The organism is Paenibacillus sp. FSL R5-0636, assembly GCF_037974255.1.
Taxonomy (GTDB): Bacteria; Bacillota; Bacilli; order Paenibacillales; family Paenibacillaceae; genus Paenibacillus_AQ; species Paenibacillus_AQ odorifer.
Genome location: NZ_CP150232.1, coordinates 4,902,071 through 5,017,413, shown reverse-complemented (window position 1 = coordinate 5,017,413; position 115,343 = coordinate 4,902,071). Strand labels below are relative to the sequence as shown.

Sequence of the window (115,343 nt, the reverse complement as noted above, 5' to 3'; positions counted from 1 at the left end):
ACTAGAAGTCTGTTGAAATTCTGTTCGGAGAAACAGTTTGTATTTCCGTGGGCTTCGATAACATTGTAATGTTCTTTTAGCATAATCGACATCCCCTTTATTCCCTCAGTTTTTCAGTAAATTTTAAATTAATTATACCTTGAAAATCCCTCGAATTGGTTATAAAAAATCGTTTAAAAGTGTCGAATTTTCAACATTGTGATAAATTTCACTTCTAAAGTGTTCGATGTAATATTCTTTTTAACTAAAAAAGAGTAAGTGATCTCACGTTTATGATATATGAACAGCGGCTATCCATTATTCTCAAATACTGGGTTAATCGCTGTTTTTTTGCGTCCCCGTTAGATTGTAACATATAACACAGTTGAAATTCATGTTAAAGAAATTAGTTTTATCTCAACTCCGTATAAATGCACACATCTTCATTACGGTCGGACATTGGCTCTATTGCTATGCAGCGATATCCTGAAATTGGAGCAAAAATCAGGAGAAGGAGAAATCATATATGGCTAAAGTAGCAGACAAATATCTTAAGGTTGATCCGTGGGCAATTATTGAAGAGGGCTTTGATCCAGAAAGAAATCGGACTTCGGAATCTATTTTTTCATTGGGTAATGAATACATGGGTGTACGCGGATATGCAGAGGAAGGGTATTCAGGTGACACCCTGCAAGGAAGTTATTTTAATGGATTAAATGAACAATTGGATATTGGCAATCACTATAAAGGGATTATTCGCTCGCTGAGATATATGGTGAATGCGGTGGACTGGCTGTATACACGTCTATCTATAGATGGTGAACAGCTTGATTTAGCAAAAAGCAACGTAACAGATTATGTGCGCAAGCTGGATCTTCGTAAGGGTACGTATCGGAGAGAGCTAATCTGGCATCTAAACGATGGCAAGTCGCTAAAAGTAGTCTTTACACGTCTGGTCAGCATGACTATGTCTCATTTGGGGTTGCAGCGGGTGGAGTTTGAACCCCTTAATTTCTCAGGGAGCGTGGACATTTGTGCAGGTCTTGATTTCGGCATTATTCATGAAGAACGCGGCGAATGTATGTGGAACAGTCTCCGCAGCGGAGTAAGTGGAGCGTCCTCTGCTATTATGGCGAGTACAGTGAATACTGGGAATAAGCTGTTCTCAAGCTTTACCTTACAATCCTCGCAGCCGTTACAGCTCACTGCTGTCGAGAGTGATAAATTTATTGGACAAAATTTCACCCTGGACCTTACGGAAGGAGAAGTCTCCTATTTTACCAAACTGGTTATGAACTATTCGGATAGTGATTCTGCCCATACAGCTGAAGAGCTGTGGAGCAAAGGTCTGTCTCTTGCTGAAACAGCAAGCCAGTTGACAGATACCCAAATAATCGCTGATCAGACAGCTTATTGGAAGGGCATCTGGGAGACAAGTGATATCCGAATTGAGGGCGATCCTGAGAATCAGCAGGGTATTCGTTTCTGTATCTTCCAGCTTTATCAGACCTATCATGGCGATCATCCCGGATTTAATATTGGTGCCAAAGGGCTGACGGGTGAAGTATATCGTGGGTTGGCTTTTTGGGATACAGAATCCTATTGCTTACCGTTCTATATGTTCAATAATCCAAGGGCTGCCCGGAGCTTATTGGAATTCAGATATAAAACATTGCCGCAGGCTATGCAGCGCGCTAAAGAGGTGAATTGTGAGGGAGCCTGCTATCCAATTGCTACTATAGATGGAACAGAAAGCTGTGATCTCTGGCAGCACTCTAATCTTCAGCTTCATGTAGGGACTGCTGTTTCTTATGGCATTTGGCATTATGTCAAAAATACCGGTGATAAAAGCTTCCTGCACAGTAAAGGGGCTGAGATGCTGATTCAGATCAGCAGATTCTATGCTACACGTGGCCAATGGGGGCAACGCAGCGGGGAATATGGTTATTTTGGCGTTATGGGCCCTGATGAGTTCCAATTGATGGTCAATAACAACTGCTACATTAATCTGATGGCTCAACAATCTTTTGAATACACCCTAGAGACTCTTCGGGAGATGAAAGAACAGGCTCCTGCTGCTTTTGCAGCTGTGGTAGAGAAAACAGAACTTCATGACGAGGAACTCACCGATTGGGAAAACAAGGCGCAGCATATGCGGATTCCGGTTGACGAAGTGACAGGAGTTTATGAAGAGCATGATGGGTTCTTCGATATGCCACATATTGATATTCATTCGATTCCTGTTACAGAATTCCCGTTATATTCGAACTGGTCATATGATCGTTTGTATCGCTATGACATGATTAAGCAGCCGGATGTACTTATGTTTATGTTCTTGTACAGCGGACAATTCTCTAAAGAAGCGAAGCTGGCGAACTATGAATATTACGAGCCTAGATGTATTCATGAGTCTTCGCTGTCACCTTCGATCCACTCCATTTTGGCGAGTGAAATCGGCAAACCCGAGGAAGCATATTCGTTTTTTGAATTTGCTACTCGACTGGATTTAGACAACTATAACCGCAATACCCGTGAAGGGCTGCATACTACCTCAATTGCAGCTGCTTGGATGAATATTGTTTACGGCTTTGGTGGAATGCGTTCGGATGGAGCACGTCTGTCCTTTCAGCCAACCCTGCCAGAACGCTGGGATGAATATAGCTTCCAAGTATTGTATGAAGGAGTGCTTCTGAGAATTGTGGTCGACAAAAATTCAGTAACAATCACTGCGGTTAATGGTGGAAGTACCGAAATTATAGTGTACGGACAGTCGATTACAGTGGATGCTTCCGGGAAGACGCTTCCGCTAGGCGAAGGGATGCTGGCAGGATGAACTGGATCGTAAAGGAGAGTTGTTTTGATAAACAGCTTGTGACGACGAACGGTAACAAATATATGTTAGGCAACGGCTACATGGGGTATCGCGGCACACTGGAGGAATTCAGTAAAACTGAGCTAGTAGCTGTCACCCTCGCAGGACTATATGACAAAGAGGGGGACAAATGGAGAGAACCAGTTAATGCCCCTAATGGATTGTTGACCAAAGTTTTCTGTAATGATCAGCTCTTAAGTGTGCTTGACTGTGAACCGGTCGCTCATACTCAGGAGCTGAATATCCGAAATGCCATTCATCATCGGAGCACTGAATATGCTGTATCTGACGGTGGGGCGTTGACGTTTACCGCAGATCGTTTCGTAAGCCAGGATAATCTTCACTTGCTCGTTAGTAAATACTCTATTCGCAGTACTCAAGACTGCCGAGTAGCGATTGAGACGGGAATTGACGTAGATGTGTGGGATATCAATGGGCCTCATCTTTACGGACAAAAGGTACAGCTCAAGGACGAGGTGCTGATCTCTTCTTCTGTTAGCGGAGAATTGAAGATTCCGGTTGTTGTGGCGGAGAGGGCGGTATTCAGTTTTGGTGAGGAGCTACTGGAAGATGGGGCTGCTGTTCGCCGGATTTCTTTTGATGCCCGTGCGGGTGAGACGTATGAATGGTTTAAGTATGTAGCAGTCTATACTGGACTTGATGCTGATCAGCCGGAGTCGGAAGCTGTTAAATCTGTCCATGCTGCTGAGGCGCTGGGTTTTGAGGGGTTATTTAAGGCTCATCGTCTGTTATGGGACGAGAGATGGTCACACAGCGATGTAATCATCGAAGGTGATGAAGCTGCCCAATTTGCCTTGAGATATAGTATCTATCAGCTGTTAATCATTGCCCCTACAGTTTCGGAGAAGGTGTCTATTCCAGCCCGGGGATTATCGGGTCAGGTATATAAGGGAGCTGTATTCTGGGATACGGAAATGTTTATGTTGCCGTTTTTCCTGCACAGTGATCCTAAGGTAGCGCGGAACTTGATGATGTACCGGATTCATACATTGGATGGTGCTCGCCGTAAGGCAGCGGAATATGGATTTTTGGGCGCATTTTATGCTTGGGAAAGTCAGGATACGGGAGACGATGCCTGTACGCTGTTTAATGTGAACGATGTATTTACAGGCCGGCCGATGCGGACCTATTTCCGCGATAAGCAGGTTCATATCAGTGGTGACGTTGTGCATGGGATCTGGAAGTATGTTCAATTCACAGGCGATGAAAGTCTGCTTACTAGTGGAGGAGCTGAGGTGATCTGGGAATGCGCTCGCTTTTTCTACTCTTACGCTTACTATAATTCGGTTAAACAGCGGTTTGAGATTCTGGATGTAACAGGTCCGGATGAATATCATGAGCGTGTGAACAATAATGCTTTTACCAATGCACTGGTTAAAGAGACGCTGGAGATTGCCTTGCATACGGCAGCTTTGCTGCAAGAGAAGTATCCTGAGGCCTACGGTCAATTGTCCGCTCCGTTTAGCTCAGGGCCATTCCTGAAGGAGTTCAAAACGATGCTGGATAGCTTTTATGTTCCACAGCCTGATCCTGCCAGTCTTGTTATTGAACAATTCGACCGGTACCTCACCTTGGAGGATGTAGAACTAACAGAACTGAAATCACGTGTGCTTAATAAAAATGAGTATTTTGGCGGCGGCAATGGCTTAGCTACCACCACAACCATACTTAAACAAGCAGACGTTGTGTTGATGCTGAATCTGTTTAAACACTCCTTTAGCAAGGAAGTGAAACAAGCGAACTGGGGATTTTACGAACCGCGTACGGAACATGGATCAAGCTTAAGCCCTTGTATCTACGCTTTGGTAGCTGCTGATATTGGTTCACCGGATTGGGGCTATCCGTATTTTATGCGTACGGCTACCGTCGATCTCACCGGCGAATCTAAGCAATATGTAGGGGATCTCTACATCGGAGGGACTCATCCAGCTGCGAATGGTGGTGCTTGGATGGCTGCGGTTCTTGGCTTTGCTGGGCTGGACTACGACGGAGGGGTTGTGCACATCAATCCATCTCTGCCGCAACATTGGCAGTCCGTTCAGCTTCCGGTTACACTGCGCGGCGATACCATCCAACTGCGGATCAGTAAGGATGAAGTCACTGTGATCACAGCTGCTGATTACAGTGGAGACTTAGTATTCTCGGTGCAAGGCGGAGAAGGCAAGTCGTGCTCTGCTGGTGAGAACCTTCGACTGGCTTTGTCGAAACGGGAGTATAAATATTAATACACAACGGAGAGGAAGCAAATCAATGTTGGAAAATATGAAAGGCGCCATCTTTGATCTGGACGGCGTGATCGTAGATACAGCCAAATATCATTATTTGGCGTGGGCGAGTCTTGCAGATGAGCTTGGCTTTAAATTCACGGAGGAGGATAATGAACGGCTTAAAGGTGTGAGCCGGATGAGATCGCTTGATATCCTGCTGGAAGTGGGTGGCCTGGAATTTAAGGAAGCAGAGAAGCAGGCAATGGCGGAGAAGAAAAACCGCCTGTACGTAGAATACATTTCTCGACTCGAGGAATCGGAGCTGCTGCCTGGAGTGAAAGAATACCTAACAGGATTGAGATCACGTGGGATTGGGATTGCGTTAGGTTCAGCCAGTAAGAACGCTGAGTTTATTTTGAATAAGCTGAACATTACAGACTTATTCGATGCAGTTGTTGACGGCAACAAAGTGTCACTAGCCAAACCTGACCCAGAGGTATTCCTGATCGCGGCTCAAGAGATAGGCTTGCAGCCGGATGGATGTGTTGTGTTTGAAGATGCTGAGGCAGGCGTTCAAGCAGGTAAAGCTGCTGGAATGAAGGTTGTAGGTATCGGCAAACCTGAGGTGCTGAAAGAAGCTGATCTGGTCGTAAAAGGATTGTATGAGCTGCTGACAGACTAAATTTCTAAATGAACAAGGGACCGACTCCAAAGTAGCGGATGACTTTGGGGGCGGTCTTTTTTTGTGCAAAGTCTCTGTATTTAGCTAGCTCAGACTGTCTATCGGACCTCATAGTCGCTATTAGCCAAAATTCGGCTCATTTGCGAACCTATCGGACTCCATAGTCTCTATTGGCTCGAAAAGCCCACATATCGCGTATGTTTGGAACGAATAACGCCTCTGGAGTCCGAAACTCCTCGTAAAAGCCAAAAATCAGCCAAATAGCAGCATCTGAGTCCTATAGCTCATCGTGAAGAGGGCGTATGGGAATGCAAAACGCACAACAAGCAGCTGAGCCGCACATTAAGTAATCCAAACGCACAACAAGCAGCAAGTTGCACATTAAGTAATTCAGATAGTTAGTCAGAAGGTTAGTCAAAAAGCTCAACAGTTTATCGGACCCCATAGTCGCTATTAGCCAAAATACGGCTCATTTGCGAACCTATCGGACTCCATAGTCGCTATTGGCTCGAAAAGCCCTCATATCGCGCATGTTTGGAACGAATAACGCCTCTGGAGTCCGAAACTCCCCGTAAAAGCTGAAATTTGACCAAATAGCTGCATCTGAGTCCGATCGCTCATCGTGAAGGGGTGTGTGGGAATGTAAAACGCCGAATAAGTAGTAAGTCGCACATTAAGTAATCCAACGCTCAACAAGCAGCAAAGCCGCACATCCGGTAATCCTAACGCACAACAAGCAGCAAGTTGCACAGTAAATAATTCAGAAGGTTAGTCAAAAAGCTCAACAGTTTATCGGACCTCATAGTCTCTATAAGTAATAATCCGGCTCATTTGCGAACCTATCGGACTCCATAGTCGCTATTGGCTCGAAAAGCCCTCATATCGCGCATGTTTGGAACGAATAACGCCTCTGGAGTCCGAAACTCCCCGTAAAAGCTGAAATTTGACCAAATAGCTGCATCTGAGTCCGATCGCTCATCGTGAAGGGGTGTGTGGGAATGTAAAACGCACAACAAGCAGCAAAGCCGCACATCCGGTAATCCTAACGCATAACAAGCAGCTAAATAGCACATCAAGTAATCCAGACGCCCAACAGCAAAGCACATTCAAGTATTGAAGTACTTGAGTGTTCAAGTGTTCAAGAACATACATCGCACTTCTTCCATATAGAGTTCATTCCTCCTAGCCCCACGCAGTGGTCTGTACGCCGTCCGCCCCTTTTTCTGTTTGCGGTTTTTAAGAGTTCGTTGATGGAGTTGCGAAGTGGAGGTTTGGAGCTGGAGAAACGCCAGTGGTCGCCTTTATCCTCGGATTTCTACCGCTCAGCGGTAGAAAATCAGGAAATCTGAGGATAACAGCGATCGTAAGCCCAAACGCTCCACGTAGTGGCGAACATATCATCGTGCTCTTTTTATCCGTCCAACAGAAAAAACTACATACAAATGAACATAAAAAACTTTAAAATAAACATATGTAAGCGTTTATCACTTTGATATAGTTATTGAACCCGGAGGTGCATCTCGATGTTGTCTAGGCTGATTCGGCCGATTCTGAAGCTGAACGTCAAACAGCAGCTTATCCTGCTGTTTCTGATTATGATCTCGCCCATTCTGTTTTTGAACATTTACGGGAATATGAAGGCTGAGCAAATTCTGAAGCGCCATGTGACGAATGCTTATGTAGAGCTGAACAAGCAAAACTTCACCATCATTAACCGAGATATCGATACCGTAAATAAAATTACTACCACTGTAATTCAAAACCCTCTGATTCAGCAGATTAATATGACGGGTTCGGATACCATCCTGGAGCGGGTTAAACGCTATGAGACGATAGAGAAGCTGTTGGTCAGTTACTCGCAGGGAGCTGAGCGTGGGGACGGCATCTATTATTCCCTTTATATATACGATCCCGAGGATTATTATTTTTTTGCACCCAATTTCCCACAGGTTAAGAAGGCGGGGGTATATTTCTTTTCCAAAGCGGAAGAGCCATATTGGTTCGAGGAGGTTGTCCAGAAAAAGGGCCGCGGATCTCTAAAATTCACAGGGAAGCTAAGTGCGCAAGCGGAAAACTTGAAGACTCTTACCTATATGAGAGCTGTCAATAACATCTCCAGGAAAGCTGAGACTATTGGGGTCTTAGTCATTACCAAGATGGACGCGAAAATCGGAGAATCCCTCAAATCCATATCGTTGCCTGATGGTGATATTTACTTAACGGATCTGGATAATCGTGTACTCGCTTCTACTACGAATAATACTGGTGAGATCATTACGTTGCCGGAAACGGTCATTGCTGAGGATTTGGAAGGTACCGTGGATGTTATTACCTCGGATTTTATTTATGTGGTCAATAATAACCACGCCTTAGGACAGAAGCTAGTCTACAAAATCGCCGTAAAAGCACTGCTGCAGCAACAAAACGAAATGAAAAGTGTGATTCAATACATAACTGTGGCCTATGCTGTTTTTGGATTAATCATGATTACTTATTTCTGGCGTTCATTAATGACGCCTTTGCAAAAGTTAGCCTTTTTCGTCCGAAAGTTTGAGCCAGGCAATCGTGTCCCTGAGACGCCAAAAAGAGGGAGTAACGATGAGGTCAGTGTGCTGATTGGATCTACCTATGACATGGCCCGCAGGCTAAATGGACTAATTACTTATAAATATCAGATGGAGCTAAAACAGAAGGAATCACAGCTTCAACTGCTCTATCAGCAGATCAATCCGCATTTGCTCTACAACACTTTAGAGAGTATTTACTGGAAAAGCTCGCTGGAAGGCAACGTTGAATCCGCCGAGATGATCAAGGAATTATCCAAGCTTATGAAGATTAGCCTCAGTCGGGGAAGGGAGCTGATTAGCCTTGAAGAAGAGCTGGAGCATGCAACGGCCTATATCAAGCTGCAGCAGCACCGGTATGATTATATATTTCGTGTTGTAATGGAGATTCACCCAGATACGAAAAGAAATCTAATTCCTAAAATTACCCTGCAGCCGTTAATTGAGAATGCTATTATTCATGGTGTCAAAAATATGGGCGAGGATGGGGAAATCATCATTAGCGCAGTTTGTGTGGACGATACCGTCGAGATCACTATTGAAGATAACGGATATAAGTCTGTTGATTATCAGGCCATTGAAGCTGTGCTGAATGACGACAGTCCAAATCCGGCCAGCGGTTACGGGATTCGCAACATTAACCAGCGCATACATTTACACTTTGGCTCTGATTATGGCATCAGCTATACGCCTCGTAAAGAGGGCGGTACATTGGTGACGGTTAAGCTTCCGAAATCAGAGAATCAGGACTAAGGAAGGGGAGCATACAGATATGTTCAATATATTAGTTGTGGATGACGAACCTTTGATTTGTAAAGGGCTGAGCAATTTATTAGCTTCTTCGGGGTTAAACATAGACCATATTTATACAGCAAACAGTGGTTTTGAAGCGCTGGACTGCATTCGGATGGAGGAAATAGACCTGCTCGTTACTGATATTCAGATGGGCGCAATGAGCGGGATTGATCTAATGCAGCATGCAAAATTGGCCAAACCCTGGGTACAGACCATCGTGATTTCTGCACACGAGACATTTCAATATGCGCAAATGGCGGTTAGGCTTGGCGCGAAGGATTATTTGATCAAACCTTTGAACAGTGAGCAATTTCTGGATTCGGTGCGAAATGTGCTGCTTAAGATGGGCAAACCATCACCAGAATTGGACATTTTCATGTCAGGGATTAACGAAAGCTTTCGGCTGGAAGAGCCGCTTCCGGAATACAGCAAGTTATTAAATGAGCTGCTCAATGAGCCTGAAGGTGTACTGTGTGATGCAGAACGCTTACAAAAGCTGGATAACCTGAAGCTGCAAGGGCCGTATTTTTCCGTCTTAAAAATTAAGGTGCCTCTGGCTGGAATGAATCAGGAGAAGCACTACACCCTGCGGGACAGACGGCTTCTTTGTTATGCCGCGCTGAATATCGCCAAAGAGCTGATGGATCAGGAGTGGAACTCGACAGGCTTTTACGCAGAGGATGAAGAAATAACGATCATTATTCAATGGGATGAAAAAAGCTATGAAGATTCGTCTGCCAGTCAAATCAATAGGCTAGATATTCTTGGCCGCAGTCTTCATTTTAATATTCAAAAATATCTGCACTTAAATGCAGTCATCGGCATCAGCCAGATTCTCAAGGGTCTATCATTTATGGCTGTATTGAACCGTCAAGCCTCCAAAGCCATTCTTTGGAATAATGAACATAATGACCATTATGTGTTTTACTACGGGGATTTTAATTGGAACAGCTACACAACCGATCCTTCAGTAGAAGAGCTTCATACACGCAGCAATCTGATTGTAGAGAAAGCAAGAGAGTATATTGACGAGAACTATGCGCAAAAAGGATTAACCATCCATGAAGTGGCTAAGAAAAACCATGTCAGTCCTAATTATTTGAGCTATCTGTTTAAGAAAAATACAGGTTACAACCTGTGGGAATATGTAATTAAGCTGCGGATGGAAGAAAGCCGGGACATGATTTTGAACACTGATCTTCGCAGATACGAAATTGCCGAGCGTGTAGGTTATGAATCACCGGAGCATTTTAGTAAAATTTTCAAAAAATATTATGGGATTAGCCCCAGTGAATTGAAGAAGTAAAAACACATACTACTTCGGTAGATTTAGACATGTTCAGTACAACCCTCATTTTCTACAATTTAAGGTAGGAAGCATTTTGCGAAAAATGCTGAAAGAAAAATGGAATGAGGGAGCCTGATGAATCAAACCGCAGTTGTATCCGAAAATCCGCCGGCGCTGAAGGGTACACCTTACAAGCAAAACCGCTGGAAGAAAAACTTTTGGGGATATATGTTCCTCGTACCTGCTGTGATTATTTTTGTAATGTTCCTGTGGGTGCCAATTTTTAAAGGCTTGTTGTACAGCTTTTACCATGTTGATTTTGTAAAAGGAAATAGCTTTGTTGGTTTTGAGAACTACGCTAGAGCCCTTAGTGATCCAGATGTTTTGACCGCGTTAAAAAATACAGGGTATTACATGCTTCTATGTCTTATTATCGGGTTCTGGGTTCCGATCGCTTTTGCCATTATGATCTCGGAGCTGAGAAGGTTTGGGGGCTTTGTACGGGTAGCGGCTTACCTTCCTTTCGTTATGCCTGGTGTGGTTCTATATGGACTCTGGAGATGGCTTTATGATCCGGTGGGCCCAATCAATGCGGTATTAAGCACGCTTGGTGTGGACCAGGTTGCCTTCCTGACAGATACAAGGTGGTCGATGATTTCTCTTGTTTTTATGGAGACGTGGCAGCAGTTTGGATCAGGGATGTTAATATACTTGGCTGCTGTACTCAGCATTCCGCGGGATTGGTATGAAGCAGCTGAGATTGATGGGGCTGGTGTGTGGGCACGTATAAAGTACATCACATTGCCTTCGCTACGTAATTTGATCATTTTGATGTTGATATTACAGATTATCGGGACTTCACAAGGGTATCAGTCACAAATGGCGCTGCTTGATGGTGGACCGAATAATACTACGCTTACCTATGCGCTGCTGATCGTAAAATATGCTTTTACGCGACTCGATTATGGAACGGCGACTGCGCTTGGCATGCTAATGTTCATTGTCCTAGGTGGTTTGGGCATTTTACAGTTCAAGCTTAACAAGGAGGACAACTAAGATGAAGAGCGCAGACAGAGGGATTCTCTCAGAACATGATTTGAAAAAAACAAGCAATAAGATCGTTTATGGCTTGATGTGCGTGGTCATTTTGATTATGGTGTTTAGCATGCTGTATCCGATCTGTATGACGTTATTTAACGGACTGAAATCGAATCAAGAGGTGAACTCATTCCCACCGCATTTTTTCCCGCAGGAATGGCACTTCAGCAACCTTAAGGAAGCGATGAATTACATTGATCTGCTGATGTTCCTTAAAAACACCATTTATATTTTTGTGGGGAATATGGTCGTGACACTAGTAGTATTGGGAATGTCTGCTTTCAGCATTTCTCGTATGAATGTCCCTTACAGAAAGGCAATTTATTTCTTTTTCCTGATGACATTGTTTATTCCGGCGACCAGCTATATGATTCCCAACTTTGTCAATCTAAAAGAGCTTGGATTACTGAATCAGTACGCTGCTTTTTGGCTGCCTGCTGGTGCGAATACATTCTATTTTCTACTCTTAAAGAACTTTTTTGATGGGATACACCCTGAAATTTTTGAAGCAGCGCGGATTGACGGTTCCTCTGAGCCGAGAAGCTTTTTCTCCATTGCAGTGCCATTGTCGGTTCCGATTTTTGCTACGCTGGCGATCTTTATCTTTTCTACCGCATGGAATGACTGGTTCTGGCCATCTCTGGTTATGCACAGTGAAGAGAAATATACGCTCGCGACAGCAATCTATAAATACGTTATTAATGTAAAGGCACTTAATACGAATATTAAATTCGCCATCCTATTTATCGTATCGTTGCCGCCGATCCTTGTCTTCCTGATCTTCCAAAAGTTCATTATGCGTGGCGTCGCATTATCAGCAGTTAAGGGATAAGCGCGGATCGACGGATTTAGTCACGGATCGTAAACATGCACATGAAAGGAATATAAATGCACCTCGTTTGTAAACGATTTCTCTTTTATGATCGATATGTAAGATAACTATGAATTGAAAAGGGGAGTTTCAATGCGTAAGTACTCTAGCGTGCTACTAAGCCTCCTTGTGGCCGGATCGTTGTTAACCGCTTGCGGCGGTAATAACAATAACGGAAACACGACAGGAAACAAGGAAGGGGAAGCGACTACTGCGCCAACGAATGCTGCAACAGATAATGCTGGCAGTGCTACAGCAGCGCCAACTGATGATATCACACAAAGAAAAGTGACCATCAAAATTCACTATCCAACCCCTGACCTAACCGAAGTTAGAGCACAGGAAGATGACAAGATCAAACGTTTCCAAGAGGAATATCCGAATGTTGAAATCGTCAAAGACGATTGGCAGTACAATGTAAGTGAAATCGGCATCAAAATGGCAGCGAATGAAGCTCCAACCTTCTTTAACACCTACGCTACAGAAGCAAAATTCCTAGTTGAAAAAGGCTGGGTAGCTGACATTACGGATCTGTGGAATAAATACGAATTTAAGGATCAAATTAACCCGGTTCTCCAAAATCAATTTATCATTGACGGTAAAGTCTTCGGCGTAACTCAAAAGGGTTATGTAACAACCACAATGATCAACAAAAAAATGCTGGACGAAAAAGGCGTTGCTGTTCCACCTATGGATTGGACTTGGGATGATATGCTGAATACCGCCAAAGGCGTAGCTGATACCAAAAAAGGTATTTCCGGTATTGCTCCAATGGGTAAAGGGAATGAAGCAGGCTGGAACTGGACCAACTTCCTGTTCGAAGCTGGCGGTGAAATTCAGAAGATTGAAGGCGGTAAGGTTGTAGCTACTTTTAATTCTGAGGCTGGGATTAAAGCGCTGGATTTCTACAAGAAACTTAGATGGGAAGCAAACGCGATTCCTCAGGACTGGGCACTGGGCTGGGGTGATGCTGTAGGCGCATTCCAACAAAGTCGTACAGCAATGGTAATGGCTGGATCTGACGGTGTTATTGAGCAAGCGTTGAATCAGGGCGGTCTGAAACCAGAAGATGTACTTACGTATCCAATGCCTGCAATGGAAAAAGGCGGAAAACACACCGGGGTACTTGGTGGTGACTACCTTGTAATCAATCCAAATGCAACACCAGACGAGCAAGAAATGGCATTCCGTTATATTACATTTGATTACTTCTCCGATAAAGGTCTAGAAGCACTGGATGCGGTTCTGCAACAACGTACAACGGATGGTAAATACTTTATTCCGCCGCTCTTAGATTACTATTCTGCAGATTCTGACTTCGGCAAGAAAACGAAAGCTGTGTATGATAAATATACAAATGTATATCAATACAGCCCTGATATTTTAGGTTTGCTGGACGGTAAACCGGAAGCGCAATACAATACACAGGACTACTACGCAACCATGTCCAATGTAATTCAAGAGCTGTTCTCCAAAAAAGGAACAGATTCCAAGACACAGCTTGAAGCTGCTGCCAAAACAGTGCAAGAGAAATTCTTCGACACAATTAAAGTAGAATAGCTAGGAAGAACAGAACCGGCTCCATAGGAGTCGGTTTTTTTATGTTTATATTATTGATATTTTTATAAATCAACACGACGGGGGGCATCCGACTATTTTTTAGAGGCCAATGGAAAAATAGAGTGTCAACAAAATTAGATTTGCTTTTTTAAAATATTTTTGCGAGCAGAAAGGCAGAAAATGGGTATCAGTTCTTGTCTTTTTAAACGCAAACTTTAAATTTAAGGAATAATAAAGCATAAATAATGGAAAAAAAGCTATAATATGATCGAATGAAAGCGCTTTGAAAACAAATCAAAAAAACTTTATACTTTGTGAAAGATTTCACTATACAAGGTGGAAATGATGTGATAAGATAAATGTGTAGAGAAAAACAACCTAAAAATTGACAGGAGGACGAGGGAGATGGCAGTTAAGAACGAAGTCGCCGCCCAAGTTAAACAAACTACCGCTGAAGAGTATATTCAGACTTTAGTGGATAAAGCGAAAAAAGCACATGAGGCATTCATGGCGCTGGATCAAGAGCAAGTTGACACAATCGTTCATGCAATGGCGTTGGCTGGACTCGACAAACATATGTACCTCGCTAAATTGGCTGTAGAAGAAACTGGCCGCGGGGTTTACGAAGACAAAATTACTAAAAACATCTTCTCGACAGAATATATCTGGCACGGAATTAAATACGATAAAACAGTAGGCGTTATTGAAGACAATGCTTATGAAAGCTTCCAAAAAATTGCTGAGCCCGTCGGAATTGTAATGGGTATCACACCGGTAACCAACCCTACATCCACCACGATGTTTAAAGCGTTGATTTCGATTAAGACACGGAACCCTATTATATTCGGTTTCCACCCATCTGCGCAAGAGTGTAGTGCAGCAGCTGCTAGAATTCTTCATGATGCGGCTGTAAAAGCTGGCGCACCTGAGAATTGTATCCAATGGATTGAAATGCCAACGATGGACAAAACAAACGCTTTGATGAACAACCCTGACGTTGCACTTATTCTCGCAACAGGCGGTTCTGCAATGGTAAAAGCAGCTTATAGCTGTGGTAAACCAGCTCTTGGCGTAGGTCCTGGTAACGTACCTGCATTCATCGAAAAGAGCGCGGATATCGATCAAGCCGTAACGGACATCATTCTTTCCAAAACATTTGATAATGGTATGATCTGTGCTTCCGAGCAAGCTGTTATTATCGAAGAACCAATCTTTGATCAAGTGAAAAAGAAAATGATCGCTAATGGCTGCTACTTTGTTAACAAAGAAGAAGCTGCCAAACTTACTAGCGGCGCTATGAACGTTGATAAATGTGCGGTTAACCCAGCAATCGTTGGACAATCCGCAGTGAAAATTGCTGAAATGTGCGGCATTCAAGTTCCTGCCGGCACTAAGATTCTGGTAGCAGAACTTGAAGGTGTAGGCACTAAATATCCATTGTCCGCTGAAAAATTGAGCCCTGTGCTTGCTTGCTACAAAGTTAAAAACGCAGATCAAGGTATCGAACGCGCAGCACAAGTTGTTGAATTTGGTGGTATGGGCCATAGTTCGGCTATCCACTCCAACAACGAAGAAGTAATCATGAAGTTCTCCAACCGTCTGCAAACAGGACGTATTCTCGTTAACTCGCCTTCCACTCATGGTGCGATCGGCGATATCTATAACACTAACATCCCTTCGTTGACGCTGGGCTGCGGATCTTATGGTCGTAACTCCGTGTCGCAAAACGTTACAGCAATTAATTTGATCAACGTGAAAAGGGTGAATCGTCGTACCGTGAATATGCAATGGTTTAAAGTACCTGACAAGATCTATTTCGAAAAAGGCGCTACTCAGTACCTGACCAAAATGCCTGATATCACACGTGTCGCAATTATCACTGACCCAATGATGGTTAAGCTCGGATATGTTGAGAGAGTTGAACATTACCTGCGTCAACGCCAAACTCCTGTAGCGATCGAAGTGTTCTCGGAAGTTGAACCAGATCCATCGACAACTACAGTTGAAAAAGGTACAGCAATGATGAACAGATTCCAACCGGACTGCATCATCGCACTTGGTGGTGGTTCCCCAATGGATGCTGCAAAAGGAATGTGGTTATTCTATGAACATCCAGACGCAGACTTTAACGGTCTGAAACAAAAATTCATGGATATCCGTAAACGGGTTTACAAATTCCCTAAACTTGGAAACAAAGCTAAGTTTGTAGCGATTCCAACTACTTCGGGTACGGGTTCGGAAGTAACATCTTTCGCAGTTATTACCGATAAAACAACTGAACAACACACTAAATATCCTTTGGCTGACTACGAGCTAACTCCAGACGTAGCTATCATTGATCCAGAGTTCGTATATAGCTTGCCAAAAACTGCTGTAGCTGATACAGGTATGGACGTATTGACACATGCCATCGAAGCTTATGTATCTGTTATGGCGAGTGACTACACTGATGGTCTGGCAATTAAAGCAATCCAATTGGTATTCCAATACCTTGAAAAATCGGCGCTTGAAGGCGACAGAGTTGCCCGTGAAAAAATGCATAACGCATCAACACTTGCTGGTATGGCCTTTGCTAATGCTTTCCTGGGTATTAACCACAGTTTGGCGCATAAATGGGGCGGTCAATATCACACTGCTCACGGTCGTACTAATGCGATCCTTATGCCACACGTTATTCGTTACAATGCTAAGAAACCTACGAAGTTCGCTTCGTTCCCTAAATATTCACACTTCGTAGCTGACGAGCGTTATGCAGAAATCGCCCGTATTCTGGGATTGCCAGCTCGCACAACTGAAGAAGGTGTAACTAGCCTGATCAATGCTATTCGCGATATGAACAAAAAACTGGGTATCGAAGAATCCTTCCAACAACTGGGCTTTGATCCTAAGGATTTTGAATCCCGTGTAGATTACTTGGCTGACCGTGCATTTGAAGATCAATGTACAACTGCCAATCCTAAGCTGCCACTGGTATCTGAACTTGCAGATGTGTACCGTAATGCTTTCTACGGAAGATTTGATAATTAATATTTGGTTAAGTAGATAATAGGATGGTTGTGGACTAGATATAAGTGACAAATATCACCGGAAAGGTGATATTTGTCACAGTCTATTTATAGAAAATAAACTAAAATGTTTATATAAACAACGGTCCCATACATGGAACAATGATTGTGAATTTTCGAACAACCATATCTTTCTTGGGATCACGAGACACGGGATCAACCTTCAAGCCCGCGATCTCTACAAATATTATAAATATAGATGGAGGGATTTAGCATGTCGGTGATTGAAAAAGATGTACAAGAAGTGAAATCCGGTTGGAGAAGTTTTACAAAAGGTAAATGGTCCAGAAAAGTTGACGTTAACAACTTTATCGCAAGTAACATTAAGCCTTATGAAGGAAACGAAGAATTCCTCGTAGGACCTACTAGTAACACAACTGAACTATGGAAGATTATTTCCCAATTGAGCAAGGAAGAAAGAGAAAGAGGCGGCGTATGGGATGTTTCCCTAGATACTGTCTCCACAATCACTTCACATGCTCCAGGCTACATTGACAAAGACAAGGAACAAATTGTAGGCGTACAGACTGACGCTCCTTTCAAACGTTCCATCCAGCCATTTGGCGGGATCAAGATGATGGTTGATGCTACGAAGGCTTACGGCTTCGAGCTTCCACAAAACATCGTTGACATGTTTACGAACATTCGCAAAACGCATAACCAAGGCGTATTTGATGCATATACACCAGACATGAGAGCTGTGCGTAAATCCGGCGTAATTACAGGTCTTCCTGATGCTTACGGCCGCGGACGCATCATCGGCGACTACCGCCGCATTGCTCTGTACGGTATTGATTTCCTCATTAAAGACAAAAAACAACAACAAACTGAGCTTGAAGTTGATTCCATGACTGAAGATATTATTCGTTTGCGTGAAGAGCTGTCCGAGCAAATTCGTGCACTTGGCGAATTGAAAGAAATGGCAGCCGCTCATGGTATGGATATTTCCAGACCAGCGACCAACTTCAAAGAAGCTACTCAATGGGTATACTTCGGGTATCTGGCAGCAGTTAAAGAGCAAAATGGTGCAGCGATGTCCCTAGGCCGTGTGTCCTCTTTCTTGGACATCTATGCAGAACGCGATATTGCTGAAGGTACTTTGACTGAAGAACAAGTACAAGAAATCGTCGATCATTTCGTAATGAAACTGCGTATCGTGAAATTCTTGCGTACACCTGACTATAATGATCTGTTCTCCGGTGACCCAACATGGGTAACTGAATCCATCGGTGGTATGGCTGAAGACGGAACAACTCGTGTTACCAAGAACAGCTTCCGTTTCTTGAACACCCTGTACAACTTGGGTCCAGCTCCGGAACCAAACTTAACTGTACTGTGGTCCGAAAAATTGCCTGAAGCCTTCAAAAAATATTGTGCTAAGGTTTCCATTGAAACTAGTGCAATTCAGTATGAAAATGACGATGTAATGCGTCCATACTGGGGTGAAGATTATGCGATTGCTTGCTGCGTATCTCCAATGCGTATCGGTAAACAAATGCAGTTCTTCGGCGCTCGTGCCAACCTGGCAAAAGCATTGCTGTATGCTATCAATGGTGGTATAGACGAAAAATCCGGAGCACAAGTTGGACCGGAATTCCCAGCGATCACTTCTGAATATCTGGATTATGACGAAGTAATGAAACGTTTCAAACCGATGATGGAGTGGTTGGCTAAAACTTATGTTAACACTTTGAACATCATTCACTATATGCATGACAAATATTCTTACGAACGTATCGAAATGGCGCTGCATGACCGTGACATTCTGCGTACGATGGCTTGTGGTATTGCTGGGCTGTCCGTTGCAGCTGACTCACTAAGCGCAATTAAATACGCCAAAGTAAAACCTATTCGTAACGAACAAGGTATTGCGATCGACTTCGAAACCGAAGGCGAATTCCCTTGCTACGGTAACAATGACGATGCTGTAGACAGCATCGCAGTAGAATTGGTTGAAACCTTCATGACTATGATCCGTAAAAACAAAACATATCGTGATTCTGTGCCAACTCAATCGGTACTGACCATTACTTCGAATGTAGTGTACGGTAAGAAGACAGGTACTACACCTGACGGACGTAAGAAAGGTGAACCTTTCGCACCGGGTGCTAACCCAATGCACGGACGTGACAAGAAAGGCGCCTTGGCTTCCCTGAACTCTGTAGCTAAACTGCCTTACTCTGATGCACAAGATGGTATCTCTAACACGTTCTCCATCGTACCTAAGGCACTTGGTAAAGACGAGGATTCCCGTAAGTCTAACCTGGTACACATGATGGATGGATACTTCCATAACAACGCTCAGCATTTGAATGTTAACGTATTTAACCGTGAACAGCTGATGGACGCTATGGAGCACCCAGAGAACTATCCACAATTGACTATTCGTGTATCCGGCTATGCAGTTAACTTCATCAAGCTGACTCGCGAACAACAAATGGATGTAATCAACCGTACATTCCACGGTTCGATGTAATTTGTTTCTGTCATGAAGATCTTTGAATTAGTACTACATTGAAATAATTGCAAGGAAGATACCGCCCTTGTCTCAAGGGCGGTAATATCTTGTTTGAGAATTGTTAAAATTTTAAATTTTATAGCCGCGATTTAGGGATATGACAGTCTCAAAGACAGGAAGCTTCATCGTTGAAAGAGGGACTGTTAGTCTGTCGTGGCGAAAGGATGACATCCTATGATTAAAGGTCGCATACACTCTTTGGAAACCTTTGGAACCGTTGATGGACCTGGTATTCGATTTGTCTTGTTTATGCAAGGCTGCTTGCTGAAATGTCAGTATTGCCATAACCCTGATACTTGGGCTTTAGATGAAGGTAAAGAAATGACTCTAGAAGAAGTGCTTTCGGAGATCGAGCCATATATAAACTACTATCGTTCATCCGGTGGCGGGTTAACTGTATCCGGTGGAGAACCAACCTTGCAGGCGCAATTTGTAAAGCAGTTATTCACGGAAGTGAAAAAACGTTGGAATCTGCATACCACATTAGATAGTAATGGCTACAACGAAGGTGACAAGATTAATGACTTATTGGACGTTACAGATTTGGTTATGCTTGATCTGAAGCATATTGATGAAGAAGCGCATATCAAGTTAACTGGTAAATCCAATGATAGAACTTTGAAGCTTGCACGCTGGCTCTCAGACCATAATCGTAAGATGTGGATCCGACATGTGTATGTACCTGGTATTCATGATCGTGAAGAGGATCTCATTAACTTAGGTCGTTATATTGGAACCTTAAATGGCGTCGAGAAATTCGAAATCTTACCTTATCATCAGATGGGTATCTATAAATGGGAAATGCTCGGCAAAGCTTATGAACTGGATGGAGTACCTTCTCCAACAGAAGAAGAAGTGCAACGGGCATATCGCTTGGTAGAAGAAGGTCGTAAGCAAACGGCATTGGTATAATAGATATATATTTTTAAGAGAGACCGTACCCTCAGTGGTTGATCACTGAAGGTGCGGTTTTTTGTTATGAGGAAGTAAAAAGGGAGGGGATAAAGCTCCTCTGAGGGGGTAGTTTTATACTATTCCTAATAAAGACATGCTATAGTTACACGTGGTTAATGGGATGGATAATAAATGAATATGTCAGGTAATGTGACTATTTGGATGTTTTATTAATTGTTTCTAGAGTGAAAACAAAGTTTTGTGATGAGAAAAACAAATAAATTAAGCGATTTAACATTTTTGTGTTATGTAATATAACTTATAATGTAGTTGATTCCGCTTACATTAGAGATTTTTATCCCTATAGTGGATGAATCTTAACCTTACGATAATGAAGTCTGTTTTCTATAATAAGAAGTGTAAAGCACATCAATATATAGGGAGGGTCACAAGAAATGAAAAAAAGTATGACTTTGCTATTGTCCCTGATTTTCGTATCATCAGCTTTACTGACTGGTTGCGGAGGCAACAACAATGAGTCTTCTAACAAAGGAGATGGAAACGCTACCGCGACTAATTCAGCCGCTACAAATGCTCCTGCAACAGAAGAACCGGTAAATAACGAGCCATTTGAAATGACGATTCGTCACACTCAAATCGGTGCAGACAAGCAGAAACGTCTGGCTATTCTCGAAGAAGTAGTTAACAAGGTACAAGAGGATGTACCGGGTCTGACCTTTAAACTCGATGGGGTAGATTCAGATGTAAACCGTAAAGAAAAATTGCGTGGTGAAATGGCTGCGGGTAATCCGCCGGAAATCTTCGATCTGTTCGGTAGTCCTGACTCCAAGATCTATGCTAAAGAAGGTAAATTACTTGACCTGACTCCAATTCTTGAGGAACTTGGAATTAAGGATAAATTCTCAAATCTTGATCCTTTCACTTATGAAGGAAAAATCTATGGATTGCCTATCGGTGGTTCTGGAGAAGGCTTCTTCTATAACAAAGAATACTATACAAGCAAGGGCTGGAAGGCTCCAACAACGTTTGCCGAATTGGAACAACAATTGGCTGATATCAAGGCTGATGGAAAAGTACCTTTGGCTGGTGCATCCAAAGCTGGTTGGGTACCACTTATGTTAGCTAACCACTTGTGGTCACGTTATGCAGGTCCAGATGTAACTGCTAAATTTGCAACAGGCGAAGCTAAATGGTCTGATCCAAATGTAGTAAAAGGATTTGCGAAATATAAAGAATGGGTTGATAAAGGCTACTTCAAAAAAGGCGAACTTGGCTTTGAATATGCTGAATACACAACACAATTTACTAGTGGTGAAGCGATCCTGCTGTATGATGGTACTTGGAAATCCTCCGTATTTAAAACTGGCCAATCTGGCGAAGGTTTGATCGGTAAAGTTGGCTTCTTCAATATCCCAGCAGTTGAAGGCGGAGCGGGCGACCAAACTGCATTGATGCGCGATGTGAACAATGGTTATGGTTTCTCTGCATCTGCTGAGAAAGATCCACGTCAATTGGCTGCTGTGAAATCTTTTATTAAAAACTTATTTAATGAAGAAATGCAATTGCGTGGACTTGTTGAAGATGGTGTATTGCCAGCAATGAAGATTGACCAAAACGTATTGAATGAGAATATTACTGATGATCTGATGAGCGAAATCGTAGGTGTACTTAACAACTCACAATCTTCGTTCCCAGCATTTGACTCTCTTGTTCAAGCTGATGTAACTACAGAAATCAGTAACATTCAAATTCAAAAACTGATTGGCGATCAGACGACTCCTGAGAAAATGGGCGAAGCTTTGCAAAAGGTACAAGAAGAAGCAAACGCAGCAGTTGAATAAATAGCTGCAAACTGAATGTACCCTGGTGCTAAATCCAGGGTACATTTTTAAAATCAAAGAAAATATGTGTTTGCACTTGATCTGAAGCATTCACTATTCGCCAGATGTCAAAGCAACCGGAGGTAGTCATGAATAAAGCATTAAGAAATCCAGTGGTATTTTTCCTTTTCGTTCTTCCAGCATTGATATTGTTCACGATGTTTTTCATTTACCCCATTTTCAGTTCTATTTATTACAGTTTTACCAGTTGGAACGGTGTATCGGAGACGGTTAAATCAGCCGGATTAAGTAATTATGAGAAAGCATTAGGAGATGAACGATTCTGGATATCCGTTAAAAACAACGGTTGGTTTATTCTTTTCTCCGTATGTATCCAGGTACCGTTGATCGTATTCTTCTCGTTATTGATTTCTAATGTGAAGAAGTTAAAAGGCTTATATAAGACAGCAGTCTTTATGCCTTCCATTATGTCTACAGCAGTTATCGGTATTCTCTGGGGGTTTATCTATGAGCCCAACATTGGACTTTTTAATAAGCTCCTTAGTCTAGTAGGAATTAATCCTATTTACTGGCTGTCAGATGAGAGATTTGCAATGCTTTCTATTTTGTTGACGAATGCTTGGCAGTGGACTGGATTTTATATCGTTATGGTCCTAGCGGCGATTCTAGCTATTCCTGGTGAATTGGATGAAGCTGCAGCCATTGACGGCGCAACCGGATTTCAACGCGCTACCCGTATCACGCTCCCACTAATCGTACCGATCATCTCGGTTGTAATTATGCTATCCATTGCTGGAGCAATGAAAGCGGCGGATATTGTCATCGTTATGACTAAGGGGGGACCTGCAGGTTCAACCGATGTAATGGCAACATACATGATTAAATATGCGATCACGAACTTTAAGTATGGATACGGAAATGCCATCGCTGTCCTGATCTTTGCGTTTACACTGGTGGTTACAGTCCTTTATCAGCTGCTGATTGCACGTCGTACAGAAAGGATTGAATACTGATGCCACGCGCCCTGAAAAAGAGTCTGCCACATATTGCCCTTTTATTCTATTTGTTAGTGATCCTGTTTCCTTTCCTGTTCGTATTATTCTCTTCTGTGAAAAAGGATAATAATGAGATTGCGCTTAATCCTTTTGGCATTCCAAAGGAATTCGTCTTCAATAACTACGTCGAAGCTTGGGTAAATGCCAAGATCAGTACTTACTTTTTCAACAGTTTGTACATTTCGATACTTGCTTCTGTAGTGTCCATTCTGCTTGCGTCTATGTTTGCTTTTGCGGTTACGCGGATGCGTCAGGGGAAATGGAATACTATTTTGTTCTCACTGGTTTTAGTAGGAATGCTCATTCCGAATAATGCTTTAATGCTGCCGATTTATACGATTGTACGTAAGTTAGGAATACTGAACACCCACTGGGCGTTGATCATTCCTTATATCGCCAATGCGATTCCATTTACCATAATTATTTTAGCAGCATTTATGCGAAATTTACCTAGAGAAATAGAAGAAGCTGCGGTCATGGATGGCTTGAAGGCACCGGGTATCTTTGCTAGAATTATTGTACCTCTAACGGTTCCGGCTATGGTTACTGTATTCATTGTTAATTTCCTGGGAAATTGGAACGAGTTCTTGCTAGCTAACTACTTCCTGTCGAATGACGAGCTGCGAACGCTTCCAGTAGGTATGGTCCAATTCCGTGATCAATACCAAATGAACTATGCACAAATGTCAGCCGGTATCGTCTTCAGCGTCCTGCCGGTAATTATCATTTATGCTATTCTGCAGGAGAAGATTATTGAAGGTGTAACAGCGGGCGGCGTAAAAGGATAACTTTATTCTCAGTCAGGGGCACTAGCCGATGAATTTGCGCTATAAATTATTTACGGCATTTTTGGGCCTGATTATCATTCCTTTATTTATTCTAGGCATGCTTATGTTTTTTGTGACTTATAATTCTATTGAGAAAAAGTACAGCCAGCAGTCGGAATACTCACTTAAAGCGATTAGCTACAGTATTTCTAATGTACTAAAAGATATGGATAACGTTACAGACAACGGAATTGCTACCTCGGTATTTCATATGGCCCTTAGTGCAGATGATCCTACCAATCAGGATTTGACTGATGCTGAGCAACTGAATCTGAATGCGAGCCAGCGCAATTTCCGTAGTCTGTTGTTTAATCATCCATCGATCAGTTATGCGTTTTTGTACAATTTTAACGGTAGAGGTAACTCTGAAATCGTGTCGCTTTTTAACAAGGAAAATTTCCGAACGCTACCCTATGATACATTCAAAAAAAGTGATCTGTACCAGGAAGTTATGGACTTGAATGGTGTGCCGAAATGGCTGGCTCCTCACGAGTATCCCGAGCTTACGGGTACTGAACCTGTGTTTACACAAATTCGCTTAGTGAAGGAATTGAGCTTCTTTCAGAACATAGGTATCCTAGTTGTGCAGATCAAGAATTGGGAGTTCGAATCCATATTTCGCAATCTAAAAATTGGGGATAGCAATCAGGATGTATCCTTTATGCTTGTAAATGATGATGGAATGATTCTTTTTGACCCAGATCAAAAGCTGGATGGACAGGACTTCCAGTCTTTCGCGGATAAAGAGATTACCTTTAAAAAAGGGTTTCAGAGTTTCAAAACAGAGTACAACGGGGAGAAAAGCATTCTTTCCATGTATCACTTGAAGGACTATCCATGGAGTCTGGTATCTGTGACTTCTTGGGATACGCTGTCTCACGAAGTTACAGTATTTGCTCGCTGGTTCGTCGCTGTGATTTTCCTTTGCTTATTGGCAGCTGTGATCTTCAATTTATTTTTTATGAACCGGATTACCGGCGGCATCGCTGTCATTGTTCGTTTTATGCGCCGGGTTGAAGACGGAGATCTGACCACTAGGGTAGAAGTTAAAGGAAATGATGAGCTAACGCTGCTTGCTAAGGGTTTTAATGATCTTATGGATAAAATCAATGGGTTGTTTAACAGAATTCATGTGGAGCAGCGTCGCAAGAATCAAGCTGAGATGCGTGTTCTGCAGGCACAGATTAAACCACATTTTTTATTCAATACATTAGAATCAATCAATGTTCTCGCTATACAGAATGAAGGCAAAAAAGTTAGTGAGATGGTCTATAGGCTGGCCAGTATTTTGCGAATCAGCATTCAGGATCGGGAAGAGATTACACTGGATGAAGAAGTTAAACATTTGCGCAATTATTTGGATATACAAAAATTCCGCTTTGAAGATTTGTTCGAATACGAGATCGATATTCCGAATGAATTGATGAGTTGCGGTATCCTTAAACTCACTTTACAACCGCTTGTAGAGAATAGCATTCAACATGGATTTGAGGGCATTGATTACAAAGGTCATGTTTCTGTGAAAGTTTGGGAGAAGCAGGGGGATTTGATTTTACGTATTGAAGATAATGGTATTGGTATTACACCGTCTCAGTTAGCTATTTTTCAATATATTGTGAATGATCCTGTGGAGCAAGAAGTTAAGGTTGAACGGGATAACCGGATGAATCTTGAACGCAGAGGTCTTGGTATTCGCAGTGTAGCAGATCGCATCCGCATTGAATACGGTGACAGGTACGGAATATTTATCTGTTCTAGTCCAGGTCATGGTACTATTATCCAATGTGTCATACCTAAATACGAGCAGGGGGAAGATCATTATGCTAAAAGTATTATTGGTTGATGACGAAGCCCCAATTCTGAATAATCTGAACAGGGTGTTGCCTTGGCAGGAGATGGGGATGGAGGTTGTCGGTATGGCGCGAAGCGGGATGGATGCTTTGCGTATTGCCGAGGAGAAACAGCCTGATCTTGTGTTATGTGACATCCGTATGCCAGTGATGGACGGGTTAACTTTTATCGGTAAGTTGCGGGAGATGGGATTGGATAGCGAGGTGCTGCTTCTTACCGGATATCAGGAGTTTGATTATGCACGGGAAGCGATTCGGCTAGGTGTTAAAGAGTATATTTGTAAGCCGATACATTATGAAGAGCTTGGCAATAAGGTACGGGAAATTGGGGCTAAGATCCGTAGTAAGCAGTTTAAGAATAAACTGTATAATAGCATTCCAATTTTTCAGGAAATCCCTGAAGGTGAAGATGATTCTGGCAAAAAAACACCGGATCAGCTGATGAACCAAGCAGCTAAGTACATCACAGAACATCTCCATTCTGATATTGGGATTGAGGAAGTGGCGAATAAGATCGGGATTAGTGGCAGTTATTTCTGTCTCTTATTTAAGAATCGTTTTGCTATGACTTTCGTGGAATACGTGACCCTACAACGAATTGAAGCTGCTAAGTTTATGCTAACTAACAGTGATAAGAGTATTACGATGATTGGCTCCGGAGTTGGCTATCAGGAGCGGCGTTATTTTACCAAGGTATTTCAGAAGCAGACGGGGATGTCGCCTAAGGAGTATCGCGACCGATGCCGGACCGAAGTGCAGTGAGGTCGGCGTCGCTCTGAGGAATGTTTGTTGCTGAGTGGTGAGGTTAGCGTCGCTCTGAGGAATGTTTGTTGCTGAGTGGCGAGGTTAGTGTCGCTACAAGGAATGTTTGGACTTCCGGTCGCTGTTATCCTCAGATTTCTTGATTAGAAACCGCTATTAGCGGTTGAAATCCGAGGATAAAGGCGAACGCTACGCTCCTACAGTTCCAAACTTCCTCTCCGTTCCTTCTCCCTCACCCCTCTTCGTAGTAGTATAGGGGCCGTCCCACACCTACGGATGTGGGCCTTTCTGGGAACACAAGGGCTGATTGCCTAGTTAATCTAAGGCAGGCAGGTATTATCAACCAGCCCTTGGCTGTGATGAAGAGAAAAGATTATCAACCAGCCTTGGCTGTGATAAAGAGCAAAGATTATCGACCAGCCTTAGCTGTGATGAAGAGAAAAGATTATCGACCAGCCCTTGGCTGTGATGAAGTACAAAGATTATCGACCAGCCCTTGGCTGTGATAAAGTACGAAGATTATCAACCAGCCTTTGGCTGTGATAAAGAGAAAAGATTATCGATCAGTCCTTGGCTGTGATAAATGCGATTAAGGTACATAAGCTATGATTAATTAAATTTTTTGCCTCTATTTAGAGGCTGAAGAGATGGTTTTCCTTGATTTTCGAGGATAATCGTCTCTTTTTTTATAGAAATATAATATGTTCCCTATACTCCCATAAATTATCATATGTTTTAATTAGAGTGTAAGGAGGATACGCAAAACGTTAGGCAAGCAAGAGTATTTGGGACTTAAGAATGGGATGATGGAGAATGGGGGAACCAAAAATGAGTGTGACGAATCCTTCCGTCAGCTTGTCAGAAGTAAAGAAACCAGGCAGGGGAAGAACGCCGAATTTTCTTAGAGTAATGAAGAAATATTGGGTGTTCTATTTGATGATGTTACCTGCGATAGTGATTCTAATCATCAATAACTACATACCGATGTTAGGAACGGTAATTGCATTTAAGGATATCAATTACCAAAAAGGGATTCTGGGTAGTGATTGGGTCGGGTTAGCAAACTTCAAATATTTAATCTCGACGGAGACGGCCTGGATCATTACGAGGAATACGTTATTGTATAATACGGCGTTTATTATACTGACGCTATTTTTTTCGCTAGCTTTCGCAATTATGTTTAATGAAATGCGTAGCAGATGGCTATCGAAATTCCATCAAAGCGCTATGTTTCTCCCTTATTTTCTCTCTTGGGTCGTCGTAAGTTACTTAGTATACGGCTTTCTGAGTGCAGAGCACGGGTTCATGAACAAGACATTACTCCCGTTCTTTGGGGTAGATCCTATCGAATGGTATTCACAGTCTAAATATTGGCCTGGGATTCTTGTAATTGTGAAGATATGGAAAGAGATTGGGTATACAACGGTTATTTATATGGCCGCTATCATTGGAATAGATAATGAATATTATGAGGCGGCACTTATTGATGGAGCTTCTAAATGGAAGCAGATTCGAAAAATCACGCTGCCCCTGATCAGTCCAGTTATTATAGTAATGACGCTGCTGCAGATAGGTAGGATTTTTAACGCAGACTTCGGATTATTCTTTCAGGTTACGAGAAATGCAGGAGCGTTATACTCGACGACGCAGGTTATCGACACTTATGTATATCAGACCTTCCTTGCAATCGGTGATATAGGAATGTCTTCAGCCGCGGGTCTCGTTCAATCTGTTGTAGGATTTCTATTGATTTTCTTGGCGAATCTAGCAGTGCGACGAATCAGTAAAGATGATGCTTTATTTTAAAGGGAGGTGGGAGTGTTGAGCCAGACAGAAACAGCAATAGGGTCGTCACGGCGTACAGGAAAGCGCACAAAACGGCAAAGACAACCCAATGAAATATCTAATATATCTAATTTGCTAATTAATATATTCTTTTGGATATACACAGCGATTTGTGTGGTGCCGCTGATCCTCGTAGTTATTGTATCGTTTTCGGACGAGAATTCCGTTATTCAGAACGGGTACAGCTTTTTTCCTAACAAGTGGGATATTTCTTCTTATGAATTTCTGTTAAAAGATTATTGGCAAATTATCGATGCAGCTTCCGTTTCGTTATTTGTGACTGTGGTGGGCACGATTCTGAGTCTTATCATTATGGCTATGTACGCTTACCCTATCTCACGTGGAGATTTTCCACATCGTAATTTCTTCTCATTTTTTATGTTTTTTACAATGTTGTTTAATGGTGGCCTTGTGCCTTGGTATCTGGTCTACACGCGAATGATGCATATGAAGGATACGTTATGGATTCTAATTATGCCGCTGCTGGTTTCTGCTTTCTTTGTTATCATCTTACGAACCTTTTTTGCCAATACCATACCGCCAGCTTTAATCGAATCTGCTAAGATCGATGGGGCGCCAGAATTCCGGATCTTCGTTCAAATTATTTTGCCTTTATCTATGCCAGTATTAGCTACAGTAGGTTTGTTTCAGACCCTGGCCTATTGGAATGATTGGTACCTTAGTTTGATCTTTATCTCACCCGAAGGTCATGTCAATTTACAATACCTAATGTATAAGACGATGCTGAATGTTCAGTTCCTGACTGCAAGTCCTCAGGCGATGGCTGCCTTAGCTGCACAAGGTGTAGAGATCAATATTCCGACAGAAACGGTAAGAATGGCGATGGCTGTTATTGGTATTGGACCTATCGTGTTTGTATATTCCTTCTTCCAGAAGTATTTTATTAAAGGGCTTACCGTGGGTGCTGTCAAAGGTTAAGGACGATTGTCATGGCTTAATTCGGCCGCTTTATGCTAAGGTGTGAACGGCCGATTCAGCATATATAAATATTTTGAGGGAGGTTATGGTGTATATGAAAGCTGTTAGAAAAAGCGCACTAATGACACTATTGCTAACGATGGTACTGAGTCTTAGTTTAGCAGGCTGCGGTGGGAATAACGGGAATAATGAAGCAGCTTCACCTGCTCCAAGCGAAAATGCAACCGCTACCAATGCTGCTGCTACGGATGAGCCAGCCGCAGATCCTACTGCCGAACCGGCAAAAGAATTGGAGCCTTATACCGTCAAGTTAATCTATGTCGGTGCAGTGCAAAAGGATGAAAAAGCAGTAGAAGATGAAATCAATAAGTTATTGGAACCTAAAATCAACGCCAAATTGGATATCGCACCGATCGATTGGGGTCCATGGGACAATGATGTCAATCTGAAAATTGCGAGTCAGGAAAAATTCGATATCATCTTTACAGCTCAATGGAAGAACTACGTAACGAATGCAGCTAAAGGCGCTTATCTCCCGATTAATGAAGATAGCGGCAAATATGGTAATCTCCTAAATGAATACGGCCAAGGGATTCTAAAAAATCTGGATCCACAATTCTTAAAAGGTTCAGCGATCAATGGTGTGAATTATGCTGTTCCTACAAACAAGGAGCTGGCTGCACAAGGTGGGGTTGTCTATCGCTCCGATATTGCGGATGAACTGGGCATCGATATGTCAAATGTGAAATCTATCCAAGATCTGGATGCAGTTCTCAAAGTAGTGAAGGAGAAAAGACCTGACCTGACTCCATTGTATTTCAAACAAGGTGAGACCTTTAACTCACAATACATGGCACAATACGATACCCTTGGTGATGCTGCCATTCCTGGTGTTCTGCTTAAAGATTCCTCAGATACTAAGATTCAATCGATGATTGAGATGGATCGTTATAAAGAAATCATTAAACTTACTCGTGAGTATATGAAAAAGGGTTACATTAACAAAGACGCCGCAGTTGCTACGAATTCGACTCAGGATGCAATGAAGGCTGGCAATGTCTTTATGACAGTGCAATCGCTTAAACCAGGTAAAGATAGTGAGCTGGCGAATGCTACCGGCTTGGTTGGCAAGCTGAAACAAATTGCATTCAATGATCCAACGATTTCTACTAGTGATGCTGCTGGATCTATGCTTGCGATCTCCGCTTCCTCTGGTGATCCGGCCCGGGCTATGATGGTGCTAGATATTCTGCACACAGATAAAGATATCAACAATCTGCTTGTTTTCGGTATAAAAGGTGTGCACTATGAAGTCGTAAGTGGTGATACGATCAAAGCTACAGATAAAACAGCTGATTATAATACGGCTGCAGCTTGGATGCTTGGAAGTCAATTCCTGAACCCCGTGTGGGAAAGTGAAGCTCCAGACAAATGGGAACAATTCAAAGCCTTTAACTCTAAAGGTAAAGCCTCTGTAGCGCTTGGTTTCAACTTCGACGCCTCCGCGATGAAGACTGAAATGGCTGCTTGTAAAGCTGTAATGGATGAATACGACATCAGTTTGGATACGGGTTCTGTTGATCCTGATACCGTACTGACTAAGTATGCTGATAAGCTGAAAAAGGCAGGGCTCGATAAGATTATTGCAGAGAAGCAAAAACAGCTGGATGCTTTCTTGGCTGCGCAAAAATAAAGCGAAAATGAATTAAAAAAAGGCTCTCCCCAGCAGGCTAATTTAGCCGGGGAGAGCCTTTTTTATGATATTACTTAGCGGAAGGAGCTGTCTATTTGCTTTGCGGCTTGAACAGCTAGGGTCCAAGCCAGTTCAGGAGTTAGCTCGCCTTTTTCAGCTTTGGTCAAGTATTCGAGCATGCTTGTCTCCACGTCAGCGTGATGAGGGCCGTAATAGGTCGGAATTACTGTTTTTGCTGCTGAAGAAAGGGTCAGACCAAGCTCTGAATTAGGAAAATAAGGATCATGCAGATCGTGGATCTCTGGGTCATCATAGATTTCGGGGGTGGAAGGGAAAGCCCCTTGTACCTTGAAAGAAACCAATTGCTGCGTTGGTTCGGTTAGCCATTTAATAAGAGCAAAGGATTCATCAGGATGATTACCTGTCTTTGGTAAGGTCAGAACGGAGCCTCCGCGATTAGCGCTGTTTTCTGGGATTTGTGTTACATTCCATAAACCGCTGGCAGTTGGAGCACTGCTCTTGATATGACCAATCATCCAAGCCGGACAGAGCATGACTGCAAAATCTCCGTTGAGCAGGCCTGCACCCCAGCGTTGCGTATCCACTGCAATACTGGCGGACAGATTTAGCTTAAGGGCTTGAATTGAGAAGTCCCAGGCTCGTTTGACCGCTGGATTATTGTCGAGGATCAATTCTTGCGTTGTGGGACTGTAATATTGAAGCTTGGACTGACGTAGAAGGGTGAGATAGAGGTTCTCCAAGTCATTTACAAAAGCTTTTCCTGTTCTCTCCTGTACTTTGGTGCCCGCTTCAAGGAATTGCTCCCAAGTTTGGATTTCTTTAGCCACTTCCTCTGGTTTAGTAGGGAGACCTGATAATGCGAATATATCCGTTCGATATAACATGGCATAGGGTCCAATTTCCGTTGGTAATCCGAAAATAAAATCATTACCCAGCACCTCCTGCCACTTCCAATTCAGAAATTGGTCCTTCAGATTGTCAGCTTCAAAAGTTTTTAGGTTATAAAAATAATCAGGGAACTGTTTGAAGCGATCCAAATAGCTAATATCAATGGCAGCCACGTCCGGGGAACTATAACCTGCTGCGAATGAAGTCTGTAGCTTGGCTGGAAGCTGCGTGGAGGTGGAGGTCTGAATATGAATCTCTAGCTCGGGATGTTGAGATTGATATTGGTCAATGAGCGACTCAAGACCTGATCCGGCAGTGAGCCAGATGTTCAGCTGTATCGGGTCTTGTAAAGCGGTATCTTCCTTGGAAGGGGAGAGCTGACAACCACTTGTATTAAGCAACAAGCCAAATGTTAATAGGACAGTAATCAACTTACCATTTACATTCAAGAGAAACACACCTCTACTTTATTTGTTGTGCTTCTGAAATTCCTGAGGAGTCATCCCCATGTATTTCTTAAAAATAAGGCTGAAATATGCAGGATCCTTAAAGCCTACTAATTCGCTAACCTCATATACCTTGAGAGTAACATTCTCTAATAATTCAGTAGCTTTTTGAATACGAAGTTTGGTAAGGAAGCTAGAGAAAGGTTCCCCTACATCATCTTTAAACAATCGGCCGAGATAGGTAGGATTCATATACAGTTCATCTGCGATCATTTTGAGGGAGAGATTCTCTTGGAGCCGGGAATTCATAACCTCAATCATCATAGAGATTACCCTACGCGTTGCCTTTACTTGTAATTGTTCAGCGAGCTGTGGAGAAGCCGAATGTATGGTGAGGTCTCTGAAAAAGATAACGGATGGCGTACTCTCTTTTTTGACCTGCTGACAAGCTTCCAGACTCTCATGATAGGCGGTTGCGAGCGCCCCCAATTGATAGTGAGGGTTGGAGACCCCTGCACAGAATGGCGATTTCAGAATACCCGACAGCTTATGCAGCAGTTCTTGTGTCAATACCTCATCCACGCCGTTAGGCTGCTCAAGAGGATAGAATAATAGCATGATGGCTTCCTGCTCCTCTTGAATACCAACAACATTGGCGTACAGCGCAAAACATTCTTCTAATATATTAACGACCGCTGCATACATGGCTTGTTCCGACCAGTTCTGCGGCATGCCTACTCCAAGATGGTTTACGGTTATGACTACAAAGGAATGAAAAGGAGGAATAAGTTGTTCTTCAAAATAGGGTAACGGGATGCCGTAAAGAAGATCAGATAAGCGTTTCTCCCGAAGGTTTTTTTCTCTCAGCTGCGTTAATTGCCTCTGCTGTTTCTTCAATTGAAGACGTTCATATACGCCTGTTGCGACTTCAAGAATATGTTCTACTGAATTTGGTTTAACCAAATATTCCTTTACACCATAACGGATGGCTTGACTAGCATAGGTGAAATCCTGATAACCTGTGAGCAGCACGGTTTCAGTGTCTGGATAACATTCATGGATATGCTTTGCAAGTTCCAGTCCATCCATGCCGGGCATTCGTATATCGGATATCACCAGATCAACCATATGCTCTTTTAACAGTTGCACAGCTTCTAAACCGTTCTCTGCCGAGCCAATAATGCTAAAGTTATGATTCGCACTTCCCAGCATTTCTGACAGAGAACGGCGAACAAAACTTTCGTCGTCCACGATTAACACATTCATCGTTGTGCCTCCTTAACTTTGATCATACTGTAATGGAACAGTGACTTTCACAAATAAGCCACCAAGCTCGCTTGTTGATAGCTGTAGACCAAATTCCTGTCCGTAGATCAGCTCTATGCGATGATTTAGATTGGATAGTCCAATTCCGGTATGAAGCAGCTTCTCCGGATTAACCTCACCGCCGACTAATGCGTCTGCCATACTTTCCTCGCTCATGCCGTCCCCGTTGTCTTCTACAGTTAACACCAGAGATGTTCCTTCACTATAGGCACGTATGCGAATTAGCCATACTTCCCGAAGTGTGGGTTCAAGTCCATGAGTAATGGCATTTTCGACAAGTGGCTGAAGGGTTAATTTCATAAGCTGGCCATTCATAACCTCAGGATTTACAAAAAGATCAATCTGCAATTTGTCCTCGTAGCGCAGCTTCTGGAGAAAAATGAACCGTTCTAATTGCTTTAAATCCTCCTCAACTGTAACGAATTCGGATCCGCGGTCAATGCTATAGCGGAGCAGGTCACTTAGAGCGAGTACCATTTGGGACTCTTCCTGCATGCGTTTGTTGGCGAGCGACCAATAGATTGTATTCAAAGTGTTATAAAGGAAATGCGGGCGGAATTGCGCTTTGAGTGCTACGATCTGAGCTTGCTTTTCACTGATCTGCTTGCTGGATAGGTCAGCGATAGTATGATCCAGGTTTTGGAGCATCGAATTATAGCTTGAATAAAGGATAGCCATTTCTTTGTTCATGGTTGTTTTTACAAAAGGTAAAGTAGTTCCCCGTTCGACATTGCTCAGCTTGGTTGCCAGATTACGAAGGGGCTTGGATAGGGTCCAAGAGAAAAAGAAAGTGAATAGTAGGGCAGCGCCCATCCCCAGCAGGCCAATTAAAATAATATTCCGGCGAATCGTATTTAAATCTTTGACAGCGTCTTTAGAATCAATGTAAGCAAAAACGCTCCACTCGCTATAGTCGGAATAGGCATAGGATACGAATAGATTGCGTGAGTTTATTTTTTGTGGAATGATTCTGGCTTTATGATTGCTGAATTGTTTTAGAAGCCCGTCGTTCATATAGAGTCCAATTTCTTTTGGATCTGTGGAATAGACAATGGTATTAAATGAATCAACAACTTGGATTTTCTCATTTTTGCCGAGGTGAAATTGGCTGACAGCGTTATGGATAACCTCGACAGGGAGGACAAGAAACAGGGTTCCTAACCGGTTTAGATCATTCCAATCATTAATTTGTCTGGCACCCATCACCACAGGGATATTACCGTTCTGCCATACATCTACACCGAACCAGACCATTCGGCCTTTATTCTGTGCTATAGCCGGAAACCAATAAGCATCACGGATTTCCTTTTCGCTGTCCCAGATGACCTTTAAGGAACTGCTGTTGGTATACACCTGATCATCGGACAGCCCGAGCAGCTTGAACTGGATGTCAGAGTTTATGGAACGTGTCTGTTGATCTATGTAACGAGTAATTTCCATGGCGTCTGTACGAGGTGAACGTGACAACGCTAAGTCTCCCAAGGTTTCTTGAATCAAGGGACTGAACATGATCGTAGAAGAAAGCTTATCGTTATCCTGAAGAATTGCGTCCATTTTACCTTGAAGTTGCTTGACGGATTCCAGGATATATTGGTTGGAGCGGTTTAAAACAGCTTGAGAGGAAGAGCGGTAGGACAAAAAAATGGTGAATCCTACGATGGTGAAGATGATTAGAGAGAAGCCCATGATTAATTGAACGAGGATGGAGATTTTTTTGGACATGTTATCCCTCGCATGTAAAAGATATTCTTCCATACATTGTAACAAAAGCAAATGAAAGCGAATATAGTCAGACGAAAAATAAACATATTTATAGAAAAAATCTCATTTTTTTCAGGGGAAACAGCGTGGTTGTAGAATGTTATTTAATACAGCGTTAATCTTTCTTTACTTAATAATGAAACTTTTTATGGTGGCATGCGTCTAATACTATGTTTGTTATGACGATCGTGGCAAAAGCTTTTTGCCGCCCTATCGTGGGTGGTAGCATTTTGCGGGGAATATAAGAGGAGTATGAAAAAGATAGAGTCCTACTTATATTTACAAATAGGAGCAGAGGAGTTATATCATGGATTTGAAAAAGTTAACGTTAGTTGCTGTTTTGGCTGTATCTCAGGCCGCCTCGGCAGTGCCGGCTTTTGCTGAAGCTGTCAATAATACCCCAAGTAATACTACTGTAATAGGGACAGTTGTTTCAGCTGCGCCGGAGGTAATGCCAGAATCTACCGATCCATTGCCGCCATTGCCGACGGAGACGCCAGGAGGAGTAGTGTCACCAACACCAACTCCTATTCCTGCAGAGACAGTTGATCCTACCACTACTGTTGAACCTACAGCAACAATTGAACCTACTGCAACACCGCTTCCAACTGCAACACCTGGAGTTACTACAGAACCTACTACAACTACAGATGGTGCTCGTGCTGCGGCTAGCAATCAGCTTATCCTTATGATGAACAGCAACAAAATGTATCAGAACGGCCAGGAATATTTAGCTAATCAGCCTATGGCAGTGAAAAACGGCGTGTCCTACGTTTCGATCCGGGCTATGGTAGAACGTGTAGGTGTGAAATACGTTTATGATTATAAAACGAAAGAAACCATTGTTACCAAGGGAAGCGACGTTATGCGCTTTAAGACCGACAGCAAGGTCTATACAGTTAATGGTGAAAAGAAGACAATGAAAGGTCCAGCTTACCAATACAAGGGTACTTTCATGGTTCCATTGACATCCATAACTGGGGCACTGGGCATTCCTTACACCGTTGATAATGTACAAAAGCGGGTAATCCTTACATTAAACAACAAACCTAAAGCTTCTTTCACAGTGCCAACTGAAATTTACGCCGGCGAACCAGTGACCTTCGTTACCTCCAGCTCGTCACCAAATGGTGTAGCTATTGTGGATGAAAGCTGGGGAGGTAACAAGCAGGATATCTATGATCAACCAGGATATTATGTAGTAACCTATTCCGTAATGGATGCGAATCAACAGTGGAGTGATCCTTACTCCATGACCATCACAGTGCTTAAACCTAATACACCTCCAGTTGCTAATTTCACTACAGACAAGGATTCATATAAGATGGGTGAAATGATTACTTATACCGATCTAAGTAACGATCCTGATGGTGATGAAATTACCGTAACTTGGACGAACAAAGCAGAAGCTTTCTTTACTCCGGGTCCAGCGACAATTGCTGTCCAAGTAAAAGATTCACATGGCGCGATCAGTACCTTTGAGAAAACCGTTAATATTTCGGATGAAATCTTGTACAGTAAAGAAGATTTCAACAGATTATTTGCATCTCCGGGCAGTGTGTTTAGCATCGATGGATCGATGGTTCCTACTTGGCAGCAAGTAGCTTATAATCTTTCTTCCGAGCCTTATAAACTAATTCGCAGCAACAGCCCAGAAACGGTGTATACAGAAGGTGTTACTTACCGTGAGACTTCATTAGGTAAAACCCGCTTCTTGATTCACCACAAGAATAACCTGAATATTAAAGCTAAAGTGTATGTGATTGCTACGAATAACAATCTTTACCCAACTACGCTTACAACAGAATATGTTGGCTTTGCAGGCCCAAGCACATATCCTGAAGGTACAGGTAAAATGTCTGTAGAACGTTATTGGAAATCTATGCTTACAAATGAGCATTATAAAACGATTGTTCTGCAACCCGGGGAAAGCGTCTCAATTCTGACGGATCTAAACCAAATTGCGATGAAACCAAGTGAAATTGTTTCACTGCAAGCGGACTTATTTAGTGATTATCCAATCGATTATAATGTCATGTTAATTGATGCGAATAAAGATCCACTGACTACACTTCCAACACTTCCAGTTCTGGATCAAGACGGAGTGCATAATCGGGGAACTTACGAAGATTCTACTCGTATTATCACGGTTACCGATGAGGTAGGAAAAACCCCTGCAAAACTTCTGCTAGGCGATAATTCCAGTGATAAGAACCTGGCTGGCGTAGACCCAATGGCAGGTACGGAAGCATCCAATGCCGGTAATTTCGGGGTATTATACAAGATCAGATTCGAAAATGTTGCACCAAACTCCTTGATTACGTTTAATCCACGTGGCGGTAACTATATGGGGCCGGTTATGGTTAATAATCAAATCGTGCATATGCCAAGCGTGGGAAGTCTTGCTAATGCTGATATGAACAGTGTGGTTTATCGTAGTGGTGAGTATGGCGGCAGTGTGGAGATTTTGTTCACAGCAGCTTCAGGCAGTAACTTGCCGGTCAATTTCCTCATCACTCCACTTCCAGCAAAGAAATAACAGAATAGGAATATCCCTATAAGCTCTATTGGGGAATTATCTACAATATAGGCCCGGCTGAATATTCCGTAAAGGAATACGCAGCCGGGCTTTTGTTTAAATATAATAATTCATTGGTTATGTAGGGGTGCTTCATTGTGCTTCATTGACGGGGCATTTATTTTGGGGCATTATTAAGAGAGTGAAATATAAATGAACTGATCTTATGGGAGATGAGCGTATGCTGTCGACAGAACAAATATTAGAAGTCATGTCGGGGCAAGGACTGCGAATCACCGACCAACGCAAAACGCTTGCCCAGTTATTCGGCGAGAATAAGGGATATTTGTCAGCGAAGGATGTATATGAGCATATGGGCCGCAAGTATAGCGGGCTTAGCTTTGATACGGTGTACCGCAATCTTCGTGTAATGGAAGAGCTTGGTGTGCTTGAACAGATTGTCTTTGAAGACGGAGTGAAGTTCAAGGGAAGCTGCAATCATCAGGATCATCACCATCATATGATCTGCCTTCAATGCCAAAAGACCTACCCGATTAATTTCTGCCCGATGAATTTAACGGATACACCCGATCAATTCCGGGTAGTCAAGCATAAATTTGAGGTGTTCGGTTATTGCAAAGAATGTGAAGAGAACCGGGAAGAAGAACTAGTTGCAGCATCAGATAAACAAAAGGGACTTTAGAAATGGTGACCCTACGCAGAACGATTCAGGCGCCTATTCGGGTGTACCGCAGGTACATTTCCCCTATTAAACCAGCAACCTGTCGCTTCTATCCAACCTGCTCTGCCTATGCCTTGGAAGCCATTGAAGTCCATGGTCCACTGAAAGGCTCATGGCTTGCAGCTAAGCGGATTGCCAGATGTCATCCCTTTCATCCTGGAGGACTTGATCCTGTGCCGCCGCTTCAAGATGAATCTGCTGAGAAGGATTCTGCCCCTGCGACTTGACATGGTGCCTTACCTTTGGGTATATTCACAAGTAATAGTATGAATTCCGAAGAACGGATAAGTAAATCGTTACGTCCATTACAGAGAGCCGGAATGTGCTGAAAGCCGGTATGGAGCGTTAGATTGAATATGGTCCGGGAGGAACTGTGTTCGAGCGGGGACTGCAATTGAGGTTCACGTAAGATAACAGCGTGATCCAGCGTTAATGGACAGTTCCCGCGAGGGAACTGGCGAAGCCTGTGCTCTGTGAAGAGACAGGAAATTTGGGTGGTATCGCGTGAGTTATACTCTCGCCCCATTATGGGGACGGGAGTTTTTTGTTTTTTAATAAGAAAGGATGATTACCGAATGAGTGAGAAAAAAACGTTTTACCTAACGACACCAATTTATTATCCGAGTGACAAGCTACATATCGGACATGCTTATTCAACCGTGGCAGGAGACGCAATGGCCCGTTACAAACGTCTGCGCGGCTACGAAGTGCGTTATCTAACCGGTACAGACGAACATGGACAAAAGATTGAGCGGAAGGCAGAGGAAGCAGGAAAGACCCCTCAGCAGTTCGTAGACGACATTGTTGTTGGTATTAAGGAGCTATGGCGCAAGCTGGACATTTCGAACGATGACTTCATCCGTACTACGGAAGAGCGTCATAAAAAAGTGGTACAGGATATTTTTGATCGGTTGCTGCAGCAAGGAGATATCTATAAAGGTGAATATGAGGGCTGGTATAGTATCCCAGATGAAACCTTTTACACAGAAACGCAATTAGTTGATATTGTGCGTGATGATAACGGTGTGATTACTGGTGCAAAAAGCCCAGATAGCGGCCACCCGGTTGAGTTGGTGAAGGAAGCAAGTTATTTCTTCCGGATGAGTAAATATGCGGATCGGTTACTGCAATTTTACGAGGAGAATCCAGAGTTTATTTTGCCGGAATCCCGTAAGAACGAAATGATTAACAATTTCATCAAGCCCGGACTGGAAGACCTGGCAGTTTCCCGCACAACCTTTGATTGGGGTGTAAAAGTTAAGGGCGACGAGAAGCATGTCGTGTACGTGTGGATTGATGCTTTGACTAACTATATTACTGCTCTGGGTTATGGTTCCGAGGATCGCACCTTGTATGACAAGTTCTGGCCTGCGGATGTACACATCGTTGGTAAAGAAATCGTTCGTTTCCATACGATTTACTGGCCGATCATTCTGATGGCGCTTGGTGAACCCCTTCCGAAAAAAGTATTTGCCCATGGCTGGTTGCTCATGAAAGATGGAAAAATGTCGAAATCCAAAGGTAACGTAGTTGATCCTGTGACACTGATTGATCGTTATGGCTTGGATGCATTACGTTATTACCTGCTGCGCGAGGTACCATTTGGTTCTGATGGCACGTTCACACCGGAAAGTTTTGTAGACCGGGTTAACTATGATCTTGCCAACGACCTGGGTAACTTGTTGAACCGTACAGGGGCTATGGTTGAAAAGTATTTTGCAGGCGAGATTCCGGCATATGAAGGAAATGTAACAGCATTTGATGGTGAGCTTCAAGCTGCAGCTGAGAATACTTATGCCAAAGTAGAAGAAGCTATGGAAAAAATGGAGTTCTCCGTGGCGCTGACAGCTATCGGAACATTCATTAGCCGCACCAACAAATATATCGATGAGACCCAACCTTGGGTACTTGCCAAAGATGAAAATAGAACTGCCGAGTTGGCTTCTGTGATGAGACATCTTGTGGAAGGTCTGCGTACTGCTTCAATCCTGCTGCAGCCGTTCTTGACACAAACACCAGCGAAGATCTGGGAACAGCTGGGTATTGAGCCTGGTGAGTTAACGACTTGGGATAGCGGTAAGACTTTTGGCCTGATTCCGGCGGGAACAAAGCTGGTGAAAGGCAATCCAATCTTCCCGCGTCTGGATGTGGAGCAAGAGGTAGCTTATATTGCCGAGGCTATGGGCGCTGGCAAAGCTGCGGCTGAAGTGGCGGAAGCGGCTGCTCCTGCTGCTGCGGACTCCGAGCCAGTGGAAGAGCATAAAGAGGAAATCGGCATTGACGATTTCGCTAAAGCAGAGCTGCGTGTTGCTCAAGTTATTGCTGCAGAGCCAGTGAAAAAAGCTGACAAGCTGCTGAAGCTGCAACTGGATCTGGGTTATGAACAACGTCAAGTGGTTTCTGGTATCGCGAAATTCTATACACCGGAAGAGCTGGTGGGACGTAAAGTGATTTGTATCGTAAACCTTAAACCGGTGAAGCTGCGTGGGGAGTTGTCCCAAGGGATGATTTTGGCGGCTTCTAAAGGTGACCAGCTAACGATCGCTACCGTGCCGGACAGCATGCCAAACGGAGCAGTAGTGAAATAAGACAATACTGTTGTAGAAATTTTTTAATGAGGTTGCTTGAACAAGAGAATGCTCCTTCAGCCGGGTTGGTTGTGGGAGCATTCCTTTTTTATTAAAGGCGATATTGCCGTTTCTTTTTGGATACTTTGTTGACTTATCGTAACGATTACTATTATACTACTAATAGTAAAATTTACGATTTGAGGGGTAGATCAATATAATGGCAGCAATGAAATCGCGTATAATTTTGCTCGTCCTTGCACTGGTACTGGTATTTACACTAAGTGCATGCGGACCTAAGAGCAGTGGAAGTATAGTTGAAGGGAAAGTAAATGTAGTTACAACCTTTTATCCTATTTACGAGTTTGCTAAGGAGATTGGCGGGGAAGATATCAATGCTATTAACCTGCTTCCAGTGGGTGTGGAGCCACATGATTGGACACCGCGCAGTCAAGACATTATCAACACTTCTAAGGCACAGCTATTTCTATATAACGGTGCAGGCTTAGAAGGCTGGGTCCCTAACTTTTTAAAAGGCCTTGATAGCAGCAGTAAAGTTAAGGCGGTTGAAGTAAGCCAAGGTATTGATTATATCATGACCGATGAAGATGACGGGCATGATCATGGGGCAAGTGAGGAAGATTCTCATCAAAATGAGGATACGGATCATAACAGTAATGCCTCAGGAGACAGCCTGCATACGGACCCGCATACTTGGGTAAGTCCAAAATCAGCCATTACTATGGCTCAGAATATTAAAGAAAGCCTTCAGTCCGTGGATCCTGAGCATAAAGAAGGTTATGAAGAGCGTTACAATAAGCTTGCTGAACGTCTGCAGGCATTAGATAGTAAATTCAAAGAGGAGCTTGCTAAGCTGCCCAACCATAAGATCGTAGTATCGCATCAGGCTTTCTCTTACCTTGCCCGTGATTATGGATTGGATCAGCATGCGATTATGGGACTTTCGCCGGACGCCGAGCCGCGCGGACAGGATTTAGTGAAGCTTGCGAAAATGGTAAAAGATGAAGGTATTAAGTATATCTTTTTTGAAGAGCTTGTCTCCGATAAACTGGCTAAGACTCTGGCAGCCGAAGCGGGCGTTTCCACTATGGTGCTTAATCCGGTAGAGGGACTTACTGCGGAGCAAGAGAAGAACGGCGATAATTACTTCACTCTGATGGAGAAAAATTTGCAAAATCTGATTATGGCCTTACAATAATAAGGAAAGTATAAGGGAAAGGCGGTACTTAAGCATGCAATCGGTATCCTTGGACTGCCATCAGCATATCATCGATATACAGGATCTTTCTTTTTCATATGGGGAACAGAAGGTGATATCGAATCTTAACTATAGTGTAAGAGAACGAGATTTCCTTGGTATCATTGGTTCTAATGGTGCTGGTAAAACAACATTGATGAAAATGATCGTCGGCTTGCTTCCGGCGAGCAGTGGTGAAATTAAATTATTCGGAACGCCTGTCCGCAAGTTTAAAGACTGGGAACGGATCGGATATGTTCCGCAAAAAAATGCTTTCAACCCATTGTTTCCAGCAACGGTGCGTGAAGTAGTTCTGTCAGGTCTATATAATAACAAGAATCTGATCCGCAGAGTATCTAAGGCTCAGCATCGTCAATGTGAGGATGCACTTGAAGTCATGCGGATACAAGATATTGCGGAGAAAAGAGTAGGCCAGCTGTCAGGCGGTCAGCAGCAGCGTGTTTTTCTGGCTCGGGCGCTGATTAACCATCCTGACCTGCTGATTTTGGACGAACCTACCGTGGGTATTGATGCCGAATCACAAGCGGGATTCTTTGAATTAATTACGCATATGCATGCTCATCATCATATGACCTTCCTGATGGTGTCGCATGATATCGACATGATTAAAAATTATTTAGGTCATGAGCCCGTGCAGACAAATGGTAAAATCAACTTTTACTCCCGCCACTCACATGATCTCCAGAATTGCACAGAAGAGAACCTGCAGCACACGCTCTCTTAAGTCATAATTGAACTCTGAACAGGGGTGCCTCTGTTCTCAGGGCATACATAACTTGCGTGTGGAAGTTAGTCAGTAGACATGGTTTTATTAAGAGGTATTTTAACCTTGTTCCTATTTCTTATTTTCTCTTACCTAAGCACCACCAAAGTACAAGCGTGTCCCTTTAGGGACGAAAGCGATCTTTCCCCGACCTATCTATGTTCAGTAACACTAACTCCTACGCTAGTTGCACTTAACGGGTGTCCAGAGGGCAGAGCCCTTGGGGCCCTCCCTTGGAAGGGAGGGTTTGGGAGGGATCGAAAAAGGTTTGAAAAAGGTTTGAAAAAGGTTTTAAAATGGTTTTAAAATGGTTTGAGTTTGTATGAAGGAGAGTTTAAGTTGGAAATACTATTTAGCGATTTTTTTCAGCGGGCGCTTGCGGGCGGACTGCTGATTGGTATAACAGCGCCGCTTATAGGCGTTTTTCTTGTGCTTAGACGATTATCCATGATTGGTGATACGCTGGCTCATGTTACTATAGCGGGGGTGGCACTCGGTTTTCTAACAGGATTTTATCCGCTGGGCGCAGGCCTTATCTTTGCAGTGGTAGCGTCCTTCGCGATTGAAAAGCTTCGCAAGGCTTATAAGAGTTATGCGGAGCTGTCGATTGCCATTATAATGTCGGGCGGAGTGGCGTTGGCTTCACTCTTTTTCACCTTAGGAAAAGGTTATAATGCGGACGTAATGAGTTATTTGTTCGGCAGCATTTATACGCTCGATAATACTGATTTGATCGTGGTAGGCATAGTGACTATAGCTGTTGTAGTAGTAGTATCGATGTTCTTTAAAGAGTTCTTTTTGCTTAGCTTTGAAGAGGATGCAGCAAGTGTAAGTGGGCTGCCGGTGAAGCTGCTTAACATGCTGATCACCATCCTGACAGCACTTGTGATTAGCACAGCGATCAAGATTGTGGGCTCGCTATTAGTATCTGCTTTGTTGACTATTCCGGTCGCAATCAGCTTATTGCTATCTCGTAGCTTTAAATCCTCGGTCATCCTGGCGGTTATCATTTCGGAGATTGCCGTTGTAGGAGGACTAGTAGTAGCTGGAGTGTGGAATTTGGCTCCCGGTGCAACTATTGTGCTTTTGCTCATATCATTATTGGTATTAACCTTGATCGGTAAAAAGGGATTGCCAGCATAAACAGCGAATTAAGTAATCGGTATCGCATTAGGCAAGCGTAAACGCCTTCGGTGTCCTTGTAAGGACGATAAGCGTTTAGGTGTGAAATATAAGAAAAGTAATAATGAGAAATTAATCCTTTCTTATATTAAAAAAAGGAGCCATAAGCAGCTCCATGAAGTGACTCGAATGCCGGAAGGAGAGCCGCTATTTTGTCTAATATCAATGCAGGAATTGCTTTAGCTGCAGGGGTGGCATCGTTTATATCGCCATGCTGCTTACCGCTGTACCCCTCTTATTTATCGTATATTACCGGGTTATCCGTTCAACAATTAAAATCAGGCAGCAACTCTAAAGAGGTTCGTATACGCACCCTGACTCATACATTGGCATTTATATTAGGTTTTTCTGCTGTTTTTTACACACTTGGTTTTGGGGCTGGGTTATTCGGGCAATTCTTTAATGGCCAGCGTGATCTGATCCGGCAATTGTCGGCGATTCTAATTATTGTAATGGGTTTATTTTTGCTTGGGATTTTTCAGCCCCAGTTTCTACTTCGCGAACGGAAGCTTGATTTAAAATGGAAACCGGCGGGTTATGTGGGCTCCTTTATTTTCGGGATTGGTTTTTCTGCTGGTTGGTCACCTTGTATCGGACCGATTTTGACGGCAATTATTGCACTGTCGGCAAGCGATCCAGGCACTTGGTTTACATTGATTACCGCGTATAGCATCGGATTTGCTTTGCCATTTTTTCTTTTAGCCTTTTTCCTTGGCGGAGTGAAGCGTATCCTTAAGTATTCGAATCTGCTGATGAAGATTGGCGGCGTCCTAATGGTATTTATGGGTGTTTTGCTGTTCACGGATCAAATGTTCCGGATAACAGTGTGGCTACAAGGAATAACGCCGGATTGGCTAATTTTTTAAAATACAAGAATTTTTAGAGCTTAGGTGAAGTAATCAATACCTGCTTCAGGAAAATGCTCGAAAATCCGCTCTGTGATAAATTCTCGCAGGGCGGTTTGCTGTTCATCCGGATAGACATATTTGTTCTGTCCCCAGCGGCCCCATTTCTTTTTACGTTTCTCCATGTCCATTTCTAGTTTAGATTTCGGGTAACGTTTCTCAATTACAGTCTTGGCTGTTTTGGTGAATCGGTGCTGAATCATTTCAAAGGTTAGACCTTTTCCTATTTCCGGCGGGAGGGTCTTGGCTAATTTGGCCAGCAGCTCCGCGTAGCCTTCCTGCCAGCCGTCATACCAAATAATTGGGGCAATGATGAAGCCCAGTGGATAGCCGGCACGTGCGACCTTTCCAGCCGCTTCAATTCGCTCTTCAAACCGCGAGGTAGCAGGCTCGAAATTTTTGATCACATAGTCAGCATTTACGCTAAAACGAATTCTGGTATGTCCGTTATGCTGCAAATCGAGTAGAGGTTCAACATGTTGGTATTTGGTCACAAAGCGCAGGCGGCCAAGGGGCTCCGCTGCCATGAATGTGATGAGTTCTGACAGAGATCCGGTAATATGCTCCAGTCCTAATGGATCTGAGGTACAGGCTGCTTCAAAAGTCGTGATTTCAGGGCTACGCTCCTCGATATATTTTTTGGCGGCGTCAATGATGTCTTCGGTGTTTACATATACACGAATGTAAGGCTTTGCACCTAAAGTAGTCTGCAAATAACAATAATGGCAGTGGCCCATGCAGCCAGTTGCGATCGGAATTGCATAATCTGCGGAGGGTTTGGATTGGTCAAACTTTAAGGTTTTGCGCAGGCCGACTACAAGTGTTCTTTTGGCAATTTTATATTGCTCGACCTCTGTGTCACCCGGGAAATTCATTATGCGGTTATGCGATGTAGTCATGCGATAGGGAATATTGTTAGCCTTCACCCATTCCATGATCCGTTCACCTTTCGGGTAATTTAAAGCATCCGGCTCGAAGAAAACAAGCTCGGGGACAAAAAGGGCTGTAGCTTTTCTGGTTCTCTTTACGGGAGGGGTCTCAGGCGTCACTATAGTCATGAATTCACGCTCCTTCTGAAAGATGAGTAAGTTTATTATGCCTAACTGAGTCTCATTAGAAGCATGGCAATCATGGGTAACTCGGTAACTCCTCAGCATGTTCTCTTGAAGGACTTGCCAAGGGGCGTTAGAAACATGTATCATTGTTAGAGCAAGGTTTGGCTCGGCGCCAGGTTCATTATAGAAAAGAGGTAAATTTTAATGCCAACACCCAGCATGGAGGATTATTTGGAGCGCATATATAAGCTCATTGATGAGAAAGGTTATGCGCGGGTCTCAGATATTGCCGAGGGACTGGAAGTACACCCCTCCTCTGTGACCAAGATGATCCAAAAACTGGATAAGGACGAATATCTCATCTATGAGAAATATCGTGGGCTTGTCCTAACCAACAAAGGGAAAAAAGTAGGGAAACGTCTTGTTGATCGTCATCAACTATTGGAAGAATTCCTCGGTTTGATCGGAGTACAGCAGGAATTTATCTATAATGATGTTGAAGGGATCGAGCACCACTTGAGTTGGGATTCGATTACACGTATCGAAACGTTGGTGGAATATTTCCGCCGCGATGAAGAACGTCTGCAGACTTTATATGCTATTCACAATGAACTGGCAAGCGATTCTTGAAATGTTTTTTCCCGAAACGGATACCGTCCTTAAAGTTATGCCCAGCAAGGCTTTGGTGAGCATAAACTACTTGATGGTATAGCCGTTTCTATTTTGTTTAGTGCAACCTTTCCCAGTTTTTAGCGTCAAAACGGATAAGTCCTTTTTCTGGCTGAGATTGATACCGCTCTTTTGAAGGGTGGAATCGGTACATCAACTTGGAGGATTGATCCGTTTTTTCTTTTTTTATTGGATACATATTATTTTAGATTTGGGGAGGAATTATGAATTATCGTAAATGGATGTTGGGATTGCTAGTATTAGTATTGTTTCTGCCTTTATGGTCTCCTGGGGCACGTGCGGCAGCTGTGCAGATTACCATTGAACTGGATGGCGAGGCGCTGGCAAGCGATGTGCCGCCGTATATCACAGCTTCGAATGTAACGATGGTGCCAATTAGCGTCATTAGTAAAGGGTTGAGTGCTGGAGTAGTTTGGAATCAAAGCAGTAAGACAGTTACAATCACGCAAGGAGATACAGAGATCAAGCTGACCAGTGGCCAGAAAAGTGCATTAGTTAATAATGCTTCTGTAGCCCTCGACACCTCAGTACAGATTAAGCAGGGACGGGTTATGGTGCCGCTTCGTTTTGTAAGTGAGCAATTGGGGTTACAGGTTATCTGGGATCAGGCTACCAAACATATTTCTTTGTACTCTAATACAGAGCCGCCGCAGGCTGCTGATCCGGAAACGCCAGCAGTACCTACAGCGACTCCAGTCGTTACGCCAACGCCGACCCCAGCCCCTACAGCGACTCCAAAACCGACCTCGCCAACAGTTCCAAGTATCCCTGGTGCGTCGGCTAACAAGGAGATGAAGGGAGCCTGGATCTCTACAGTATTTAATCTGGACTGGCCTTCAGTAGCTTCTGCAGGTAACGAAGCGAAACAAAAACAAGAATTTGATAATCTGCTGGACAAGCTAAAAGCTGTTGGTTTTAATGCTGTTTATGTACAGGTTAGAACCTCAGCAGACAGCCTATACCCTTCTGTTCTAGTTCCTTGGTCTAAGGTGCTGACCGGCACACAAGGAAAAAATCCGGGTTATGACCCGTTGAGCTATATGGTCAGCGCTGCACATTCACGCGGTATGCAGTTCCATGCATGGTTCAACCCATTCCGCGCGACAACGGATGCTTCTACATCTGCATTAGCAAGTAATCATGTGGCTAAATCAAATCCGGAATGGATTGTAGACGCCGGAGGTAAAAAATACATCAATCCAGGGATCCCAGCAGCCCGCCAGCATATTATCGATACAGTGTTAGAGGTCGTCAAAGGCTATGATGTAGATGGTGTCCATTTGGATGATTATTTCTATCCTTCAGGTGTATCTTTTGCTGATGATACTGTCTATAAGACTTATAACACGAAGAACCTGTCCTCTAAGGCGGATTGGCGCCGCGATAATATTAATGAATTCGTCCGTCAATTGGGAGAACAGATTCATAAGGTGAAACCGAAGGTTTCTTATGGAATTAGTCCGTTTGGTGTATGGCGTAATATCAAAAAAGACAGCACAGGTTCGGATACCACAGCTGGAGTTACCGCTTATGACGATATGTACGCCGATGTTCGGACATGGATCAAGCAAGGCTGGATTGACTATGTAGCACCGCAAATTTATTGGAGTTTGTCCTTTAGCACTGCCCGCTACGATAAGCTAGTAGATTGGTGGGTTAAAGAAGTAGAGAATACGAATGTTAAGCTCTATATTGGGCAAGCTGCTTATAAGGTTGGAGCAAGTGACCAGAAAGCAGAATGGCAAAGTGGCGACCAAATCATCAACCAGCTTAAATATAATGAGAAATATAAAGAGGTTGCAGGCAGTATTATGTTCAGAGCAAATGACATTGTAGTCCGCAATCCGTTTGGATTATCAAATTCGCTGACCTTTTATTTTCAGTCCAAATAAGATAACTGTTCTAGATAAGGAGTCATGAATACTCCCCCGTGCTCATAGATAAGCAATAGAATCTATGGGAAACGGGGGATTTTTGTGTATGGAGATTAACGCTGTGTTTGAAGGAGGGGGAGTAAAAGGGATTTCTCTCGCTGGAGCAGTTGAAGCCACGGAAAGGGCGGGGCGAACCTTTAAAAAGGTCGCTGGAACCTCCTCAGGCGCGATTGTAGCGACTTTACTGGCCGCGGGTTATGAAGGTGAGGAAATGAGTCGGATTATCCAAGGAACTTCTTTTTCATCGTTTATGAAGCGAGCTCCCATTTATAATACGGCTTGGGTAGGTCCTGCACTGCGAGTGTTATTGAAGAAGGGATTGTATTCGGGTGAAGCCTTGGAATCGTGGATGAGATCGCTTTTGCTTAAAAAGGGAATTATCACTTTTCGTGATCTGCCTCCAGGCAAACTATCTATAATTGCTTCTGACATTACCAATGGCCGGATATTGGTCTTACCAGATGGGTTGGAACAGTATGGAATCTCTCCTGAACATTTTGAGGTGGCTAAGGCTGTCCGTATGAGCTGCAGTATTCCTTATTTTTTTGATCCAGTGATGCTCAGGTTAAATGGACAGTCCGCTAGAGGGAAGTCTTTTATTGAGCAATTTGTATACGTTGTGGACGGAGGATTATTAAGCAATTTTCCTTTATGGCTATTTGACGGGATGAATGAGAATAGTAAAGTGCCGGGGAAAAGAATCCCTACGGTAGGGTATCAAACAGTAGGTAAAACCGACCCGCAGCCCCACAGGATTAGGGGACCATTCAGTATGCTGCAAGCTATGGTCAGTACCATGCTGTCTGCTCATGATGAGAAATATATTGAAAATGATAAATATGTCCGCACAGTAACCATCCCAACGCTTGGTATCGGCACGACCCAATTTAATATTACGAAGATGCAAAGCGACGAATTGTATGCCGCCGGACTGAAAGCAGGGGAAGACTTCTTTAAGGAATGGCGCCCCCGATAACAAGCAAGCTTCATAATATCAGAAAAAAAGCATCCCGCACGTTATTTTGAAACGTGGGGATGCTTTTTGGTGTTTGTCATAATTTAGTTAATGGTACTTCGGAAGCTGATCATCGTTTTTCCCTTTATTTCCTTCGATGACTTGGAAGGGATAACTTTTGCGTTTGCCTGGTGCTGCTTGTGTCTTGCGAATCCCAGCTACCTTGGTCATGGTTTTCTGCGAAGGTTTGACTTTGATTCTAGATCCATTACTGCTGCGTGCGTATTTCCCTGGTCCCATTTTGTAAGCATAATAGATAATCGCTAACAGTACTAAGGGGAGAATCAGCTTCGACAGCGTGTAGAAAGGCTCAGTCAAGACTCCAATCACAAAACCGAATATTGCAAGAATTACTGAAATCCAAAAAATTAAAGCATGCCTGATCATAGGACACTCATCCTTTCGCAGGATCCAATATGCCGCCTGACACACTTGCCTCCGTATATCCTCTGGCTTCAATCTCTGCATCAAGCTCACGCATACGATTGAAAGAGGCGATGGATACTTCTACCTGATCATCCTTTGGTTCTTTGGTAGTGAGCAGCTGCAGCCATAGTCCAGGATATCCCAAGTATTTGAGACCTGGAATTTCTCTTACTGCGTTGGTACCCTTCAGAACCTCAAACGAAACACCGATTACGACAGGCAGCAGAATAATCCGTTGGATCACACGTTCCCAAAGATTATCCCATGGTACTACGGAGTAAATAATAACGCCGAGGATAATCGTCAGCATCATAAAACTGCTTCCGCAGCGGTAATGCAGACGGCTGTATTTCTGAACGTTCTGGACAGTCAGCTCTTCGCCTGCTTCAAAGGCGCTGATGACTTTGTGTTCCGCACCGTGATACTGGAATAGCCGCTTGATCACAGGTGTTTGCGAAATCGCCCATAAATAGACCAGCAAGAGAACCATTTTAATGCCGCCTTCTATGAGGTTGTGCAGTACATAGTTATCAAATGCATTCTTGAATAAAAAATCTTCGACAAATACTGGGACAAGCGTAAAAATGAGCTTTCCGAATAAGAAGGAGAGAATACCCATTACAGCAACGCCAAAAATCATTCCGAGGCTCCAGCCTTCGTCCTTTTTCTTCGGCTTAGCTTTCTCTTTCGCCAGTTCTTCGGGTTCCAATTCATCTTCGGCATAGGATTCAGCCGAATAGTTCAAGTGCTTAGAGCCTTTGGCGCTGGCATCTATAATACTGACAAGGCCGCGAAGCAGCGGAATCTTGCGCAGTTTAGTGACCCAGCTCTTATCGCTTCTTGGCACCTCCAAAAATGTAATCTCCTGATTCTTTCGTCGCACGGCTGTTACATTAATATGCTTGCCGCCGAACATGACGCCTTCAATGACGGCTTGGCCGCCATAGCTGGGAGTTTCCTGGGACAACCAATTCACCTTCCCGTAATTAATATGATTTATATAATACATTGTAACTAATTTTTGAAGACATTACTAGTTGGATCGCCTTTTGCTGCACATACTACCTTATATGGACAAGGAGAGACAAATCGTTATTAAAAATACGGAAAGAGAGGCAATTCTATGAGCAAATCACATCAACAACAATCAGATCATACTAATATTTGGTTTTTTGCGCTCGAATTAGGTTTTTTCGCAGGTTTGATTTGGGGAGGGCTGCACTGGTTAATCTACTGGTTCAGCTTTACCAAGGTTAGTCCTGGTTATTTAGCAGAGCCGTTTTTTAAACATACTTTTCTGACAACAATGTATGGACATCTCGTGGGTTATTTGTTTTTCATCTTATTTTCAGTGATAGCCTCACTGCTATATGTGCTTATTCTGCGCAAGCTGAAGGGACCTTGGCCAGGATTGGTTTATGGTGTTTTGTGGTGGGTAGTTATATTTATTCCCGGCTCGCAAATGTTTCTTATGCAGCCGCCTTTTAAGCTGCCGTGGAACACTGTGATTAGTGAGTTCTGCCTTTTTTTACTTTGGGGGATGTTCATTGGATACACAGCGGCGATTGAGTATACCGACGAACGAAAGCGTGAGCAAGCGACTGCACTTGCCTAACGGCTCGAAAAAACTTCTCAAGGGGATATCCCTATGTTAAAATACAATGTGGCTATTTCGAGAGGAGAATGAAAATGGGTAACGAGCGCGTCTCCAAGCTGCGTAAGGTTTTGCAGGATAAAGGATTGGAAGCAATGTTGATAACCAGCGGTTATAACCGCCGCTATTTAAGTGGATTTACCGGATCGTCCGGTTATGTATTGGTGACAAGCGATGATTGTTATCTGCTAACTGACTTCAGGTACATGACACAGGCTGCGGATCAAGCGGTAGGAGTTAAGGTTGTAGAGCATGGTCCTAAATTTATTGATACAGTACGCGAGTTGCTGCCAACAGGCAGTGAGGTACGTGTTGGTTTCGAACAGGATGATGTCTCATTCAGCGCTTATACCTCATATGCGGAAGCCCTTAAGCCGGCAGTGTTAGTTCCAGTTTCCAAAGCCGTGGAAGACCTCCGTATGTTCAAGGATGCTGAAGAGCTTGCTGTTATGCAACGTGCAGCTGATCTGGCTGATGCTACATTCAATCATATTCTGAATGTGATCAAACCAGGCATGACTGAAAGAGACGTCGATTTGGAAATGGAATTCTATATGCGTACCCACGGGGCAACTGCGTCATCGTTTGATACGATTGTTGCTTCAGGTGAACGTTCGTCCATGCCGCATGGCGTAGCAAGCAGCCGTGTAATTCAAGGTAATGAATTTATTACGCTTGATTTCGGCGCATTACTCGATGGATACTGCTCAGATGTGACTCGTACCATTGCACTCGGAGCTCCAGATCCGAAGCTGAAAGAAATCTATGATATTGTGCTGGAAGCTCAGCTACATACGTTGGCACATATCAAACCGGGTATGACTGGACGGGAATGTGATGCACTGGCACGTGATATCATCGCTAGCTACGGATATGGTGATCAATTTGGACATAGCACGGGTCATGGACTTGGAATGGAAGTTCATGAATGGCCGCGTTTGTCCAAGCTGAGTGACGATATCATGCAGCCGGGAATGGTGGTTACTGTGGAACCAGGTATCTATTTGCCGGGGATTGGCGGAGTACGTATTGAAGACGATGTTGTGATCACCGAGAGCGGAATATCGCTGCTGACCCATTCGTCCAAAGAATATACAGTACTGTAAGTATGAAAAAGTAGTGGTTTAATTATCGAATTCAGGAGGGATTTTTAGTGATTTCAGTAAACGATTTTAAGACAGGCTTGACCGTAGAGGTGGACGGTGATATTTTTACCGTTCTTGATTTCCAGCACGTTAAACCAGGTAAAGGTGCAGCGTTCGTTCGCTCTAAGCTGAAAAACCTGCGCAATGGTAACACTGTAGAGCGTACTTTCCGTGCAGGTGAAACTATTGGCCGTGCTATTATTGAGAACCGTGGCGTGCAATATTTGTATGCAAGCGGATCTGAGCATGCTTTCATGGACAACGAAACCTATGACCAATTCGAATTGTCCAGCAAGCAGCTTGAATGGGAATTGAACTTCCTTAAAGAGAACATGACTGTAAACATCATCAGTTACCAAGGTGAAATCCTTGGGATCAACCTGCCTACCAGTGTAGAGCTGAAGGTTGTTGAAACTGAGCCAGGTGTGAAGGGAAATACAGCTCAAGGCGCTACTAAATCGGCCAAGCTTGAAACAGGTCATTCTGTACAAGTTCCTTTGTTCATCAATGAAGGAGATGTGCTGCTTATTGATACTCGCGAAGGTAAATATATCTCCCGCGCGTAGGAAGCATCATACTTGCCGAACTTATAACCAATCAGCCTCCCCCGTTATTACGGTGGGGGGTTTTTGGTATATAAACGAGGATGCATGAGGAACAGTATGGGTGTGGGATATTATACTTACGAATTAAAGGATTAGAAGGAGGCGCATATGAGAAAATTAATTATATCTGAGTTCATATCCCTTGATGGTGTTATGGAAAATCCACAATGGACCTTCTCATTCGCAAGTGAAGAACAGGAGCATTTCAAATTTGCTGAACTGAAAGCTGCTGACGCTCTAATGTTAGGACGGACAACCTACGAAGGTTTTGCAGAGGCTTGGCCAAATATGGTTGAGCAGACGGGTGAGTACGGTGAAATGATGAATGGATACGCTAAGTACGTAGTCTCCACAACTCTCGAAGAAACAACATGGAGCAATTCAAGCTTGATCAAGGGCGATCTTGCTCAGGAGGTGTCCAAGCTGAAGGAGCGGCCGGGGAGAGATATTCTCGTTTTTGGCAGTCGTACGCTTGCGCAGAGCCTCATGCAGCTTGGTCTTGTCGATGAATATCAGCTTCTGGTCTTCCCGATTCTGCTGGGTAGCGGTCAGCGCCTGTTCGATAACGTTGGTGAAGAGAAGACGTTGGAGCTAGTGGACTCCAAAAGATTCAGTTCTGGAGTGATGGCCTTGACTTATCGACCAGCTTCCCATTGAAATATTGGAAGACGAGTGAAATGAGGTCAGCTAGTGTGTTGAAGCTGACCTTATCTTTTTGTTAGCTTCTGGAAAATCAATAATTTTTTAATGAAATCATTAACGCATTACGCTATTTTCGTATTATACTGGTTTAAAGCGGGAAACCGATTAGAAGCAACTACATAGACCGATATGGGGAGTGAGTGGGACTTTGTCACTTTATGTTATGAAATTCGGAGGCAGCTCCGTCGGCGACACAGAACGCATGCAACGTGTTGCCAAGCGCATCGCAGACAAGCAGGATGAGGGACATCGCTGCGTTGTAGTTGTATCTGCTATGGGGGATACAACAGATGATTTGATCGATACGGCGAAGCAATTAAACGGGCAGCCGCCTGCACGTGAAATGGATATGCTGATGACAACAGGAGAGCAGATTTCCGTTGCTCTTTTGTCCATAGCTCTTCATGGGATCGGGCGGAATGCAGTATCTTATACAGGATGGCAGGCCGGGTTCCGTACAGACGAAACCCACGGTAGAGCTCGTATCAATGATATTGATCCACACCGTGTAGTAGCGTCTTTGGAACGCGAACAGATCGTTATCGTTGCCGGTTTCCAAGGGATGACTTTGGATGGTGAGATCACTACCCTGGGCCGCGGAGGATCGGACACGACAGCTGTAGCCCTTGCGGCTGCTATTCAAGCAGATGTATGTGAGATTTATACCGACGTTGATGGTATCTATTCTACAGATCCACGCATTGTGAAAACAGCCCGCAAGCTGAACGAAATCTCATACGATGAGATGCTAGAGCTTGCCAATCTGGGAGCGGCGGTACTACATCCGCGTGCAGTGGAGTATGCTAAGCGTCATCAAGTTAAGCTGGTCGTTAGATCGAGCTTTAATCATAATGAAGGTACTGTTGTGAAGGAGGAAGCAAGCATGGAGCAAGGAGTCGTAGTTAGTGGGATTGCTTATGATAAGAATGTAGCACGTGTCAGTATTCTAGGAGTACCTGATGTACCGGGTGTACTCGCTCAAGTCTTCGGCAAGCTGGCTGAAGAAGGCGTAAACGTAGATATCATTGTACAAAGTGGTGTGCAGAATGAGCAGGCTGACTTCTCATTTACAGTTTCACTTGATGAACTGGATCGTGCGAAGGAAGTAATTAAAGAAATCCATAAAACTTTACCTTACCGTGAAGTAACGTCCGAGGATAACCTCGTGAAGGTTTCTATTGTTGGCGCGGGTATGGTTAGCCATCCTGGTGTTGCAGCTCAAATGTTTGATGTACTCTCCCAAGAGGGAGTAAGCATTAAGATGGTCAGCACGTCAGAGATTAAGGTTTCTTGTGTAATCGAATCCGGCAATTTGCCATCGATCATTCAGGCGCTTCACACCGCTTATAATCTGGATACAACTGAGCAGGCCTTTGTTGGTGGTCCTAAGGATCGTCGTTAAGAGCCGTTTAATCAATAAAAAGGGAGATCCTACAGCTACTTAGCTACGGGGTCTCCTTTTTGGGCATCAGCTATAAATGAAAAGGAACGCTGCAGGTTTGAATGCAGCGTTCCTTTTTACATCTATATGGGTATTTATCCTAAACGTCTAAATCGGCCTAGAATTTCAACAGTCTCAAGTACATTGACGAAAGAGCTTGGATCCGTCTCAAGGATAGTCTTACGCAGCTCTGACAGCTCATAGCGGGTCGTTACGGTCATCAGCATTGTATTGCCCTCGTGACTGTAACCGCCCTCTGCGTTGACTACTGTGATGCCATGAGGCAGCTCTCTAAGACGATTCAGCATTTTATCCCGTTCCTTGGTAACAATGAAGCAGGTTAGCTTGACATGACGAATATGAATCATATCAACCACTCTGCTTTTCACAAAAATACAGAGCATAGCGTATAAGGCTGAGTCCCAGCTTTTAAAGAAGCCTAAACTCAGAATAACGATCCCATCCATTACGAAGAGTACATTCCCAATAGGAATATCCCGCTTGCGTGTAATAATCGAGCCTAATATATCAAATCCTCCAGATGAGCCCCCGGCACGGAGAGAAAATCCAACCCCGCCAGCAATAATTACGCCGCCAAAAATACTAGCCAAAATCGGGTCTTTGGTCACTTTCACCGCAGGAATAATTGTCATGAACCAGGTGGTAGCTAAAACGGAAAGCATGCTTAGTAAGATGTATTTTTTCCCCACTGCAATAAATCCCCAGATCAGAACAGGAAGGTTTATCGCAAAATAAATGATTGAGATGTACTTCGGATTAGTTACATACCCGATGACTGAAGCCACCCCCGCTACCCCGCCGCTTAGCAGTTGATGAGGAATTAGAAATAATCTCATCCCTGCGGCGACTAAAAAAGCTGAAAAAATAATGATTGCCGCTTCTCTTACTGGTCTGACTACGGACCGCATGCTGAGCGGTAGCCCGTAATTTCGAACGTGCATGACACAAATCCCCTCTTTTTCTTATGTCTTTTTAGTTTGCCTTTTTTTGAAAATATAAACTCACTATATTTCCAATTAAAAAGGATACCACAGATGAAGGCGTTCGTAAAAATTATTTTATCGTACTGATTATATTTATTTATGAACCCACTCACTATGAATTCTTTCACAGTCTGATCTGTAAATCTGTCATTTCTCATTGTCTAAAGTGAAAAAGCCACGCATATCCATGAATAATAGAAAGCTAAACAAGCCTCAGATGTCTTTTGGTATGAATGAATTAGTAAAAGGAGTGGAGTAGATTGGACAAGTATGTAAGCTGGATGGCGACTCTGCGGTTGTTCTCGGGCAGTGCAGAGATTATAGCTGCGCTGATAATGCTCAGATTAAATCAGGTCGATAAGGCGCTGGCTGTCAATTCTGGACTGGCTTTGGTAGGCCCGACCATATTGATATTGACGACAGCTATTGGCCTGACTGGGATGGCACAGCAGCTGTCATGGAGCAAATTAGGCTGGGTGGGCTGCGGTGTAGCCTTTCTCTTAATCGGGATTTTGAAAAAATGATAGATGATAGGCATATTAGGCGCGTACAAGCATAAATATGGAATAAAGCAATTAAGTAGAGGACAGCTTGGGGGTACTTTGTATGGCAGATGACTGGCTGCAATTGTTTCCTGAAAAAGTAAGAGCGCTGTTAAAGTGCCTTCCCCTTCCGCTGCTAGGAATGGTGGAGGAGATTCGTGTCCGTGAAGGTCGTCCGCTGGAAATTAACTACTCTGGTAAATATCACTTTCTAAGAGTGAATGGCAGTTTGACGCAGAGGCCTGAAGAAGCTTACAAGCCGTATCGGGAAGACACTCATCGACTGCTAGATCTGATCAGCAACCATTCGCTATATACGATGGAAGAAGAGCTGAGAAAAGGATTTATTACGATTCCCGGCGGTCATCGGATAGGACTTGCTGGTCGGACAGTACTGAGTGGCGGAGGTGTAGAGCATCTTCGTGATATCACTGGCTTTAATGTCCGTATTGCTCGTGAAGTACCTGGAATCGCAGATGGAGTGCTGCCTTATTTACTGGACAAGGGGCGGCAGCGAATGATGCACACCTTGATTCTCTCCCCTCCACAACATGGCAAGACTACCCTACTCCGCGATCTCGCAAGACAAATCTCCTTAGGGGAATTGGGCAAGCGCGAAGGGAATAGACCGGGGCTGAAGGTGGGAATTGTTGACGAACGGTCTGAAATTGCTGGCAGCCGGCGTGGTGTTCCCGCCTTTGACGTGGGTCCGCGGACAGACGTTCTTGATGGGTGTCCCAAGGCAGAAGGCATGATGATGATGATCCGGTCGCTATCGCCAGATGTATTAATCGCGGATGAGATTGGGCGTCCGGAAGATGCCGAAGCAGTTACCGAGGCACTGCATGCCGGAATATCTGTCATTGCTTCCGCTCACGGAAAAGATGTAACAGAGTTGGCTCGTAGGCCGGGTCTTGGAGGACTGCTGGAACAAAAGATGTTCGAGAGATATGTCATACTCCATCGTTCAGAAGCAGGTCTCACGTTTCGCATTCTGGATGGTCAGAAAAGAGGAATGCTGCTTATCTCTCCCGGGGATCGACTAGGTGGTGATTTGCATGCTTAAGCTGTTCGGTGCTGTGCTCATTGTGGTGGCTGGTACGCTTGCAGGTCTCCAGTTTGCTCGTCAATATGCAGACAGGCCCAGACATATCAGAGGTTTAATAGCAGCACTACAGCGGTTGGAAACAGAGATCATGTACGGCTTCACCCCACTGCCGGAAGCCATGCGGCGGATTGGGAATCAGTCGAAGGACCCGCTGAAATCGTTGTTTGTCAAAACAGCGGAGGAGATGAGCCCTCCCTATGACAGAAGCGCCCAGGATGCCATCCAGCGGGCGATGGAAGCATATTGGAAGTCTACCGCTATGAAGGGGACAGAAAGAGAGATTCTTCGCCAGCTCAGCTGTACTCTCGGCACAAGCGATAGGTCGAATCAGAGCACTCATATCGCGTTAGCATTGCAGCAATTGAAGCAGGAGGAGTCGGTGGCCAGAGAGGATCAAGGCAAATATGAAAAGTTAAGTAAAAGCCTGGGTCTGCTGCTTGGAGTACTGATCGTCATTTTGATCTTTTAGCGAGGTGCCAGGAATGAATATTGAAGTCAATGCGATTTTTCAAATTGCCGGCATTGGCATAATTATCGCCATGATACACACGGTGCTCAAACAGATGGGAAAAGAGGATTTCGCACATTGGGTCACCGTGATCGGGTTCGTAGTCGTGCTGTTCATGGTGATTCGTATGCTGGACGGGTTGCTGCAGGAAATAAAAACGATCTTTCTTTTTCAATAGGCGTGCTATGGAGATTATTCAAGTTGTTGGGATTGGGCTGATATCGACCATATTGATTCTCGTACTGAAGGAACAAAAACCGATGTTCGCCTTCCTTCTTGCTACTACAACAGGAATTCTAATTTTTATGTTTCTGATCGGCAAGATCGGAATGATCCTCTCTACACTGGAGCGGGTGGCTGAGTCATCGGGGATGGAAATGATTTATTTGAAGACTGTTTTCAAAATCATCGGCATTTCCTATATCGCGGAGTTCGGTGCACAAATTGTACGAGATGCCGGTCAGGAATCCATTGCTTCCAAAATAGAACTCGCCGGCAAAGTGCTAATTATGGTACTAGCCGTACCCATCATCAGCATCATTATCGAAACCGTCATGAAACTACTGCCTGCTTAAAGCAATCGTAAAGAGAGCTGAGCAACGAATCGGGAGGAGAAATTATGCAAGAGCGCAGTGTTTTCCGTCCTCCAAAACTAAAAATAATACTGCTGCTGCTTCCATTCTTTTTCATTCTATGGTTTGCAGGTACAGCTCAGAGTGTGCAAGCTTCCTCAACACCAGAATCCGGCAGTTCTTCCCCGGTAGACCAGTGGGTCAAGAGCCAGGTGAATAATTTGCCAAAAGATAAAGTGGAGTCGTATTGGGATCAGCTGATGAAGGATTATGGTGGTTTTTTCCCGGACGGGGCCACACCTACGCTAATGGACATGCTGCTTCCAGGAGATAAGGGGCTCAGCTTGAAGGGTGTGTTATCTGGGCTTCTAGGCTTTATGTGGCATGAGGTGCTGTACAACGGTAAGCTGCTTGTGACGATTGTGATGATCAGTGTACTCAGCATGATTCTGGAGACGCTGCAAACCGCTTTTGAGCGAAAAACGGTCAGTAAGGTCGCTTATACGCTCTGTTATATGGTGGTGCTGGTAATTGCCGTGAACAGCTTCAATATCGCTATTGGTTATGCAAAGGATGCTATCGACCGGATGATCGATTTCATGATGGCGATGATTCCACTGCTGTTCGCGCTGCTGGCTTCGATGGGGAATATCGTTACGGTCTCCGTCACCCATCCGTTAATTGTTTTTATGATTCATACGGTTGGCACCATGATCCACACCCTTGTTTTTCCGCTTCTGTTCTTCTCGGCTGTGCTGCATCTGGTCAGCGCATTGTCGGAGAAATATAAACTAACCCAGCTGGCTAACCTGCTGCGAAACATCGGTGCTGGACTGTTAGGTGTACTGCTAACTGTGTTTCTAGGTGTAATTTCCGTTCGAGGGATAACAAGCTCAGTAACGGATGGGGTCACCATTCGGGCCGCTAAATATATTACAGGGAATTTTGTTCCGGTCATCGGCAAAATGTTCGCGGATGCCACAGACACAGTAATCTCAGCTTCACTGCTGGTGAAGAATGCGATCGGCTTATCGGGTGTCATTATCATATTGTTCCTGTGTGCTTTTCCGGCAATCAAAATCCTGGTGCTTGCCCTTATCTACAACATAGCCGCCGCTGTGATGCAGCCGCTGGGAGAGACACCGATTGTAGTCTGTCTCCAGACGATTGGAAAAAGCATGGTGTACGTATTCGCTGCTTTGGCTGCTGTTTCCTTAATGTTTTTTATGGCGGTTACGATCATGCTGACTGCGGGCAACTTGACCGTAATGATGAGGTGAAGCAACAAAACCTTTAGGAGGGAAACCATGAGCTGGTTGGGCGATTGGCTGCGGGAGATCATCCTGGTTGTGCTGTTGGCGTCATTTGTTGAATTGCTGCTCCCAAGCAAATCCATGGAGCGTTATGCAAGATTGGTGCTAAGTCTCCTAATCCTGCTCACGATGCTCAGCCCTATCGTCTCTCTCCTGAAAGGTGATGCAATCTCCGAACTGAGTGTCGCTATGGGACAGCAAGAGAAAGAAGGCGGTTTGTTCACTGGCGGAGGGAAGGGAGACCCATCCTTGGAACAGATTCTGGCAGATGGGCAAAAGCTTGCACAAGGCCGTCAGGAACAGAGTCTGCAGCTCGCTGCCGAAGAGGTGGCGGGTCAGATGAAAGAGCAGATTATCAGCGAGACCGGCAAACGCGGGGTTAATGTCACCGTAACACTGGGCATAGGGAAGTCTGGCGGCACCGGTAACGAAGACGTCCCTGTCATTTCTAATGTAAGGGTCTCTATGCCTCAGACAACGGCTAACTCCCCGGGTACTTCCGGAGCTTCCAGCACAGCGACTACAGCACCCATTACAATCACTCCTGTAGCACCTGTAGAAGTTAAAATTGGCGCTAATCCGGCAGATAACGTAGAGAGTGAAGCAACATCATCAGATGAACCTAATAAAGCAGTGAACGGAACTGTGGCTGAAGACAGCGCGTCCTCGAGTGAAATGGAGTCCATTGTAAAGCTGCTGGAACTGAAATGGGATTTGGATCCCAAAGTCATTCAGGTGGATGGCAGCGTGGCTAGTAACGTCAAATCATGAGCTTGCAGTTTCTAAATAACTATAATTTTTAGGAGGGATGGGAGTGGGCAATTGGCTGAAAAAGCTTGAGCAGTGGGCTGGGGGTGGGGCCGGCAGTCCAAAGAGAAGCCATACCTTTCGCTGGCTGATCATTCTGGGTCTGCTGGGCGCAGCGATCATGCTATTCAATTCCTTCGTCAATGTGAAGAGGATTGATAACGAGAATACAGGGCGTGAGCCGCCGGTGAATCAGTCCTCTCAAACGGCGCTGGTGCAGAGTGATCCAACCACAACAACCAATTCGTTCGACAGCATCGAACTAGCGATGGAGAACCGGATGAAGGAGATTTTGGAGAAAATCGTTGGCGTCGGTACGGTCGATATCATGGTTACAGTGGAGTCTACAGAAGAAATTGTCGTGGTGCGTAATATGAATGACTCCCAGCAGCTTAGTGAAGAGACGGATGCCAGTGGGGGGAAACGTCATACGACACAATATACGAGGGATGGCGAAATCGTAACCTACTCGCAATCAGGGGACGAAACACCCATTGTGACGAAGCGGATTAAACCTCAGGTACGCGGCGTACTGGTAGTTGCCAAAGGGGCAGAGAACAAGGTTGTTCGTGGACTCGTCGAGCAGGCTATAGAAAAAGGCTTGAACGTCCCGATCCAGCGCATTTCAGTAGTACCACGCAAACAAGAGTAGCAGGAGAAAGTCAATAAGTGAGTGCTTCCGAAGCAGCCACTAGATTAAATTTTAGGAGGAATATGGAATGAACGGCAAAAGACAAACGATATGGTTGGTTTCTATGCTCAGCTTGATGGTGGTCCTCTCTGCATACTATTTATTCACTGAAGACTCAGGTGCTTCGATTCCAAAAGACACGGCTGGCACAATGCAGGTTGATTCCCTGAAAGACACAGCAGGTGCAGCGTTGCCCACGGTTGGTGACAAAGGTGTTGTTGTGAACGAAGTTGTTAGTCAAGGCGATGTTGTTGCTGATGAAGGCGTTGTAGATAGCACTACTGGCGCCGCTACTACGGACGACAGCGCTACTGCCGCCAAAACGGATGACAGTGCTGCTACCGCTAAAACGGATGATAGCACTACTACTGCTAAAACGGACGAAAGTACAACTACAGCTGCTAATGACGATAGCAGTAAAGCTGCCGCAAATAGCAGTGACTCAGAGAAGGCAACAACCGACACTGCTGCTAAAGATGCCGCGAAAACAGATACATCTGCTAAAGATACAGCGGCAAATACAACCACCAAGACTCCAGCCAAAAATGACAAAGAAATTCTCGATGAAGTAGCTTCTCAAAGTGTATCGGCGAGCAGCATGTTCACTAACTACCTTTATGAACGTGAGCAAAAGAATCTTAAGAACCAACAAGACTTGCTTGCTTTGATTAATGACATGGATAAAACACCTGCTGATAACGCAGTCGCTCAAGAACAACTTCTTAATCTTGAAGAAAAAGAATCCAAAATTACCGGTATCGAAGAACAGCTTCAACAAAAATATGGAGAAGCGATTGTAAAGGAAGAAGCTGGAGACAGCTACAAAGTAGTTGTTCTCAGCGACAAACTGGATGTAAAACAAGCGGTTAGTATCGTGGATCTCGTAATGAAGGAACTCAGTGTATCTCAAGATAAAATTAGTGTACAATACGTTTCTGAGCAATAATAAGCTGTAAAATTAAAAGAAAAATGACGAAAGAGCTCGGGTTGCCCCGGGCTCTTTCCATTTTTACCGATTGTGATATAATACATAAAGTTATCTTGTCCGCTTAAGAAGTGGCTTCGAGAGAAAGCTGAAGGAGTGAACTGATATATGTTCAAGTTGAGCGAAATTAAGGAATTGATTAAATTGCTGGACCAGACCTCCTCTGTACATGAGTTGGAGATCGAAAGCGAAGGAATGAAGCTTGCAATTCGCAAACCGGATCGCCCTGAAGCTGATGGAACAGCAGTACAGGCGACTCCTTATGCTGCCTATCCCTTTACGCCTGCCCCGCAGCCGCAGAGCGTACCGCAAGTATCCTATCCGGTAGTTGGTGAAGTTCCTCCAGCGCAGCAGCCACAAGCAGCTGATGAAGGCAAACTACATAAAATTGTTTCTCCAATGGTGGGGACCTTTTATAGTGCCGCTTCTCCGGAAACGCCTTCGTTTGTTAATGTTGGAGACCGTGTAAGTGAAAAATCAACGGTTTGCATTATCGAGGCGATGAAACTGATGAATGAGCTGGAAGCGGAGATCAAAGGTGAAATCGTGTCTGTACTTGCTGAGAACGGTCAGCTTGTAGAATATGGTCAACCACTATTCTTGGTTAAACCGGAATAAATACCGCAGACTACTTAAGGAGCGGAAGCTTCGCAAAACTTTGGGAGGAAACGCATGAACATTCAAAAAGTGTTGATTGCCAACCGCGGCGAAATCGCGGTCCGCATTATTAGGGCCTGCCGTGAACTGGGCATTTCCACCGTCGCGGTCTATTCGGAACCCGACCGGGATTCACTGCATGTCCGGTTGGCTGATGAAGCTTACTGCATCGGTCCGATGCCGGCCAAGGACAGCTATCTGAACTTTACAAATATTATGAGTGTAGCCACCTTAACGGAATGTGATGCCATCCATCCTGGCTATGGATTTTTAGCTGAAAATGCGGATTTTGCAGAGATTTGTGAATCTTGCAATATTATCTTCATAGGACCTTCTCCAGATGCCATAAACCGTATGGGTGACAAGGCTGTGGCGAAGGAAACCATGAAACTGGCTGGAGTTCCGATTATCCCGGGCTCAGATGGTCTTGTAGGCGATGTAGAGGAAGCTGTCATGCTGGGCCGCGATATTGGTTACCCAATCATCGTTAAGGCTACTGCGGGTGGCGGGGGTAAGGGAATACGGATTGCTGAGGACGAGGAATCTTTGGTGAAGCAGATCACTGCTGCACAACAGGAAGCACAAAAGGCGTTTGGTAACGCTGGTGTATATCTGGAGAAATTCCTAACAGGCATGAAGCATGTGGAGATTCAGATTATTGCAGATAAACATGGCAATGTAGTGCACTTAGGCGAACGGGACTGCTCCGTGCAGCGTCGTCGCCAAAAGCTGATTGAAGAGGCACCTTGTTCAGTGCTCACACCTGAAATTCGTGAAGCAATGGGTAATGCAGCAGTTCGAGCAGCACTTGCCGTGAATTATTCGGGAGCCGGAACACTTGAATTCCTGCTTGGACCGGATGGACAGTTTTACTTCATGGAGATGAATACCCGTATTCAGGTCGAACATCCAGTAACGGAAATGGTTACAGGCGTGGATTTGATTAAGGAAATGATTTCTGTAGCAGAAGGCAATCCGCTGTCATTCACTCAGGAAGATATCGTGATTAATGGCTGGTCGATTGAATGCCGTATAAATGCTGAAGATCCAGAGCGTAATTTCATGCCTTCACCAGGAAAAATCGGCTTTTATTTGCCACCCGGAGGCCTTGGCGTTCGTGTAGATAGTGCGGCGTACCCAGGATATACGATTTCCCCTTTCTATGATTCTATGATTGCAAAACTGATTGTATGGGCTCCTACACGTCAGGAAGCGATTGCGAAGATGAAGCGCGCCTTGGCTGAATTCGCCGTGGAAGGCATTCATACTACCATCCCTTTCCATCAGAAACTGTTGGAGCATCCTGTATTTTTGGATGGTAACTTTGACATTAAGTTTCTTGAAGAGTATGAAATTTAGGACGACTTCGGTTTGTTTGTCATAAAGTTCGTCAAATGATATAGTATGTTTAATAAGAGACGTGCTTTACGCTTGAAATCATGAACAATCTTTCTTGAAAGGTGTGAAGTCTAAAATGAGTACATTGCCGACAGAATACGAACGGACGGAAATCGGTGAAATCCAGATTGCTCCTGAAGTAATCGAGGTTATTGCAGGTCTGGCGACCGTTGAGGTTAAAGGTGTAGCAGGTATGAGCGGCGGATTCGCCGGTGGTATTGTTGAACTTCTTGGACGTAAGAATCTGTCCAAAGGAGTTAAAGTAGAGGTTGGACAACGTGAAGCTGCGGTGGATGTTTCTGTAATTATTGAATATGGCAATCGCCTTCCTGAAGTGGCTGCTGAAATTCAACGTAATGTTAAGCGCTCCATCGAGACTATGACTGGTCTGACTGTTGTGGAAGTGAATGTGCATATTCATGATGTGCAATTCAAGAACAACAACACTGTAGACAAGAACGAAGAAGCTGAAACGATTCTTCGTGTGAAATAGCAGTCATCGTTCTTCCATAAACCCCCGACAGCAAAGTCGAGGGTTTACTCTAATTTAAGGAGGTTATGAGACTCGTGGCAAAAATTTTGGACAGACTTTTGCTGTTTGTCTACAGCTTAAGTATCGGAATACTATCTGTTATTGCCATCCTCCTCTTAAGCGGTGCGATTCCTAGAACTTTGGAGATTGAGAATGGACCAGCAGCTTATATTACAGCAATAATAGTAGCAGTTGTCTTGTTCCTTCTGAGCATCCGATTTTTCTACATCTCTCTGCGCCGTGATCGCGCTTCATTGCCTTCGGTCGATCAGCGTACTGAGTATGGGGATATCCAGATTTCAATGGAAACCATTGAGAATCTGAGTCTTAAGGCTGCTGGTAAAGTGAAGGGAATCAGAGATCTCAAGTCACGTATTCGTGTCTCTCAGGCTGGCCTTGAAATTACAATTCGTGCAGTAGTGGACGGTGAGCATTCATTACCGCTGCTTACGACAGAAGTACAACGTCAGGTGCATGATTTCGTGCAGGAGACAACCGGCATTCCGGTTGCTGATGTGTCTGTATATATTGCTAACCTCACGCAGTCTCCAAGCTTCAAAAGTCGAGTGGAATAGAGGTGAGTTTCCCTTATGTCTTGGAAAGAAGTATGGGAAAGTCACGGGGGTAGAATCGCCGGAGTGACTTTCGGCATTGGTCTGGGTTTGATTTATTTAATTTGCGGTTTTTGGGATATGCTGTTCTTTGCACTGGTAGTGTTCATCGGATATACGCTCGGCAAAAGAAAGGATACCGCGCAAGCGCCCCTGTTTCAATGGCAGGAGTTGGTTTCGCGATTATCCGGACGCTGGCGTCCCTTTAAGTGAACCGCGATAGTCTTTTTCCCGGAGCAGGAAACCGTAAGTTTGTGTTGTCCGTTGCCCCCGGAAGAAAGGCATTGCGGTTTTTTTGCGACAAGGGATAGGTATATTTGCGAGCTTCCTCTGAAGGTATCTTCGCTTTGTGCAATAATCCTCACAGGATTAGGGAAAGAATGAATAAGTGTGAAGCGATATTTAGGTCGTAGACGTTGTTGCAGTACAAGTGAATATTTTAATGCGATATAAGATTTTAGGAGGAACACATGAAAAGACGTATAGCTAGAGAGATTATTGTCCAAAGCCTGTATCAGATGGAAATGAACGATGTGGAAAGCGCGGAAGCCGTAGAAATGCTGCTCGAGGAAGCTTCAGAAGAGAATGAAACCGAACGTGTAATCACGGACGAGATTCAGCTTAAACACTATGTGGTAGAGCATGTGAATGGGGTATGGGAGCACAAGGTAGCGATCGACGATATACTTGAACATTACCTGAAGGGCTGGCAAATGAGCCGTCTGTCACGTGTGGATCGTCAGATTCTACGTTTAGCAGCGTATGAAATGGTGTTCGCTAATGATGTGCCTGCGAAGGTTGCGGTGAATGAAGCGATCGATTTGGCCAAGCATTTTGGAACGGATGATTCCGGGAAGTTTGTTAACGGAGTACTCGGCAAGATGATCCAAGAGATAGATACTATTAAAGCTGACCATTCTTAATTTATAAACCATAGTAAAGTATATAAAAGGGGAGAGACTAACATGACAGCAGCAATCATCAGTGGTAAACAAGTATCCGAGGAAATTCGTATTAGCATTGCCCAAGAGGTTGCTGAACTGGCGAAACGCGGCGTAAAGCCCGGTTTGGCTGTTATTCTAGTAGGTGAAGACCCGGGATCTCAGGTTTATGTTCGCAATAAGGAGAAATCTTGTATCAGCTTAGGATTCCATTCGGAAGTGCATAAATTGGATGAATCCACTTCTCAAGAAGAACTTCTGGCACTGGTAGCAGAGCTAAACGGACGCGATGATATCGACGGAATTCTGGTTCAACTCCCATTGCCTAAGCATATCGAGGAGAAGGCTGTTATTGATGCAATCTCCGTGGAAAAGGATGTAGACGGCTTTCACCCTGTCAATGTAGGCAACCTGGTCATCGGTGCCGACAGTCTTCTTCCATGTACTCCTGCAGGAGTAATCGAACTGATTAAACGTACAGGAACAGGTATGGCAGGTAAACATGCCGTTGTAATTGGTCGTAGCAATATTGTAGGAAAGCCAGTTTCCCTCTTGTTGCAACGCGAAAATGCTACCGTAACTATGTGCCATTCCCGTACAGCTAATATGCAAGAGATTAGCCGTCAAGCGGATATTTTGGTTGTAGCGATCGGACGAGCTAATTTCATTGATGCTTCCTATGTGAAGCCGGGTGCTGTTGTCATCGATGTGGGCATGAACCGTCTGGATAACGGTAAACTCGCAGGTGACGTTGATTATGAAAGTGCAAAAGAAGTTGCCGGATACATCACGCCTGTTCCAGGCGGGGTTGGACCGATGACTATTACAATGCTGATGAGCAACACGCTGATTGCGGCTAAACGCCGTCACGGCCTGGAATAGGGGTAAGATTCATGGCGGCAGAGCGGCAGGTTTATTCGATAAAAGAACTCAACCGTTATATCCGCATGAAGCTAGACTCGGATAATTTACTTTCGGATGTGTGGATTCGCGGAGAGATTTCCAACTTTACACATCATGGCAGCGGGCATATGTATTTCACACTTAAGGACGAGAGCAGCCGCATTAAAGCGATTATGTTCGCTTCTCATAACCAGCGGCTGCCTTTTATTCCGAAAGAAGGCGCTCGGGTAATTGCCAGAGGTAATGTGACCGTTTATGAACGGGATGGGCAATACCAGTTCTATGCCACACATATGCAGCCTGATGGGATTGGCAGTTTATATCTGGCCTATGAGCAGCTGAAGAGCAAGCTTGAAAAAGAAGGCCTTTTTGCAGAAGCTCGCAAGCGTTCGTTGCCGCGGTTCCCGAAGTGTATTGGTGTGATTACATCCCCAACAGGAGCAGCTGTACGAGATATTGTGATTACGCTTCAGCGGCGGTTTCCGCAGGTAGCTATTGTAATCTATCCCGTACTGGTGCAAGGCAAAGGCGCTGCGCCTTCGATAGTGAAGGCGATTGGCGCGCTGAACGCCATGGGTGAAGCCGACGTGCTTATCGTCGGCCGCGGCGGCGGTTCGCTGGAGGAGCTGTGGGCGTTCAACGAGGAGGAAGTCGCACGAGCGATATCGGCATCAAGGATTCCGGTCATCTCGGCCGTCGGCCACGAGACCGATTTCACGATTGCCGATTTCGCCGCCGACCTCCGCGCGGCTACGCCCACAGCGGCCGCTGAGCTGGCCGTGCCTCATGCCGGCGAGCTAGCTGCGCAGCTTCGCCAGCTGCAGCAGCGGCTGCGCCAAGCGCTGCAACAACGCGCCCAGCGTGGACGCGAGCGCCACTCGGTGCTGCAGCGCTCGCTGGCGCTGGCAGGCCCGCGCCGGACGCTGATTCAGCACACACAGCGGCTGGACATGCTGCGTGAGCGGCTCCAGCGCTCAGCGGATGCACGGCTCAGCCGTTCCCGCGAGCGTAAGGCGGTGCTGCATCACAGTCTGCAGCGGTTCCATCCGCGCGACAGTGTTGCCGCAGCACGTCAGCGCACAGACAGCATGCGCCGTGAGTTAATGGGCGCTATGCAAGCTCGTTTGCAGGAGAAGCGATCTCGCTATGTGGCAGAGATTCGTCACCTGGATGCGCTGAGCCCGCTAAAAGTAATGTCGCGCGGCTACAGCTTAGTGTATGACGAGGCGGAAGAACATTTAATCAAATCGCTGACCGAAGTGCAGCTTGGCGATCTTGTGGTGATAAAGATGAATGACGGACAGCTGAACTGCCAAGTATGGGGGATGAAGGAGGATGGCAAAGACGATGACGAAGGAAGCGGAACTTGATTTTGAAGGCGCTATGGACCGACTGGAGGAAATCGTTCGTGAGCTTGAACACGGCGACGTTCCTCTGGAGAAGGCCATCGATTTATTTCAGCAGGGAATGAAGCTGTCGCAGCTTTGCGGCAGCAAGCTGGAACAAGTAGAGCGTAAGATCGAAATGATTACCCAAGAGGACGGAGAACTGCGCAAAAAGCCGTTTGGTGCACGTCTGGAAGGGGACGCCGATGAATCGCTTTGAGAATGATCTGGAGGGAAGCTCCGCAAGTGAAAGCATGCGGCAGCCGCTGGAGGATTACATCGCATCGATAAGTGATTTGCTCTCACAGGAGCTTGAGACTATTCTTCCCGCAGCATGGACGGTTCCAGAAAATTTACAGCAAGCGATGAAGTATTCGCTAATGGCAGGGGGCAAACGCCTCCGGCCGCTGCTTGTGATCGCTGCTTGTGAATCACTGGGAGGCAGCCGTGAAGCAGCCTTGCCTGTTGCTGCTGCTATTGAGATGGTACATACCTACTCGTTGATTCATGATGATCTGCCTGCCATGGATAATGATGATTATCGGCGCGGTAAGCTGACGAATCATAAAGTCTTTGGTGAAGCGTCAGCTATTCTTGCGGGTGATGCGCTTTTGACCCATGCTTTTTACAGTGTGGTACAAGCCTCCCGTAAATTTGGCATCCCTGCTGATAATGTTTTATCCATAGTGGAGGATCTGGCGGAAATGGCGGGTCCACGCGGCATGGTCGGCGGTCAGATAGCAGATATGGAAGGCGAGCAAGGACTAACAGATCTTGCACAGCTGAAGTATATTCATCTGCATAAAACCGGAGATTTAATTATCTTTTCGTTGTTAGCCGGCGGACGTATCGCAGGGGCAACAGAGAAGCAGCTTGAAGCTCTGCGTGATTTTGGCACAAGCATCGGACTCGCTTTTCAAATTCAGGATGATATTCTTGATTTGGTTGGAGATGAAGGCAAGCTTGGTAAAAAAACAGGCAGCGATATCAAACAGCAGAAGGTAACCTACCCTTATTTTATTGGGTTAGAGGAATCTCGTGCTGAGGTGAAGCAGCTTACAGAAGCAGCTCAAAATGCTGTGCTGAATGGCGGTTTTTACGACAACCAGCGCCTGCTGGAAATTGCAGATTATTTAATGGCACGTGATCACTAAGTATGAACTTTCGAAGCGGCTGTATTTCGACAGCCGTTTCGTTTGTGTTATAATGGTTTTTATATATTTTACAACATCTAGGAAAGCGGGGAACTATTCGTGCTGCTTCCACAAATAAATGATCCACAACAACTGAAATCACTGTCAGTCGAAGAATTAACTACTCTTGCAGAGGAAATTCGACGATTTCTGATTGAGAAGCTTACAGCAACCGGCGGGCACCTCGGTTCTAATCTGGGGGTGGTGGAGCTCACGCTGGCCTTACATTATTGCTACAACAGTCCTCGTGACAAAATGATCTACGACGTTGGCCACCAAGCCTATGTCCACAAAATACTGACCGGCCGTCAAGATCGCTTTGATACCCTGCGCAAATATCAGGGATTGTGCGGCTTTGTTAAGCGCTCTGAAAGCGAACATGATGTGTGGGAAGCTGGACATAGCAGCACCTCTTTGTCGGCAGCGATGGGGATGGCTATGGCTCGTGATCTTAAAGGCGAAGACAACAAGGTGATTGCCGTGATTGGTGACGGTGCGCTTACCGGCGGGATGGCTTTTGAAGCGCTTAACCACATTGGCCATGAGAAGCGTAAGCTGATGGTTATTTTGAACGATAATGAAATGTCGATTGCTCCGAATGTAGGGGCGATGCACAATTATTTAAGCAAGATTCGTTCGGACCGTCATTATTTGCGTGCTAAAGACGAGGTTGAAGGGCTGCTTAAGAAGATTCCGGCCATCGGTGGACGATTAGCGAAAACCGCTGAACAGTTAAAAAACAGTCTTAAATATATGATGGTACCCGGAGTATTGTTTGAAGAGCTTGGCTTTACGTATCTTGGGCCAGTGGATGGACATGATCTGGAGAAAATGATCGACACCTTCCATCAAGCAGATAACGTGGCGGGTCCTGTGCTTGTGCATGTGCTGACGACCAAAGGCAAGGGCTACAAACCGGCTGAGACTGATTTCTATAAATCGCATGCCATTTCCCCTTACAAAATTGAGTCGGGTCAGGCACTTAAAGCTGTAGGTCCTCCAATGTATACCGAAGTATTTGGCAGTACGCTGATTGAGCTGGGACGTGAAGATTCGCGCCTGATTGCAGTTACCCCTGCGATGCCAGGCGGTTCAGGGTTGTTTCCTTTTGCGAAGGAATTTCCGGATCGCATGATTGACGTCGGGATTGCCGAGCAGCATGCAGCAACCCTGTGTGCAGCTTTGGCTATGGAAGGGATGAAGCCGGTATACGCCGTGTATTCTACCTTCATGCAGCGTGCCTATGATCAGATCGTCCATGATATTTGCCGCCATAACGCCAATGTTATGTTCGCCATTGACCGTGCTGGATTTGTGGGTGCGGATGGTGAGACTCATCAGGGTGTGTACGATGTTGCTTTTATGCGCCATATCCCTAATATGGTTATGATGATGCCAAAAGACGAAAATGAGCTGCGTCATATGATGAAGACGGCACTTGAATATAATGACGGTCCAATTGCTTACCGCTATCCGCGTATTAACGGAACAGGCGTGGCAATGGATGCTGAACTGCATACCCTTCCTATAGGATCATGGGAACGACTACGTACAGGAGAAGGATATGCTGTAGTGGCATGTGGTCCTATGGTTCAAGTGGCTGAAGAAGCCGCTGATTTGCTGAAGCGGGAAGGGATTCAGGTGGGTGTTGTGAATGCGCGTTTCCTGAAGCCGCTTGATAACTCCATGCTTCTTGATTTGGCTCATGCTGGAACCAATATGGTTGTTATTGAAGAGGCTTGCCAAGCGGGAAGTCTCGGCAGTGCGGTATTGGAATTCTACGCGGAGCATGAAATTTATGACGCGCGTGTACATCTGATGGGTGTGCCCGACATCTTCGTGGAGCATGGCTCCATTAAAGAACAACGTCAGCAAACAGGCCTTACCGTAGAAGCGTTATGTGGACGTATCAAGTCCATGATGGCTTTAAGTGCTTATAATTACAAAACAACTTCGTCTTCCTAAGTGGAAGCCGGAAATTAGTAACCCTTGAACGATCGGGAGATGACCATGGAACACCGCAAAGAACGGATTGATGTACTGCTTGTGGAGCAAGGTTTTTATGAAAGCCGTGAGAAAGCTAAAGCTGCTATTATGGCAGGGTTGGTGCTCGCGGATGAGGAACGTATTGAAAAAGCTGGCATGAAGGTTTCGCGGGAGTCTACCCTTAAGGTTAAAGGCTCTGTGCATCCGTATGTCAGTCGTGGGGGCCTAAAGCTGGAGAAGGCTCTTCGCCAATTTAATATTGATCTTACGGGACGGAACATGCTGGACATTGGTGCTTCCACTGGCGGCTTCACAGATTGTGCGCTTCAGAATGGCGTAAGCCATGTGTACGCTATTGATGTTGGCTATAACCAGCTGGATTGGTCACTGCGTAATGATGAGCGAGTGAGCGTCATGGAGCGTACGAACTTCCGGTATATGACACCTTCAGATTTGCAGGGTCCTGTTCCGGACTTTGCCAGTATTGATGTATCTTTTATATCCTTAAAAATAATTCTCCCACCTCTCAAAGCCTTGCTGCAACGTCCAGCAGATATCGCTGCACTCATCAAGCCGCAATTTGAGGCTGGGCGTGAGAAGGTTGGAAAATCAGGTGTGATTCGTGATTCCGCGGTCCATAAAGAGGTATTGATTAATGTACTGACTATGGCTGCAGAGTTAGGATTCGGTCTACATGGATTAACCTTTTCACCAATTACAGGCGGAGAAGGCAATATTGAGTTTCTTGCTCACTGGAGACTGACGCCAGAAGTGGTGGAAGGCGAAGAAGTATCCGTACAGCCGGCAGCTGCTGTTGCAGCAGTCATTCCAGTGGAGGACTTCGCTTCCCTTGCTGATGAAGTGATTAAGCAGGCTACGAGTACTTTTAATGTGAGTTCTACTCATGGAAACTCCCCGCGCCGCTAGAGCTTTATGAACACCCCGTCAACCTCAAATGGTCAGCGGGGTGTTTTGCAGATTTGCTCAAATGGATTGAATTTATTAAAATAAAGACCCGGTATAAAATCCGGGTCTTTATATTTTGAATCTTTTTTGGATTTACTGTGCTCGTTGTAATTGTAAAATGCTGAATTAGCGAATAATATCAATTATGCGGAAAGCTCGTAAAAAGACAGCTTAGAAGCAGGATTTACCAGGGCTTCACGCGAATAAATCACCGAGGTGATTGATAGTGGCGGGTAGCTCTGACAAGGTCGTTATGGCGTTTATTGGGGTAGCATTATCGATTTTTATAATATATCGGATATATGTATGGCTGCAGAGTTCTCCGCGTTCTTTTATGAAGGATCAAATTCCGTTCAATAAAGTGATTATTCCACATCCCTCTATTGATATACTTGAGGATGAAGGATATGAGGTCGTTGGAGGGAAATTAAAAATCCCCTTGTCTTTCAACGTAAATGGGGCGCAGATGTATAGCCGGTTATTTATAGATTATGTGGCGACAAAAGAGGAAGGCTCGTTATATTTAGTTATCCTTTCCAGACCACGCAAGCCTTTGGATTTCACTGGCAGCGGCTTACGTGATACCTTGCTTCCCTACCTGCTGATCTATCCGGAATGCAGCGGCGTTCTATATGTTAATGTAGCAACAGCATCGATCCATGTAATTAAGCTTAGCAAAGACGACGGAGAATCAAACTGAGTCCATATTTTTTATATACCAGGAGGCAACAATGAAGGGACAACGACATATTAAGATTCGCGAAATTATTACACAAAAGGATATCGAGACACAGGACGAGCTTGTGGAAGCCTTGCGTGAATCAGGTTTTCAAGTTACGCAAGCCACAGTATCTCGAGATATAAAAGAGCTGTTGCTCATCAAAGTACCCATGGATGATGGAAGATATAAATATTCACTTCCAACGGATCAACGGTACAATCCCATTCAGAAGCTTAAGCGCGTTCTTGTGGATAATTTTGTGCAGATCGATTCCTCGGCTAATCTTGTGGTGATGAAATGTTTACCAGGTACGGCTAACTCTGTCGCTGCTTTGATTGATAATATTGACTGGCCGCAAATTATGGGAACCCTTTCTGGTGATGATACAATCCTTATTATTTGCCGTTTACCTGAGGACAGTAAGACTGTAATTTCACAAATCATGGGTTATATTTCTTAATTATAATTAATCAGATGCCTGTCATCTTCTCGGAGGTGCTCTATTAGTGTTAGAAACCTTGTCTATACGCAATCTTGCCGTCGTTGAGGCGGTTGATGTGCATTTTTATCCTGGCTTCCACGTGCTTACGGGAGAGACCGGGGCAGGTAAATCCATTATTATTGATGCGCTTGGATTGATTGTTGGAGGCCGCGGTTCAGCGGATTCCATTCGTTATGGTTGTGAAAAAGCGGAGATGGAGGCGCTCTTCAGTCTTCCCAGCGGTCATCCCGTTTGGGAGACTTTGGAGCGTCTTGGCATTGAGGCCCAGCGCGAGGAGCATCTTATTATACGACGCGAGCTTACCTCTCAAGGTAAAAGTACATCACGTGTAAATGGACAGATGGTCAATCTTACCATGCTTCGTGAGATCGGCGAGCAGCTGGTTAATATACACGGCCAGCATGAGCACCAGAACTTGCTGAAGGCGGAACGGCATCTGGGACTGCTGGATACATACGGAGAACCGATTATTGGTCCGCTAAAGGCAGTTTATCAGGAAAGGTATTCTGCCTTCGCGAAGGTGGAGAAAGAGCTGCGAGAGCTGCAGGAATCCAGCCAGAAGGCATACCAAATGCTCGACTTATATCGTTTTCAGCTTGAAGAAATTTCATCGGCCGGATTAAAACCGGGAGAAGATGAATTACTTACCGAAGAACGGGTCAAACTATCCCACAGTGAGAAAATGATGGATTCCGTATCGGGTGCATATGAGCTGCTTTACGACAGACAAGGCTTGGAATCGATCGGTAATGTCATTTCCAGACTTGAGGATGCAGTTCGTTACGATGAGAAGGGTCTGCGAACAGTGCTCGAACAGCTGCAGTCCTCATATTACCAGCTAGAGGATGCTGCTTTTCAGCTTCGTGATTACCGGGAAAATATCGAGTTCAATCCGATGCGACTTGAAGAAATCGAGAATCGTCTGGATTTGATCACTGGACTCCGACGTAAATATGGAGAGAGTGTAGAACAGATTTTGGCTTATTATGAACAAATTCACCGGGAAACTGATTTGCTTGAGAATAAAGATGAATATCTGGAGAAACTGACGGCGAAGCGCGATTCGCTGCTGTCTGTATTAATGGAAGCAGCTACGGAATTAAGTGAAGCACGCAAGCTTTGTGCTGCTGATCTGGCCACCCAAGTGGAGGGTGAGCTTAAAGACCTTCAAATGGAAAGAACCTCGTTGCAGGTCAAATTAGACACGCTGGAGGACCCCCGTGGAGTGGAATACAATGGTCGGCGTATTCGCCTCACAAGACAAGGGATAGACAGCGCAGAATTTATGATATCCCCTAACCCGGGCGAACCCCTGAGACCTCTTGGCAAAATCGCCTCTGGTGGTGAGCTGTCGCGTATTATGCTGGCAATGAAAAGTATTTTTGCGCGCCATGATGCAATTCCAGTTCTGATTTTTGACGAAGTGGATACCGGTGTCAGCGGCAGAGCCGCTCAGTCCATCGCAGATAAGCTGTTTAAGCTATCCTCTACCTGTCAGGTGTTCTCCATTACTCACTTGCCGCAGGTGGCTTGTATGGCTGACCATCAGTACTTAATCCGCAAAAAGGTTGAGGATGGAAGAACCATGACTGAAGTGGAATCCCTAACAAACGATGGACGTGTAATGGAGCTGGCCCGGATGCTGGGTGGCGTAGAAATTACCGAAAAAACATTGCATCACTCGCAGGAAATGCTTAATCTGGCCGAGGCAAGTAAGGCTGCAACAAGCTAAGCGGAGCAATGATTGACAGTAATAAAAGCCTGGGGGCAAGGTTATCTTATAGGTACGCAATTGGCGACCACCTTTTTCGTCAAGCGAAAGAAGCAAAAGGGAGCGTGACAGCCATTGAAGCCTAACCTCAGGAAGTTAATGCCAGGCCTTTTATTTGCCTTCTTTCTTAGTTTATCGGGCATAACGGGAACAAATCTAAGTTCTGCTGCACCACTGCATGGTGAACCAGCCAAGGTGACTGCACAAGGAATTCATTCCGAGCTTAAGGTGATCCCGGGAGGTCAAACGATCGGTGTGAAAGTGAAATCAGCAGGTGTTTTGGTTGTTGGTCATCATCTGATTGAAGTATCAGAGAAATCTAAGCTTTCCCCAGGAGAGGTCAGCGGTTTAGTGCCGGGTGATCTGATGATCTCCATGAATGGTGAGAAATTGGATGAGTTGTCCAAGGTGGCCAAGCTGGTGGATCGTGCTGGTAAAGCGAATAACCCCTTGACCATTGTCTTCAAACGCGGGGGTAAAGAGCATACAGCTAAGCTAAAGCCCGCGTATGACATTCATGACAAAGTGTGGCGGTTAGGCCTGTACATTCGTGATTCAGCAGCGGGTGTCGGCACATTAACTTTTTATGCTCCCGAGCAAGGTGTATATGGAGCTTTGGGACATGTGATTACAGACATGAATACCGGTACTCCAATTGTTGTAGGCAGTGGTCATATCGTTCAGTCCAGTGTCACCTCCATATCCAAAAGCCAGGATGGCGATCCGGGCGAGAAACGAGCGCATTTTTTGAAAGAAAGCCAAGTGCTTGGAAATGTGGAGAGTAATACTGACTTCGGTATCTTCGGTAAAATGAGCTCCAATCCCGAGCACAGTCTTTACAAAGAACCGATCCCCGTGGCGATGAGCGATCAAGTCAAGGAAGGTCCTGCTGAGATCCTAACTGTAGTTGACGGACAGCAGGTGGAGCGGTTTAAGGTTGAAATCATTCATGTAGCACATCAGCAAACGCCAGCCACTAAAGGAATGGTGCTGCGGATCACTGATCCACGCCTTATCGATAAGACAGGCGGTATCGTTCAAGGCATGAGCGGAAGTCCTATTGTACAGGATGGCCGTCTCATCGGAGCCGTAACTCATGTATTTGTAAATGATCCTAAGTCCGGTTATGGGTGCTTCATCGAATGGATGCTTCAAGATTCAGGTGTGACCAAACAGGAGAATAGGTATTCATTAAATCTTAAGGCGGTTTAGCCTTAAGATTTTTTGTCGAACGATTACGAAGAACCTCGAACATTGAGATAAAATATTTAATTATAATCCAACGCAGAAAAAAAATAAAGAAAAATAATTTTCGACAGAAGGGAATTCGATCTCCATGTCGAAAACGTAAGAGACAAGAAAAAAATGTTATTTTCGAATAGCAGATATAATTAAGGAGGAAGCAGCCAGTGCAGAATATTGAAGTGTTGTTGGCCGATGATAACAGGGAATTTACGAATTTGCTTTCCGAGTACATTTCTGAGCAAGAAGATATGACCGTAACGGGTATCGCCTACAATGGTGAAGAAGTGCTTCAAATGCTTAGCGAAGCGCGTAAAATTCCCGATGTTCTTATTCTTGATATCATCATGCCGCATTTAGACGGCCTAGGTGTATTGGAACGTCTACGTGATATGGATCTGAATCCTCAACCGAAGATCATCATGCTGACTGCTTTTGGTCAGGAGAACATCACTCAAAGAGCTGTACAGCTTGGTGCATCCTATTATATTTTGAAACCGTTCGATATGGAGGTCCTGGCAAATCGTGTACGTCAGCTTGTCGGCTCTCAAGGCAGCATGAGCTCTTCCTCCAACATGTACAATTATTCGTCGACGTCCAGATCGAATGTAGTGCCGCTCTCTAAGGGCAAGAACCTCGACGCTAACATTACCTCGATCATCCATGAAATCGGTGTCCCAGCGCATATCAAGGGCTATCAGTACCTGCGTGAAGCGATCACCATGGTATATAACAATATCGAGATCCTTGGTGCGATTACGAAGACGCTCTACCCAGCAATCGCTGAGAAGTTCAAAACCACGCCTTCACGTGTAGAACGCGCGATCCGCCATGCGATTGAAGTCGCTTGGACACGTGGCAACATTGACTCCATCAGCCATTTATTCGGCTACACCATTAATATCTCCAAATCTAAGCCTACTAACTCGGAATTTATTGCCATGGTAGCGGACAAGCTGCGGATTGAGCATAAGGTTAGTTGAAAGGGTTAGGGGCAGTGCGGGGTAAGGGATTGTAGGTTGATGGTAGGTGTTTACAGTCAGTATATAAAAGCCGATAAACTTTTTCCATCTCACCCGATAAACCTTTTTGGTTTATTGGGTTTTGTTTTTATTTAAAGATTAGCCTTCTTATAAATGGTGAAACTCAAGCAGGGACATAGAACAATCGGGCGAACTGGTTAGATAAACTAATTTTCTATCCAGATACAGAACTACATTTATGAGTTAAGTCGGAGGAATCTTCATGAATTATTACGAATCAGGTGTTGAAAGAATTAGGAATATTGATGCGAATTTATACATTGAAATTTCAAAAAAAAGATACGAAGAAGTAAGATCTAAGGGTGAATATGAAGCAGATGCTAATTTGATTGCAGAGTATTACCGTAGAGTCGGCGTGTTTTTGCGGTTTATCTCAAAGGAAGCAGCAAGTATATACATAGGAATGGATATGTTATTAGGTTTTAAGATGGAGGAAAATGAGTGGGACAGTTTCTTAGAAACGTGTCCGAATTTTAATGAAATTGATATTATGCTTATGAAATTAATAAGTATACATTATTTACGATGGTGTTCTTTGCTTGATGTGCGCGACAATATCGCAGTACAGTTTCCAGATATATATGAACCGATGATCAAATTATTTGAGAGAGGTGGGGGACGGATTAATACGCATCACCACGAACTGGTTGGTGGATTTGGAGCTTTTTCACGCTCTATCCATGCAAATAGAGGAGATATGACCCCTTTTGATATAAGCGATGTTGCTCTAGAAAATATCATTAAGGAAGTAGAACTAGCAGAAGGTTACTTAGCGGACTATAAGAACGGAAATTTATCAGAAAATAATTGTATCCGCTGTGGTAACAAATTATTGATCCTACCAAACTTATCGGATTATGGTTATCAATGGTATAAAATTAAATGCGAGACTAAAGACTGTTTTGATAAAAATTTCTCATGATACTTCATTATAGTTATATCAATCAGAGTGTCCGCGGCCTGAGCTATCAATAAAATCAAAGCAGTAAAAAGACACTGAGATCTATTCATCAGTGTCTTTTTTGTGGAAACTTTTTTACCAACATTTTATTTCATCGTTCTTGTAATCATTTCATTCAGAAGGTTGGAATTTAAAGTAACTTAATCAGCTCTTCTAGCTCATCAACCATACCTTTTGCAAGTTCAAAATTATTGTCTTTTAAAGCTAATTCTATTTTCATTTCAACTGCTTTTTTATTTTGTTCATTTTCTAAATAATCTTTATCAAAATGACTAGCATAAATCATCTTTCTGAATTTTCGCATACTCATTTTTCTAATCGTCTTCTCGTCAATGATTAGTACATAATCCATACCATTTACTACGGAATAGAAATCATGAGAAATCATGAGAATCGCACCTTTATAGTCTTCAATGGCTTTCTCCAGTGCGATTTGTGTATAGGTGTCTAAATGGCTTGTCGGTTCATCAAGAAGCAATAAGTTTGCTTTGCTAGCAGAAACTTTTGCCAATTGCAGTATATTTTTTTCGCCACCAGATAAAGATTCTATCTTTTGAGTAAGAATTTCTCCTTCAAAGCCATAGTTTGAAAGATGTGCTCTAATCTCGTCATAAGTTGCAAACCCGGCATCGATGAAGTCTTCTAGTATGGTATTAGAATCCTTTAGCACTTCGTCTTGAAGCTGAGAAAGATAAGCCACTTTAATATCAGAATTCATTTTAATTGAATCATGATTATTTTTAAAGATATCTCGGAGTAAAGTCGTTTTCCCGGTACCGTTTGGACCGATAAGGGCTACTTTATCTGTAGGTTTCATCTCAAAGTTAACATTTTCTAAAATCAACTCATCAAAGGAAACACTATAATTATTCACATTTAAAACAGTGATGTCTTCTTCAAATTCATTGTCCACACCAAAACTGATTTTTGGTTGCTTAATATCAACGAATGGCGCTTTAATTTTTCGCGCTTCCAATCTTTCTTGAAACTTAACCCTAGCTTTTAACGCTCTCCCTCTAGATGCTTCTGAATTATAGGTTGCGATCGCTCTAAGATTATCAATAATGTTATCGTATCTCTCTATCTCTTCTTGTTCAGCGACTGCGATTTCTTGTAACTCAATTTTCGTCTGAAGTAATGAGAAGTTATACTCAATATATCGCCCATCGAACTCTTGGATCTCCATGTTTTCAAGGTGTATAATTTTGTTAAAACAATGATTCAATAGATAACGGTTATGCGTAACCACTAGCAATATTCCTTTGTGAGCATTAATAAGATTTTTAAGTGCATTTAGGTTTTCAAAATCTAAAAATACATCGGGCTCATCCATAATCATTAAGTCTGGACTAGTCAGCATTTCCTTCATCACTTGAATAAGCTTGAATTCCCCACCACTTAGGTCGGATACCCTAGCATCTTTTAGCTTCAAGAGGTTGGCTAAATTTAGTTTCTTATTAATATTGCTTTCAAAATCATTTCCATCCATTAAATCAAAGGCATCTAGAGCTAATTGATACTTTTCGAGTAATGAATCAATATCTGATGATGTTTCCATTTCAGTGAGGATAGCTGTTATTTCATTTTGTATCTTAATAAATTCTTCTCCTATATATTCAAAAACGGTTGTTTCTTTAGATTTGTCTAGTTGCGAAAACTGACTTACATACCCAATTTTGCAGGTTGGGTCCATCTCTAGCTTGCCTTCGAACAAATATTTTTCTGGATCCATTAGTATATCGATCAGTGTACTTTTACCACTGCCGCTTGTTCCTATAAAAGCACAATGTTGTGCCTCTTCAAGCGTAAATGAAATGTTTTTATATAGGTCTTTTTGCGGGAATGCGAAGGATAAGTTATCAACTTTTATCATAGTGTTACCTTTCTTAACTAAAAATAGTGACTATTATAAGATGTATTGAAGAGCACAGATTTTGAGTTTACCGTTGATAGAGTAACACTGTTTACAAGCAACTTCAATCATTTCGCATTAAAGTTGCTTGTGAAATTTTAAAATACAACTTAGAACAATATGATCACGCCTGCCCAGATAGCGTATTATAGCTCGATTACATCTGGCCAGTAGTTGGGTTGGCTGTGGCACGGAAAGAAGATTGCAGATGCGATTGTAGTAAATAACTCGGCCTACGTACCTGTACGCGCGATGTCCGAAGCGACCGGAGCAGGGGTGACGGTTGAAGGAAAAACGATAATAGTGGAGAGTAAGGAGACTGAGAAGGCAGCGCTAAAGGCAAGTATTGCTGCGGCTAAACTCCGGGAAAGATTAGCAGGGGCAGAATCAAGCGTTCAAGTTCTCAAAGAAGCGATCCAACTGGTGGAAACTACTGCGGCTGACCTAACAAGCGCAGCAGACTTAGAGGCTAGAAGAAACTATATCGCGGAGTTGAATAAACGTGTAGAGTTCATGGAAATAGAAATTTCGCAGATCAAGGCGCAGCTCGGCGAATAATAAATGAATAATGACGAAAAGTCTCGCCATTACTGGTGCGGCTTTTTTTACTTGCAATTAGATAAATCCCTGCCATTCACACAAAACTCCACTTCACATAATAGACACTCATTTGGAAAATAATGTTTGACATGTGAGGAATGTCACTGATAAGATGATGTAAATTAAACCTAGTTGAATAATCGGATAAGGTTCTTTAGAGGATCTCATCATTTTTTTGCTCTAAATACCTATTAAATACATAAGTATAGTTTAATTTATATTTATCGGAAAGGGTGAATGGAGTGTCGGAGGAAACACTGGTTATCGAACATTTGAATAAAGTATTCGCCGCGCCTGCAGGTGATGTTATCGCATTAAGTAATATTCAGCTGAAGGTGAAAAAAGGCGAGTTGATTACGATTATAGGTCCCAGCGGCTGCGGAAAAAGTACCTTGCTAAAAATTGTGGCAGGACTGGATACGAGCTATAGCGGCACGGTTCTACTGAATGGCAAACAGATCGACGGTCCGAGTATTGAGAAGGGATTTATATTTCAAGAACCAAGACTTTTTCCGTGGTTGACGGTGGAGCATAATATTGCAGCAAATTTATCGCTTAAAAATCCAGAGGTTCGCAAAAAAGTAAATGAATTGATTGAACTTGTACGATTAAAGGGTTTTGAGAAATCCTATCCACGTGAGCTGTCAGGCGGGATGGCCCAGCGAGTATCTATTGCTAGGGCGTTGCTCCGTAATCCGGATGTATTATTGCTCGATGAACCTTTTGGCGCACTAGACGCTTTTACTAGATCACATCTGCAAGAGGTACTTCTTGATATTTGGCAGAGTAATAAGACGACTATGTTATTTGTGACTCATGATCTGGATGAAGCTGTATTTTTGGGTGAGCGGGTAGTCATTATGAATCCTCGACCTGGACATATTCGCAATATTCTTCCCATCGATTTACCGTTTCCGCGAAAAAGATCCAGTACTTCATTCCAAGAGTTACGTCGACTGGTTCTGAGTGAGTTTGAGAAGGTTGAAGAACCGGCAATCGATGTTGGTGCTGGTATCTAGATAAAGAGAGTCCATTTTTTATAAAAAGGGGAGAAATGATCCATGAAATTATTTCGTAATTCACTACTTGTTATGCTTGTTTTGTCTGTATTTGCAACGGGTTGTGCATCGAATGAAAAGAGCGCGGGAAAGAACGATGCGAACAAATATGAAGGTGTGACCATTAAAATTGGCGTGCAGGGCAGCGGGGGAATGTTTGGTAAAGCCCGTGAGGAAAAATGGTATGAGCAAGAATTTGATAAGCTGGGCGTCAAAGTAGAATGGACGGAATTTCAAAGTGGACCCCCAATGACAGAGGCGATCGCTTCTAATAAGTTGGACATAGCGACGCTTGGTAACATGCCGGTGATCGCAGCCCAAGCTGCGGGCATTCCTATTAAGATTATCTCACAAGTATTAGAAGGTACGAATAACGTTGCTCTTCTTGTACCTAGTAGTAGTACTGCTCAGAAACTGGAGGATTTGAAAGGTAAGAAGATAGCTGTTACAAAAGGCAGCAATGCTTACAACTTCCTTTATCGCGGTATTGAGGAATCAGGTCTTAAAGAAGCAGATTTTGAGATTATCCAGTTACAGCCTGATGAAGCACAACCTGCATTTGAAACCGGTGGCGTTGATGCATGGGCTACATGGGATCCATATATTACTCTAAATGCATTGACCGGTAAAGGGAAGGTTTTGACGGATGGTGAGCAATTGGGTGTCTTATCTCCTTCTTTTGTGATCTCCCGTTCAGCGTTCGCAGAGAAATATCCAGAACTAGTTACGCTTTATTTAAAAGTCACCAACAAAGCTATAGCTTGGGAGACAGACAATCGCGCTGAAGCGACTGAAAGATATGCGGCTGAGCGGAACATTCCGGCAGCGGTAATAGAAGGTACATTTGAACGTTCCCAGATGATCAACATTCCAATTAGTGATGCTGTTGTTGAAGAATTGCAGAAGACAGCCAATTTTCAATTTAATATTAAGAACATTCGTAAAGAGATTGAAGTTTCTAAAATAACAGATAATCAATATATTGAAGCAGCACTGAAGGAACCTTTGAAGTAACGGATGAAACCACAGATGTAGAAAAGAGGTTGTTTACATGCAATTCAGTGCTGAAAAAGCTGTGATCTCGCCACTAATCCATAAAAAGAATCCAGTAAAGAAGCGTGGACTTTCCATCCAAACGACGAATATATTGCTTGGACTTATCTTACCAATTGCTTTGCTCCTGATTTGGGAGATAGCCGGAGCGATGGGAAAGTTAAATCCTATATTGCTGCCAAGGCCAAGTGAAATATGGCGGGAATTGGTTAGCTTGACCGCGTCCGGTGAGCTGGCGAAACATTTAGGCATATCTGCTTGGCGGGCACTGCTTGGTTTCTTAATTGGGGGAGGGCTTGGCTTAGCGGCTGGTTTGTGGGTAGGCTTTTCATACAAAACAGAACGTTTGCTGGATCCGTCGCTGCAAATGCTGCGCACGCTGCCCCATTTAGCAATTGCTCCACTATTTATTTTGTGGTTCGGATTCGGTGAAACCTCAAAAATATTGTTGATTGCCAAAGGTTCATTTTTCCCATTATACGTGAACACATTCCTAGGAATCCGCTCGGTGGACAACAAGTTGTTTGATGTAGGAAGAGTACTGCAATTCAGTAAATGGCAGATGGTGAGTAAGTTAATTATTCCAGCCTCACTGCCCAACATCTTTTTAGGTATCCGCTTGTCTGTGGGCATAGCTTGGCTTGGACTTGTCGTAGCGGAGATGATGGGTTCTAGCTCAGGTGTTGGCTATCTAATCAATGACGCGCGATCGTTTTCTTTGACCACAGTGGTATTTGTTGGGATCATCGTGTTTGCCGTAGTAGGAAAGCTGTCAGACTCATTAGTAAAGCTGTTGGAATCGAGATTGCTAAGATGGCAAGACAGTTATAGAGGAGATAAAGGATCATGAGCAATCACCTATCCAGTAATAAAATAGAGCGTCACGACGATGGTTTAAGCTGGATTCCAAAAAAACTGCATGGTTGGATTGTACCTCTAGCTCTAGTGGTGATTTGGGAAGTGGCAGCTGCGCTCCATTTAGTCTCTGCGACGACATTGCCTGCTCCATCTACCATTATTGCGCAGTTCTTTTCTTTAATAGCTAGCGGTGAGCTGTTTCGACATCTGGGGATTAGCGCCTATCGGGCAGGGCTTGGCTTTTTATTGGGATCTGCTACTGGACTGCTGCTTGGCTTATCTACAGGACTTGGGAAATTAGTAGAGCGTACACTGGATCCATCTTTACAGATGCTTCGAACGATTCCATTACTTGCCCTTATTCCGTTATTCATTTTGTGGTTTGGTGTGGGTGAATTTTCTAAAATACTAATGATTTCATTAGGTGCTTTTTTTCCAGTTTATCTGAACACTTTTCTAGGAATTCGTAATGTTGATATCAAGCTTGTTGAAGTATCCCGTATTTTCCAATACACAAGATGGCAGCTGCTTAGCAAAATGATTATTCCGGCTGCTATGCCTAATATTCTACTTGGTATTCGCTTATCACTTGGTGCATCGTGGCTTGTACTCGTCGTAGCGGAGATGATGGGAACAAGTGCGGGGATAGGCTATATGATTCAGGATGCCAGAGCTTATTCGCAAACAGATATAGTATTCGTTGGAATTTCAATCTTTGCAGTGATAGGAAAACTTTCGGATTCCGCAATTCGATTGCTGGAGAGAAGATGGCTGCATTGGCGTGATACATTCAAAGGTTAACGAACTCTAGAACTCGAAAGGCAGGGTCATTATGGGAACCAGAAAAGATCAGATACATTTAGGTGCATTTATTTATTATTCAGGACATCATCATTATGGCTGGCGGCATCCGGAATCAGGAGCGGATAAGATCTTCAATTATAAATTTTATCGCGAATTGGCAAAAACCGCCGAGCGTGGGAAGTTCGATATGATGTTTTTGGCGGATTTGTTGTACGTGATGGGTGCGGATCAAGCTGCTTCGGGTATGCTGGACCCATTGACGCTGTTGTCAGCCCTTTCGACAGAAACAGAAAAACTCGGATTAACGGCTACCGTATCGACCACGTATAACGAACCTTATAATGTGGCCCGCAAATTTGCTTCTTTAGATCATATTAGTGAAGGCCGAGCGGGTTGGAATATTGTCACCTCCCAGCTCGATGTGGAAGCTTATAACTATGGGAAGCCGGAGCATCCGGAGCACGGACTTCGGTATAAAATGGCACGTGAATTTGTTGAGGTGGCAACACTTCTCTGGGACAGCTGGGAGGATGACTCTTTAATCGTCAACCGCGAAGACGGACAATTTGCTGACGCGAAGAAGATCAAAGAAGTGGAATACAAAGGGGAGTGGTATTCTACAAAAGGAACCCTCAATGTTCCTCGCTCACCTCAAGGGTATCCTGTACTTATTCAAGCCGGATCTTCTGGTCCAGGACAAGATTTTGCAGCTAGTTTTGGAGAGGTGATCTTTACGGCACAGCAGTCGCTTGAAGCGGCTAAGGCCTTCTATGAAAGCGTCAATTCCAAATTAGCAGATTATGGCCGTGAACGTGGCAGCTTAAAAATTATGCCGGGCTTGTCTCCGATCATTGGAGCAACCGAAGAGGAAGCGCAAAGTAAATATAAAGAACTGCAGGAGTTGATTCCTCCTGCCGCTGTTGTTGGTATGTTGTCTGGCATGTTGAGGTTTGACCTGTCCGAATACCCAGTAGATGGACAGCTGCCTGAGATTCCTGATCCAGTAGAAGCATCAAATGGAATGAAAAGCAGGGTTCAGCTGATTATGGATATGGCTCGTAAGGACAAATTATCGATATTAGAATTAGGCCGCCGTTTGCTTGGTGCACGAGGACATATGCAGTTTGTTGGAACCTATGAACAATTGGCAGATTTAATGCAATTGTGGTTCGAAGAGTACGGCTGCGACGGATTTAATATTATGCCACCAGTACTGCCGGGCAATTTGGATGAATTCGTGGATCATGTTGTGCCCATCTTGCAAGCACGCGGCTTGTTCCGCACTGAGTATACGGGAAGCACCCTTCGTGAACATTTAGGATTGGAGCGTCCGGATATCCGTCATTTCCAGAATCGTAGAGTGGCTGAAGTAGGGGCTGGTAAATAAGCGGATTCACTCCTTTATTGGGTTTGGAAAACCAATGAAGGAGTATTTTTTATGTAAAAATAATGTGAATAGTAAAAGATCATCCCACCTGAAGCAATAACTTTATTTGTATTGGTTGCAGAAGTTTCGTGAATCGTTCCAGAAGCAATGTAACAAGTTTCTATTCCATCTGAGTATATTTTCAATATTTTAACGATCGATTCACCGTTTCCACGGATTATCTCACAAGTATTAGAAGGTACAAACAATGTTGCTCTTCTTGTGCCTGGCACTAGTGCCGCTCAGAAATTAGAGGATTTAATCGGCAATCAACCTGCTTACGGTACCACATTCCCTCCAAGTTACTGTCCTTGGCAGGAAAATTTGTTCCATGGTATATTCAGTGTACTAAGAAATCGCTCTTTTGGAATAGCTGACCGCACGTTCGATACAGCAATTGGACAACGGTCCGTTCCAGTATGGATGCCAGGAGGGAGACTACATGTTGGAGAATACCTGCCGCAATTTAGATGAACATCAGTACTCTATATGTCTGAAGCGGATTTATGAGCCGGCGGCTCCGGAGGACGGGTACCGGATACTGGTGGACAGGCTGTGGGCACGCGGAATTACGAAACCGCAGGCGGCATTAGACGAATGGATGAAGGAGATTGCTCCAAGCCCGGAGCTGCGCAAATGGTTTGACCACATGCCGGAGCGTTTTGCGGCATTCAGTGACCGTTATATACAGGAACTGGAGGAAGATCCGACGCGCGTGAGACTTGCAGCGACAATCCGTGAACGGGTGCTGAAACAGGATGTTACGTTGGTATATGCCGCGAAAGACCCAATACATAATCATGCGAATGTATTATATAAATGGCTGCTTTCCAGATAAAAAGCACACGGATCTCCCCAGAATCGTTAAGGATTTCGAGGGAGGCCCGTGTGCTTTTTTTAATAAATAAAATTAGATGCTGGGTGAATAGATTCATAATCAAATTGTTGTTCAATTGGAGTGCCGGTCCGAAAAACTCATAATGAATTTGCTCTTCTTTCATCCCGAGCCTGGGCAGTTCGCCAATCATCGCTTCCATTGTTGGGCGAATACACGCTGCAAGAATTACTGATTAACAAAGCTGATTTGCGTGCCATCCTGCAAGCTAGAAATGAGGTCACGCCTCCTCAAACAGAAGACGTTCTTCATCCCGGCTATGAATCGCGTTCACAACCAGCAGCGCGTGGAACTGGTGAAGCACCTCCGGAGTGAGGCCTTCTTCCGCAAGCAATGCTTTGACATCTTTTACTATAATCCGCAATAATTCATGATCACGTGTAAGCCCGAGAACTGCGTCTTGCAGGTTAGGATTCTTCCCGGCCATTTCCTGGTAGAACCCGTCTTCCTCCGCGTCAGCATGGCTGATAATCCGCGTCTCCCAGTACTCAATTAGATGTTCGGCGGCCTGATGCGCCACTTCAAATTCCTTCGCTTCCAGCAGTTCTTCCACTTCTTCGGTCTTGGCTACAGCGCCGGAGAGCCCGCCCTGATGAATGGCATGGTGGGCATGCAACTGGCGTAGTGAGGGTCCTGGCATGTTGCTTCATCCTCCCGTTTTTCGAAAATATAAGAATCTATATGTTTCATATGATAATGATCATTCTACTTCTCGCTGAAACGGTACCGTCTTCAAAAAAGGACGGTAAAGCCGTTTCCACTTGCCAGTATAGCACACGAATTTGCAGAGGAATTCCCGCTAAGGAATTCCCCGGACGAAATAGAGGGAAGTCCCTAATGGGATCCTCTGCCCGGGAAGTAAACGGCAGGAACACAGCTTTTCTCCTCAGTGGGAAAGGCTTTTTGCTTTTTATTCAGATCGAGGGAATTCCCGAGGTTCAATAGGTGTTTCCCTAATGGGAAGCACGGCCGGGTAGATCCATAATGGTATTAATTGAATAAATTTTGAAGGGAGTGTTCTGGATCGATGAAGAAGAAATTCGGACTTAACTTTTTTAAACCGGTTGAAAGCTATTCCGGAAACTGGTCCATTCTTGAAGAGAAAAATAGAGATTGGGAGAATATGTACCGCCAGCGCTGGTCTCACGATAAAGTAGTGCGTACCACTCACGGAGTCAACTGTACAGGCTCCTGCAGCTGGAAGGTGTTTGTGAAGAACGGAATCATTACTTGGGAAAATCAGCAGATCGATTATCCTTCCTGCGGACCGGATATGCCGGAGTTTGAACCGCGCGGTTGTCCCCGCGGAGCTACCTTCTCGTGGTACGAATATAGTCCATTGCGCGTGAAATACCCGTATATCAGAGGGAAACTGTGGCGGCTGTGGCAAACGGCGTTGAAGGAGCATGACAATTACATCGATGCCTGGGCCAGTATTGTTGAAGACCCCGAGAAGGCTAGCCAGTACAAGAAGGCGCGCGGTAAAGGTGGACATATACGTGTAGCCTGGGACGACGCGCTGCGGCTGATCTCGGCCCAGCTGATCTACACGATCCGGAAATACGGTCCCGACCGCATCGCCGGCTTCACACCGATTCCGGCCATGTCCATGGTCAGCTACGCATCGGGGGCGCGATTCATATCACTACTAGGCGGTCAAATGCTCAGTTTCTATGACTGGTATGCTGATCTTCCTCCGGCTTCCCCGCAAATTTGGGGCGAGCAGACGGATGTTCCAGAATCTTCGGATTGGTACAACGCCGGTTACCTGATGATGTGGGGCTCTAACGTACCGCTAACTCGGACGCCGGATGCCCACTTTATGACTGAAGTACGCTATAAGGGAACCAAAGTCGTGTCGGTGGCACCGGATCTCGCAGAGAACGTCAAATTCGCCGACAACTGGCTGGCCCCGAATCCAGGGTCGGACGCTGCGCTTGCCCAGGCCATGACGCATGTCATCCTGCAAGAGTTCTACCAGGAACGCCAGGAGCCGATGTTCCTGAATTATGCGAAGCAATATACAGATATGCCTTTCCTGATTCTGCTTGACCCTCATGAGGATGCCCTTAAAGGCGGACGTTTCTTGCGGGCGAGTGATCTTGGAGATAACTCCCAGCACTCTGACTGGAAACCGGTAATCTTTGACGAGGTGGCTGGTGAGATGATGGTTCCGAACGGTACCATGGGGCAGCGCTGGGAGGAAGGAAAGAAATGGAATCTGATCCTCGAGCGGGAAGACGGCAGTAAAGTAGAACCCGCCTTGACCATCGAAGGCCACGGAGAAGAGTGGACGGAAATCGTGTTCCCGTACTTCGATAATGCCGGCAACGGCACCTTCAGACGGGTGATTCCGGCCCGCAAAATACGGCTTGCCGACGGTGCAGAACGTTATGCCGCCACAGTCTATGATCTGATGATGAGCCAGTATGGCGTCGCACGTACAGAAAGTCCGCTTAACGCAAAGGGATATGAGGATCAATCCTCTTATTACACCCCGGCATGGCAAGAGAAGATTACGACGGTAAAGGCGAGTGTCGTAGTTCAGATTGCCCGCGAATTTGCCCAGAATGCGATTGATACGGGTGGACGCTCTATGATCATCATGGGCGCAGGGATTAATCACTGGTTCAACAGCGATACCATCTATCGTTCCATTCTGAATCTAGTGGTGCTGACCGCTTCCCAAGGTGTTAACGGCGGCGGCTGGGCGCATTATGTTGGTCAGGAGAAATGCCGTCCGATTGAAGGCTGGTCAACGGTTGCTTTTGCCAAGGACTGGCAGGGTCCGGCACGTCAGCAGAACGCGACTTCGTTCTTCTATTTCGCAACAGAGCAATGGCGTTATGAGGAGAGCGGCACTGATTCACTGAAATCGCCGACTGGAGGGGATGTAGCTTACCAACATCCGGCTGACTATAACGTATTGGCTGCCCGTCTCGGATGGCTGCCATCCTTCCCGCAATTCAACAAGAACAGTCTTCTGTTCGCCGAGGAAGCCGCACAGCAAGGCAAGAAGACTAACAGCGAGATTATCAGTCACACCGTGGAAGAGATTAAATCACGGAAAACACGGTTTGCCGTGGAAGATCCCGGCGCACCGGAGAACTTTCCCCGTTCATTATTTATCTGGCGCTCGAACCTGATTTCAAGCTCTGCCAAAGGGCAGGAATACTTCATGAAGCATTTGCTCGGAGCTTCCGACGGTCTGCTGGCCGAGCCGAATGAAGAACAGAAACCGGAAGAGATTATCTGGCGTGAGGATGTCGAAGGTAAGCTCGATCTGATGGTTGCCCTGGATTTCCGGATGACGACAACACCCCTCTATGCAGATATCGTGCTGCCGGCCGCAACTTGGTATGAGAAAACAGATCTGTCGTCGACTGACATGCATCCGTTTGTTCATCCGTTCAATCCGGCAGTTAACCCGCTGTGGGAATCCCGGTCGGATTGGGATATTTACCGCCAGCTGGCTGAGGTATTCTCCGAAATGGCAAAATCGCATCTGCCTGGCGTTTATAAGGATGTTGTGATGTCACCGCTCGGCCATGATTCGGTAAGCGAGATCTCACAGCCGATGGGTCTTGTCAAAGACTGGACCAAAGGCGAAGTTCCGGCTATCCCGGGCAAAACAATGCCGAACTTTACTATTGTAGAGCGTGATTATACTAAAATTCATGACAAATACACTTCACTCGGACCTAACCTCGCAATCGGCAAAGCAGGCGCGCACGGCATCAGCTTCTCTGTCGCCGAAGAATATGAGGAATTGAAGAAGCTCAGCGGTGTTTATTTCGATGAAACGATTAAAAACGGACTGCCGAAGCTGCAGACTGCCCGCCAGGCCGCAGATACGATTCTTCACCTGTCTTCGGCTACCAACGGGCGCGTGTCCCAGAAGGCTTACGCTGCAGCGGAGAAGGATTCAGGAGTAGAGCTGCGAGATATCTCGGCGGACCGGGCCGCAGAAAAGATTACGTTCCAGAGCATCACCGCACAGCCGCGGGAAGTCATTCCGACACCGGTATTCAGCGGGTCGAACAAGCAGGGACGGCGCTATTCACCGTTCACCACGAACATTGAACGTCTCGTTCCGTTCCGGACGCTGACCGGAAGACAGCATTTCTACATTGACCATGAAATCTTCCAGCAGTTCGGCGAAGCGCTGCCGGTTTACAAGCCAACGTTGCCTCCGATGGTCTTCGGGCCGCGTGACAAGGAAGTGAAGGGTGGACAGGATTCTCTGGTTCTGAGATATCTGACACCGCACGGGAAATGGAATATCCATTCGACCTATCAGGATAACCAGCACATGCTGACGTTGTTCCGGGGCGGTCCAACCGTGTGGATCAATAATGAGGATGCTGCGGCACATCACATTGAGGATAATGACTGGCTCGAAGTCTACAACCGTAACGGTGTCGTAACTGCACGCGCGGTTGTCAGTCACCGGATGCCGAGAGGCACCATGTTTATGTACCATGCCCAGGACAAGCACATTCAAGTACCGGGCTCTGAAATTACGGATACGCGCGGCGGAAGCCACAATGCGCCTACCCGGATTCATCTGAAGCCTACCCAGATGGTCGGCGGATACGCACAGCTCAGCTACGGTTTTAACTACTATGGTCCGATCGGCAACCAGCGTGATGTCTACGTAGCCGTCCGCAAAATGAAGGAGGTCAACTGGCTTGAAAATTAAAGCGCAAGTTGCAATGGTAATGAATCTGGATAAATGCATCGGCTGCCACACCTGCAGCGTGACCTGCAAGACGACCTGGACGAACCGTAAAGGTGCGGAATATATGTGGTTCAATAACGTGGAAACGAAACCGGGGATTGGTTATCCGAAACGCTGGGAAGACCAGGAGCTCTACAAGGGCGGCTGGCAGCTGCGCAAGGGGAAGCTGGAGCTGAAATCCGGCAATAAGCTGTCCAAGATTGCGCTCGGCAAAATCTTCTACAACCCCGACATGCCGGAGATGAAGGATTATTATGAACCGTGGACTTACAATTATGAGCATCTGACGAATGCAGGAGAGCAAAAGCATTCCCCGGTGGCGCGGGCTCATTCTGCTGTAACAGGCGAGAAGATGGATCTGGAATGGGGGCCTAACTGGGAGGATGATCTGGCGGGAGCGCATGTAACCGGCCCGCTTGACCCGAATATCCAGAAGATCGAGGAAGAAATTAAATTCAACTTCGAGAAATCGTTTATGATCTATCTGCCGCGCCTCTGTGAACACTGCCTCAACCCAAGCTGTGTCGCCTCCTGCCCTTCAGGTGCGATGTACAAACGGGATGAAGACGGGATTGTTCTGGTCGACCAGGAAGCCTGCCGAGGCTGGAGATATTGCATGACTGGCTGTCCGTATAAAAAAGTGTATTTCAACTGGCAGACCAACAAAGCGGAGAAGTGCACCTTCTGTTTCCCGCGTGTGGAAGCAGGACTGCCTACGGTATGCTCCGAGACCTGTACAGGCCGAATCCGCTATCTCGGGGTTCTGCTGTATGATGCCGACAAGGTTCTTGATGCCGCATCCACCCCGGACGAGAAAGATTTGTACAAAGCACAATGTGATCTGTTCATGAATCCGCATGATCCGGAAGTCATTGCCCAGGCGAGAAAAGATGGTATCTCTGAGGATTGGCTGGAGGCAGCCCAGAACTCACCGGTCTATAAGCTGGCGATTGAGCACAAGCTTGCCTTCCCGCTTCACCCGGAATACCGCACACTGCCTATGGTGTGGTATGTGCCGCCGCTTAGCCCGATCATGAATTATTTTGAAGGTAAAGATTCGCTGAAGAATCCCGATATGATTTTCCCGGCTATCGAAGAGATGCGCACACCGATCCAGTATCTGGCGAACATGCTGACCGCAGGCGATACGGAGACCGTCAAAGAAGCCCTGCAGCGGATGGCCATGATGCGCTCCTACATGCGCGCTAAATCCTCAGGCCAAGGGTTTGACGCTAGCCGTCTTGAACGTGTCGGTATGACAGCACAGCAGACAGAGGAAATGTACCGGCTGCTCGCGATTGCCAAATATGAAGACCGTTTCGTGATCCCAACCTCCCACAAGGAGCAGCACATGAACCCTTACCGTGCCCAGGGCTCGACCGGTTTCGGAAACGGGATGGGCGATATGGGCTCCGGCTCCGGTTGTGACGGCTGCGGACCTGCCAGCTCTGCCGGCGACACGATGAAGACCGGCAAGGAAATGTATGAAGAGAATTTCTACGGGGGGATTTGGCGTGATTGATCTGATCAAACTGCATGATTACAAGGAATCCTTCGGTTATTTCGCCCTGCAGCTCATGTACCCGGAGAAGCTGGACTTTCATCCGGCTTTTCTGGAAGAGGCGTTTGACAGTACTCATCCGGGTTATGCCCATGTGCATACCTATTGGAAGCAAATGCAGAGCTTCAGTCTGGATGAGATTCAGGAGAGTTATGCCGCTACATTTGATTTTCAGAAGGACTGCGCCTTGTATATGACCTATTTCAAATTTGAGGAGGCCAAGGAACGGGGGCAAATGCTCGCCAAGTTGAAGCTTCTGTACGAAATGTTCGGTCTGGAAATGCCGGAGGAAGAACTACCTGATTATTTGCCGCTTATGTGTGAATTTCTATATGCCGCGCAGTGGTTGGAAGTCCCGGGAGCGCCGGAGAATTTCCGGATGCTGATAGCGATTCTTGAGGATGGTACGTATCATCTGCTCAAGGCTCTGGAACGAAATGAAAGTCCCTATTTCCATCTGGTCAAGGGATTGCGCGAAACATTAAAAGCTTGTGCTGAACAGGAGGCCCTGAGTCAATGAATATGCTGGGTCAGTTTTTATGGGTCATTTTTCCCTACATGTGTATGGTGATCTTTATCAGCGGACATATTTTTCGTTATCGTAAGGATCAGTTTAACTGGACGGCCAAATCCAGTGAGTTTATTGAAAAGAAACAACTGAAATTCGGCAGCATTCTGTTCCACCTCGGAATTATGCCGGTTATCCTGGGCCATATTGGCGGGCTCGCTGTTCCGAAATCATGGCTGGAATCCATCGGCGTAAGTGATCATCTTTACCACATCGGCGCGGTATACATCGGGGGCATCTTCGGTGCAGCCACACTGCTCGGGATGCTGATTCTGACTTCGCGGCGCTTTACGCTTAAGAATGTCCGCCGGCTCAGCAGTGCATCGGACCTGATAGTCAACTCACTCCTCCTGTTTATCGTGTTTATGGGGATGTACTCTACCATTGTAACGAATGCCGTACAACCTGAGTTTGACTACCGCGATACGATTTCTGTCTGGTTCCGCGGCCTGTTCATGTTCCGTCCGGACCCGTCACTGATGAGTGATGTGCCGTTTTCCTTCAAGCTTCACATCTTGTCAGGGTTTGCCATCTTTGCCTTTTGGCCGTTCACCCGGTTGGTCCATGTATGGAGTGTTCCGTTGAATTATATAGGCAGAAGTTATATCCTATACAGAAGAAATAAATCGAATTAACGGAAAGAGTTGCGTGGACTTCTTTTCCTGTTCTAATCGAGGAGAGAAAACGATGAACAATAAGGTGGATTATCAAATCGAACTTGACCGGATCCGCGCAGCTCTAGGATATGACTTCATGTCGCTGGCTCTTGCTGAACCTGCGGAATATGACTATGTAATCCGGTGGAAATACGCCTCAGGGAACACTAATGACCGTTACAAACGGATTGTACTTCAATCCGGCAGAGGGATTGCAGGGATCGTGTTCAAGACCGGAAAACCGTTCTTAATCCCTTCTGTGCAGACAGATGTGAAGCCTGATACCTTGTTTAATTATCCCATTACTAAGATGGAGAATTTGAACAGTATTGGTGCTGTACCGGTGTGGAATGATGCCCGCGTCGCAGGCGTGCTTCTAGGCGGTTTCAGGGGTGAACGGCAGGTAACCGCTGAAATGCTGAGAGACCTGGACAGGGTAGCACGTAAGGGGATTGGAGACTCGAACGGGAAGGAATTGTTGCTCAGTTGATGACACCCGGAATGGATCTGCGGAGCCTGCTCATGACGAAGCTGTTCGAGAACAGCTCGGAGGCGATGTTCTTTTTTGACCGGCAAGGGAAAGCCCTGGCGATGAATCCGGCTGCCGAGAACATCGTTGACCAGGATATCCTGAAGCAGTTGTATCAGGGAAATCCGGAGGCACTATGCGGGACCTGCCGGGGATACACTAGTGAGACGGAGCTCCGCACATGCCTTAATTGTTACTTTCATACACCGGACTCAGAGGAATTTACCTCTTATCAAGTCTATCTGGAGACGAAAGATAAGGGGATTGTCCCTTATGCCGCCACCTTTCACACGATAGATGACGAGAATGGTATCAGAGTGTTTATGCTCAGGGATCTGAGCAGACAGTTCACGACACAAGAGAAGTTCTACCAGAACAAGATGATGAAGCATATCATTGAGGCGCAGGAGAATGAACGCAAGCGGATATCCCGTGAACTGCATGACAGCGTTGCCCAAGAGCTGATGAGTGCCGTGATTGATCTGCGTGTGCTCAAATATATGACAGCTGATGAACAGCTGCTGAAGAAGGTGAAGCAGACCGAAGTATCCATGACAAGACTTCTGAATGATATCCGCAACCTTTCCGTGGAGCTCAGGCCGGCTGCACTTGATGATTTCGGGCTGGAGGCTGCATTCCGGTCACACTTCAAGCGGATGGAACAAAGCTACGGACTTATAATTGAATATGAGTCCCGGCTTTTGGAGAAACGGTATGAGAGTGAGATTGAAACCGTCATGTACCGTGTATGCCAGGAAGCTGTGTTGAACGCCCTGAAGTATGCCCAGGTAGACAGCGTCAAAGTATCTCTTACAGAAAATGACGGCGTGCTGCGGCTTCTGATTAAGGATGAGGGAACAGGCTTCATTCAGGGAGACGAACCCAATGGAACCGGACTTGGTCTTTTTGGCATGCAGGAACGGGCGGAGCTGGTGGGTGGCACCTTCACCGTAGATTCAGGGATAGGTAGGGGCACAACCATTATTTTACAGGTGCCAGTAGGATTATCCCGAGGAAAGGAATGAGCTTCTGATGAAGATCGTCATTGCAGACGACCATGCGATCGTACGGAGCGGATTCTCCATGATTCTCAATTTTCAGGATGACATAGAAGTGATCGGAGCGGCGGCAGACGGGAGGGAAGCTTATATAATGGTTGCCAAATTCCGGCCGGATATTCTGATTATGGATTTAAGCATGCCTCCGGGCGAAAGTGGGCTGGTTGCAACCGGGAAGATTAAAGAGGATTATCCCGATACCAAAATCCTAATTCTGACGATGCATGACGATGATGAATATCTTTTTCATGTATTGAAGAACGGGGCCTCCGGTTATGTTCTCAAAAGCGCTCCGGACGAGGAGCTTTTGCTGGCCATCCGGACCATTTATGAAGGCGGCACTTATATCCATCCTAAGATGGCGACCTCACTGGTCCGTGAATTTATTAAGCAGGACAAATCCGGCGGTACAGAGGATCTGTTTGAGCTGTTGTCCAAACGTGAACTGGAGATCCTGCCGCTTATCGCCAAGGGATACGGGAACAAGGAAATCGCAGAGAAGCTGTTTATTTCGGTAAAAACGGTGGAAGCCCACAAAGCGAAAATTATGGAGAAGTTAAACCTTAAAAGCAGACCGGAGCTGGTCGAGTATGCTTTAAGGAAAAAAATGCTGGATTTCTGATTTGCAAATGGAGGGTTAGCAGGATGCCGGAAAATACAGGGCTCAAGTTTACGATGCCCGCCATGCGTATTCTTGAGAATGAACACCGCTATTTATCATTTCTGATGGAAGAATGGCATGCCCTTGTACTCTGGTTTGAACACGATCAGCCCGCTCTGGAAGAATCTAGGACACAGCTGCATAAGCTGCGTAAGGCGATTCTGGAGTTTACTGGTCCGTTGAAGAAGCATACTGTGAAGGAAGAAACGTTTTTTTTTCCGCTGCTTGGCAGTTATATCGGCTTTGAACAAGGACCACTGGTCGGCATCCAGGAGGAGCACCGCGAGATTGACGGATATATAGGGCATTTCCTGCATTACACAGAGGGCAATATAGATATGCTGCCGCTTGAGGATATCCGCGCAGCTGTTAAGGATGCAGGGGAGGCTTTTGAGGTTCTGACGGTACACTTTGTCAAAGAAGAGACTGTCATTTACCCGATGGCCGAGCATCAGCTGAGTGCGAAAGACAAAGAACGGTTAAGCCAGCAATTGAATACGCTCATTACGTGAGAATGAACAGGCTGCTCCTACTTGGGGCGGCTTTTTTGGGTCTTATTAAGAGAGTAGATAAGGTATTATGTTTCATTTGTGATAGGAGTGAATAAGTTCTGGAGCAAGGCCCCACTATGTGGGGTTATTTTATTTTTAGGGTTTCCCCTGTCAGGGAAAGGGGACTCCCCTATATCTGAGCCGGGGGATCGGCGGATACAATGAGTACAGGAAGTATTGGTATGAATAATCAAGAGAATAAACGGCGAAAAGGTGAGTCGAATGATTAAAAAAATGCAATTGCCGCTACAAACATTAAACTTGATTACTGGATTCATGGTGTGGGTGATCATCTCTTCCCTGATGCCCTTTATTTCCGAGGATATCAGCATTCCTCCGGGGCGGCTAGCGATGGTCACGGCTATTCCGGTGGTGCTCGGCTCTATTCTAAGGATTCCTTTAGGCTATTATGCAAACATTCTGGGAGCACGCATTATTTTTATGTTCAGCTTTATCCTGCTTTTGTTTCCGGTATATTTCATCAGTGAAGCATCCTCGGTCACTCATTTAATTATCGGAGGTTTGTTCCTGGGAATCGGCGGAGCCGTTTTTTCGGTAGGTGTAACCTCTTTGCCGAAGTATTTCCCTAAAGATAAGCATGGTCTGGTCAACGGAATCTACGGGATCGGGAATATCGGAACAGCTGTCACTACCTTCTCGGCTCCGATTGTGGCAGCACAGATTGGCTGGGCACCCGCGGTTAAAATGTATCTTATCCTGTTACTGGTATTTATCGCATTAAATTTCTTCTTTGGGGATCGTCATGAGCCTAAACTCAAAACGCCGATTATTGAACAGATCAAGGGCGTGTCCAAAAATGAAAAGCTCTGGCTTTTCTCCTTGTTCTATTTCATAACCTTTGGCTCCTTCGTTGCCTTCACTATTTATCTGCCGAACTTTCTAGTTTCGAACTTCGGTCTGGAAAAAGTGGATGCCGGGATGCGCACAGCCGGCTTCATTGCCGTTGCGACCTTCTTCCGGCCGATAGGCGGCTGGCTTGCCGACAAGTTCCAGCCTTTGTTTCTGCTTACCGGCACATTCAGTATTTATACGGTTGCAGCAATCATCCTGGCATTTATGCCTGACATGGGCTTATATACAGTAGGTTGCCTTGCTATTGCGTTCAGTGCGGGAATCGGTAACGGAGTCATATTCAAATTAGTCCCACTGTACTTCAATAAGCAGGCGGGTGTCGCCAACGGGATCGTATCGATGATGGGCGGTCTGGGCGGTTTTTTCCCTCCCATTATGCTGTCGGTGATTTATTCGGCTACAGGGCAATATTCCATCGGGTTCATGCTGCTCTCTCAGGTAGCGCTGGCCAGTCTGGTGCTGGTAGTGTGGATCTATTTTCAGGACCGGCTTGCGCTTACCTCTGAAGTGTTCAATTCTACCGGACAGGGGATTCTGGTTACGGATGTCTCCGGTCTGATCAAGACCGTCAATCCGGCGTTCACGAAGCTCACCGGCTATACGGAAGACGAAGTTCTTGGCAGACAGCCCAGCATTCTGAAGTCAGGCCGCCAATCCAAGGAGTTCTACCGCTTAATGTGGAGCGAAGTCAGGGAGAAGGGGATGTGGCAGGGTGAAATCTGGAACAAGCGCAAGGGCGGGGAAGAGTATTTGCAGTGGCTGAATATCAGCGCTGTAAAGGATGAGACCGGCGAAGATGTCCGGTATGTAGGCACATTCAGCGATATTACGGAGAAATAACCGGATGAACCGTTTTTTAGTACGGCACTAAGTTAGGAGCAGATGAAGGTGGAAAAGACCAGAACTCCGGTTACCGTTGCCGAAGCTGTATTCCGGGTAACTGAAAGAGCATGTCGCATAGGTACAGAAAGGATTCCACTTGCTGAAAGCTATGGACGGATCCTGGCGGAGCCGCTGACGGCAACCCATGATGTTCCGCATTTTACCCGATCACCCTATGACGGATATGCAATTTCTTCGGCAGATTCTGCCGGTGCTTCCGGTAATAACAGGATCAGCTTTACTGTAGTAGATCATATCGGCGCAGGGGCAGTATCTCAGATTGCAATTGGGCCATGCGAAGCTGTCCGTCTGATGACGGGAGCGGCGCTGCCGGCAGGAGCGGATGCTGTAGTTATGTTTGAACAGGCCACAGCAGCAGGTCATACGTTTACAATCCGTAAAGCTTTTGCGCCACAGGAGAATCTGTCCCTGAAGGGTGAAGATATGCGGTCAGGAGAAATGATCGTTCCGGCCGGCAGCTTCATTCATCCCGGGATTGTAGCGCTGCTGGCTACATTCGGTTATGGGTATGTTCAGGTCGGTAAGCGGCCGGTAGTAGGGATATTGTCTACGGGAACCGAACTGCTGGAGGTGACAGCACAGCTTGCACCCGGCAAAATCCGCAACAGTAACGGACCGATGATCGCAGCCCAGCTCGCCCGGATGGGTATTCCTTACCGGATGTATGATACAGCCGCAGACCAACTGGAAGCATGCCTGCTGACGGTGCGGAAGGCAATGACAGAAACAGACTGCCTGATCACAACGGGAGGTGTGTCCGTCGGTGATTATGACTACCTGCCGGAAATATATAACCGTCTCGGGGCTGATGTGCTGTTCAACAAGGTGGCGATGCGTCCGGGCAGCGTGACCACAGTTGCGGTTGCCGGGGATACGTACTTGTTCGGACTGTCCGGCAATCCTTCTGCCTGCTTCACAGGCTTCGAGCTGTTTGTTAGACCCGCCCTGCTCAAAATGATGGGAGCGGATAAAATTTATCTGCCGCGCACGACGGCGGTACTGGCAGAGGATTACCCAAAGGCCAATCCGTTCACCCGGTTTATCCGGGCTGTTCATGACCGCACCTCGGTGCGTCCTGCCGGTTTCAATAAATCTAATGCCGTATCTTCCATCGCACGCGGGAATTCGCTGATTGTGCTGCCGGGCGGGACAAGAGGTTACGCCGCAGGTGATCTTGTTGATGTACTGCTTCTGGGTGTTGAAGAAGGTACGGATAAATGGGTACTGTAAGCCTACCGGAAGGGAGATAAGAGTCATGAATGCACATCCACTACAGGATCAATTGCGACGGCCTATCCATGATTTGCGGATTTCGGTAACAGACCGGTGCAATTTCCGCTGTTCCTACTGCATGCCGAAGGAAGTGTTCGGTGATGATTATGCATTCCTCCCCGCAAGCGAGCTGTTAACCTTTGAGGAAATCTGCCGGCTGACGAAGCTGTTCGTATCCCTTGGAGTAAGCAAAATCCGGTTGACCGGTGGCGAGCCGCTTATGCGGCGTAATCTGCCTGAGCTTGTTGCGGGAATCCGCGCTATCGGCGGTGTAAAAGATATGGGACTGACGACGAATGGGGTACTGCTCGGTGCGCAGGCAGCGCCACTGTATGCTGCGGGACTCCGCAGACTGAACGTCAGCTTGGATGCTTTGGAGCATAAGCGGTTTGGAAAAATGAACGGACGGGGCTTTACGTCTGGATTAATTCTGCATCATATTGATCATGCCGTAGAAGCCGGGTTTGAGGTCAAAGTAAACATGGTGGTACAAAGAGGTGTGAACGAATCGGAGATTGTACCGATGGCTGCCTATTTCAAGGATAAGAATATAACTTTGCGGTTCATCGAGTTTATGGATGCCGGCAACGATAACGGCTGGAGCTATGAGAAGGTTGTAACCAAACGGGAAATACTGGAGCGCCTCCAAGGCTCATTTGAAATGGAAGCACAGGACCATAATTATTTTGGCGAGGTAGCCAAAAGGTACCGGTACAAGGGTAGCTGTACCGAGGTCGGTTTTATTACTTCCGTATCTGAATCGTTCTGCTCTTCCTGTACACGTGCCCGGCTGTCTTCCGACGGCAAATTATACACTTGCCTGTTCGCATCAGACGGTTTTGATCTCAGGGAAATGCTCCGCAGCGGGGCGAGTGACCAAAGCCTGCTGCTAGCCATTAGGGATGTATGGGAGCAGCGGACAGACCGTTACTCCGATGAGCGGACAGAACAAACCGTGAAGAACAGAACAAAGATCGGCATGTCCTATATTGGAGGTTAAAGAGCAGAATGCAATTTCAGCTGTTGATCGAGCCGGATGGCAGATCATTTTTGGCTGAGCAATGTATCCTTATTGTACCTCCAGGATCGAGCAATCCGGAAATGATCGCAGAATAGACTAACGCAACAACAAGGAAGCTCCTCTACCCGGATTACCGGCAGATGAGCTTTCTGGTTTTTTACAACTGTATACTAGAAGTACAACACGAGCACAGACACATATAACATAAAGGAGAAGCCAATTTCGATGATTCCGGTACGTTTTACTGTGATGCCCGTCTTTGGCAGGACAGCTGCCCGCACAAGCAGGATGAGCAGCGGAACAAGCAGAGATGGAAACAGGAACAGCCCGGCTGCTGCAACCAGCAGGTGATATAGAACAGATCCGTAATAGAAGCTAATATTATTTCGTTCACGGATGATGGTTTTGACATACAAAGCGGTTCCGACAAAGTACAGGACAGCCAGCAGGAACAACTCGGTCGCTGTCCGCCAGCTTTCTCCCTGACCGACGTAGAAGACCGGATAAATGATCAGGCAAAATGCCAAAATGGCCGAGATGTCATTGAGCAGGGCACGTTCATTTTTAGTTTTTGCATAATAGAGATTTACAGCGAACAAAGGCACGAGCGGTAGAACAAACCATAACAACTTAGGTTCGGCTACTACCAGATAGACGATCAAAGGGAGTAGCAGAATTCCATATACCTTCAAGGGCTGGGCATAGCGTTTAAATCTTCCTGTCTTCACCCCCTGCAGTAAAGGAAAACTGAACAAATAGATCAGAAGCCAGCAAGCAAACAGCGGAATATGTATCGGTTGCCCCTGGGATGCGGCTACCCCGAACAGAAAGGGAAGGACGAGCATCGCCCAGGCGCCGTGCTGGTTAGGGATATACTTCTTCATAGTAAACATCCTCCTACCCTGAAATATCATGGCATGCGAGGATGCCATACTCTTTAACTATACGTTTTTCCTTGAGGGGACCCGGGTGATTTGAAGCACTAATCATTTTAAGAAAAGGAGTAAACATCGTGAGTATGGAATCTCATCATGCAACAGTACAGGGTCCGGTTCCTGTATTACAAATTGTCGGGTACAAGAATAGCGGAAAAACAACACTTGCCTGCCGTTTAATTCGCGCTCTATCTTCTCAAGGTATACGCGTCGGGTCTGCTAAACACGATGCTCACCATTTTCAATTAGATGATCCGGGTACAGACAGCAGCAGGCATCTGCTGCACGGTGCGATTGAAACCGTACTGACATCGTCTGAGGCTACAAGAATAATGCGGAAGTCCGAGACTTCATTAGAAGAAATCGTACAGTCTATGTATGGTAAGGTTGATCTGCTGATTGCTGAAGGGTTCAAATCTGCAGATTATCCCAAAATCGCCTTGATCCGCAATGTAAATGAAATGATAAATCTGCGAAGTCAAGCAACGAATATTTATATGTGGTTAAGCTGGGAGGAGGACGCTAATATGAAAAGTGTAACGTCTGTGGTAAGCAAGAATACTACCCCTGTACTACTTTTAAGGGATCAAGCTCTTATAGATCAGGAGGTCCTCAACCTGGCTTTGTCGCTGCTTCAATCTAATATGGGAATACCTGACATAAGAGAAGGAGATTCCCTTACAGGAGGTGCACATTGTGCTGACTGGAATAATACTGGCAGGGGGACAGAATTCCCGGATGAAGGGTCGGAATAAAGCGCTCCTGACCTATCACGGGGAGCACTTTATTGTTAGACAGGTGAAGGAGATGCGTACCCTTTGCTCCAAGATCATTATTGTTACGAAAGATGCATCCCTGTATGAGGATTGTCTTCCATCCGGTCTCATTTTTCTACCGGACATCTATGAAGGGCATGGACCCTTAAGCGGGTTTCATGCCGCTTTTGTCAGGGTGGAAACGGATTATGCTTGGGTTGTCGGATGCGATAGTCCTAATATTTCAGCCCCTGCAGCTTCGTGGATGCTCACCCGGTTCAAGGAAGGCGACTATGATGCTGTTCTTCCCATCATTAACGGTAAGCATCAGATGCTCCATGGGGTATATCGGCCGCACCTGATTTTGCCAAGTATCATTGATAGACTGGAAACACGACAGTACCGGCTATCAGGATTATTAGATTCGATGCATTGGTTAGGGGTAGATAAGGGCGACCTTGCTGGTGCTGGTATATATGAGGATTTCACTGTAGATGTAGATACACCTGAGCAATATAAGGATTTGCTGCATCTATCGAAAGGGAGTGATCACATGGGCAGTTCATTATTTGAAATTACAGACGGACCGATCACACCAGCGGAGGTATCTGATAAAGTCCTGCGTAGAGAAGCGGGAGCGATTACCTTATTCCTAGGCACTGTACGGGAGTTCACGCAGGGTAAGCGGACATTATATCTTGAATATGAAGCTTATCCGCTCATGGCTGTAGCGCAATTGGAACGAATCGGGCAGGAAGTGAATGAGCGTTGGCCAAATACTATGGTTGCTGTAACCCATAGGATAGGAAAACTTGAAATCACTGATATCGCCGTTGTGATCGCTGTATCCTCGCCGCGCCGTAAGGCCGCTTACGAAGCGAATGAATATGTGATTGACCGGATTAAAGAAATCGTGCCTATTTGGAAAAAAGAAATGGGCGAAGACGGCGAAGCATGGGTTGGCGATCAGCTGAATCAATTAACCTATCCGGAAGGGCGGCCATTATTTCCGGATGTTCCTGCAGAAGATAAGAAGTAGAGGCGGCTATTAATGAAACAGGGGAGGAAGTAAAGAACATAAATGAGTACTGCTCGAATTGCCTTGTAGTATAATATAAATCAATTCAAGCCATCTAAACCTAAGGCAGCAATAGAACATAGGGATTTTTACCCAAAAAGCGAGGCGTAAGGAAATGAATGCAGCAGAGTTTCAACAGTATGTTAAGGAGTTCAGTGAAATCAAAGGGTTTGATACCAGCACCATTGAGCAGAGAATGCTGTACTTAATGACTGAGGTTGGGGAGTTGTCCAAAGAAGTTTTGTCCGTATCTTTTCATCCAGATGCAGAGCGGAAAGAAAACTTGGGATACGAGATGTACGATGTGGTGTGGAATATTTTTGATCTGGCCAATAAACTTGGCATTGATCTGGAGCAGGCTTTTAAACGTAAGCTGGAGATTAATGAACAGAGGACTTGGGAGTAAGGTGTATCTATTGAATACTATAAAAAAAAATCCAAGGACCTCCTCTGTGGGAAGCCTTGGATTTTTTTCACCCGAAATTTTATTTAAATGAAGCATAACCTTCATCAGCCATTACAACACTACCGTTAATTGCACTAGCTTCTGGTAAGGAGAGCAAGTATACAGTGTCTGCAACTTGTTCAGGCAATGTTAATTTGTTACCCATTACTTTACTCTTCATTTGGTCGACCATTCCTTGATCTTTATATCCTTGGATAATTGGCGTATCTACAGCGCCTGGAGCAACGGCAAGCACGCGGATACCATGGACGGAAAGTTCTAGTGCTGCGGATTTAGTCATCATAATGACCGCACCTTTGGAAGCGTGATATGCGAATGTACCTGGGGAAGCTAGGAATCCAAATACAGAAGCTGTATTGATGATCACACCTTTAATGCCGAGCTCACGCATTTTTTTACCAGCAGCGATAATCCCATGGGCTACGCCATGCTGATTGACATTAATGACACTATGATAATCCTTAAGGTCTTGGTCTAGTACAGGAGTGACGCGGCCGATGCCGGCATTGTTGAACATTACGTCAATTCTTCCATAAGTATCTACAGTTTTCTGAACGAGTGCTTCAACTTCTTCGTATTTTGAGACGTCAGTTTTGACGAAAATAGCTTCGCCACCATCTTTAATAATTTGTGCTACCGTTTCTTCACCTAATTGTTGATTGAAATCGGCAACGACAACTTGATCACCTTTACTTGCAAATTTAATGGCGGTTTGTTTCCCGATTCCACTGGCTCCACCTGTTATTACGGCTACTCTTTTGTCTGTCATTTGAGTTTCCTCCTCGAGAAATATAGTTATACTAGAAATGAAAGTTGATATAGTAAAAATGGTTACTTACTAACTTATTTACATTGTAGCACTTGTCTAAATTAATTAAAATTTAAGTAAATTTAATAGTTATTAAGTAAAGATTAACTTAAGGGGTGATTCAAATGAATTTGGAGCAGTGCGAGAATATCGTAGAAGTCGCAAAGATTGGTTCTTTAACCAAAGCAGCTCAGAATCGTCATATCACTCTATCCGCAATGAGTCAGTCCATTACCATGCTGGAGGCTGAGCTGGGAGTTACTTTGTTCATCCGTTCGCGCGGGCAAAAGGCGGTTCCCACAGCAGAAGGAAATGCCATTATTAGCAAAGCAAATGAAGTCCTGATGAAAGTAAATGAATTAAAAGAAGAAGCACAGATTTACAGCGATACGTTAAGTGGTCATTTGAAAATTGCTACGATACCCGGACCCATGCATTTGATGGTGAAGGTAATCTCTAGCTTTAAGGCAGATTTTCCAAATGTGAAAATAGAGATTTTTGAAAAGGGACCCAAAGAAATTCTGGATAATGTACTTCAGGATGAAATGGATATTGGACTTATGGTCTCGCCGGAGGGAATGCCTGACAAATATAAAGGGGTTAAGTTTGAACGGTTAGTGGAAGGAAAGATTGTAGTTGGTGTACATCCTCACTCACCGCTTGCCCTGAATTCCATCCTTACACCTGCTCAGTTAGTGGGGCAGACGTTGGTTTTATACGATGATTCTTACATTAAGGACTATGTAGAGCGATATTTATCTGGCTATGGGCCGATCAATTTGCTTTTTGTAAGTAACAACACACGGGCGATTGAGAATGCAGTTGCAGAAGGACTGGCCATCACAATTGGTCTGGATTATTCGTTTCTAAAAATATCAGAGGGTTCTCCAGGCTTCATGAAAACCATCGAGTTACGATCACCAGATACCCGTGCGAAATATTCAGGAGCTATTGTCTCTGCTTCAAAACAGACCTCCCAGACCGCCCGGAGATTTATCAACAGGCTAAAGCATGAATTTGATGAAATGATTAGACGAAGTTAACAGTATGCCTTGGTAAATTTTATCTAACCTTTACGCTTCCTAGTTAATATTAACCCTATGATGTTGTCCAAGCTCAGATCGATATTAGGACAGCCAAGTGGGGAGGATGTCAACACAGTGAGATGGTATCTTAGGCAAATTAATGTTGTTATTATCTTTGTTTTGTTGATTTCGTTGTTACAACCGGGAGCAATTGTTCGCGCTTCCATTTCTGATTTACCAGCAACAGATTACGGAACCGTTATTGATGTTCGCCAAACAGAGCTTGCACCCGGGGCGATGTATACCTGGATAGATCTCCAGAATGAACGTGGTTTACAAAAGATACATGCAGTGGAGTTCAACCCGCAACAAGGAAATTTGGAGCTGCGGGCAGGTACGAAGGATGGAAAGGTATACGGTATGAAGGGCGTTACCGAAATGGCCATGTATGCGGATTCGCCTGGAAACCGAGTGATCGCAGGGATCAACGGTGATTTCTATGAAATCCCCGGTTTTGCTACGGGTGTTCCCAATGGACTTTAAGCTTACACCAAGAGTAGTGTATCTGTAGCTAGCCGTAACATTTCGGCATTCAATGATATTGGTCTTGCTCCACAGTGGGCTCAAGAGGCAACCAGCGAAGTGTACAGACTTGGTTTGATGCAAGGACGTGCTGAAGGGCAATTTGCACCGTGCCAAAACGGAACACGTGCTGAAAGTGCACAGATGATCCTCAACCTGCTGAGTGTTATGGAGTAATGATTATGGCCAGTCTCAGGTTTATGGGGACTGGCTGTTTTTTTGATAATTGGATTAGTGGGATATACGCAGGATACGCACGCATGAATACACTGAGGGGGAAGCGGAGTAAAAGTAAAAATAAGGGTGAGACACAAAAGGTAAGTGTATATGGAGAACAGAGAACTAAGGCACGCTCGCTAAGGTACGATAAAGCTGAGGCACGCTCGCTGAGGTGTGCTAAAGCTAAAGTACGCTCACTGAGGTACGCTAAAGCTAAAGTGTGCCAACAGCGATGCACACTTGGTAAGTTTGGCTCGGACGAGCTACTTTTATCAAGAAAGTTTGTTTTAACAGATAGCCTCGATGGTTTGGGATCGTAACGGACTGTATTGCCGCTATTTTAACTTTTTGGTCTATTTTTCCAATTTTTCGGACTCCATAGCTCTTATTGTCATACTTTTGCACGGAATCGTAATATATTTTAATGAATAGCTGCATTTGAGTCCGATAGCTGAGCAGAATGGCAGAAATCAGCTTAATAAGGTCTCCTCGGTCCGATGAAGTAGAATTGAGTTAATAAGGTGTGTAAGGTGAGCTATGTGAGCCAAGTGAGCCAAGTGAGCTAGGTAAGTCAAGTGAGTAAAGTGAGTAAAGTGAGCAAGTTGAGAAGGTGAGCTAGATGAGTAAAGTAAGTAAACTGAGTCAGTAAACGGAAGATAAGATGCAGAATACAGATGGGGTTTAAGCGTATAGTAAAACTGAGGCGAGTATCGAGCATATTCCAAATCCTTACAGACGAGCGCCGAGTCTTTTTCCGGTATTTTGTAAAGATAGGGTTATATTGGGCGTGGAATACTGGGAATTACTCTTCAGAGGCAAGTAAAAACAAGGAATAATTGTTATTAGCCAACACAAATTGTTATGTTGTGTTATGATAGTAGGGAGGTGACTCCCATGAATGATTTTGAGAACTATCCCGATGAGCTGGGTAATTTCATTCGGCACATCAGAAAGACGAGAGGGTTAACCTTAAGAGGACTGGAAGAAAAGAGCGGTATAAGTTACTCACAGCTCAGCAAAATCGAACGTGGAGAGAGCATTCCGCTTAAAGACAATCTGGACAAGATCATTGAAGCGCTTGGAACGGATCTGAAGAATCGGATGTACCATTTGGCAGATTATATGCCAGATATTGAATATATCAAGACCTTGAAGCAAGGATATGAGCTGCCACAGCTCAAACAGTCTCAAGATTACATCTACGAGACAGCCTTTAACAAGCTTAAGGAATTCAGAGCGAAGGAAGGGAAAGAAACATCGTACGTTTCCTTTGATTCGAATGAAGTTATAGTTTACGAAACGGAATATGGGGCAGGAATGGTAATAGAGAAGATTGAGAAATACAATCTGACCGATGTCCTGAACGATAAGTTTGAGGGTAACCTCGACTCCTTAAGAAAGAGCCCCCGTAAAGGGCGTCAAGCCTTTCTATTTGGCGAGTGGCTACGGGAGTGCGTTTATGAACTGAAGGAAGAGGAACAGGATCAGGTCATACAAGCACTTAAAGAATTTACTCAGTTTAAAGTACAACAAATAAAGGGTGCTTATAAATAATGTATGCCTTTTGCTAATGATCTCAAAAATGAATGAATGTTGCCCTTTCTTGCAGCCATCTATTCATCTTGATCCATAAACTAACAACTAAAAATGGTTTGACAGAAAAGGGGATATTAATAATGAAAATTAACATGAAGTTTACCAGCAAGGGCAAAGTCGCTATAGAGAATTTTAATAACGAGGAATTGCTGGAGATCTTCGCACGTTACATCAAGACATTATCCAAAAAGTATGACATCGAAGTTGATGTTCCTCTTGAAGCGAATCAAAACATTGTTGGTGATGGTGCGGTAATCGCAACTGCAAAAAATGTGAAATGTGATGTTGAAACTTTCTTTAAAGAATTGGGCAGAGATATTAAAGTTCCCTTGAAGAAAAGACTCGGCGGCAAATTGGAAAATGTTTTCAAAACAGAAATTACAGAATAGAGCATTATTTTTATCTCAGATTAACCATCATATGTGCATATAAAAAAGGTAGGGCCGCGGAGGCTCTACCTTTTTTTATGTTTATGTACTTGACTTAAGGCGACCTAAGGAGTTTATTGTTGGTTGAAGCTGAAGAATAATGTGTACCATGCGCAGTGTGAATTTAATGGGGAAGGGGATGTTATATACTTTCAGAATCTATGAGATTTCTACCTCTCATGATATCTTTAATAATTTCAATGAAATCCGGTAACGCATGGGCATCAACCGCTAGCTCATAGATTCTTAGTAAATCCTCGTCAGATATAGATTCCAGAGATGAGGGCCGTGGAGAGGGATGAAAATAGTAATTCATTATGATCCTCCATCATTAATTGTTTTTATTATAGGTTTATCTATATGGTATCATTTGGAATAGGATCCGTCTCCTGTCATTCATCCTACGAATTTATCTTTACATTTGAGGATTATTATGGCATAATGTGCGATTTTGAGGAAATTGCTAAAAAGTTTCAATTTTTAATAAAATAATCCCGGCATGCGTGAACATGCCGGGATTATTAAAAAACTGAATTTTATTCTGACGGTTTTTTCTTTTGTGAAGCAAGATACTTCTTAAGGCGCGGTTCATTGGATTCCGAAACAGTAGTGAACTGCGTACCTTGATTAAAGCATACAATCTTCCGCCCGGGATCATAGCCTTCTATGTTGTTGATATTGACGACATTGCTGCGGTCAAGGCGTTCGAATCCCTTACCCTCATACGCTACGGAAAGATCGGAAAGCGTGGTGGGGAGAATAAATTCGCCTTCTTTCGTATGGACGAATATTGTATTTTTATAATTCGAGAAATACAATATATCTTCCTCTAGAATATCACTAGAGGAACCGTCTTTCTGTAAGACACGCATCTTTTCCCCATCCTTGTTTAATTACTTGCGCAGTTCTTTTGGAATTTCAGGGCTGTAAGCTGCTGGTTTTAGAATTTTTGTAAAAACTTGAGCAGAAGTACCCAGTAGGTTAGAAGCATAACGAGCTAAGGTTTTTTTCATCTGATTGACCTCCTTTGTAATGGGATTATAACTGTAAAGGATTGAACTAAAAATGCCAATCCAATGACAGACGAATGGATCCAAAAATTCAAAGAAACCAGAATTATGGAAATGATCTTTAAACCCAAATACCATTCTTTGGGGATTTGGGCATTAGCATCAGGATTCGGAGCACATAAGATCATTACAATTAAAGAAAAAAGATTAATCCAAATCAAATGGTTATGTATTAGATAGGTAATATGAGGGATAAGTGAACAGATAAAGATAGATACAATATTGCAGGCTCTTGCGGATTTTAAATGCACACCACCAGATGACATTCTTAGGAGTATGAAGCTGAATAAGGCTAAGAATGTTTCCTTTAGCTGTCCAGTGAGCCCGCCAATGCATAACGAAGTCATAATAATTAATAAAGTATTCATAATAATGCTAAGGGCATAATGCATGATTTCAATAGAATGCGTTTGCTCTGGATTACTTTTCTTAATGAACTCAACAATTTTAAGAGATAAATGATTCATAATTATTTCTGTCCTTTTTGTATGAGAAATATAGATATCCCCATAATAGTATTCCATAGAGAAATGGGATTATGAAAAAGAAACAAGATTCAAAAAAGTAGTTGAGTGAAGTGACGACAATTATTGTAGGAAGATTAAGAGCGAATAATATTTTTTCATTAGTCGTTGGTTTAATTTTTACATCGGGTTTATCAGGTACAAAGTCATATCCAATACGTTTATGACCTACATACATACCAATGAGAATCGCGGTTAATGCTGATAAAACCTGCATTGTAATCATGTTTTTGGTAATCGGGTTCAAGATATTTAGAGGCATGATGATTACAGAGTTTAATAGATACATAAGACTGGTCTGAATCACCAAGTATGCTTGATAGGTCATCCCTGTTAATATAGAAGCGTAGAAGGGATGAATCCGGAATAACATCCACATAAAACAAAACATTAGTGCATATTGTGAGAAAATATCTAATGGAAACATCCCATAGTTGATCCTAATTGTATAAGAACAAAAGCCCATAATAAAACTAGCAAACACCATCTCTTTATGATATAGATCAATTTTGAAGATTTTGAAAGCCAGAAAAAACATTGCATAAGTCTCTAGTATTGAAAATATCATAAAAAGAATAAAATCTAGCATGCCGACACTCCCGATGACTTCTAGTTTAACCAACCCTATTATTGCAAGTATCGTATAAAATGAGCTAAAATACAACAACTACAGTATAATTTTCCTCCTATTTTTTCAAAAAAATTCAAAATGAGAGGGGTTTAGACATGGGGCGACGTCCAGAAAGCAGTGAGTATCTCGAAGAATTATCAAAATATGTCGATTTAGTGCCAGCTGAAGGAGACATCATTACTATTTTTAGAGAGCAGACGGATGAGATTTGCACTTTTATTTCGAATCTTACGGAAGAACAAGGGGACTATCGTTACGCTCCAGAGAAATGGAGTATCAAGGAAATGGTCGGACATCTGGCTGATACCGGAAGAATCATGTCCTACCGTTTATTGTGCATCGCCAGAGGGGATACGACTCCACTGCCGGGTTTTGAAGAGAAAGACTACGTACTTAACGCCAATTTCGAAGTACACACTTTAAAAGCATTACTGGCCCATTACAAGCTTGTTCGAGAATCGACATTACTCCTAATGGAAACTCTGCCGGAGGAAGCATGGATCCGGAAGGGAATAGTTAACGAGGCTACTCTTTCTGCGAGAGCTCAGGCCTGCATTATGATTGGACATGACCATCATCATTTGAATATTCTTAAAGATAGATATTTAGGGTAATATCTTCTTAATCAAAAAAGCATTCCAATAGCCTTTATGGCTTTGGGATGCTTTTTATACACGGCTATAGCGGTGGATTCTTGTGACATTTGCGGCATACCGGATAGTAAGCTTCATTACCACCAATCTGGATTTGCTTGCCGCTATATACGGGCTTTTTGTTTTCTACTCGTAGAGCCATAGTAGCTTTGCGCTCGCAGAACCAGCAGATCGTCTTCATTTCCTCAATTTTATCAGCGTAGATCAGCATATATTTGCTGCCTTCAAATAACTGATTCTGAAAATCATTTTTAAGTCCGAAGGCCATTACCGGAATACCCAGCTCATCAACGATACGCACTAGCTGGAGAATACATTCCTTGCTTAGAAATTGACATTCATCAATAAGTACACAGTGTGGTTTAGGTTGGTTACTGCTGACGATATTATAAATATCTGTGTTCTCATCGATGGGGATTGCTTGTTTCCGAAGCCCAATACGAGAAGAAATAAAACCAACCTCGTCCCGGTCGTCTATGGATGGAGTGAAAATAAGCACCGATTTCCCCTGCTCTTCATAATTATGTGCAACCTTGAGTATCTCAATAGATTTACCACTGTTCATTGCTCCGTATTTGAAAAACAATTGTGCCACTTCCATCTATCCTTTCGTAAAAAACATTGATTATATCTTAAAAATGCGACCATATTAGAGTATCATATTCGGATCGGATGTATCCAGTGAAAACATTGCGATTGTTTGGATGTGGTATGATAAGAGGTAATAAGAGATGGGAAAGGAAGTAATAAGTGTGACTGAAAGATTAGACGAATATAAGGAACGGTTAGCTCTTTTGCAGCAGAATGGAGATTTATCCAGTGACACTGAAAGCTTGCTGGAAGAAATGATGGCGGATTTGGTGGAATTGAATCGGAGTAATAAAGCACTGCGTAGAGCAATACTGAAAACTGGACAGGC

The 115,343-nt window shown here is 44.6% G+C and carries 107 protein-coding genes, 1 pseudogene and 1 other annotated feature (2 of these 109 running past the window's edge); of the genes and pseudogenes, 92 read left to right on the top strand and 16 right to left on the bottom strand.

The window, feature by feature from the left end; genetic code table 11:
* A protein-coding gene (locus MKX34_RS22885; protein ID WP_036682945.1) for a Crp/Fnr family transcriptional regulator crosses the window boundary here: on the bottom strand, nucleotides 1-83 show its 5' portion. The gene continues 643 nt to the left of window position 1, outside the view; only the first 83 of its 726 coding nucleotides appear in the window; its start codon is at nucleotides 81-83; the stop codon falls past the left edge of the window.
* Nucleotides 84-505: 422 nt separating this feature from the next.
* On the opposite strand from MKX34_RS22885, the gene MKX34_RS22880 reads away from it, so the two are divergent.
* The 20 genes from MKX34_RS22880 to MKX34_RS22785 all read left to right on the top strand — a co-directional run bounded on the left by MKX34_RS22880 (nucleotide 506) and on the right by MKX34_RS22785 (nucleotide 31,247).
* Entirely contained in the window at nucleotides 506-2,812 is a 2,307-nt protein-coding gene (locus MKX34_RS22880) for a glycosyl hydrolase family 65 protein (protein ID WP_076297328.1), read from the top strand.
* Nucleotides 2,809-5,097, top strand: coding sequence for a glycosyl hydrolase family 65 protein (locus tag MKX34_RS22875; protein ID WP_076273020.1), 2,289 nt, complete (start codon nucleotides 2,809-2,811; stop codon nucleotides 5,095-5,097). The genes MKX34_RS22880 and MKX34_RS22875 overlap by 4 nt, the downstream gene beginning before the upstream one ends.
* A 25-nt stretch (nucleotides 5,098-5,122) precedes the next feature.
* The gene (gene pgmB / locus MKX34_RS22870) at nucleotides 5,123-5,761 is read left to right on the top strand and encodes a beta-phosphoglucomutase (protein ID WP_076273019.1); all 639 of its coding nucleotides are present in this window, start codon (nucleotides 5,123-5,125) and stop codon (nucleotides 5,759-5,761) included.
* 1,523 nt (nucleotides 5,762-7,284) lie between these two features.
* The gene (locus MKX34_RS22865; RefSeq protein ID WP_036682936.1) at nucleotides 7,285-9,078 is read left to right on the top strand and encodes a histidine kinase; all 1,794 of its coding nucleotides are present in this window, start codon (nucleotides 7,285-7,287) and stop codon (nucleotides 9,076-9,078) included.
* Between the two features lie 19 nt (nucleotides 9,079-9,097).
* Entirely contained in the window at nucleotides 9,098-10,426 is a 1,329-nt protein-coding gene (locus MKX34_RS22860) for a response regulator (RefSeq protein ID WP_076141627.1), read from the top strand.
* 117 nt (nucleotides 10,427-10,543) lie between these two features.
* Nucleotides 10,544-11,464 carry a sugar ABC transporter permease gene (locus MKX34_RS22855; protein WP_038572554.1) on the top strand — a complete coding sequence of 307 codons (921 nt, stop codon included), beginning with the start codon at nucleotides 10,544-10,546 and terminating at the stop codon, nucleotides 11,462-11,464.
* Nucleotide 11,465: 1 nt separating this feature from the next.
* Nucleotides 11,466-12,338 (top strand): carbohydrate ABC transporter permease, encoded by an 873-nt coding sequence (locus MKX34_RS22850; protein WP_036682930.1) that lies wholly within the window; start codon nucleotides 11,466-11,468, stop codon nucleotides 12,336-12,338.
* A 132-nt stretch (nucleotides 12,339-12,470) separates the two neighbouring features.
* Nucleotides 12,471-13,937 carry an extracellular solute-binding protein gene (locus MKX34_RS22845; protein WP_036682927.1) on the top strand — a complete coding sequence of 489 codons (1,467 nt, stop codon included), beginning with the start codon at nucleotides 12,471-12,473 and terminating at the stop codon, nucleotides 13,935-13,937.
* A 405-nt stretch (nucleotides 13,938-14,342) separates the two neighbouring features.
* On the top strand, nucleotides 14,343-16,964 hold the full coding sequence (adhE, locus tag MKX34_RS22840; protein WP_038572553.1) for a bifunctional acetaldehyde-CoA/alcohol dehydrogenase: 2,622 nt from the start codon (nucleotides 14,343-14,345) through the stop codon (nucleotides 16,962-16,964).
* 252 nt (nucleotides 16,965-17,216) lie between these two features.
* On the top strand, nucleotides 17,217-19,478 hold the full coding sequence (gene pflB, locus MKX34_RS22835; protein ID WP_036682923.1) for a formate C-acetyltransferase: 2,262 nt from the start codon (nucleotides 17,217-17,219) through the stop codon (nucleotides 19,476-19,478).
* A 216-nt stretch (nucleotides 19,479-19,694) separates the two neighbouring features.
* Entirely contained in the window at nucleotides 19,695-20,432 is a 738-nt protein-coding gene (gene pflA, locus MKX34_RS22830) for a pyruvate formate-lyase-activating protein (RefSeq protein WP_036682920.1), read from the top strand.
* Between the two features lie 437 nt (nucleotides 20,433-20,869).
* Nucleotides 20,870-22,276 (top strand): extracellular solute-binding protein, encoded by a 1,407-nt coding sequence (locus MKX34_RS22825; RefSeq protein ID WP_036682919.1) that lies wholly within the window; start codon nucleotides 20,870-20,872, stop codon nucleotides 22,274-22,276.
* A 128-nt stretch (nucleotides 22,277-22,404) separates the two neighbouring features.
* Nucleotides 22,405-23,289: a sugar ABC transporter permease gene (locus MKX34_RS22820; protein WP_036682917.1), complete on the top strand. Its 885-nt coding sequence runs from the start codon at nucleotides 22,405-22,407 to the stop codon at nucleotides 23,287-23,289.
* The gene (locus tag MKX34_RS22815; protein WP_036682912.1) at nucleotides 23,289-24,119 is read left to right on the top strand and encodes a carbohydrate ABC transporter permease; all 831 of its coding nucleotides are present in this window, start codon (nucleotides 23,289-23,291) and stop codon (nucleotides 24,117-24,119) included. The genes MKX34_RS22820 and MKX34_RS22815 overlap by 1 nt, the downstream gene beginning before the upstream one ends.
* Nucleotides 24,120-24,147: 28 nt before the next feature.
* Entirely contained in the window at nucleotides 24,148-26,001 is a 1,854-nt protein-coding gene (locus tag MKX34_RS22810; protein WP_076104373.1) for a sensor histidine kinase, read from the top strand.
* Nucleotides 25,979-26,770, top strand: a complete 792-nt coding sequence (locus tag MKX34_RS22805; protein ID WP_036682908.1) for a response regulator — start codon at nucleotides 25,979-25,981, stop codon at nucleotides 26,768-26,770. The genes MKX34_RS22810 and MKX34_RS22805 overlap by 23 nt, the downstream gene beginning before the upstream one ends.
* Before the next feature lie 359 nt (nucleotides 26,771-27,129).
* Nucleotides 27,130-27,276 carry a hypothetical protein gene (locus MKX34_RS22800; protein ID WP_178420210.1) on the top strand — a complete coding sequence of 49 codons (147 nt, stop codon included), beginning with the start codon at nucleotides 27,130-27,132 and terminating at the stop codon, nucleotides 27,274-27,276.
* A 322-nt stretch (nucleotides 27,277-27,598) separates the two neighbouring features.
* Entirely contained in the window at nucleotides 27,599-28,576 is a 978-nt protein-coding gene (locus MKX34_RS22795) for an ABC transporter permease subunit (protein WP_235219484.1), read from the top strand.
* Between the two features lie 15 nt (nucleotides 28,577-28,591).
* On the top strand, nucleotides 28,592-29,554 hold the full coding sequence (locus MKX34_RS22790) for a carbohydrate ABC transporter permease (RefSeq protein WP_235219483.1): 963 nt from the start codon (nucleotides 28,592-28,594) through the stop codon (nucleotides 29,552-29,554).
* Between the two features lie 94 nt (nucleotides 29,555-29,648).
* Nucleotides 29,649-31,247, top strand: coding sequence for an ABC transporter substrate-binding protein (locus tag MKX34_RS22785; RefSeq protein WP_076104374.1), 1,599 nt, complete (start codon nucleotides 29,649-29,651; stop codon nucleotides 31,245-31,247).
* Nucleotides 31,248-31,321: 74 nt separating this feature from the next.
* Here the strand turns inward: MKX34_RS22785 and MKX34_RS22780 are convergent, their stop codons facing one another.
* From MKX34_RS22780 to MKX34_RS22770, 3 genes are read right to left on the bottom strand one after another with little or no spacing between them, the layout of a single operon-like run.
* On the bottom strand, nucleotides 31,322-32,605 hold the full coding sequence (locus MKX34_RS22780) for an extracellular solute-binding protein (protein ID WP_076104375.1): 1,284 nt from the start codon (nucleotides 32,603-32,605) through the stop codon (nucleotides 31,322-31,324).
* Nucleotides 32,606-32,623: 18 nt separating this feature from the next.
* On the bottom strand, nucleotides 32,624-33,868 hold the full coding sequence (locus MKX34_RS22775) for a response regulator (RefSeq protein ID WP_036682902.1): 1,245 nt from the start codon (nucleotides 33,866-33,868) through the stop codon (nucleotides 32,624-32,626).
* A gap of 12 nt (nucleotides 33,869-33,880) precedes the next feature.
* On the bottom strand, nucleotides 33,881-35,650 hold the full coding sequence (locus MKX34_RS22770) for a sensor histidine kinase (RefSeq protein ID WP_036682901.1): 1,770 nt from the start codon (nucleotides 35,648-35,650) through the stop codon (nucleotides 33,881-33,883).
* A 346-nt stretch (nucleotides 35,651-35,996) separates the two neighbouring features.
* Here MKX34_RS22770 and MKX34_RS22765 point away from each other — a divergent pair, with 346 nt between their 5' ends.
* The 8 genes from MKX34_RS22765 (at nucleotide 35,997) to MKX34_RS22730 (ending at nucleotide 45,606) form a co-directional block, all read left to right on the top strand.
* The gene (locus tag MKX34_RS22765; protein ID WP_038572549.1) at nucleotides 35,997-38,228 is read left to right on the top strand and encodes a stalk domain-containing protein; all 2,232 of its coding nucleotides are present in this window, start codon (nucleotides 35,997-35,999) and stop codon (nucleotides 38,226-38,228) included.
* Nucleotides 38,229-38,448: 220 nt separating this feature from the next.
* The gene (locus tag MKX34_RS22760) at nucleotides 38,449-38,910 is read left to right on the top strand and encodes a transcriptional repressor (RefSeq protein ID WP_036682896.1); all 462 of its coding nucleotides are present in this window, start codon (nucleotides 38,449-38,451) and stop codon (nucleotides 38,908-38,910) included.
* 2 nt (nucleotides 38,911-38,912) lie between these two features.
* The gene (yidD, locus tag MKX34_RS22755; protein ID WP_036682893.1) at nucleotides 38,913-39,176 is read left to right on the top strand and encodes a membrane protein insertion efficiency factor YidD; all 264 of its coding nucleotides are present in this window, start codon (nucleotides 38,913-38,915) and stop codon (nucleotides 39,174-39,176) included.
* A gap of 40 nt (nucleotides 39,177-39,216) precedes the next feature.
* Nucleotides 39,217-39,477: a binding site (T-box leader), on the top strand.
* A 47-nt stretch (nucleotides 39,478-39,524) separates the two neighbouring features.
* On the top strand, nucleotides 39,525-41,537 hold the full coding sequence (gene metG, locus MKX34_RS22750) for a methionine--tRNA ligase (RefSeq protein WP_076104376.1): 2,013 nt from the start codon (nucleotides 39,525-39,527) through the stop codon (nucleotides 41,535-41,537).
* Between the two features lie 208 nt (nucleotides 41,538-41,745).
* Nucleotides 41,746-42,735, top strand: coding sequence for a zinc ABC transporter substrate-binding protein (locus MKX34_RS22745; RefSeq protein WP_256718580.1), 990 nt, complete (start codon nucleotides 41,746-41,748; stop codon nucleotides 42,733-42,735).
* Between the two features lie 34 nt (nucleotides 42,736-42,769).
* Nucleotides 42,770-43,519 carry a metal ABC transporter ATP-binding protein gene (locus MKX34_RS22740; RefSeq protein ID WP_036682888.1) on the top strand — a complete coding sequence of 250 codons (750 nt, stop codon included), beginning with the start codon at nucleotides 42,770-42,772 and terminating at the stop codon, nucleotides 43,517-43,519.
* A gap of 378 nt (nucleotides 43,520-43,897) precedes the next feature.
* A complete protein-coding gene (locus MKX34_RS22735) occupies nucleotides 43,898-44,701 on the top strand; it encodes a metal ABC transporter permease (protein ID WP_036682884.1) in 804 nt (267 codons plus the stop codon).
* 191 nt (nucleotides 44,702-44,892) lie between these two features.
* Nucleotides 44,893-45,606: a cytochrome c biogenesis protein CcdA gene (locus tag MKX34_RS22730; protein WP_036682883.1), complete on the top strand. Its 714-nt coding sequence runs from the start codon at nucleotides 44,893-44,895 to the stop codon at nucleotides 45,604-45,606.
* Nucleotides 45,607-45,626: 20 nt separating this feature from the next.
* Here the strand turns inward: MKX34_RS22730 and splB are convergent, their stop codons facing one another.
* Nucleotides 45,627-46,703, bottom strand: coding sequence for a spore photoproduct lyase (gene splB, locus MKX34_RS22725; protein WP_036682882.1), 1,077 nt, complete (start codon nucleotides 46,701-46,703; stop codon nucleotides 45,627-45,629).
* A gap of 201 nt (nucleotides 46,704-46,904) precedes the next feature.
* Here splB and mntR point away from each other — a divergent pair, with 201 nt between their 5' ends.
* The 3 genes from mntR (at nucleotide 46,905) to MKX34_RS22710 (ending at nucleotide 50,300) form a co-directional block, all read left to right on the top strand.
* Entirely contained in the window at nucleotides 46,905-47,330 is a 426-nt protein-coding gene (gene mntR, locus MKX34_RS22720; protein WP_036682880.1) for a transcriptional regulator MntR, read from the top strand.
* Between the two features lie 263 nt (nucleotides 47,331-47,593).
* Nucleotides 47,594-49,282, top strand: coding sequence for a family 10 glycosylhydrolase (locus tag MKX34_RS22715; RefSeq protein ID WP_076273503.1), 1,689 nt, complete (start codon nucleotides 47,594-47,596; stop codon nucleotides 49,280-49,282).
* Between the two features lie 88 nt (nucleotides 49,283-49,370).
* The gene (locus tag MKX34_RS22710) at nucleotides 49,371-50,300 is read left to right on the top strand and encodes a patatin-like phospholipase family protein (RefSeq protein WP_036682875.1); all 930 of its coding nucleotides are present in this window, start codon (nucleotides 49,371-49,373) and stop codon (nucleotides 50,298-50,300) included.
* Nucleotides 50,301-50,387: 87 nt separating this feature from the next.
* On the opposite strand, the gene MKX34_RS22705 is transcribed toward MKX34_RS22710, so the two are convergent.
* On the bottom strand, nucleotides 50,388-50,726 hold the full coding sequence (locus tag MKX34_RS22705; RefSeq protein ID WP_036682871.1) for a hypothetical protein: 339 nt from the start codon (nucleotides 50,724-50,726) through the stop codon (nucleotides 50,388-50,390).
* Nucleotides 50,727-50,733: 7 nt separating this feature from the next.
* Nucleotides 50,734-51,732, bottom strand: coding sequence for a DUF1385 domain-containing protein (locus MKX34_RS22700; RefSeq protein WP_036682868.1), 999 nt, complete (start codon nucleotides 51,730-51,732; stop codon nucleotides 50,734-50,736).
* Nucleotides 51,733-51,888: 156 nt separating this feature from the next.
* On the opposite strand from MKX34_RS22700, the gene MKX34_RS22695 reads away from it, so the two are divergent.
* The 5 genes from MKX34_RS22695 (at nucleotide 51,889) to MKX34_RS22675 (ending at nucleotide 56,273) form a co-directional block, all read left to right on the top strand.
* The gene (locus tag MKX34_RS22695) at nucleotides 51,889-52,380 is read left to right on the top strand and encodes a YqhR family membrane protein (RefSeq protein WP_036682865.1); all 492 of its coding nucleotides are present in this window, start codon (nucleotides 51,889-51,891) and stop codon (nucleotides 52,378-52,380) included.
* A 74-nt stretch (nucleotides 52,381-52,454) separates the two neighbouring features.
* A complete protein-coding gene (locus tag MKX34_RS22690; protein ID WP_076273504.1) occupies nucleotides 52,455-53,525 on the top strand; it encodes a Xaa-Pro peptidase family protein in 1,071 nt (356 codons plus the stop codon).
* A 47-nt stretch (nucleotides 53,526-53,572) separates the two neighbouring features.
* Nucleotides 53,573-54,130, top strand: coding sequence for an elongation factor P (gene efp / locus MKX34_RS22685; protein WP_038572538.1), 558 nt, complete (start codon nucleotides 53,573-53,575; stop codon nucleotides 54,128-54,130).
* A 147-nt stretch (nucleotides 54,131-54,277) separates the two neighbouring features.
* On the top strand, nucleotides 54,278-54,826 hold the full coding sequence (locus MKX34_RS22680; RefSeq protein WP_076273505.1) for a dihydrofolate reductase family protein: 549 nt from the start codon (nucleotides 54,278-54,280) through the stop codon (nucleotides 54,824-54,826).
* Nucleotides 54,827-55,019: 193 nt separating this feature from the next.
* Nucleotides 55,020-56,273, top strand: a complete 1,254-nt coding sequence (locus tag MKX34_RS22675) for an aspartate kinase (protein WP_036682855.1) — start codon at nucleotides 55,020-55,022, stop codon at nucleotides 56,271-56,273.
* A gap of 134 nt (nucleotides 56,274-56,407) precedes the next feature.
* Here MKX34_RS22675 and MKX34_RS22670 read toward each other — a convergent pair whose 3' ends face one another.
* A complete protein-coding gene (locus tag MKX34_RS22670) occupies nucleotides 56,408-57,274 on the bottom strand; it encodes a YitT family protein (protein ID WP_081382367.1) in 867 nt (288 codons plus the stop codon).
* 323 nt (nucleotides 57,275-57,597) lie between these two features.
* Here MKX34_RS22670 and MKX34_RS22665 point away from each other — a divergent pair, with 323 nt between their 5' ends.
* The 27 genes from MKX34_RS22665 (at nucleotide 57,598) to MKX34_RS22535 (ending at nucleotide 80,615) form a co-directional block, all read left to right on the top strand.
* Nucleotides 57,598-57,840, top strand: coding sequence for a YqhV family protein (locus tag MKX34_RS22665; RefSeq protein WP_036683194.1), 243 nt, complete (start codon nucleotides 57,598-57,600; stop codon nucleotides 57,838-57,840).
* Between the two features lie 82 nt (nucleotides 57,841-57,922).
* A complete protein-coding gene (gene spoIIIAA / locus MKX34_RS22660; RefSeq protein ID WP_076273506.1) occupies nucleotides 57,923-58,924 on the top strand; it encodes a stage III sporulation protein AA in 1,002 nt (333 codons plus the stop codon).
* On the top strand, nucleotides 58,917-59,435 hold the full coding sequence (gene spoIIIAB / locus MKX34_RS22655) for a stage III sporulation protein SpoIIIAB (RefSeq protein ID WP_076104383.1): 519 nt from the start codon (nucleotides 58,917-58,919) through the stop codon (nucleotides 59,433-59,435). Before spoIIIAA ends, spoIIIAB begins: the two co-directional genes overlap by 8 nt.
* 13 nt (nucleotides 59,436-59,448) lie before the next feature.
* The gene (gene spoIIIAC, locus MKX34_RS22650) at nucleotides 59,449-59,652 is read left to right on the top strand and encodes a stage III sporulation protein AC (protein ID WP_036682849.1); all 204 of its coding nucleotides are present in this window, start codon (nucleotides 59,449-59,451) and stop codon (nucleotides 59,650-59,652) included.
* Nucleotides 59,653-59,659: 7 nt separating this feature from the next.
* Nucleotides 59,660-60,049: a stage III sporulation protein AD gene (gene spoIIIAD / locus MKX34_RS22645; RefSeq protein ID WP_036682847.1), complete on the top strand. Its 390-nt coding sequence runs from the start codon at nucleotides 59,660-59,662 to the stop codon at nucleotides 60,047-60,049.
* 44 nt (nucleotides 60,050-60,093) lie between these two features.
* Entirely contained in the window at nucleotides 60,094-61,326 is a 1,233-nt protein-coding gene (spoIIIAE, locus tag MKX34_RS22640) for a stage III sporulation protein AE (RefSeq protein ID WP_036682845.1), read from the top strand.
* Between the two features lie 27 nt (nucleotides 61,327-61,353).
* Complete coding sequence (spoIIIAF, locus tag MKX34_RS22635; RefSeq protein ID WP_076297360.1) at nucleotides 61,354-62,130, top strand: stage III sporulation protein AF; 777 nt, start codon at nucleotides 61,354-61,356, stop codon at nucleotides 62,128-62,130.
* Between the two features lie 43 nt (nucleotides 62,131-62,173).
* On the top strand, nucleotides 62,174-62,818 hold the full coding sequence (gene spoIIIAG, locus MKX34_RS22630) for a stage III sporulation protein AG (protein ID WP_076134498.1): 645 nt from the start codon (nucleotides 62,174-62,176) through the stop codon (nucleotides 62,816-62,818).
* Nucleotides 62,819-62,885: 67 nt separating this feature from the next.
* The gene (locus MKX34_RS22625; protein ID WP_076297361.1) at nucleotides 62,886-63,803 is read left to right on the top strand and encodes a SpoIIIAH-like family protein; all 918 of its coding nucleotides are present in this window, start codon (nucleotides 62,886-62,888) and stop codon (nucleotides 63,801-63,803) included.
* A 147-nt stretch (nucleotides 63,804-63,950) separates the two neighbouring features.
* The gene (gene accB, locus MKX34_RS22620; protein WP_036682835.1) at nucleotides 63,951-64,460 is read left to right on the top strand and encodes an acetyl-CoA carboxylase biotin carboxyl carrier protein; all 510 of its coding nucleotides are present in this window, start codon (nucleotides 63,951-63,953) and stop codon (nucleotides 64,458-64,460) included.
* Between the two features lie 54 nt (nucleotides 64,461-64,514).
* A complete protein-coding gene (accC, locus tag MKX34_RS22615) occupies nucleotides 64,515-65,858 on the top strand; it encodes an acetyl-CoA carboxylase biotin carboxylase subunit (RefSeq protein ID WP_036682831.1) in 1,344 nt (447 codons plus the stop codon).
* 115 nt (nucleotides 65,859-65,973) lie between these two features.
* Nucleotides 65,974-66,390 (top strand): Asp23/Gls24 family envelope stress response protein, encoded by a 417-nt coding sequence (locus MKX34_RS22610; RefSeq protein WP_036682829.1) that lies wholly within the window; start codon nucleotides 65,974-65,976, stop codon nucleotides 66,388-66,390.
* Nucleotides 66,391-66,464: 74 nt separating this feature from the next.
* Nucleotides 66,465-67,004 carry an alkaline shock response membrane anchor protein AmaP gene (gene amaP, locus MKX34_RS22605; RefSeq protein WP_036682827.1) on the top strand — a complete coding sequence of 180 codons (540 nt, stop codon included), beginning with the start codon at nucleotides 66,465-66,467 and terminating at the stop codon, nucleotides 67,002-67,004.
* Nucleotides 67,005-67,019: 15 nt separating this feature from the next.
* On the top strand, nucleotides 67,020-67,253 hold the full coding sequence (locus MKX34_RS22600) for a DUF2273 domain-containing protein (RefSeq protein WP_036682825.1): 234 nt from the start codon (nucleotides 67,020-67,022) through the stop codon (nucleotides 67,251-67,253).
* A 257-nt stretch (nucleotides 67,254-67,510) separates the two neighbouring features.
* Entirely contained in the window at nucleotides 67,511-67,963 is a 453-nt protein-coding gene (gene nusB, locus MKX34_RS22595) for a transcription antitermination factor NusB (protein WP_036682824.1), read from the top strand.
* A 42-nt stretch (nucleotides 67,964-68,005) separates the two neighbouring features.
* Nucleotides 68,006-68,863 carry a bifunctional methylenetetrahydrofolate dehydrogenase/methenyltetrahydrofolate cyclohydrolase FolD gene (folD, locus tag MKX34_RS22590; protein WP_036682821.1) on the top strand — a complete coding sequence of 286 codons (858 nt, stop codon included), beginning with the start codon at nucleotides 68,006-68,008 and terminating at the stop codon, nucleotides 68,861-68,863.
* Nucleotides 68,864-68,874: 11 nt separating this feature from the next.
* Nucleotides 68,875-70,254, top strand: a complete 1,380-nt coding sequence (xseA, locus tag MKX34_RS22585; RefSeq protein ID WP_038572529.1) for an exodeoxyribonuclease VII large subunit — start codon at nucleotides 68,875-68,877, stop codon at nucleotides 70,252-70,254.
* Nucleotides 70,232-70,489, top strand: coding sequence for an exodeoxyribonuclease VII small subunit (gene xseB / locus MKX34_RS22580; RefSeq protein ID WP_036682818.1), 258 nt, complete (start codon nucleotides 70,232-70,234; stop codon nucleotides 70,487-70,489). Before xseA ends, xseB begins: the two co-directional genes overlap by 23 nt.
* On the top strand, nucleotides 70,476-71,423 hold the full coding sequence (locus tag MKX34_RS22575; RefSeq protein ID WP_076098644.1) for a polyprenyl synthetase family protein: 948 nt from the start codon (nucleotides 70,476-70,478) through the stop codon (nucleotides 71,421-71,423). Before xseB ends, MKX34_RS22575 begins: the two co-directional genes overlap by 14 nt.
* Before the next feature lie 99 nt (nucleotides 71,424-71,522).
* The gene (gene dxs / locus MKX34_RS22570; protein ID WP_076297362.1) at nucleotides 71,523-73,427 is read left to right on the top strand and encodes a 1-deoxy-D-xylulose-5-phosphate synthase; all 1,905 of its coding nucleotides are present in this window, start codon (nucleotides 71,523-71,525) and stop codon (nucleotides 73,425-73,427) included.
* Nucleotides 73,428-73,472: 45 nt separating this feature from the next.
* A complete protein-coding gene (locus tag MKX34_RS22565) occupies nucleotides 73,473-74,375 on the top strand; it encodes a TlyA family RNA methyltransferase (protein ID WP_036682815.1) in 903 nt (300 codons plus the stop codon).
* A gap of 373 nt (nucleotides 74,376-74,748) precedes the next feature.
* Nucleotides 74,749-75,114, top strand: coding sequence for a hypothetical protein (locus MKX34_RS22560; protein WP_339203453.1), 366 nt, complete (start codon nucleotides 74,749-74,751; stop codon nucleotides 75,112-75,114).
* A gap of 31 nt (nucleotides 75,115-75,145) precedes the next feature.
* Nucleotides 75,146-75,595 carry a transcriptional regulator ArgR gene (gene argR, locus MKX34_RS22555; RefSeq protein ID WP_036682813.1) on the top strand — a complete coding sequence of 150 codons (450 nt, stop codon included), beginning with the start codon at nucleotides 75,146-75,148 and terminating at the stop codon, nucleotides 75,593-75,595.
* A 46-nt stretch (nucleotides 75,596-75,641) separates the two neighbouring features.
* Nucleotides 75,642-77,369, top strand: coding sequence for a DNA repair protein RecN (gene recN, locus MKX34_RS22550; RefSeq protein ID WP_036682812.1), 1,728 nt, complete (start codon nucleotides 75,642-75,644; stop codon nucleotides 77,367-77,369).
* A gap of 138 nt (nucleotides 77,370-77,507) precedes the next feature.
* Entirely contained in the window at nucleotides 77,508-78,620 is a 1,113-nt protein-coding gene (gene spoIVB / locus MKX34_RS22545) for a SpoIVB peptidase (RefSeq protein ID WP_080742549.1), read from the top strand.
* Nucleotides 78,621-78,817: 197 nt separating this feature from the next.
* On the top strand, nucleotides 78,818-79,633 hold the full coding sequence (spo0A, locus tag MKX34_RS22540) for a sporulation transcription factor Spo0A (protein ID WP_036682806.1): 816 nt from the start codon (nucleotides 78,818-78,820) through the stop codon (nucleotides 79,631-79,633).
* Nucleotides 79,634-79,895: 262 nt separating this feature from the next.
* The gene (locus tag MKX34_RS22535) at nucleotides 79,896-80,615 is read left to right on the top strand and encodes a hypothetical protein (RefSeq protein ID WP_076297363.1); all 720 of its coding nucleotides are present in this window, start codon (nucleotides 79,896-79,898) and stop codon (nucleotides 80,613-80,615) included.
* Nucleotides 80,616-80,784: 169 nt separating this feature from the next.
* Here MKX34_RS22535 and MKX34_RS22530 read toward each other — a convergent pair whose 3' ends face one another.
* Nucleotides 80,785-82,527 (bottom strand): ATP-binding cassette domain-containing protein, encoded by a 1,743-nt coding sequence (locus tag MKX34_RS22530; RefSeq protein WP_076098650.1) that lies wholly within the window; start codon nucleotides 82,525-82,527, stop codon nucleotides 80,785-80,787.
* A 213-nt stretch (nucleotides 82,528-82,740) separates the two neighbouring features.
* On the opposite strand from MKX34_RS22530, the gene MKX34_RS22525 reads away from it, so the two are divergent.
* The 7 genes from MKX34_RS22525 to MKX34_RS22495 all read left to right on the top strand — a co-directional run bounded on the left by MKX34_RS22525 (nucleotide 82,741) and on the right by MKX34_RS22495 (nucleotide 89,203).
* A complete protein-coding gene (locus tag MKX34_RS22525; protein WP_076297364.1) occupies nucleotides 82,741-83,124 on the top strand; it encodes a hypothetical protein in 384 nt (127 codons plus the stop codon).
* 284 nt (nucleotides 83,125-83,408) lie between these two features.
* On the top strand, nucleotides 83,409-84,185 hold the full coding sequence (locus tag MKX34_RS22520; protein WP_038572519.1) for an ABC transporter ATP-binding protein: 777 nt from the start codon (nucleotides 83,409-83,411) through the stop codon (nucleotides 84,183-84,185).
* A gap of 42 nt (nucleotides 84,186-84,227) precedes the next feature.
* Nucleotides 84,228-85,238 carry an aliphatic sulfonate ABC transporter substrate-binding protein gene (locus tag MKX34_RS22515; RefSeq protein WP_038572517.1) on the top strand — a complete coding sequence of 337 codons (1,011 nt, stop codon included), beginning with the start codon at nucleotides 84,228-84,230 and terminating at the stop codon, nucleotides 85,236-85,238.
* A 37-nt stretch (nucleotides 85,239-85,275) separates the two neighbouring features.
* The gene (locus tag MKX34_RS22510) at nucleotides 85,276-86,127 is read left to right on the top strand and encodes an ABC transporter permease (RefSeq protein WP_038572516.1); all 852 of its coding nucleotides are present in this window, start codon (nucleotides 85,276-85,278) and stop codon (nucleotides 86,125-86,127) included.
* Nucleotides 86,124-86,936, top strand: coding sequence for an ABC transporter permease (locus tag MKX34_RS22505; protein ID WP_076129474.1), 813 nt, complete (start codon nucleotides 86,124-86,126; stop codon nucleotides 86,934-86,936). Before MKX34_RS22510 ends, MKX34_RS22505 begins: the two co-directional genes overlap by 4 nt.
* A gap of 31 nt (nucleotides 86,937-86,967) precedes the next feature.
* Nucleotides 86,968-88,326, top strand: coding sequence for an LLM class flavin-dependent oxidoreductase (locus tag MKX34_RS22500; protein WP_076297365.1), 1,359 nt, complete (start codon nucleotides 86,968-86,970; stop codon nucleotides 88,324-88,326).
* A 481-nt stretch (nucleotides 88,327-88,807) separates the two neighbouring features.
* The gene (locus MKX34_RS22495; protein WP_076104390.1) at nucleotides 88,808-89,203 is read left to right on the top strand and encodes a DUF488 family protein; all 396 of its coding nucleotides are present in this window, start codon (nucleotides 88,808-88,810) and stop codon (nucleotides 89,201-89,203) included.
* Nucleotides 89,204-89,480: 277 nt separating this feature from the next.
* Here the strand turns inward: MKX34_RS22495 and MKX34_RS22490 are convergent, their stop codons facing one another.
* The gene (locus tag MKX34_RS22490; RefSeq protein ID WP_036675981.1) at nucleotides 89,481-89,900 is read right to left on the bottom strand and encodes a hemerythrin domain-containing protein; all 420 of its coding nucleotides are present in this window, start codon (nucleotides 89,898-89,900) and stop codon (nucleotides 89,481-89,483) included.
* 387 nt (nucleotides 89,901-90,287) lie between these two features.
* Between MKX34_RS22490 and MKX34_RS22485 the strand changes: the two genes are divergently transcribed.
* The 11 genes from MKX34_RS22485 to moaA all read left to right on the top strand — a co-directional run bounded on the left by MKX34_RS22485 (nucleotide 90,288) and on the right by moaA (nucleotide 103,633).
* Nucleotides 90,288-93,962, top strand: a complete 3,675-nt coding sequence (locus MKX34_RS22485; protein ID WP_076297367.1) for a nitrate reductase subunit alpha — start codon at nucleotides 90,288-90,290, stop codon at nucleotides 93,960-93,962.
* Complete coding sequence (gene narH / locus MKX34_RS22480; protein ID WP_036675987.1) at nucleotides 93,952-95,523, top strand: nitrate reductase subunit beta; 1,572 nt, start codon at nucleotides 93,952-93,954, stop codon at nucleotides 95,521-95,523. The genes MKX34_RS22485 and narH overlap by 11 nt, the downstream gene beginning before the upstream one ends.
* Nucleotides 95,516-96,082: a nitrate reductase molybdenum cofactor assembly chaperone gene (narJ, locus tag MKX34_RS22475; RefSeq protein WP_036675989.1), complete on the top strand. Its 567-nt coding sequence runs from the start codon at nucleotides 95,516-95,518 to the stop codon at nucleotides 96,080-96,082. Before narH ends, narJ begins: the two co-directional genes overlap by 8 nt.
* Nucleotides 96,079-96,765 (top strand): respiratory nitrate reductase subunit gamma, encoded by a 687-nt coding sequence (gene narI / locus MKX34_RS22470; RefSeq protein WP_076297368.1) that lies wholly within the window; start codon nucleotides 96,079-96,081, stop codon nucleotides 96,763-96,765. Before narJ ends, narI begins: the two co-directional genes overlap by 4 nt.
* Before the next feature lie 52 nt (nucleotides 96,766-96,817).
* Nucleotides 96,818-97,276 carry a GAF domain-containing protein gene (locus MKX34_RS22465; RefSeq protein WP_076297369.1) on the top strand — a complete coding sequence of 153 codons (459 nt, stop codon included), beginning with the start codon at nucleotides 96,818-96,820 and terminating at the stop codon, nucleotides 97,274-97,276.
* Nucleotides 97,277-97,287: 11 nt separating this feature from the next.
* The gene (locus tag MKX34_RS22460; RefSeq protein ID WP_244886365.1) at nucleotides 97,288-98,340 is read left to right on the top strand and encodes a sensor histidine kinase; all 1,053 of its coding nucleotides are present in this window, start codon (nucleotides 97,288-97,290) and stop codon (nucleotides 98,338-98,340) included.
* A 7-nt stretch (nucleotides 98,341-98,347) separates the two neighbouring features.
* Nucleotides 98,348-98,995 (top strand): response regulator transcription factor, encoded by a 648-nt coding sequence (locus MKX34_RS22455; RefSeq protein WP_038572504.1) that lies wholly within the window; start codon nucleotides 98,348-98,350, stop codon nucleotides 98,993-98,995.
* A 23-nt stretch (nucleotides 98,996-99,018) separates the two neighbouring features.
* Complete coding sequence (locus tag MKX34_RS22450) at nucleotides 99,019-99,546, top strand: hemerythrin domain-containing protein (protein ID WP_076141340.1); 528 nt, start codon at nucleotides 99,019-99,021, stop codon at nucleotides 99,544-99,546.
* 261 nt (nucleotides 99,547-99,807) lie between these two features.
* Complete coding sequence (locus MKX34_RS22445) at nucleotides 99,808-101,298, top strand: nitrate/nitrite transporter (RefSeq protein ID WP_036675998.1); 1,491 nt, start codon at nucleotides 99,808-99,810, stop codon at nucleotides 101,296-101,298.
* 42 nt (nucleotides 101,299-101,340) lie between these two features.
* On the top strand, nucleotides 101,341-102,591 hold the full coding sequence (gene glp / locus MKX34_RS22440; protein WP_076098656.1) for a gephyrin-like molybdotransferase Glp: 1,251 nt from the start codon (nucleotides 101,341-101,343) through the stop codon (nucleotides 102,589-102,591).
* Between the two features lie 25 nt (nucleotides 102,592-102,616).
* Nucleotides 102,617-103,633: a GTP 3',8-cyclase MoaA gene (gene moaA / locus MKX34_RS22435; RefSeq protein ID WP_076297370.1), complete on the top strand. Its 1,017-nt coding sequence runs from the start codon at nucleotides 102,617-102,619 to the stop codon at nucleotides 103,631-103,633.
* 191 nt (nucleotides 103,634-103,824) lie between these two features.
* On the opposite strand, the gene MKX34_RS22430 is transcribed toward moaA, so the two are convergent.
* Nucleotides 103,825-104,538: a YwiC-like family protein gene (locus MKX34_RS22430; RefSeq protein WP_169744792.1), complete on the bottom strand. Its 714-nt coding sequence runs from the start codon at nucleotides 104,536-104,538 to the stop codon at nucleotides 103,825-103,827.
* A gap of 134 nt (nucleotides 104,539-104,672) precedes the next feature.
* On the opposite strand from MKX34_RS22430, the gene mobB reads away from it, so the two are divergent.
* The 4 genes and pseudogenes from mobB to MKX34_RS22410 all read left to right on the top strand — a co-directional run bounded on the left by mobB (nucleotide 104,673) and on the right by MKX34_RS22410 (nucleotide 106,828).
* Nucleotides 104,673-105,344, top strand: coding sequence for a molybdopterin-guanine dinucleotide biosynthesis protein B (gene mobB, locus MKX34_RS22425; protein ID WP_256717666.1), 672 nt, complete (start codon nucleotides 104,673-104,675; stop codon nucleotides 105,342-105,344).
* Nucleotides 105,328-105,657: pseudogene (locus MKX34_RS22420) on the top strand (NTP transferase domain-containing protein); the annotation flags it as partial. The gene mobB and the pseudogene MKX34_RS22420, both read left to right, overlap by 17 nt.
* Nucleotides 105,658-105,897: 240 nt before the next feature.
* The gene (locus tag MKX34_RS22415) at nucleotides 105,898-106,383 is read left to right on the top strand and encodes a molybdenum cofactor biosynthesis protein MoaE (protein ID WP_076297415.1); all 486 of its coding nucleotides are present in this window, start codon (nucleotides 105,898-105,900) and stop codon (nucleotides 106,381-106,383) included.
* Nucleotides 106,384-106,537: 154 nt separating this feature from the next.
* On the top strand, nucleotides 106,538-106,828 hold the full coding sequence (locus tag MKX34_RS22410; protein ID WP_036676004.1) for a MazG nucleotide pyrophosphohydrolase domain-containing protein: 291 nt from the start codon (nucleotides 106,538-106,540) through the stop codon (nucleotides 106,826-106,828).
* Nucleotides 106,829-106,907: 79 nt separating this feature from the next.
* On the opposite strand, the gene MKX34_RS22405 is transcribed toward MKX34_RS22410, so the two are convergent.
* On the bottom strand, nucleotides 106,908-107,657 hold the full coding sequence (locus tag MKX34_RS22405) for an SDR family oxidoreductase (RefSeq protein WP_036676006.1): 750 nt from the start codon (nucleotides 107,655-107,657) through the stop codon (nucleotides 106,908-106,910).
* Between the two features lie 164 nt (nucleotides 107,658-107,821).
* Here MKX34_RS22405 and MKX34_RS22400 point away from each other — a divergent pair, with 164 nt between their 5' ends.
* The 5 genes from MKX34_RS22400 to MKX34_RS22380 all read left to right on the top strand — a co-directional run bounded on the left by MKX34_RS22400 (nucleotide 107,822) and on the right by MKX34_RS22380 (nucleotide 111,507).
* A complete protein-coding gene (locus MKX34_RS22400) occupies nucleotides 107,822-108,739 on the top strand; it encodes a LysR family transcriptional regulator (RefSeq protein ID WP_076098659.1) in 918 nt (305 codons plus the stop codon).
* A 117-nt stretch (nucleotides 108,740-108,856) separates the two neighbouring features.
* Nucleotides 108,857-109,264, top strand: a complete 408-nt coding sequence (locus tag MKX34_RS22395; RefSeq protein WP_076297372.1) for a hypothetical protein — start codon at nucleotides 108,857-108,859, stop codon at nucleotides 109,262-109,264.
* 39 nt (nucleotides 109,265-109,303) lie between these two features.
* The gene (locus MKX34_RS22390) at nucleotides 109,304-109,480 is read left to right on the top strand and encodes an S-layer homology domain-containing protein (protein WP_141118485.1); all 177 of its coding nucleotides are present in this window, start codon (nucleotides 109,304-109,306) and stop codon (nucleotides 109,478-109,480) included.
* A 936-nt stretch (nucleotides 109,481-110,416) separates the two neighbouring features.
* Nucleotides 110,417-111,076: a helix-turn-helix transcriptional regulator gene (locus tag MKX34_RS22385; protein WP_036676012.1), complete on the top strand. Its 660-nt coding sequence runs from the start codon at nucleotides 110,417-110,419 to the stop codon at nucleotides 111,074-111,076.
* A gap of 122 nt (nucleotides 111,077-111,198) precedes the next feature.
* Entirely contained in the window at nucleotides 111,199-111,507 is a 309-nt protein-coding gene (locus MKX34_RS22380; RefSeq protein ID WP_036676014.1) for a hypothetical protein, read from the top strand.
* Between the two features lie 575 nt (nucleotides 111,508-112,082).
* Here MKX34_RS22380 and MKX34_RS22375 read toward each other — a convergent pair.
* The 3 genes from MKX34_RS22375 to MKX34_RS22365 all read right to left on the bottom strand — a co-directional run bounded on the left by MKX34_RS22375 (nucleotide 112,083) and on the right by MKX34_RS22365 (nucleotide 113,729).
* Complete coding sequence (locus tag MKX34_RS22375; protein ID WP_036676016.1) at nucleotides 112,083-112,418, bottom strand: LytTR family DNA-binding domain-containing protein; 336 nt, start codon at nucleotides 112,416-112,418, stop codon at nucleotides 112,083-112,085.
* A 21-nt stretch (nucleotides 112,419-112,439) separates the two neighbouring features.
* On the bottom strand, nucleotides 112,440-112,559 hold the full coding sequence (locus MKX34_RS22370) for a cyclic lactone autoinducer peptide (RefSeq protein WP_139329854.1): 120 nt from the start codon (nucleotides 112,557-112,559) through the stop codon (nucleotides 112,440-112,442).
* A gap of 504 nt (nucleotides 112,560-113,063) precedes the next feature.
* A complete protein-coding gene (locus MKX34_RS22365; protein WP_162164254.1) occupies nucleotides 113,064-113,729 on the bottom strand; it encodes a hypothetical protein in 666 nt (221 codons plus the stop codon).
* Between the two features lie 137 nt (nucleotides 113,730-113,866).
* Here MKX34_RS22365 and MKX34_RS22360 point away from each other — a divergent pair, with 137 nt between their 5' ends.
* Nucleotides 113,867-114,385: a DinB family protein gene (locus tag MKX34_RS22360; protein WP_036676018.1), complete on the top strand. Its 519-nt coding sequence runs from the start codon at nucleotides 113,867-113,869 to the stop codon at nucleotides 114,383-114,385.
* A gap of 64 nt (nucleotides 114,386-114,449) precedes the next feature.
* Here MKX34_RS22360 and MKX34_RS22355 read toward each other — a convergent pair whose 3' ends face one another.
* Nucleotides 114,450-115,019, bottom strand: coding sequence for a thymidine kinase (locus MKX34_RS22355; RefSeq protein WP_076297373.1), 570 nt, complete (start codon nucleotides 115,017-115,019; stop codon nucleotides 114,450-114,452).
* A gap of 136 nt (nucleotides 115,020-115,155) precedes the next feature.
* Between MKX34_RS22355 and MKX34_RS22350 the strand changes: the two genes are divergently transcribed.
* Nucleotides 115,156-115,343: the 5' portion of a hypothetical protein gene (locus MKX34_RS22350; RefSeq protein WP_036676022.1), read on the top strand. Its footprint extends 43 nt past the window's final position; only the first 188 of its 231 coding nucleotides appear in the window; its start codon is at nucleotides 115,156-115,158; its stop codon lies beyond the right edge, outside the window.

Coding starts and splice junctions, on each gene's coding strand:
- MKX34_RS22880 (WP_076297328.1), top strand. CDS start 506: ATGGCTAAAGTAGCAGACAAATATCTTAAGGTTGATCCGTGGGCAATT.
- MKX34_RS22875 (WP_076273020.1), top strand. CDS start 2,809: ATGAACTGGATCGTAAAGGAGAGTTGTTTTGATAAACAGCTTGTGACG.
- pgmB (WP_076273019.1), top strand. CDS start 5,123: ATGTTGGAAAATATGAAAGGCGCCATCTTTGATCTGGACGGCGTGATC.
- MKX34_RS22865 (WP_036682936.1), top strand. CDS start 7,285: ATGTTGTCTAGGCTGATTCGGCCGATTCTGAAGCTGAACGTCAAACAG.
- MKX34_RS22860 (WP_076141627.1), top strand. CDS start 9,098: ATGTTCAATATATTAGTTGTGGATGACGAACCTTTGATTTGTAAAGGG.
- MKX34_RS22855 (WP_038572554.1), top strand. CDS start 10,544: ATGAATCAAACCGCAGTTGTATCCGAAAATCCGCCGGCGCTGAAGGGT.
- MKX34_RS22850 (WP_036682930.1), top strand. CDS start 11,466: ATGAAGAGCGCAGACAGAGGGATTCTCTCAGAACATGATTTGAAAAAA.
- MKX34_RS22845 (WP_036682927.1), top strand. CDS start 12,471: ATGCGTAAGTACTCTAGCGTGCTACTAAGCCTCCTTGTGGCCGGATCG.
- adhE (WP_038572553.1), top strand. CDS start 14,343: ATGGCAGTTAAGAACGAAGTCGCCGCCCAAGTTAAACAAACTACCGCT.
- pflB (WP_036682923.1), top strand. CDS start 17,217: ATGTCGGTGATTGAAAAAGATGTACAAGAAGTGAAATCCGGTTGGAGA.
- pflA (WP_036682920.1), top strand. CDS start 19,695: ATGATTAAAGGTCGCATACACTCTTTGGAAACCTTTGGAACCGTTGAT.
- MKX34_RS22825 (WP_036682919.1), top strand. CDS start 20,870: ATGAAAAAAAGTATGACTTTGCTATTGTCCCTGATTTTCGTATCATCA.
- MKX34_RS22820 (WP_036682917.1), top strand. CDS start 22,405: ATGAATAAAGCATTAAGAAATCCAGTGGTATTTTTCCTTTTCGTTCTT.
- MKX34_RS22815 (WP_036682912.1), top strand. CDS start 23,289: ATGCCACGCGCCCTGAAAAAGAGTCTGCCACATATTGCCCTTTTATTC.
- MKX34_RS22810 (WP_076104373.1), top strand. CDS start 24,148: ATGAATTTGCGCTATAAATTATTTACGGCATTTTTGGGCCTGATTATC.
- MKX34_RS22805 (WP_036682908.1), top strand. CDS start 25,979: ATGCTAAAAGTATTATTGGTTGATGACGAAGCCCCAATTCTGAATAAT.
- MKX34_RS22800 (WP_178420210.1), top strand. CDS start 27,130: ATGAAGAGAAAAGATTATCAACCAGCCTTGGCTGTGATAAAGAGCAAA.
- MKX34_RS22795 (WP_235219484.1), top strand. CDS start 27,599: ATGAGTGTGACGAATCCTTCCGTCAGCTTGTCAGAAGTAAAGAAACCA.
- MKX34_RS22785 (WP_076104374.1), top strand. CDS start 29,649: ATGAAAGCTGTTAGAAAAAGCGCACTAATGACACTATTGCTAACGATG.
- MKX34_RS22775 (WP_036682902.1), bottom strand. CDS start 33,868: ATGAATGTGTTAATCGTGGACGACGAAAGTTTTGTTCGCCGTTCTCTG.
- MKX34_RS22770 (WP_036682901.1), bottom strand. CDS start 35,650: ATGTCCAAAAAAATCTCCATCCTCGTTCAATTAATCATGGGCTTCTCT.
- MKX34_RS22765 (WP_038572549.1), top strand. CDS start 35,997: ATGGATTTGAAAAAGTTAACGTTAGTTGCTGTTTTGGCTGTATCTCAG.
- MKX34_RS22760 (WP_036682896.1), top strand. CDS start 38,449: ATGCTGTCGACAGAACAAATATTAGAAGTCATGTCGGGGCAAGGACTG.
- yidD (WP_036682893.1), top strand. CDS start 38,913: ATGGTGACCCTACGCAGAACGATTCAGGCGCCTATTCGGGTGTACCGC.
- metG (WP_076104376.1), top strand. CDS start 39,525: ATGAGTGAGAAAAAAACGTTTTACCTAACGACACCAATTTATTATCCG.
- MKX34_RS22745 (WP_256718580.1), top strand. CDS start 41,746: ATGAAATCGCGTATAATTTTGCTCGTCCTTGCACTGGTACTGGTATTT.
- MKX34_RS22740 (WP_036682888.1), top strand. CDS start 42,770: ATGCAATCGGTATCCTTGGACTGCCATCAGCATATCATCGATATACAG.
- splB (WP_036682882.1), bottom strand. CDS start 46,703: ATGACTATAGTGACGCCTGAGACCCCTCCCGTAAAGAGAACCAGAAAA.
- mntR (WP_036682880.1), top strand. CDS start 46,905: ATGCCAACACCCAGCATGGAGGATTATTTGGAGCGCATATATAAGCTC.
- MKX34_RS22715 (WP_076273503.1), top strand. CDS start 47,594: ATGAATTATCGTAAATGGATGTTGGGATTGCTAGTATTAGTATTGTTT.
- MKX34_RS22710 (WP_036682875.1), top strand. CDS start 49,371: ATGGAGATTAACGCTGTGTTTGAAGGAGGGGGAGTAAAAGGGATTTCT.
- MKX34_RS22705 (WP_036682871.1), bottom strand. CDS start 50,726: ATGATCAGGCATGCTTTAATTTTTTGGATTTCAGTAATTCTTGCAATA.
- MKX34_RS22695 (WP_036682865.1), top strand. CDS start 51,889: ATGAGCAAATCACATCAACAACAATCAGATCATACTAATATTTGGTTT.
- MKX34_RS22690 (WP_076273504.1), top strand. CDS start 52,455: ATGGGTAACGAGCGCGTCTCCAAGCTGCGTAAGGTTTTGCAGGATAAA.
- MKX34_RS22680 (WP_076273505.1), top strand. CDS start 54,278: ATGAGAAAATTAATTATATCTGAGTTCATATCCCTTGATGGTGTTATG.
- MKX34_RS22670 (WP_081382367.1), bottom strand. CDS start 57,274: ATGCACGTTCGAAATTACGGGCTACCGCTCAGCATGCGGTCCGTAGTC.
- MKX34_RS22665 (WP_036683194.1), top strand. CDS start 57,598: ATGGCGACTCTGCGGTTGTTCTCGGGCAGTGCAGAGATTATAGCTGCG.
- spoIIIAA (WP_076273506.1), top strand. CDS start 57,923: ATGGCAGATGACTGGCTGCAATTGTTTCCTGAAAAAGTAAGAGCGCTG.
- spoIIIAB (WP_076104383.1), top strand. CDS start 58,917: ATGCTTAAGCTGTTCGGTGCTGTGCTCATTGTGGTGGCTGGTACGCTT.
- spoIIIAC (WP_036682849.1), top strand. CDS start 59,449: ATGAATATTGAAGTCAATGCGATTTTTCAAATTGCCGGCATTGGCATA.
- spoIIIAD (WP_036682847.1), top strand. CDS start 59,660: ATGGAGATTATTCAAGTTGTTGGGATTGGGCTGATATCGACCATATTG.
- spoIIIAE (WP_036682845.1), top strand. CDS start 60,094: ATGCAAGAGCGCAGTGTTTTCCGTCCTCCAAAACTAAAAATAATACTG.
- spoIIIAF (WP_076297360.1), top strand. CDS start 61,354: ATGAGCTGGTTGGGCGATTGGCTGCGGGAGATCATCCTGGTTGTGCTG.
- MKX34_RS22625 (WP_076297361.1), top strand. CDS start 62,886: ATGAACGGCAAAAGACAAACGATATGGTTGGTTTCTATGCTCAGCTTG.
- accB (WP_036682835.1), top strand. CDS start 63,951: ATGTTCAAGTTGAGCGAAATTAAGGAATTGATTAAATTGCTGGACCAG.
- accC (WP_036682831.1), top strand. CDS start 64,515: ATGAACATTCAAAAAGTGTTGATTGCCAACCGCGGCGAAATCGCGGTC.
- MKX34_RS22610 (WP_036682829.1), top strand. CDS start 65,974: ATGAGTACATTGCCGACAGAATACGAACGGACGGAAATCGGTGAAATC.
- MKX34_RS22600 (WP_036682825.1), top strand. CDS start 67,020: ATGTCTTGGAAAGAAGTATGGGAAAGTCACGGGGGTAGAATCGCCGGA.
- nusB (WP_036682824.1), top strand. CDS start 67,511: ATGAAAAGACGTATAGCTAGAGAGATTATTGTCCAAAGCCTGTATCAG.
- folD (WP_036682821.1), top strand. CDS start 68,006: ATGACAGCAGCAATCATCAGTGGTAAACAAGTATCCGAGGAAATTCGT.
- xseA (WP_038572529.1), top strand. CDS start 68,875: ATGGCGGCAGAGCGGCAGGTTTATTCGATAAAAGAACTCAACCGTTAT.
- xseB (WP_036682818.1), top strand. CDS start 70,232: ATGACGAAGGAAGCGGAACTTGATTTTGAAGGCGCTATGGACCGACTG.
- MKX34_RS22575 (WP_076098644.1), top strand. CDS start 70,476: ATGAATCGCTTTGAGAATGATCTGGAGGGAAGCTCCGCAAGTGAAAGC.
- MKX34_RS22565 (WP_036682815.1), top strand. CDS start 73,473: ATGGAACACCGCAAAGAACGGATTGATGTACTGCTTGTGGAGCAAGGT.
- MKX34_RS22560 (WP_339203453.1), top strand. CDS start 74,749: ATGAAGGATCAAATTCCGTTCAATAAAGTGATTATTCCACATCCCTCT.
- argR (WP_036682813.1), top strand. CDS start 75,146: ATGAAGGGACAACGACATATTAAGATTCGCGAAATTATTACACAAAAG.
- spoIVB (WP_080742549.1), top strand. CDS start 77,508: ATGCCAGGCCTTTTATTTGCCTTCTTTCTTAGTTTATCGGGCATAACG.
- MKX34_RS22535 (WP_076297363.1), top strand. CDS start 79,896: ATGAATTATTACGAATCAGGTGTTGAAAGAATTAGGAATATTGATGCG.
- MKX34_RS22530 (WP_076098650.1), bottom strand. CDS start 82,527: ATGATAAAAGTTGATAACTTATCCTTCGCATTCCCGCAAAAAGACCTA.
- MKX34_RS22515 (WP_038572517.1), top strand. CDS start 84,228: ATGAAATTATTTCGTAATTCACTACTTGTTATGCTTGTTTTGTCTGTA.
- MKX34_RS22510 (WP_038572516.1), top strand. CDS start 85,276: ATGCAATTCAGTGCTGAAAAAGCTGTGATCTCGCCACTAATCCATAAA.
- MKX34_RS22505 (WP_076129474.1), top strand. CDS start 86,124: ATGAGCAATCACCTATCCAGTAATAAAATAGAGCGTCACGACGATGGT.
- MKX34_RS22500 (WP_076297365.1), top strand. CDS start 86,968: ATGGGAACCAGAAAAGATCAGATACATTTAGGTGCATTTATTTATTAT.
- MKX34_RS22495 (WP_076104390.1), top strand. CDS start 88,808: ATGTTGGAGAATACCTGCCGCAATTTAGATGAACATCAGTACTCTATA.
- MKX34_RS22490 (WP_036675981.1), bottom strand. CDS start 89,900: ATGCCAGGACCCTCACTACGCCAGTTGCATGCCCACCATGCCATTCAT.
- MKX34_RS22485 (WP_076297367.1), top strand. CDS start 90,288: ATGAAGAAGAAATTCGGACTTAACTTTTTTAAACCGGTTGAAAGCTAT.
- narI (WP_076297368.1), top strand. CDS start 96,079: ATGAATATGCTGGGTCAGTTTTTATGGGTCATTTTTCCCTACATGTGT.
- MKX34_RS22465 (WP_076297369.1), top strand. CDS start 96,818: ATGAACAATAAGGTGGATTATCAAATCGAACTTGACCGGATCCGCGCA.
- MKX34_RS22460 (WP_244886365.1), top strand. CDS start 97,288: ATGGATCTGCGGAGCCTGCTCATGACGAAGCTGTTCGAGAACAGCTCG.
- MKX34_RS22455 (WP_038572504.1), top strand. CDS start 98,348: ATGAAGATCGTCATTGCAGACGACCATGCGATCGTACGGAGCGGATTC.
- MKX34_RS22450 (WP_076141340.1), top strand. CDS start 99,019: ATGCCGGAAAATACAGGGCTCAAGTTTACGATGCCCGCCATGCGTATT.
- MKX34_RS22445 (WP_036675998.1), top strand. CDS start 99,808: ATGATTAAAAAAATGCAATTGCCGCTACAAACATTAAACTTGATTACT.
- glp (WP_076098656.1), top strand. CDS start 101,341: ATGAAGGTGGAAAAGACCAGAACTCCGGTTACCGTTGCCGAAGCTGTA.
- moaA (WP_076297370.1), top strand. CDS start 102,617: ATGAATGCACATCCACTACAGGATCAATTGCGACGGCCTATCCATGAT.
- MKX34_RS22430 (WP_169744792.1), bottom strand. CDS start 104,538: ATGAAGAAGTATATCCCTAACCAGCACGGCGCCTGGGCGATGCTCGTC.
- mobB (WP_256717666.1), top strand. CDS start 104,673: ATGGAATCTCATCATGCAACAGTACAGGGTCCGGTTCCTGTATTACAA.
- MKX34_RS22415 (WP_076297415.1), top strand. CDS start 105,898: ATGGGCAGTTCATTATTTGAAATTACAGACGGACCGATCACACCAGCG.
- MKX34_RS22410 (WP_036676004.1), top strand. CDS start 106,538: ATGAATGCAGCAGAGTTTCAACAGTATGTTAAGGAGTTCAGTGAAATC.
- MKX34_RS22405 (WP_036676006.1), bottom strand. CDS start 107,657: ATGACAGACAAAAGAGTAGCCGTAATAACAGGTGGAGCCAGTGGAATC.
- MKX34_RS22400 (WP_076098659.1), top strand. CDS start 107,822: ATGAATTTGGAGCAGTGCGAGAATATCGTAGAAGTCGCAAAGATTGGT.
- MKX34_RS22385 (WP_036676012.1), top strand. CDS start 110,417: ATGAATGATTTTGAGAACTATCCCGATGAGCTGGGTAATTTCATTCGG.
- MKX34_RS22380 (WP_036676014.1), top strand. CDS start 111,199: ATGAAAATTAACATGAAGTTTACCAGCAAGGGCAAAGTCGCTATAGAG.
- MKX34_RS22375 (WP_036676016.1), bottom strand. CDS start 112,418: ATGCGTGTCTTACAGAAAGACGGTTCCTCTAGTGATATTCTAGAGGAA.
- MKX34_RS22370 (WP_139329854.1), bottom strand. CDS start 112,559: ATGAAAAAAACCTTAGCTCGTTATGCTTCTAACCTACTGGGTACTTCT.
- MKX34_RS22365 (WP_162164254.1), bottom strand. CDS start 113,729: ATGCTAGATTTTATTCTTTTTATGATATTTTCAATACTAGAGACTTAT.
- MKX34_RS22360 (WP_036676018.1), top strand. CDS start 113,867: ATGGGGCGACGTCCAGAAAGCAGTGAGTATCTCGAAGAATTATCAAAA.